The following is a 115,343-nucleotide window of genomic DNA, read 5'->3' as shown; positions in this document are numbered from 1 at the left end:
AAAGTGGCCGTATCGAAAAGCGCCCAGTGCTCGGAGATTTTGCCATCTGTAAGCCGAAATTCGCGGTATAGCTTAGCATCAATCGTGTTGTGCGTCGCTTCCGTTCCCCTGAAGCTCCCTTGGTGTGTTCCACGCATTCTCAAGCGGACAACAACACGGTCACCTTGAGCAACCGCGCTTTCCTCGAAAGAAACTTGATCAGGAAACGCGGAATGAAGAATACGCGCCATCTGAATAAGTCCATTGCGATCGTTAGGAACGTACGCATGATCAGCATAGTCTGCCGCAAGAAATTCATCCGTACACGCATAATCTCCTTCGTTCCAAAAGCTTTTGATAAAATTACGCACAACCTCCATATTGTTGACATGAGACATGGGCAGCTCCCCCTCCAATTAGTCAATTAAATTGACTTGTTTGTATCATGACACATTATTTGAATATAGTCAATTTAATTGACTATAAACTTAATAAGAACAACCTTCAGGGGATCACTCCTTAGTCATGAGCAATTTTTTCATGCTCAGATCCTCATCTTCGCCGGTTGAGATGGCCTCTTAAAGGAGGGCTCCGAGGTAGAGAAGTCTTAAACCGTTACTGAGCCGGCCGAAATGGCAGGCTCAGTGGCTGAGAAGCGCTGAACCTCCTCCGAGACTGCCAAAAAGGCTGGCTCGAGCGCGTAAAAGAAGCAATACTGCGCTAATGCTCAGCTGAGCCTGCCGAAAAAGCTGGCTCAGTGGCTGAGAAGCGCTGAACCTCCCACGAGACTGCCAAAAAGGCAGGCTCGAGCCGTAAAAGCAGCAATACTGCGCTAACGCTCAGCTGAGCCTGCCGAAATGGCTGGCTCAGTGGCTAAGAAGCGCTGAACCTCCCACGAGACTGCCAAAAAGGCAGGCTCAAGCGGTAATAGCAGCAATACTGCGCTAAAGCTCAGCTGAGCCAGCCGAAATGGCAGGCTCAATGGCTGAGAAGCGCTGAACCTCCCACGAGACTGCCAAAAAGGCAGGCTCAAGCGATTAAAGCAGCAATGCATGCGCAAAAAGGCCGCAAGCTGCAAGCTCACGACCCTCAATCCGATTGATTTTACACTTTCGCTCTGAGCTTCTTCTTAATCCTTCCAGCCAGAATTTCGAGCAGGACCGCGAAGAAAAGGATGAAGTACGTAACAACCCCAACTTCTCTGACGTCATAATAAAAGCTGCTGGCCATAAACATGTCGAACCCAATGCCGCCTGCGCCCGCTGCGGCTCCCATAGCGACAGCAACGGCAAAGTTGATCTCGAAGCGCATGAATGTCCACGAAATCAGATACGTGATCGATGACGGAATGACAGCCTGAAAGACGATTTGCCACCAATTGGCGCCGCTCGCTTTCAGCGCTTCAATGACGCCCTTATCCAGCTCCTCGAACGATTCCGAGAACGCTTTAACCAAATAGCTGACCGAATGAAACGTCATGCCAATGACCGCAGCAACGCTCCCCAGACCAGCGGCAACCGCAAAAATCAGCACCCAAAGCACGGTAGGAACCGCTCTGATAAAAGCAACGCCGCCTTTAATGATCATCGAAACCAGATTGGAAGATAGATTGCGGGCTGCAAACAAAGACAGAAACAAAGCAAGGATGGCGCCGAATAGCGTGGTCAGAAAGGCCAATCCCAATGTGATGATAACTTGCTTGAGCGCCTCCAGGAACGTAAAATGTTTCAAATGCGGCTCAAAAAACATGGTTTTGATCGTCGCAGCCGTTGAACGTATTCCGTCAACAAGGTTGATTTCCTTGTAGTCGAAAGTAGCAAACCCATATATGGTCAACGCAGCGAGAAGTCCTAAAGTAAGCTGAATGATGAGTGTTGCTTTGCTAAAAGGCTTTGCCTTTATCCGTAGATAAGGCGTCCTCAGCGGCTCCTCAGCCCCGTTCGCAGTTCCGGTGAACTCATGGAGTGCCATTTTACAGAATCACCCTCCTGACATAATTGGAAACCACTTCAATCAGCATAATGGCAACCACGATCACGATGACGACCAAGGAGGCGGAGCTGTAATTCAGGCTTTTGTAATACAAGCTGAACAGAAAGCCGATTCCCGTTCCCGTCAAAATGCCGATCAATGTCGCTTGGCGGATGTTGGTTTCAACCATAAACAAGATCCAACTGAGCAGCTGCGGCATGCTTGAAGGAATCACAGATTGAAAAATAATCGAGAAATAAGGGGCGCCTGTCGCTCTCAACGCCTCCACCGAACTGCTGCTTACCTCATCAATAGATTCAATGAAAGCGCGGGTCATGAATCCGAAGGAGCCGAAGAAGAGGGCGAAGTAGCCTGTCATCACATTTTGCCCAAAAGAAAACAGCAAAATCATCGACCACGCAGCTACGTCAATATTTCGAAACAAAGTTGCAATTGAACGGCTGATCCAACTTGCCACACCGCCTACTCCCGTCGTATTGGAGCCAAGGATGGCGAATAACAAAGCAAATACAGAAGCTACTGTCGTCGCTGCAATGGAGACCAGCACCGTTTCTACCAGCGATTCGGCGATGGCAGGAAGTTTATTCAGCGCTTTGGCATTGGGATAGAAGTTCTGGAAAGCCCATTCAGCTGCCTTGGGAATAGAGGTAAACCCTTTGACCACGTTATATTCCGTTATCGTAATAGCAACCACGGTGATCAGAATGAGCAAGGCGTAATACATCAGCGAATTCCTTCTTTTTCTGACGAAAAAGTTAGCCTGCATGCCGACCTCCCTGATCTGCTACTAACTCGTGCAGCTCGGGGCCATAGATTTTGCTGAGCTGAGCTGTGTTGATATGTGCCGGGGAGCCATCATACACAATGGTCCCCTTATTCACGCCAATGATTCGGTCCGAATATTTCAGCGCCACATCGACCTGATGCAAATTAATAATGACGGTAATCCCCATTTTGGAACAAATGCTGCGCAGGTGCTCCATAATGATTTTGGAAGCGTTGGGATCCAAGGAGGCGATCGGTTCATCGCACAGCAGCATTTTGGGATTCTGAACCAATGCTCTGGCGATCCCAACCCGCTGCTTCTGCCCTCCGCTTAGCTCGTCGCAGCGTTTGTAAATCTGCTCCTCCAAACCAAGCATTTGCAGGATGCTGTAGGCCTGCCCTTTCTCCTCCTGTGAGTAAAGTCCCAACATGCCAGCCAGGGTTGACTTATAGCCAAGCCGGCCATGCAGGACGTTCTCAATGACACTAAGCCGATTGACCAAATTGTAGTGCTGAAAGATCATTCCGATGCGTGTTCTCAGCTTCTTCAGCTCGCTTTTCTTGGAACCTACGACATTAGCGCCATCAAAAATGATCTCTCCGCTGCTTGCGTCAATCATCCGGTTAATGCAGCGGAGAAGAGTGGATTTCCCCGCTCCGGAAGGCCCGATGATGGAGACGAATTCTCCTTCTTTCACAGCGAAGTTGACATTAGATAACGCTTTAGTATCCGCGCCATACTGCTTCGACACCTGCTTGAATTCCAATAACGTTGTCATGGTTAACTCCCTTGGCAGATTAGATAGATAGGGCTCATATGGTTACTTGGACAACTCTCTGACTGGGTTGAACCAGGCGTCTTCGACAGTCAGGAATTTCTCCTTGCCAGACTTTTGCTTGAACATACCGGAATCCTTTGAATCCTTAGGCAGGAGAATCTTAGGATTTTTGGTCACAACATCCGATGTGAAAACATCTTTCAATTTCTTCTGATCCTCTGCGCTAATCGTGCTTGTATTAACAGCAAATGGCGAGTTCAGAACAGGTGTGACAGAAATGAGTGAAAATTCCTTGCCAATCAGCGTATTGAACGGCTCAGCTGCGCCTTGTTTAATTTTATAAACCGCTCCCGCCTTGTTGGCTGTTCCGGATGACAGTTCGACATAATTGGATACGCACGTATCACAAAATGCAGCAACATCGGCTTTGCCGGTCAAAAGGTTGACTGCTGCGCCCTGGTGCGAGCCGCCAAACAGCACTTCGCTGAAAAACTTGTCCTTGCCGCCTTGAATCAGATCATCGGCAGTCAGTTTCTTATATTTATCCTGTTTGCTGAAATAGCTTACAATGGCTGCGGAAGGCACTTTGAAGCCAGATGTGGACGAGTTGGACACGAAGGAGAACTTCTTGCCGGCAATGTTGTCAATCGCGAAACCGCTGCCGCTCTTATAGGCTTCTTCGTCGCCTTTTCTCACATTCAGCCAGCTGTAATAGACTGCGTCATCCAGCGTTCCGGACTCGCCGCTTTGCACAACGAGGGGTTGAACCTTTTTATTTTTGGCATTCGCTTCAATGTAGCCTTGAGGTCCCATGAAAGCTAAATCCGCATTGCCGCTGGCAATGGCTTCGATCGCAATGATATAATCCGTTGTTGTTTTATGCTCGACTTTCTTGCCTGTTGCCGTTTCAATGACCTTGCCAAGCTCGTCGCGGGCATCTTTCAGATCCGCTCCGGACTCATTGGGGTACCAAGCAATCGTGATGGTGTCCTTGGTTTTTACGGGTGCAGCAGCTTTCTCAGCGTCGCCAGCCTTGGATGCGCAGCCTGTAACTACAGCTGCTAGGGTTAATGAAATAGCAAGTACCAAAAGTTTTTTCAAGTTAACTCTCCTCCCGATTTGCAAAGCTTTGTAATGGACAACCTTCATACCCAAGCTATATATCAACGGACGGTTTGGACAATTTTAATGTGGTGTAAGGTTGGTCTGTCGATCAGCCATTAAGAATTTGCCGTCCTTTATTTGATATTCCCGATTGCATAGGTTCTCCATAAATTCAAGGTCGTGGAAAATACCCAGCATCGTCGTGCCTTCCTTCATGAGCTGTTCAATCAGTACCTTTACTTTCACTTTGGAGCCATGATCCAGACTTGCCGTAGGCTCATCCAGCAGCAGCAGCCTTGGCCGCTTGACCATCGCTCTGGCGATGTTTAGACGCAGCTTTTCACCTCCGGAGAAAGTTCCCGGATAGCTGTCCCATAAGCTTCGATCCAGCTCGAAATGCTCGAGCATTTTTACCGTTTCATTCTCCGCATAATCCGTGTCATAGCCCATCTCTACAATGGCGTGGCGGACGAGCTCTCTGGCTGTCGTGCGCGGCATCACATTGAGGAATTGAGACACATACCCGATTTCGAATCTCCGCAATTCAATCATCATTCGCTCCGACACAGTGACCAGATCAATCCGGCCAAAACGCTGAGAATGATACCAGATATGCCCTGAATGAGGCAGGTAAGTGCGGTAAATGCATCTGAGCACGGTTGACTTCCCGCTTCCGCTTTTCCCGGTAATGCCTACGAATTCGCCTTCTTTCAGGTAGAGATTTACGTCTTCAACCGCATTGATATGTTTGTTCAAGTTGTGCAAAGTGAAAGATTTGGACAACTGTTCGATAGACAGAAGGCTATCCATGCCATCACCCCCATTAGATTCTGTAATTCGTTTTCTGAATCAGCTTGCCATCCACCATCACAGCCGTAATGACTGGAAAATCATCGGGCTCCAGCCGCTCAATAATGAGCAGATCCGCCTTCTTGCCTTCGCGAATCGAACCGATAAGCCCGTCCATGTTGACGGCTCTTGCAGGGTTCAAAGTCACAAGTTTGAACATTTCGACCAAGCCCTTCTCATACTGGCTGGCTAGCTGAAACACCGCATGAAGCATCGCAGCCGGATAATAATCACTGCACAGAATATCAATGGATCCATCATTTACGGCTTCTGCCGCAGAAAGGTTGCCGCTGTGCGAGCCTCCGAGAATGACGTTTGGCGCGCCAGCTATCGTGAATAAGCCTTTCTCCTTCGCTTTGCGAGCGATGTCCAGTGTAATCGGGAATTCGCTGATGGTCGTGCCGAAGCTTTGCACCAGGTCGAGCTTTTCCACAGAATCGTCGTCGTGTGAAGCAATAGCGATGTTTCTGGCTTTGGCCATCTCCGCGATTTCACGGATGGCGTCGACAGTCATTTTCTGCTTGGACTGATGATTGGCAATAATGAGCTCCACATTTTCATCAGAAACGTTGTCATATCCCCGAATCGTCTTCTTATACAGTTCCAAATCTCTGTACTGTCCTTGCCCTGGAGTGTGATCCATAAAAGAAAGGAGATGGACTTTCTCTTCCATGATGTACGTTTTTAAGCTTTCGATTTCGTCCAGATTATCAATCTCGAATCGGGCATGAAAGCGGTGGCGAACCAAATGCTTGCTATGATGGGTTTGATCGATCAAATCGACCAGCTTGCGGACATTCTCAGGCTCCCGGATAGGCCGGTACTTGTAGTCAACGGATTTGAAAATAGACAAGGAGTGGTACATCGTCGTAATGCCGTGTGCGATCAATTCCTTCTCCGTTTCGCGCAGGCTCAGGCGGAAATCAATTAAAGAAGTTGGTCTTGGAGCTGTCATATGCTCGATATAATCGGAGTGGATGTCGATCAAACCTGGGGCAATGTATCCGCCGCAAGCATCAATTATTTCGGTATTCGCATCAGGAATAAACTCTCCTTGGCGCACGATCTTGGCAATTCGGTCTTCGAAGACGAAGAGGTCATAACCTTCTAACAGCGCCTCTTCAGTAATAATGATTCCGTTCGTTATCAGATACATGGGATGGGCTCCTCCTATTGATTCGCTACAGCATGGAATGCACTAACTGCTGCGTATACGCGTGCTGGGGGTCTTCGAGAATTTGATCTGTCAAGCCTTGCTCAACCACCTGTCCATCCAGCATCACCATCGTTCGATCGGCTAGCATGCGGATGACGCCAAGATCGTGGGACACGAGCAGGATGCTGATATTCAGTTCCCTTTGCAGGTGTTTGATCAAATCCAGCACATTGGCCTGCACGGATAAGTCCAGTCCGGTGGTCACTTCGTCAAGCAGCAGAATCGGCGGATTGTTGGACATCGCTTTGGCAATCTGCACGCGCTGCTGCATACCGCCAGAGAAGTTTTTGGGCGCTTCCTTCATGCGATACACCGGAATATGAACCCGCTCGAGCAGCTCGCTGCCCCGCAATTCCATAGCCGCTACGTTCCGGCTTCCGGCGGCAATCATCTTCTCCGCAATATTCCCGATGGAGGAAAAGTCCATCCGCAGCCCCATCACCGGATTCTGATACACCTTGCCCATCAGATGGTTGCGAATAAATCGCTTCTGTTGGGACGATTCTTGAAACAGGTTGCTGCTGCCATCCTTATAGGGAGTGAGGTACGCCTCCCCCTCGGTTACCTCCTGATCGAAATAGAGACATCTCATCAGCGTCGACTTGCCGCTTCCGCTTTCGCCTACGATGCCGAGAACTTCACCAGGGTATAGGTCAAATGAGATATCTTGGCAAGAATATACCGTCGCGCAAACCGGGCAGTAATTTTTATCGAGTTGGCGGTGCTTGCCGCTGCAGTGGCTGCAGCCTGCGCCAAATTGTTTGTTCAACTTATTCACTCGCAGGATTGGGGCTGAAAATTCACCCATTGTTCTTCACCTCTTCTAAGAAGACTGCTGATTCATTTGACTTAGACAATAGCTTGTATCGTTGCACTGATAGTAGCTTGCGGCTTGCTCCGTATCGTACAGTTCGTCCATAAACACATGCTGGGCGCCGCATTGTCTGCAGCTTTTGCCCAGAAAGGACTCCGGTTCAAAGGGAACATCTTCGAAAGCCAAGGAAACAACCTTTGTATACGGAGGAACCGCATATATTTTCTTCTCCCGGCCTGCGCCAAGTAAAATGAGTGCTTCTGAGCTGTTTAGCTTCGGATTATCGAACTTGGGGATTGGACTTGGCGCCATCACGTAACGGTCATGCACCATAACAGGATGATCAGCCCCGGTAGAGACGCTGCGGTACTTCATAATCTGCTCGAACAACATCAGCCATGCCCCGCTGTATTCCTTCTCCCCATGAAGACGCTTGGTCTCCAGCTCACTGGATTCATACATCCGCAGCGGCTCTGGCATCGGAACTTGCAGGACCAGTATTTGCCCCGTATGCAAAGGAATTTCCGGCACACGATGCCGGGATTGGATTAACGTAGCTTGCTCCGTCTCGTCAACCGTGGTTACGCCGGTCGTTTTGTTGATCAGCTTCTTCATGCTGACTGCGTTGACTGACTCATCGGAGCCTTGGTCAATCACTTTGAGCACATCCGACTTCCCGATCAAGGAAAGTGTAAGCTGCAGCCCCCCCGTTCCCCAGCCACGCCCGATGGGCATCTCTCTGGAAGCGAATGGCACCTGATAGCCCGGAATCGCAATCGCTTTGAGCGTCGCCCGCCGGATCTCCCTTTTGGACCCTTCATCTAGAAAAGCGAAGTTGTATTGAATTTGCATAGACTCTACTCCTCTTCAGATTCCACGGACTGGTTCTGCCTCGTTTTGCGCACATCGTTCAGCTTGGATTGGAAGGTAACATAGTGCGGCATTTTCAAGTGTGAAATAAAACCTGTGGATTCCACCGAATCAATATGATAAAGCACGAATTCCTCGTTCTGCGTTGGCACGCTCTTATTGCCGCCTTCTAGACTTTTGTCCAAAATGCTCATGGCAATGGCTTTCGTTTCATTCTGTCCGAAGCAAAGTCCGTAGCCGAAGTCCAGCTTAAGCTCCTTTGCGCCGTTCTCCTTCTTAACCGTTGCCGGAACGAGCATTTCCACTTCCGACACCTTAATCTCGCCTATATAGTAAGCTTCATCATCCTCTTCATTGGGATGCAGCGGACTTTCCACATAAATCGGGAGTTGACCAACCCGCAGTTCACCAACCGTCGGATGAATCATGCCATAACCGCGAATAACCGCGTAGGCCAAGGATGTGACGGCACCTGTCTGGCCTCTTGTTAAGATTTGCAGCTTCTCGCTCCGGCTCGCCGGAAAGGTCAGGCTCGTTCGGGTGACATCGTCCGGCTCCGTATTGTTGAGTGGGCAGTCCGTAATCAGCCCTTCTTTTCTAAGATAATCCAGCACTTTGGGCAAGCGGTCTTCAACTGCTTCAGCCACTTCAGCTGTCCGGTTGTCCTCCGCGCCTAGATAGGCCTGCAGCCAGCTGCTTACGCGATCATCTGTTTCTTCCAGAAGATCGAAGTCCAGCATGCGATGCGAGTAATCTGTCGAAGCACCTAGAATTTGCCCGCCGGGAATATCCTTGAAGGAGGCGGAAATTCGCCTTTCCACACGCATTTCCTCTGGGTTTACCAGCTTGGAATAATGCTTTCTGGGCAGTGTTGAGCGATAAGCACGCAGCAGGAACACAGCTTCTTCGGGACTGCCTTCCGCTTGCTTGATGGCCAAAGCTGCGAGCTGTTCGCTGTAAAAACTGCTCTCTGACATCACCTGATCGATTAAGCCTCTCATCCCCGCTTCGATCGTATCCACATCAAGGAACTTGCCGTTCTTCAATCTTTCGAATTGGATGCGCTGCAGCGATTCTTCGATCGCCTGTGTGCCGCCTTTGACTGCTACATATCCCATTTCACTTCTCCTCCTCCACCTGAACCTGAGTCGTTCTAGGCAAAGCAAGCAAACGATGGCTCGCATCCACCCAGATGCAATCAAGGCCCAGCGGGTATTCCGCATTCCGCTCTGCCCGGACATCCATCCAATTCCCGCTCATCAGCACCTCGGCGCTTGAAAAGGATTGAATGCCCGGTCCCGACAAGCGCAGGTTCGTTCCTCCGTAGAGACTTTCAGTCTCGATAATCAGCGTCGCCGATAAGTGCGGATCTCTCAGATCGCCGATTTTGGCTGCTTGAAGCGCTTGGAGCAGATCGTCCGGCTGTGCGTCGCGCAGAACAAAAATATAATCCGCCTCACCGACCTCCGCCTCCCTGGCGTAGCTCGTCTGTTTGAACCATTGCGTCACTTGCGTTTCCCGCTCCGAGAACACTTTGAAGGAAACCTCGGTATCCAGCAGCATTTCGGCCATGATCCATGTAGCCGGCAAGCAGCCATTGCCCTTCTCCAGCTTCCCTGCTTCTTCGGTGAGATCCGACACTATACCGGGCCTTGACAGGGAATCAACCAATTTTCTATACGCTCTTTGTACATCGTGAACCAGATCCAGTTTCATGGTGAGTGTCTCCTTTCAATCCGTGTCCATCGTTTCAAAATCAACTTTGGTCTGCAGCACCTTCGCCTGAAAGGCCGCACGTCCAGTGGCGATCAAGTCGCTTTCTGCTTGCAGAATGCTGAACCATTCCTTCGTTTCTTTCAGGCCAGCCGCATACGCGGCATCGATGACAGCCAGGGCATAGGCTTTTTCCGGATCATCGCCTTTGATAAGGCCAACGCCGATTGCGCCTTCTATCTGTACTTTGCATTCGGTCACCAGCACTTCTCCCAAATAAAACAAGCTTTGTTGCGCAGTTTCTCTTACCTTGACCATGACAAGGCCATGATTCGGCTCTTCGATCACAACGATGTTGTAACGGTTCATGATGTCTCGGGATAATGAAATTGCGACTTCGGGAGATCCGTTAATCAAAATCTCTGTTCTTTGCTTTCGTTTCATGCTTGGACCTCCTTGATCTTAGAAGCCTTCATCACTTCGAAATTCACTTTATCTTGTTGCCAGGCTAGTGGCTGTTAAGATTAAGTAAATTCAAATTTCATAGGAGAAACAGTCTCCACGGTACAAAATTTTGCTGCATTCCAGCGTCGTCCCTGACTCCGTGTCTATGCACCCGGATTCGAGCACCAGCAAAGGAATGAGGCTGGAACATGCCAGCAGATTCCTCTCATATTTGGAGGGATACGTCACACGAAGAATCGTTTGTTTGGATTGAAACTGGTGGTAGCCCTTGCTTTGGTAATATTGGAACATGGAAGTTATTTGTTGTCCTTCCTTGCAGATGTGAGGAAACATAGATTCCAGAACGTAGGACGTATGCAAGGCGATAGATTGCCCATTTACGATCCTCAGACGCCCCACTCTATACACTTTGTCGTCCTCATCTGCTTGAAGGGATTCATAGATTTTATTGTTAAACTCAATAGGCTCGCAAAAGATGTTCTTGGATTGATAGTTGTAGCCCAAATCATTCATTTTCTGGCTAAAGCTGATACTGCCGGAAAGATCGAGCGGAATGCGAAGATTTCTGTCCTGCACAAAGCTGCCTTTGCCTTGCTTAGAGTAAATGTAGCCCAGCTCCTGCAAGCGTTCGTAGGCTTTGCGCGCGGTGATTCTTGGGACTTTGAAGCGGTCCGCAAGCTCATTTTCCGAAGGCAATTTATCATCAGACTCAAATTTGCCGGATTGGATTGCCGTAATGAGGTAATCCATAATATCCATCTCTTCAGACATCCCCGTTACCTCCCTACTGAAATTAGCCGTATTTTCTGATAAAGCTGTTGACATCGTTCAATTCATGAAATCGTTCCTCTAACCAATCACGCGGCCAATCCCACCAGGCGATCTCCATCAGTCGGTCACTGATTTCCTTGGTAAAGCGGGATTTGATCGGCTTCGCTGTCACCCCAACCACGATGGTGTAAGGCTCAACATCCTTGGTCACGATCGCCCCTGAACCAACAACGGCTCCGGTTCCGATATGAACACCCTTCATGACAATAGCCCCGTGCCCAATCCAGACGTCATGGCCGATGACCACACGGTTGCCTCTGCGCCAATCGAAAATCTCATCATCATCCGTCTCCGCAAAACCATACGCAGCACGCCGATACGTCATATGGTGCTGTGTCACCCGATCCATGGGATGGTCGACTGGATTAATACAAACATGCGAGGCAATAGACGTAAATTTGCCCACCTCTGCATAATTGATCGTGACATCATCCATCGTATAGGAATAATCTCCGATGCGAGCTTCAATCATCTTGTTGCGCGGACCGATGGAGGTCCAATCTCCGGCAAAGCTGTTCAAGATATGGCTGCTTTCGTGAAAGCTGGGCTCAACCGACAGCGGCGAATGAGTATCGATTTGATGAATAGGCTTCATGGGAAACGGCTCCTTTGGCAATTTGTAATCTGTTCTTTATGCATCCAATGAGGATGGTTTGCGTGCCCGAAGAAGATGCACCGTGTCTATGCCCGGACTTTTGCTGCCAAGCTCTACTTCTTTTTCTCCATAAAAGCCATGGAAATCAGAACCGCCCGTCATCACCAGATCGTATTCCTCAGCATAATCGCGTGCTCTCTCTTCATCTTCCGGTCCATGTAGCGGATGCCATACTTCAATGCCTTGAAGCCCTGCATCTACAAGCGCAGGCACCGCTTCGAAGCTCCGATACTGTCCAGGATGCGCGAGTACGGGAACTCCGCCTGCCGCCAAAATAGCCCGAATCGCATCCCCTGCATCAACATACTTGGTTGGGAGGTAGGCAATTCCCGGCTGCTCCCCGTTCAGACCGCGTGAGAACAACTTTTTATATAACTCGCCGTAAATGGTGGTCGTATAGCCCTGATCAATCAACGCATGCATGATGTGCTGTTTATAAACCCCTGTACCACCTTCCGCATAGTGGAGCACTTGCTCCCATGTGATCGCATAACCAGCTTCCATTAATCGATCGACAGCTATCCGGCAGCCTTCATGACGCATTCCTAATAGCGGGCTACAAAGCGTATCCAGCGCAGCATGTCCAGGCTCGACAAAATAACCAAGAATATGAATTCGGCGATTTCTGATAAAATCATAGGCTGAAATTTCAATGCCAGGAATGATTTCCACTCCTCGTTCCAACCCTTTGGCGACCATTGAAGCGAGTTCTTGGGTCGTATCATGATTTGTAATCGCCAGATGAGAGACCTCTCTTTGGATAGCCAAGTCCAGGATTTCATCAAATGTAAAAGAACCGTCAGACAGTGTCGTATGGCAATGCAATTCTGCTTTCATAATAACCTCCGCAAAATGGATATAAGTAAGCTGGAATTCAAAGGTAAGCCTTTGAATTTCGGGTGAGCTTCATGTCTATGCACCCAGTCTAACTTGATGCCAAGTTACAAAGGTTAATGCCATGTAATGCTCACATTAAATTACTGTAAAATTCATCATTTGAAGTGGATAGACAGCCTTCCTATTGGACATATTGCCCACGAAAGTTAATCTACGCCAAAAAACCACCTCCATCCCACTTGATAGTGGTTTTGGAGGTGGTTATACCTTAAGCCCCTCTGTTCTGCTTGCTGTTTCGCATATTCCTGCGATTATACATCTTTTTCGTGCTTGGCTTAACCAAAATGGCTAAATTCCTGCAATTATGCATGCTTTCGAAGCATATTCTCGATTCCAAGCTGATAAAGCAGAAAATGCCTGCACAATTGCAGGCTTTCCCACTTTACACACCCTTTTGGTTGAAAATGCCTGCACAATCGCAGGTTTTCACAAGTGGCAGTCTCTGTGAGCCCACACCTTGCTTGATAGAAACCCTTGTGTGCTAAGCAGTCACTAATCTTTATACCTATTCGCAATTTGTTCCCCTCTGTCCCTGATCGCGTCCGCCACGAATGCAGGTTCCAACACGCGGACATCCGGCCCGAAACTAAGGATCATATCATACATCCAGCGATTATCAGCGTTGCTGGTTCTGACTAGCAGGGAGCCATCCTCTTGAACCTCCACCTCATCCAGACCAAAGGCCTCTTCCACCCTCACTCTTAGCTTAGGTCGGAAATGGAGTACAAGAGGAATTAAAGGACCCGTCTCCTGATTTCCCCATCTTGCGTCAAGCTCCTCCATGCGAACCCCACGATTCTGAAAATGCTCCAAATGAATTCGCAAATCGCTCATTCTGGAAAGTCGAAATGTCCGATAATCGCTGCGCAGCCGGCAATACGCATATAAGTACCACGTATATCCTTTCCATGCGATCCCGAGAGGTTCAACCTCCCGCTTTCCTCCGTCGCCTTCCGTATTCGTATAAACAAATGAAACGACAGTTCGGCGCTTAGCTGCTTGTCGCAGCGTGGCCAGCATCGACTTATCCTTGATCCCGCTCCCATGCCACAGGTTCGTATCAAAAATAAGCGTTTCCCCCGTCTCTTCCAACTGTTTCTGCTCCGACCTCGCCACTAAGGCTTTGATTTTAATTAATAAATTGTTCATTTCCTGATCATCCAATGAAGCTTGTACGCCTTTAAGAGCCACCAGAATCGACTGCAGATCTTCGAACGTGACGATTTGCCGATCAATTCGGAACTGCTCCATGATCTCATAGCCTCCGTCCATTCCCGTGTAAGAAACAATCGGAATACCTGAGGTATTAATCGTCTCCACATCACGATAAATCGTCCGCAAAGATACCTCGAATTTATCTGCAAGCGTCTGAGCATTAACTCGGCGCTGACTCAATAAAACCATCGTAATCCCCAGCAACCGCTGTATTTTCAAGATATCCCCTCTTTCCTCATTCCTAATTTTACCTTTCTTTGAAAAAGAAATCTAATCTTATTCCGCCTCCTCTAGCTCCTGCAGCATAGGTGGTCGCGGCGGGCCCATCATAAAGCTGGAATAGAACGCAAACGCCAGCAACTGCTCTCTCAATGATAGATATTGTGCATCATTACGATAGAAAAATGAACATTGATGGCTCATATGTTGATTTATTATAATTGCTCTACAACAAGCACTATAGATAATCGTCTAATGGACAGACAGCGATTTAGTTCCAAGACCTCGTCGTGATAGTGAGGTTTTCACATGTATTGTCCTCTTGCTAGTAACAAATAATAACAACCATTACTGGCGTTTTTGGAAGAGTGCTTAGAAGACAATTTGATTCGAAAGTGGTGAGCACCGTGGAGTTGACAGCAACCAAGCAACAGAATATAGGCAAAATCGGATCCATTCAAAACTTACCGGTGAATTTATTCGCCGCTGTTATGGGAATTTCAGGCCTTTCCTCATCCTGGAGACTTTCCCATGAACTCTTCCATACGTCGGCTGTATTAACTGACATCACAGGTGCCATAGCCATTCTCGTATTCATACTGCTATCCATAGGGTTCTTGGTGAAAGGGATTCGTTATCCTCAGAAGGTAGCTGCAGAGTTCGCACATCCGATTGTCGGAAATTTTTTCGGCACCATACCCATTGCGATTTTGCTGTTATCATCTATTTTGAGTCCCTATCAGAAAGTGCTTAGTGAATCTGTTTGGATCATAGGTATGATTCTCGCATTGGCGTTAAGTTATATTATCATATCCCGCTTGCTTAAAGGTAAAATGGATCCCACTCATGCGGTTCCTGCCTGGTTAATTCCTTGTGTCGGCGTACTGGATATTGCGGTCACCGGCGGTACTATGCCCTTTGCTTGGGCGCATGAAGTCAATTTATTGAGTCTTGCAATTGGTGGTTTTGCCGCACTTATATTTTTTACCGCTGATTATTAATCGCTTAATCCATCATGAGGCGTTAGGCATCGGCTTGATGCCTTCGATGATTATTTTGATCGCACCTTTTGAAGTCGGCTTCTTGGGCTATAGCAATTTCTTGCAGCGGATTGACAACTTTGCAGCCATATTGTTTTATTTCGGTCTTTTCCTCTTTATTGTGCTTGCTTTTAAAGTATTTAAGAAAACCATTTACTTTGGAGCATCTTGGTGGGCTGTTAGCTTCCCATTGGCAGCACTTAGTAATGCTGCTTTAAAATATGCGATACATGTGAATACTTGGCCATTAAAAGTTATTGCAGCGTTGATCCTTTTGATTTTAACGATTGTCATCATCGTTTTATTTGTTCGAACGCTCATTAATTTGTTCAACGGAAAGCTGCTACAAGGATGAAACGACATCTGTTGTAGGCGATATAACTTCATTTTACGCAGGCTATAGAAAAGAGGCTGCCTCAGAAGTCGAAAATGACTGCGAGGCAGCCCATTCTGTTTTAGAGGCTCCGACTGGTACGGCCTAACCCTTGCAGCAACTGCTTCTGCAATTGCAACTGCAACTACAACTACAACCTCAACTGCCTATTCAATTGCTCCCCCAACCCTCTCTCTGAAGCCAAATCCCCCCTCCTAGAGGCGGCTAACCCAAATTCCACTGGAAATACTCCAGTGTTTTCGGGTTTGGGAGGTGGAATTGCTACTTTCACTGGAGCTTATCCAGTGAAAATGCAATATCCGCCCTCCTAGAGGCGGCAAACCTAAATTCCACTGGAATAATTGCAGTGTTTTCGGGTTTGGGAGGTGGAATTGCTACTTTCACTGGAGGTTATCCAGTGAAAATGCAATATCCGCCCTCCTAAAGGCGGCAAACCCAAATTCCCCTGGAATTACTCCAGTGTTTTCGAGTTTGAGAGGAGGAATTGCTACTTTCACTGGAGCTTATCCAGTGGAATTGTAATATCCGCCCTCCTAAAGGCGGCAACCCAAATTCCACTGGAATTACTCCAGTGTTTTTGGGTTTGGGAGGTGGAATTGCTACTTTCACTGGAGCTTATCCAGTGAAAACCCAAAATCCCCCCTCCTAGAGGCGGCTACCCGATGACAGTTCCAAGGGTACACTCATTAGGCTCAAGCTTCAGCAAGGGCAGAGATGATTTCCTCTGTTGTCCGAGTACGCCCGATGCGTGGAAAAATAAAATTTTTAACGTGATCGTGCTCGGCTTGGGAAAATCCGGTCATGGCATCGATCGCCAAAATCAGCTGATACCCATGCATAAACGCTTCCCGCGCGGTCGTATCCACGCCAAGCCCGGTAGCGATGCCGCATAAGACGATGGTGTCGATTCCCCGGCGGCGCAGCTGCAGGTCGAGCTCCGTTCCGTAAAAAGCTCCCCATTGCTTCTTAGTGATGATATGGTCTGTCTCGGCGACCCGCATTTCCGGGACGATTTGATCCCATCCCTCAGGCAGATTCAGCGGTGGCGCAGGCGTATCCAACTTCGGTCTCGGAATATCCTTCATATCCTTGCTGGATACCCGGACCAGTGCAACCATCGAGCCGTGCTCACGGAAAGCATCTGCCAAGGCGGCAGCGTTAGATACCACCTGATCTGCGGAATAAGGAGCGTATTGATGGCCTAGCCATTTTTGCAAATCAATGACAACCAACGCTGTTTTTTGCGGATCCAACAATTTTTCCATTCCAAGTGTTCTCCTCACTTTTTGAATTTGACTTTTAGTTCAATAACTTAAACCGACAGTCATTTGACTCATTGTCCAATATTTTGTACCATTATTTACAAATAGTCAAGCGGGGAGATTTTGTTTATGAGTGTGACAAGGGAAGAGGTTGTCAAATCGGCGACGAAGCTTTTTAAGGAACGGGGCTTTCTTACGACGACGATACAGGATATTGCTGAGGATTGCGGTATTGCCAAAGGATCCGTCTATAAATATTTCCCTTCGAAGGAAGACCTATTCAGCGAGGTGTTTAATCAATGCCATAACGCCTATTTTGATCAAGTCGATGAGCTGACGCGCCTTCCCGGACTTTCGTCGGAAGATCAGTTTCTGCAGCAGATCATTCTACGATTCCGTTATTTTATAGAATTCAAGCATATTTTGGTCGAATTTACGGAGCTTCCCATCCAACAGGATCCCAAGTTCCAACCGCTGAGACACAAGGTTAGGGGCCGGCTCATCCGATGGCATAGAGAGTGCTTGCTGCATGTGTACGGCGAAGAAATCCGTCCGTATCTGTGGGATTTGGTTTCCATCTATCGAGCGATTCTGAAGGAGTATCTATTTTGGATTGTATATGAGGAAAAGTCGTTATCACTCGAGGAAACGGCGAATTTCATCTTGGACAAGCTCAATGCGCTCGTTAAGCATATGCGGGCTTCCGATCTGAAGCCTCTGCTGAAACAAGCTTCGTTCGAGAGGTATTTAAACTGGGGGCTTGAGGACCGCCAAGAGGAGAAAGAGCAGATCCTTGCCGAGCTGTTCAAGGAGATGGATTCGGCCCTTGACATTGTTCCGTCCGGCGCCGAGCATCGTTCGGAACTGAAAGAGCTTTGCCATTTTATCCAGACGGAAGTTAGAAAAGCGGAATGGAATCTCCCATTGCTGCAAGCTTCGCTATACTATTTGGAAAGAGAGAAAGAGCTTAAAAGTCTGGTCATCCAGTTGAGGAATATTATTCATTCGGGTATTTAGACGGCATGCAGGAAAAGTCCACCTCATATATTCTAAAAACGAGCAACGGGGTGAGCAAATATGAGCAAAAAGCAAATGCCTCAGAAACCTAACATTCTTGTCATACTCGTCGATGAAGAACGATATCCGCCTCCTTATGAAAGCCATGACACCCAAGTATGGCGCAAAAACAACTTTGCTGCACACGAGCGATTAAGATCCAATGGTCTTGAATTTCATCGACATTACATCGGCAGCGCTGCTTGCTGTCCCAGCCGAGCCACCTTATTTACGGGGCAATATCCGTCTCTGCATGGTGTCAGCCAGACCAATGGCATCGCCAAGGACGCCTTCGACTCGGATATGTTTTGGTTAAACCAAAACACCGTGCCCACGATGGGCGATTATTTTCAGGAAGCAGGCTATCGTACCTTCTATAAAGGTAAATGGCATATTTCGCATGAGGACATCGTCACGCCAGGCACGCACCAAAGCTTAACGAGTTATAACCCTGCAAACGGTGTCCCTGATGTGAGGAAATCCGACTTATATATTCAGGCTAATCCCCTTGGCAATTACGGATTTGCGGATTGGGTCGGACCTGAGCCACACGGGAAAAATCCTAGAAATTCCGCTTCTTCCGCTTCCAGCGGTGTAAGCGGCCGGGACGTCGTTTATGCAGAAGAAGTGGTTGAACTCATCGAGTCGCTTGATCATAGGAAACAGACCCAAGGGGATGAGCAGCCCTGGTTGATCGTTTCGTCCTTTTTGAACCCCCATGATATTGTGTTGTATGGCGCTTTGACAGCCCACAATCCACTGTTCAATTTCGCCGTAGAACCTATGCCGCAGGTAAGTCCCCCGCCTACCCAGTCTGAGGACCTAAGTACCAAACCGCGCTGCCAAGCAAGCTATCGAGATACCTACCCGCGAGCGCTGCAGCCCATTTGGAATCACCCTCACTATCGTCAGTTATACTACCAGCTGCAAAAAAATGCCGATGAGCAGGCGAACAAGGTTCTGGACAGCCTGATGAATTCTTCCTTTTATGAGCAAACGATTGTCATCTTCACCTCGGATCATGGCGATTTGCTTGGTTCTCATGGGGATCTGCATCAAAAATGGTATTGCGCTTACGAAGAGATGCTGCATGTGCCGCTTATCATTCATAACCCCCACTTATTCACACAACATGAAAACATCAATAAACTGACGAGCCATGTTGATCTGCTGCCGACATTGTTGGGACTCGCTCATGCCGATGCGGGAGAGATCCAAAATCGCTTAAAGCAGCGGTTCAGTGAAGTCCGTCCATTGATCGGACGGGATCTTTCTGCATCTATTCTAGGTTTCCCTGATGAGTTTGAGCCTATAGATGAGCCGATCTACTTTATGACGGATGACGATGTGACACGCGGCCAACATCAAGTTAATCCTTTAGGAATTCCTTATACATCTGTCATTCAGCCGAATCACATCGAAACCATTCTTGTCTATCTAACTAGACATCAGAATAAAGAGTTGTGGAAATATACGCGCTATTTTGACAACCCTCAATTCTGGAGCCAGCCGGGGAAGCGTGATGTGACACTTGAAACGGTTAAAGGAACAGACTCGGCTCACTGCAGCATGACAGTGAAAACCGAGCCTGTTCCCGAGGAATATGAGCTTTACAATGTAACGAACGATCCGCTTGAAGTGAGAAACCTTGCCTATCCAGCTTTCGCAACGGAAGAATCACGTTCCATCCAACAGTACATGGCAATGCTTCTGAACGAACAGCGGAAACGCAAGCGTTTGGTGCCTACTGGGGTCTAATTAACAATCACATAATCAAGATTGACACTTCCGCTATCACCTGAATCAAATTGATAAGCGATCGTGTTCGTGCCAGCATTAAGCAGCAATACTTCCGTCTTATTCCCCCATGTCTCCCAATTGCCTATATTCGGGAGACTGGTCTGCTTTATTTTAATGCCATTCACATAAATACTAAGCGTTCTTGCCGTTGGGTTGCTATTGGCAAATCGCAAGGTAACCTCATGATTGCCGGATTCATTCGCGTTGACAGTGAACGTCGTTCCCGCTCCTACGGCACCGTAACCAGCAACAAATCCACTTCCGGAATATCCGGTATGATTGCTCTTCACAGCAGCTCCTCCAGAAAGAACTGCATTCTCTGCTTCATATTTCGTATTCGTTCCCGGTTGTACCGTTGGCCCTGTCTGCAAAGCCGTACTTACGACATTCGTTGTCGTATCCGTTGTACGGAAATAGTAGGAATGCGTTCCAGCCGGCAGCTTTGTAGTGAACGTATAGGTCTTGCCATCCGTATAAGTTGTATCGTTTACATTCAACTCCTGCATATCTTTAATTACACCGTCGATAATCAGCTGCATCCGGAATGGCTTCTGATTCTCTGCATCGGTATAAGTAGCTTGAAAGGTAAACAAGGTAGCCTCATTGCCTGCCGCTGCATTCAAGCTAGCTCCGGTAATCGTAGGCGCTGTGCCGCTGACTTGATTGGAGGCATAGATTTCATCGATCAGCAATTCGCCGTAAACGCCGGTTGTCTGCTTGAGAAACAGCTCCAGATGAACCGCTTTTTTATCTAATTTCGTATTTTGATCCAAATCATAAGAGAGCGTTGTCCAGGTGTTCGGAACGGTTATCCAGCCAGGACTGAAACCGGTTATATTGACTTGACTGTTCGGGTAGCCAGAGTTTTTCACAACAAAGTTGATATATTTATAGCCGGATAAGTCCACTGTATCTTTCCACGGTTCAAACTTGGCTTGCGATGCAGCTGATGCTGGCGTATGTGCAAATCGACCAACCGTTCGCCCATCTGCTGTGATTTCCTTATATTCGGCTGTGCCTCCATTCTGATTGTACCAGTTGACCCAACCCTGTTTGGATTTCCCCCAGGTTCCATTGCCGCCAAAGTCGTCATACAGGAGCGGATGCGCAGGATCCGGCAGTGGAGCAGCAACAGTGAAATGAGCAGCGCTGTAAGTGAAGTTTCCGAGCGCATCGGTGCCTCTTACATAAATTCGCTTATTGGTAAAGGGGGCATCGCCACTTGCGTGATAAATATCCGAATAAATCCCATTCGTGACGGTCATAGGTGCATAGACACTGCCAGCTACATTGGATTCGACCGCGCTCAAGGCCGCAGTAGGCTGGGCAAAAATAGTCACATCCCCCGTCACGAAATCTCCGGTTTGCGGGGAAGTAATCGGCAGCTTGATCGGCTCCGTCCCCCCAATTGAAGCTCCGTGCGTATCCGATAGGGCCATAATCGAATAAAATAATCCGGCTACAATGCTGATGCTGAATTCATTATATCGCCATTGGTTCATGTCGTCTGCGTATAGACCTCTGTCCATATACCACGGGCTTACACTTGCTGGATCCTTCGTATCCTTCATGTTAGGCCCGGATGCCATCGCTCCTGGGATCACGACCCCTTTATTGTTCAGATCGTAGGAATCCTCATCCAGATGCGTATGCAGGAAGTCCACGTAATCGGTACCAATGCCCGAAACCCAGCTCATGTTCCACGGATTATTGCCGAATATCCAATACATTCCCTTCAAAGCAGCGCGCATGACGGCCGGATCAGGGAAAAGCTCATTGTACCTGATCGCATCGCCAATATAAGATGCCAATGGTTCATTGACGCCGAAATTGCTAAATTCGTTCAGCACCCCATAGGGTGTATCGTCCATCGAAGATACGAAATATTCCATTTGTTTCTTAAGCAGACTCTGGATTTGCACCTGTGTTGCCGCATCGGCAACGGGATAAAACTCCGCCAATGTCATTGGCCGCAAATCCCAGTAGTTGGTCGATTTGATATCGTTCTCGGTGAGCGGTGCAATTCGCGATTGCGCGCTATTTTTGTAGGCAGCATCATTCGTCAGCAGGTATAGTTCTACTTCCGCCCATAGCAAGGTATTCGGAATACCGCCAATCGTTTCATAAGATCCCTGTGATCCATACTGATTGGCTACGGTATAATTATAGAAAGTAACGGCAGCATTAGAGCATGCAGTGGCAAATGCCTGCATTTCCGCTATTTTGGCTGCAGCAATTTTACTGCCTGCCAGAGCTAGGTTGATGGCACGCGCTGTTGCAGCCAGAGAGCCGGCTGCTTTCCCAGAACCCCCTACCTGGACAATGGGTAAAAAATAAGGATCATCTTGCGTACCGACGATATTATCCGTCACTTTCTCAGGATGCACAAAACCTGCCGTATGTTTGATACTATACATAGCTCCGCCGAATTGATTAGCAAATTTGATTAAGTTTTCGCTGCCATATTTGGCCTCGTCAATCAAATCAGGAATGCCATTGGCATCATTATCATAGTTAACCAAGGCTGAATTCGCATGTCTGGCATAGGACAACGCGATTTCGCCTTGCACCCATTGGTTTCCACCGTACTTGCCATAGTCGCCAGCATCAAACCAGCCTCCTGACAGGTCATAATGGACACCTGTATCATAATTGTAGGCATCATCCAGGAATGAATCCGGGTGGAATATTTTAGTGGATGGCGCTATATCACTGTAGCCAGCCGGATAAGCTTTGGTTGTATCGTTCGTGCGCTGCAGCCTGTAGAAGGCTGTCATTTCATCCTTATAAGAGTTCCACATGTTTGCCTGAATAGGAAAAGCGTAAGAAGAAACGCCATTCGTTCTGATCGTAAAATTCGTCCCCGTCTGAGCCAACGATGAAAAATCAATGGCATATACCCGTTTCCCCCACGTCTTCCCCTCATCCTTCATGATTCCGGAAGCAACTACGTTGGCACCGTCCAAGACCTGATAGGTGGTATCACTCAAGGAATCCGTAGCAGTAACCGTTGCATACTTGTAATCCCCAGAGCTGTATCCCCCTTGAGAAACATTGATACTGTCAATCAGACTCCCGACATAGAGCGTTGCACGCACCCGATCAACAGAGATGCGGGTTCCTGTCGAGCTTGCTTGCTTTTGTCCTGTGACCCTCACTTTTACGGTATGAATCCCTTTAGACAGTTGTGGACTTGTGTAAAGCAGTACATTGTCTTGTCTAGAGGAAGCATATGTGTCAACATTCAGCTCCGTTCCCCCGTCAATGGAGATTGCGGCAATGCCGCCAGCAGGGTCCTTTGCACCATAAACGTTCACCAAGGTTCCGATAAAAGGAAACGAGGCCGTATCGTTCGCATTTGAGGAATAATGGTTATCCAACTGATAGCTTCCCGCTGGAGCAGTATCGTATATCCAACCGTTTCCTGCATATTGAAATTGATTGTAAACGCTTCCAACTACATTATCATTTACATCGACGGTTTGCGTTACACTGCCGACTGCTATACTTTGACTTGCTGTTGTAACCTGATCTGATGTACCTTCACCTGTACGGAAATAATACGTATGATTGCCCGCTGCCAGTTTCGTCGAGAATGAATAGGCTTTACCATCCGTATAGGTAAGATCCCCTCGATCTACTTCGTCCATCTCATAAATGTCCTTATCATCTACAATGACTTGCATCGCTAACGGCTTCTCATTATCCACTTCGGTATAAGTTGCCTTAAAGGTAAACCGCGTATTCTCATCTCCGGAGCTTATGTTCACACTGGTCCCCGTAATCGTTGGTGCTGTGCCACTTTGAACGGAAGTAGCTCTGATATTGTCGAGTAACATTTCTCCATATTGTCCACTCGTTTGGCTCAGCCATATCGCGATATGAACACTTTTTTTGTTAAGTTTCGGGAATTTATTCATGTCAAAACTAAAAGTGGTCCAATCCGTCGGAACCGCTATGAACCCACTGGATAAATCATAGGTCTTTCCTGTATCATCGGAAATTTCGAATCGTATTCGGCTGTTGGCATAGCCCGGATTTTTCATTTCCAGAGTGACATAGCGATAGCCGACAAAATTACCGTTGTCATGCTGTGGTTCAAACTTGGCCCATGACGAGCTCGAAGCTGGCGTCTGCGTGAATTTCCCGACAGTCCTACTGTCAATCGTCGTCTTCGCAAAGGTGCCTGTACCTCCACTCTGGTTATACCAATTGGCCCAAACCGACTTGAAGGTGCCGCCTCCGGCAAAATCATCATAGTTCAATGGATTCGACGGTCCGGGAAGTGCGGGCACAGCAGCAAAGGCGGACATGGGCGACATGCAAACCAGCAGAAGAACTAAATACAAACTAAGGATACGTTTATATACATTCACGAATTTAAGCATTTTTGACATTATTAATCCCTCCTTATTTGTTTCACCACTACATCAACTTTCATTTCCATTCGTCTGGGACGTTTCCCTCATTTTCTGTCTATATTCGTTCGGCGTAATTCCCTGTATTTTTTTGAACACTCTGCCAAAATAGCTCATACTGGCAAAGCCCGTATCCTTGGATATTTCCGTAATCGTCTTATTCGAAGAGGCTAACAGATCCATTGATTTCTCGATCCTGACTTCTATGATGTAGTCGTTAATGGTCTTGGATGTATACTTCTTGATCAACCTGCCCAAATAAACGGAAGACATATTCAGAATATCCGCGATACTATCAATACTTAAATCATCATTCATATACTGCAATTCAATGATACCGCGTATTCTCCGCATCAGTTCATCATATCTGGTGTTTTTACGCTCACCCAGCTTCTCTTCAATACGTTGGAACGACTCCAGAAATTGGTTCTGAATATCCGAGAGCCGCTCTAATTCAGATAACTGTGCAAACACTTCACCGAAATTGATTGAGAATCCGTATCCAGACGCCTTTTCGAGCGTATCTACGACCATATTAATGGCAAAAAATAAGCGGAATACCGTCAGTTGAAGATCTTTGTACGCATACCCGTCCGTCGATTCCAGAATCACAGAACAAAGCCTCTTCACCTCTTCCATCCGGCCTGACATCAAAGCATCCGTCAACTGTTCCTCCTGTTGGATCGGATAGCGGAACGTTCGACAGTTTCTTTCAGCCGTGAACTCAGCATGAATAAGCGAGCCCCACCCGTAAAAGACACGGAATTGAGAGGCTTCAAGAGCATCCGCATAACATTGACGGCAATCCCAAATATCTAAGCCAGGTCGACTCACAGCAGCCGTCACAGACATTTTAAGATGTTTTTTGATCGCCTGTTGAATGTCCTGTACCAGTTTATCAATATCTATTCCTTTAAGTTCATTCATCATGAAGACCACGTGATCATCCCCGAGATCTACCGCTTCGCAGGGAACATAACCAGATATAATCTCCGAAGCAATATTCATAACCCCGAATCGCAACAAGCCTCTATCTTTGAAGCTATACTGCAAAGAAAATTCTTTGAAGTGATCGATCTTCAGAAGCAGTATTACAATGGGACGATGGGTATCCAAACTAATCTCGAAATGTTCCAATTGCTTTATCACAATTGGCTTAGAGACTTGACCATCCGATAACATCCATTGTCGCAAGAAATCCTGCTTCAACTTGTATGAATTTTCTCTTAAGGCTTGATCTTGTATCCCTACTCTCTTCAGCATAGCGGCCATAGGGCGGTTCAGCCTTTTAGAAGATAAATAAGACAACGCAAAGCCCACAACGATCAGCAACAGGCAAATTCCCAGCGTTCTTGTTCGCATCGTATTGACATCCTTAACGACAACCTCATAAGGCGTGTATCGGACGAACTTCCAGTCAAGGGAATCCGATGAGGCAAACGTGATGAGAGACTTGACCCCATCCACTTTCCCGATGAAATGACCGGACTTCTCCTTGGAATGCAAAATATCCTGCACAAATTCCTGATCCGATAATGCACTTAGCATACTGTCCTTATAGATGCTGCTGAACATAACTCCCTGCGAATCCATCATGATGATGCTGCCATTGCGGTTTTTGTCCATGCCTTCAATGACCTTCTTCATCCAGGAATCAGAGACATTCAAGACGATAGCGCTTCCTTCTTCCGAGCTCGTTGCTTCATAATAAATAAAGGTATACACATTGTATTCGATTCCGACGAAGTTAGATTGTCTTTTGATCGTGCGTGTAATCGGTTTCAAATTCATCTCGGGCTTAAAGCCCTTGATAATATCCACAATCTCCTGATCATCGACATTGGATTTTTTTTGCAGGCCGTAGTTGCTGATATAATAAACATCCAGCTTGCCATTGTATAGATAGACAGAGTGGAGAAACGGCATTGAGGCAATCAGATTGAGCCTATCTGTGATGTTTTTCATGTCTACAGGATCCGTAGCTGCTGGATAAAAAATTTTGGACATATCCTTATCGAGCAGAATTTGGGCTATGGCCATTTTGGCGTTCTCCAGCACAGAATCCGCCGCCGAGCTGATCTGCGACAACGATTCCTCAGAAAACGTATATATTTTCCTTTGCTCAATCTTCACAAACTGGAGATACAAAATAAAAGACACAGCCAGCACAACGACTGCCATTAAAGTTGATAAATAAACGAACAGGCTGGAGAAGTAACGACTTTCCAGCATGCGAGACGGAACTTTCATTACTTCTCCTCCTGTCAACAACCTGTTTATTTTTTGCCTGAAGCCTTCCAGCTGTCATATTGCTTATTCATTTCCTGAAGCACTTTATCGATGCCTGCCGCTTTCAGCTTTTCCTTGAATTTGGGCACATAAGCTTCCGGATCAACCGAACCGGTTTCCAAGATCGGCCTAAATTCGCTTTCCACGTTTTTGATGGCTGCGACCTCTGCTGTTAAAGCGGAACTGTCAAAGTTAAAGCCCAAATCTGGAACAATTTCTGATTCGTCATTGAACTTTTTGAATTGCGCCCAAATATCATCCGGTTCGCCAGGCATCAAATAAGTCTGGAATTGGTTCCCGTATGCCCAAGTCGTATTGGGCTTGTATCCTGACTTCTTCCCATTATCCGTATCTGGTGCATAGTCGATCCGCTTTTCGCCTTTTGTGATATAATGCTTGCCTTCGATTCCCCGCCCAACCAAATTGATCAGCTTCTCATTGGCATACATCATATTATAAAACATTAATACGCGGTCAGGATTTTTGGAATTCGTAGGAATTGCCATCATAGAGCCGACCAAATCGTTGGTTGTTGTAATCGGCTTACCGAAGTTCTGGTACACCATGGGTATTCCGATTGCATTCCCCACTTGAACATCGACATACGGCTTCAATTGAGAGAGTATAAAGCCAGATTTGGCTTTGTCATCATTGGTCACTTTCTTAACAGGCGCGTCTGCCGGAATGTATCCCGCCTTGTAATATTTGTTCATCGTTTTCAACGTACTCATGTATCCCGGCTCATCCAATTCCAGTGTATAGCCGCTTCCATCCTTTTTCAACATAAGCGATTGAATGGGCGATACATTCCAGAAATCCCGGTTATTAAAATTAGGAGCTCTGGTTATCATGGTAGCTAGAAATGGCGTAATTCCCGGTTCATTCTCTTTGATGATTTTCAGAGCTGGTTCCATATCTTCTATGCTTTTCATCTGAGAAATATTGATTTTATACTTTTCCATCAAATTTTTACTAGCAATGATGCCGAGCCAAGAGCCTTTTTCCTTATAAGCCGCCAACGTGTAATTTCGCCCTTTGATCGCGCTGGCTTGCAAGAAACCTTCCGACAACAGCTTTTTCGCATCAGGCGCTAATTTATCGAGCTTATCCGTAAGATCGACGAATGCCCCTTTGCCTACCATCGTATTGTAATTCATATTTCCATTGGACGTAAACATGAGATCTACTTTCTCGCCGGTTGCGAGTGAAGCGGTCATCTTGTTGTCATAGTCCCCGAAAGGAATAACGTGCATCTTGACAGTAGCATTAATGAGTGGTTGCGTTATTTTGTTGATTTCCGCTTCTACCAACTCATTATCCGCTTGAGGCCCTGTTCCAATGATATACCAGTCGATTTGATACGGTGCTAATTCACTTTGAGCCGGTTTGACACTTGAATTTGGATTTGGCGTCGTAGTGACACTTGCCTGCTTGCCGCTGCTGCTGCTGCTGCAGCCTGCTAATACGATGGACAGTGACAACATCGCCACTGATAACGCTTGCACCTGCTTTTTCCCCTTTAACATTTGGATTACCTCCCAATTTGTGAGTATCTATGCTAACCAATATAATTGGATTTAGCCTTTAATAGCGCCTACTGTCAAGCCTTGGACAAAATACTTTTGGAAAAACGGATAAGCGAGCACAATCGGACCTATTCCGACCACGGCAAGCGCCATTCGAACGGTCAGCGAGGGTGGTGAAATTTGCATAACGGTCCCGTAATTCTGTCCGCTTACGGAAGATAAAAAGTCGGCTGTACTCTGCGCTTTATATAACAAATATTGAATATTCAATATCTTGTCGTCTTGGATTAACATAAGGGGCAGCCACCAATCGTTCCAATACACAATGGCGCTGAACAGGCCAATCGTCGCTAAACCTGGCAAGGACAGTCGCAATACGATAGAAAAGAAGATTCGATACTCACCGGCTCCATCGATTTTCGCCGATTCAACAATCCCATCAGGAATCGATGTCATGAAATAAGTTCTCATAATCATTACATACCATCCATTAAATAGATACGGAACGATCAAAGCCCATATATTATTTTTGAGCTGAAAGATTTGAGTCGTCACCATATACCAAGAGACCATGCCGCCTGAGAACAACAAAGTAAAAACCACCAGAAAGGTAAATAGCTTGCGATAGGCAAAATCCTTTCTCGACAATGGATAAGCAAATGATGAGATGACGAGCAGGCTCAATATCGTACCAACAACGGTTACGAAAATGGTTACACCGTAAGCCTGAATAATGGTTTTACCTTCCTGCAAAAGATACTTGTAAGCCTCCAATGAAAATTGCTGAGGCCAGAACCTGTAGCCGTCGATGACAACTGATTGTTCGGAGCTCAAGGAAACCGCTACAATCAGCAGCAGCGGAACCAAACAAGTCAACCCCATTAGAATAAACAACACGTGGATAGTCAAATTGGCCGTAGCCGATATCGAATTGACTTTTAATGCAGATTTCATCTATCTCCCTCCTCAGAGAATTGCTTTATCTTTATCTATTTTGCGAACCACATAGTTCGATAAAAGAACGAATATGAATCCTACGAACGCTTGGAACGTACTTGCGGCTGAAGACATTCCGATATCCCCGCTGTTCATCAATGCCCGGAAAACGTAAGTGTCGATTACATTCGTGACGTCAAACAGGGCACCGGAATTCATAGGAACCTGATAGAATAAACCAAAATCCGCAAAAAACATTCGGCCGATACCTAACAGCACGAGCAACGTTACGACTGTAGAGATCGATGGAATCGTAATATGGCGAATTTGCTGCCATTTGGACGCGCCATCAAGTGCAGCAGCTTCGTAGTATTCCTGAGCTATCCCTGTAATCGAGGCCAAATAAACGATGCAATTATAACCTGCATATTTCCATATATTCGTAAAAATAAGAATATAAGGCCAGTATTTCGTATCGCTGTACCACTGCACCGGATCGATACCAAGTGGCTGCAGAATCAATTGATTGATGATCCCTTTATCGACGCTAAGAAATCCATAGAACAGGTAACTGACGGCGATCCATGATAGAAAATAGGGCAGCAAGATCGTGGTCTGATACACCTTGGCTAACCGCCGATTTCTTAACTCGTTCAAAGCAATTGCAAGAAATAGGGCAATTAGAGAACCCAAACCAATAAATACCAAATTGTAGACGACGGTATTGCGTGTAATGAGGAATGCATCCGGCGCTTTCAAAAAAAACTCAAAGTTTTTGAAGCCGATCCACGGGCTATTTTGGAAGTTCGTGAAGAAGCTTCCCCCCGAATAACGGAAATTTTTGAACGCGATCAAAATGCCTCCAATAGGCAAGTAATGGAACGCAATCAATAGAAGCAAACCAGGTAATGTCATAAGCAGCAAAGCTCTGTTCCTTGTGAAAGTTCTCATTCAAAATCCTCCCTCGCTCTCTCCAACCTAGATTAGCACCTGATTTCAAGGATCGTAAATCGCAAATCGCGTAACATTTCCGCATTTTAGCGAACAAATGTCATTAAATCCGAATATGTTCCTTATAGATAAATGCGAAAATACAAAAAGAAGCCCCGCAAAATGCAGGGCCGCTTCCTTGTATTGTTTTAACGATTCATTTCTTGAAAAGTCTTTACTGGCGTAACTATCCTTTTCCTCAGAACAAAAAAGCCGGAGATGCCAATCAAAAGCACACAAAAGGAATAAGGAAACACTGAATTGGCGGTGTATAAAGCCGTACCTACAATAGGTCCCAGGCATGATCCTCCACCCTGCAAAGCGGCAATGAAAGCAGCAACGCTTCTTTGTTCATGATTTTGAACAGCTACAGAAGCCCCGGCACTATATCCAAGCAAAGTAAATCCAATTCCGATTCCGAGTACAGCAAAATCTAAATAAGCCAGACGGATCACCGTTAAAAGTCCCACCAATCCTAAAGCGACAAAAGTGAGTCCAATGATGATGATCCGCTTGTAGGGCCATTTGAGATATTTGCTTATGACAATTTGCGAAAGAACGACCATGACGCCGGAAATAGCAAGCCCAAGCCCAATCAACTGAGTAGCTTGCTTGGCACTGTACCCCAATCTATCTTGGACATAGAATCCAATCGTTACCTGAACGATATTTAAGGCAAACGATAGCAGCAGTCCAATCCATAAATAGAGGCGAATCCGTCCATCATTGGGTGACAGTGCATTGACCTGACGCTGTATGGCCTTTTCCTGTTCTTTTGGAATCGCAGCTAGAAATAGGATCACAAGCAGAAAAAGCAGAAGAGAAGCCGCGTACATCGGAGCTGTGAGTCCCAGCGACGCCATGCCGCCGCTCATCGCAGGCCCGAGCACGAAACCCAAGCCATTGGCGGCACCGAACAATGCCATGCCTCTGGCCCGCGTTTGCTCTGTTGTCCAGCCCATAATATAGGCTTGGGCTAATGCTGGAATGCCGCCAAAGAAAAACCCAGCGATCGCCCGCAGCAAAAAGAAACTCCAAAACAAACTGGCTGAGCTGTTTGCATGCGCCGAGTAATCAGCTAACCGCGCAAAAATAATCAGCGTCGCCACATAGATAATGACAATCGAAGCTAACAACATTTTTCGATTCATGAACGTTTGCTTTTCCCAGAAGTATCCGCCAAGGAGCCAGCATAACCCCGCAATCGATACTAAACTTCCGGATTGAACATCACTAAGCCCCAGATTACGTGAAAGTGGACCAATAATAGGATTGAACGCAGCTATGGAGATCATCCCGCCCAATACAAGTAGAAACATAATAACAAGTCTATATTTCAAGCCATACCCTCTCCTTTCCTATCCATGTTACTATGTATCCAAAAGGACCTTCTACCAGCAGCAGGATTATTGGGCTGGTTGCAAGGATATCCGAGCAACAAAAAAACTGCTCGGAAGGAGAGCAGTCTACTGACATTCTATGCTATTGTCCGAATCACGCCTACTGGTAGAATGACGGATAAATTCGCCTGGGTTGACGCCATATTTTTCACGGAACACCTCGGAGAAATAGCTGCAATTTGAGTAGCCTACTTCACAGGAGGTTTCCGTCACATTCAACATTCCTTGCTGCAGCAAGTGGTATGCCTTCTCTAGCCGCTTATCCCGCAAGTAACCGAATACCGTAGTGCCGTACAGTTCTTTGAATCCTTTTTTTAGTTTGCAATCATTCAAACCAATCATACGGGACAATTCGATCAACGTTGGGGGATCCGTCATTCGTTCCACGATAATGTCTCTTGCTTCCCGGATCTTGTGCCAATCACGTTTGGGCAATTTAGCATTAGAGGCATCTCCATCGATCAGGAAAGACTGAAAAGCCATGGAAATTAGCTCCAATACCCGGCATTCCATCTCGACATTTTTGGTGCCATAGGATTGAGCGCTTTGCAAAACTCGCTGCAGGATAACAGAGGCTGCCGGATCAATCGTCTCCTGAAACATGTGAAATGACCGCTGACCCATAATTTCGAAGAAGTCGAAAGATCTCGTGCCCCCAACTTCCTCCATATAGTGATGAAAGGTTGCAACCGGAATGCCTATACCCAGCATCAGATACGGATGATTTCCGTTAAATTGAAATTCAACATCCACTTCATTCATAAACTGGAGCGAGCAGATTCCCGGAACAAATTCGTATTGGGCTCCTCCGACATGAATCTCTCTCTTCCCTTGCAAACAATAATTCAACTCCACCATCGCTGTTTGTGTGCCAAAAAGCAGCTTCCGATTGCGATGAAAAGTAAAGTCGGAAATCACAACCTCAATATCCTCTCTGGGCACAAAGCGGCGAATCTCCCCTTCACCCATCTGCGAATGAAGCTGCATCTGTTCGGATCGGCTCCTATGTTGTCGAGGCATCTCAAGCCCATCGAAAAAAAGATTAAAGTTTTGATGAAAGTCTGTCATCCTGATCCTGCACCTCGTTTAACGTCCACTTTCTTTTGCTGATAATCATTCTCAGTACAGTATAACTTAGATCTGCTCGTTTGACTATCCTAAAGTAGTTGACTACAGCTGCGCTCACCCGTTAAACCGACCAAATCGGCGCATTCGCTTCAATCCGAATGTCCTTTGTCCCCTCAACATGCTGCATAGATTGCTTGAAAGGAGATACGCCTGTCGGCGATTCCAGCTTCAGCTTCTTCGCAGCATCTTCATAAACCAACTGCAAGCATTCGCTGTCGTTGTCTGCTTTCATGTTGCCCAATTGGGCGAGCATGACTTCCTCAGGGCAATCTGCGCTTTCCATGACTAGTCCAAATGCCAAATGCGCTTGTTTCATCTCGTTCAGCGTCAATGCTGCGGGTTCCCCTTCGTAAAGAACGATCTCCAGTGCCGTCATGGTCTCATCCTCAGTTACCCGTACCTGCGGTGTGTGTGAACCGAAGCGGCAGTCGAGCAGGATAATCCCGATAGTCACATGTGCTGCACGAATCAGCAGGGGCTGGCCCAGCTCTACCCGCTCCGGCAGTACAAGACGGCTTCGCTCACCGCCGAACTCGAAACGCAGCAGCATGGAGGAAGCTACTACGGAGCCCCCAAGTGGATCCAGCACAAAATGCTTGTCCCCATGATCAGAGCAGAAACCGGCAATGCCAAGCAGCAGGCCACGATGCTGAACCGTGTGCAGCAGACCCGAGCTGAAATCGTAATCGTCGTGAAGGCACCGCAAACGAAGACTGCTAGATCGATCCGCCTCTCCCCAATAGGCGGTTAGCGGTCGGCGCTGATTCCACAAATCGCAGTGATTGAAAGAGCCTAACGTATATTCAGGCGTAAGATAGGATGAAGCAACAACCGGTGTCGGCCCTTTAACAATAACCTTCTCCGAATAGGAGGTGGCACGTCCTTGCCCGAAATACGGCACATACTGACTTGGCATTCGCAGCCCCACACGCGCCCATAACGGCCCGATTGCCAGTTCATCCTCCCCAAGCAGAGAAAGGCGGCCTTGTCCCGCAAGCTGCAGGAAGGATAGAAACTCTCTGCCCTGCAGCGTTTCGTAAGAGCGACTATGAGGTCCCGCCCATTGGCGTGTTTTGCTATGATAATGCTCCGCAACAGAAGCCCACGCCATATCATGCAGTTCCCCCACCATGTCCAGACTGGCGTTATCGCGAATATGTCTCAGCATGAGGGATAAATCCTCAATGGCCACAACCGTATAGGTTGGACTGTTATACTCCGTAAACGCCCCATGAAGCGTACAGTATTCATGCAGCAGTTCCAATTTGCTCCGTCCGTATGCGAACAGCTCCCTATTCCCCAGCAATTCACCAGCGAGCAATGCCACATAAGTACCCATGATGCAAATGTTCGTATACGAGGGCATCACATTGCGGCGCATAATGAGAACAGCAGCAGCCTCCACCCCTGTTCTCATACGGTTCATGAGCTCGGAAGGCAGCTTATCCGCATGATCCACGGTTGCCTGAATGAGTGCTTTTCCACAGAAATCAGCCCAATTGCGGTCCGGAGATGCCATATCAGCGATTGCTTCTTCCATATAATATGGCCAGTTACCGAAGTCTGGATGTTCTCTATTCAGCTCTTGGAAGTCAAGCAAGCGTCCTATGATGGCGGCCGCAAGCTCTGCATCTCCTTCAGAATTACGGTCAAGCAGCGACAATGCGAAATAGAACGACTCACGAATCATATGCACCTCGGCATTTCGCACATTCGTGTGGTAATTGTACCCTGGCCCCCTCCTCGACTTGAGCGCAAGCGCCTGCATATCGAAATTCTTCATCTGTTTCTCTACAATTCCGTTATAAAGCTGTCTGGTGGATTGTTCCCTCATCTGTTATCTCCATCCTTCATATAAATTAACTGGAAAAAATCCCCCGAAAATCGGGGGAAATGCCTTACTTTTTAGCACCTTTAAGCGCTTCGTTATATTCTTGTGTCACTTTGGTTCCGTTTTTGTCCATAAATGCCTTTAACGATTGATCCCATTCGGCTGAACTCAACTGGCCCATAACATATTTGACCTTGGCTTTGACGATCTCCATGTACATATCTGGCGTGCTTTGTTCTGTAGCGGATTGCAGTCCTGCGATTGGGCTCGTTTTGATATGCTTAAGCAAAATGTCATTTGCTGCAATTTCTAGCTTCAGTGTTTCCGGATCGTCTGAATCCTTCGTATAATTCGTATTTTCCGGACTCGGAAGCGCTTGTGTTGGCAAAATATATCCGCCGCCCAATTTTTGCAGCTTATCTTTGTCGGTCACTTCAACGTTACCGTCGCCGTTCGTTTTAAACGTAACGCCGTCCAACCCGAAGTTTTGCAGTTTATTATATTTTTGTGTGCCTGCTACGACATAACCATTCTCCTTGGACGGACCATAGTCCAGCCATTGCATAATCGTTTTCACTTTATTTGCATCTTTGGCGGCAGTGGCGCTGATAAAGATCGCACCGACGTTGCCAGGGCCGGATACGACACCACTTTTTCCAGTAGGACCAACAGGCGGATCGAAAGCTGTCAGCTTCGCGCCCGGCGTTGCTTTCCCTACACTGGAAGTAAAGTTGCGGATTAAGGAAACGAAATCAAAGGTGATACCGCCCTTGCCATTTTTGAAAAATTTATCCTGAGCTTGGTTCGCTTTGTTCAGCGCAAAATCTGGATCAACAAGACCTTCGCTAACCGCTTTTTTCAACCAATCCAGGTAAGTTTTATATTCAGGCAGCGTTTCGTTCATGACAAGCTGGCCATCCTTAAGCACCCATCCAGAGCCGTCTAGTCCAAAGCTGTAAAGCAAATCGCCAGCTCCCCAGAATTCCCGGCCATTGAAATCGCCTACGCGACCGGTAATTTCACCAAGCTGAAGGCCGTACGTATCTTTTTTACCGTTGCCATCCGGATCATTATTGGTCATCGCTTGCATCGTCGCATACAGCTCATCCAGTGTCTTCGGAACGGGCAGCTTCAGTTTATCCAGCCAATCTTGTCGGATCAAGGGCGCATTGGGAGCCGACAGCAGTGAACGGGCGATTGGAATCCCATAAACCTTGCCGTTGTAGCTGACGTTGTCATAATGCAGCTTCGAATATTTCAAGTTCGGATACTTCGAGATATATTCGTCGAGCGGAGCGATGGCTCCTTGCTTGATCAAGCGAATGGCAGTTGCATCGAAATTAAAAGTAAATACGTCAGGCATAGAACCTGAAGCTACCATGGCATTAAATTTTTCTTGAAAATTTGAATTGGGAATTGGCGTGAATTTAAGGTCCATGTTGAACTTCTGATTTAACCACTTGATACCGTCGTTGTTATCCACATCTGGTACTGTGTTCACGTTCATCGAGAACGCAATGGGTACTGGCTTAGAAGGAGCTGCGGAAGCCTTTGTTCCGTCTGCGGATGAGGAATCCGTTTTGCCGCAACCGGATAAGATGAGCGTTCCCCCGATCAGTACGGTGAAGCATGTATAGATGGTTTTTTGAGACAGCTTTTTCATTTCATTTCCTCCTTAGAATGGAACTCGCTTTGAAACCTAACCTTTGATTGAACCAATCATGACGCCCTTCACAAAATATTTTTGCAAAAACGGGTACACGAGTACGATCGGTACCGTAGCTACAATGACCATTGCCATCTTGATGGGCTCTGCCAATTGCATCATTTGATCCTGATCAATCATGGAAGCGTTGAGCTCTGATGAACTTAGGACCAGGAGGACTTGGCGTAAAAATACTTGCATAGGCCATTTGGACGGGTTATTGATATATAAAATAGCTTGAAAAAATTCGTTCCAATGCCCTACGGCGTAGAACAAAATCATGGTTGCAATGATTGGCATGGAAACCGGAAGTACGATCCGAAAAAACGTGCCATACTCCGTGCAGCCGTCAATCGTAGCCGACTCTTCGAGCCCATCCGGTATGGTTTGCATAAATGATTTAACAATGATGATGTTAAATGCGCTTGCCGCTCCCGGGATGATCAGCGCCCATAGGCTGTCCAGCATTCCTAAGTTTTTAATCAGGATAAACGTTGGAATCATCCCACCGCTGAAAAGCGTTGTGAAAAACACCAGCATCAACATGGGATTGCGGAAAGGAAGCTGGGATTTGGATAATGCATACGCGAGTGTAAAGGTGATGATTAAATTAAGCGCCGTTCCGACAACCGTAATGAAGACAGTTACGCCTAATGCTTTAATTAAATCCCCTTGCTTGAAAATATAGCTGTAAGCTTCCAGCGACCATCCGCGTGGCCAGAGAACAAGTCCGCCTCTGCTCAGCTCTACGCCACTTGACAGTGATGAAGCAAGCACATTGACGAATGGCAGCAGCATCGCAGCCGAAACAAGAGCAAGCAGTACGTAATTCAAGCGATCAAACAGTACTTCGCCAAAGGTTCTTTTAAATCTCATGATTTCACCTCTCTAGAAGAGCCCTTCTTCGCCTAGTTTTTTGGTGAGTTTATTTGCACCCAGAATCAGAATGAGTCCTACAAGGGAATTGAATAACCCAGCCGCAGAAGCAAAGCTAAAGTCTCCTTGAAGAATGCCTTCCCGATACACGTAAGTTGCAAATACGTCTCCCACATCCAGCACGAGCGGATTCAACATCAAGAAGATTTGCTCGAAACCGGTATTCAGAATGTGACCTAGCTGCAGCAATAGAAGCATAATAATGGTCGGACGGATTGACGGAAGCGTAATGTTCCACAGCTGGCGCCATCGGCTAGCACCATCCATAACCGCTGCCTCGTAGAGCTCAGGTGACACGCTGCTTAAGGCAGCGAGGAAAATAATCGTCCCCCAGCCTGTTTCCTTCCATATGTTTTGAAGCACAATCGTGATTTGAAACAGCTCTGGCATCATCATCCACTTCTTGGCTGTTCCCCCGAACATGACGACAAGTTCATTGACAAAGCCAGTTGAAGAAAACATCAGGGAATAGATCCCGATCACAATGACCCAAGACAAGAAGTGAGGCAAATACACGATGGTTTGGACAAAACGCTTGTATAGCGCATTTCGCACCTCATTCAGCAGAAGCGCCAGCACAATCGGTGCTGGAAAAAATAAGACGAGCTTTAATAAATTAATCATCAGCGTATTGCCCAGCAGCTTGATGAAATTGTCCCCTTGAACAAAATCTACAAAATGCTTGAAGCCGACCCACTCACTTCCGACAAATCCTTGGAATGGGCTATAGTCTTGGAATGCAATCAACACGCCCCACATTGGCAAATAATGAAACAGGAGAAAATAAACGATGCCGGGAAGCGCAAGGACATACAGCCTGCGGTGACGGTACATGCTTCGCAGCAGCGAGCTTTTGGGGGAGCCAGTCGCAGTTGAAGCGGTAGTTGGTACGTTCATGCCCAATCCTCCAGAACTAAAATGCTTTCGATTACTCAAGTGCAAAACACTCCGCTAACAACATTAAAACAAGCCCTTGGCCATACAAAGTTGGGATTTGCTCAATCGTTTGGTAGGCTTCAATCGTTGGCATGATCGGTGTGCCTCCTGACACGCTTGTCACTTCACCGGTAGTTCGAATATTTCCCATAACGCCATTTAGTGCTTTCAATGCGTACTTGCGATACGACTCCTCCAAGAGTCCCGTACGGATGGCAAGCATAATTCCACAGGCAATCCCTGCACTGCCTGACGTTTCTTGATAGAAATCCGTCCTGTCCATCACCGTATGCCATAAACCATTATTGCTTTGATAAGCAATCAAACCGTCAATCATCCGTCGGTAGCTTGCTCCAACCTGATCCGGGATCACGACGAGCTCAGCGATTTCCCGCAAAATTTCTGGCACCGCGACGCATATCCAGGCATTAGCCCGGGTCCATCTAGCTGCGGACAGGTGGTCTCCTTGCACGCAGTTCCAGCCATGGAACAATACGCCGGCTGTTTCATCCTGCAGCAATTTCAGATGCAAGCACACTTGTTCCAGCGCTTGTGCGGCAAGATCTGCGTCTTGCGTGATTTTCGCTGTACGGGCAAGCAGCAGATCAGCCATGAATATCGTATCTGCCCACACCTGCTCAGGGAAGCTGTCTTTCTCCGTGACTGTGTGCTCGAACGCATCTTCGCGTGTACGCGGAGCCTCATGCACCATCCACTGGGAAATATGCTTCGCTTGGTCCAAATAATACGTCTTTTTAGTCAGCTCATACATCCGGGGATAAATGGCGAAAGGCGCCATTGAATTAATAACCTTTGTACGACCGGCTTTCTCTTGATTTCGTTCAACCCACCCGACTAAATAATCCAGCACATCTTGCTTGCCTGTTCTATCGTAATAATGCAGCAGCGCGATCGTACCTACACCCGGGACCCAATCCCATTCGTTGATGTTCATGCCCCAGTCCGTCGACCTGCTTTCTGTCATATAACGATAAACCTGATCGGCAGCATTTCTTATTTGATCTTTCATTCCAACAGTCATTCTCCTCGTTCCACTCCTCAAGTTGTCTGCCGCTTCTCTCGGTATCGCCACCTCCGATCATCTTCTTAGCGGTCTTGAATCCAAGTATAGTACGAAAACGAGTGCGAATCTCTCGATCAATTGCGTAAAACCATACCAAAATTGCTTTATTATTTTAATCGCAGTAAGATAAATGAAAGCGTATTATGTCACAGGGGGACTGGAATGTGGAGGAACAGGAGAACCATTCGACCGATCTTTTTGTAAACAATAAATTGCAAGAATTACCCATTCATATGAAATACAAGGAAACCGAAAGAAATTTCTACATGAACTTTCATTCCCATGCCGGTTTCGAAATTTATCTGTTTCACGAGGGAAGCGGCTACTTTCTGATTGAAGAAAACATCTACCCGCTTGAAGGCAACGATATGATATTGATCAGCGCCCAGGAATCTCACAAAAGCTCACCCAAGCTGCAAATTCCCAGCACACGGTCAGCCATCCATTTTCTTCCTGAATTGCTGGACGCTGAAATAAGGGAAAGATTTCTGGATGTGTTCAATCCCAGCAATCGACACCGGCATATCCGGCTGAGCGGCGAGCGCTTGCAGCATTTTGACTATCTACTTGCAAGGCTGCATGAAGAATATGCGAAACTCAATACCGATGACTTCTTGGCACTGCGAATATACATTAACGAGATGCTGCTCGAAATCCACCGGATAGTCTTTAGCGGGTCAGAGCATGAATTAGAGCCGATTGCGCGACATACGATCAATCCCAAAATCGAGGAAGCCGTGAAATATTTATCTCAGAACTTCACCTTGGACATTCCGCTTGAGAAACTCGCCCATGATTTGTACATTAATCCGTATTACTTATGCCATTTATTTAAGAAAACGATCGGCTTGACGATCACTGATTTTCTGAACCATACGCGGATTCATCATGCCAAACGACTGCTTGCGAACACGAACATGCCCATTACGGAAATATCACAATCCGTGGGCTTCAACAGTTTTTCTTATTTCGGGCGTGCTTTCAAAAAAATTACCGGCACGACACCGCGCAGTTACCGCAACAAGTCCGTTTAACCAAGCTTCGTTGGTTTCGTTTGCTTCGTTTGTATCAGCAGCGTTTTCCTGAATTAAGCCGCTCACAGATCTTTCGTTGCATAGAGGAAATTCCGGGGAATTTCCTGACGAAAAGGAACTATGTTCCGCTATTTGGGTTCAAAATCGAATATTTACAGTCGAGAGGGAAGTATGATCCCTTATTTGGAAATATTAGCGTGAAATTCCAGTCATTTAGGTAAATTAGCGTACCATAGTTCCGTCTGACTAGCCGAATGCCTGATTAGATCATGAATAAGGGAACGTAGTTCCCATTCGTGGGTTCAAGGGCCGTTGAATTCAGCTGAATTCAATCAGACACTATTAGATGTAGTACCCTCAGCTGCTATTCCTTGCTATCAAGTCTCAATCCCCAGATAAACTGGCTCACCTTCACCTCATCCGCAGTCACCAATAAATATGAGGCGCGCTTCACTCACGCCAAATCAAAAATGCAGCAAGGAGCTCACGCCATCTGCTGCATTTTTGTTTCAATTAGCGATACGACGTGTCAATGTCCTAAAGAGCAACACTGCTGTGCTGACCAAAGCCCCCCAGCAAGTACACGGCAATTCAACCTACCTGTGCATACACGACAGTCGAAGCGAATCAGCAAGTCCCAAAGATGCTTGAAATAGCGTCCCAATCGCACATTTGCGGACAACTCTGCAGCATCTATCCTTACATTGATCAACTAACCTGCTGATCAGGCAGGCATCGGGTCAATGTGGCAAAACGCCCGCGATAAGGCAGACGTGGGGTTCAATGTCGCAAAACGCCTGCGATAAGGCAGGCGTCAGGTTCAATGTCGCAAAATGCCTGCGATAATGCAGGCGTCAGGTTCAATATCGCAAGATGCCTGCGATAATGCAGGCTTTTTCAACTATATCGTGCAAAAAAGGAAAATCCCTGCGATTATGCAGGTATTTTATGCCTTTTCGTCCTGAAATCCAGAAAAGGCCTCAAAAACATGCAGAATTGCAGGAATTTGCGGTTATAGCCTATTCCAACAAGAAAAAAGATGCATAATCGCAGGTTTTCACATTCTCCCCAGTTACTCTCTGACCTGATTCCTAGTTAAGCAGCGTTCAAACATATCGATAATGAACAAGAATCTTTCAGCCTCACGGAACACGTGATCTGCAAGCAAAGGATGAATAATGCTTTTGATCCGACAAGCTTCAATTAAATCCCTTGCGGTCTTTTTAAAATCTCGCAGCGAAACGACAGAAACCCGATTCTGATCAAGGAATTGGTCAAGAAGTGGTTCCGTTTGTGACTGAGGCCGCATGCCGCTTAAGTCAATCGCTTGAAATAAAAGTTGGTCAAAATCCTGACTAAAGTTCCGTGCTTGCTCGACGAGCTTACGCTCAGATGGATCTAAAAGGTGTCCTATAAATTTGGCATGGTCAGCCATAATTCGTAAGAAGAAGACATTTTCGTCAATAATTGCATCGGGTAATGGCTCCAGTCTTCCTGTATTCAATTCCTCTAAGCGGTTTCTGAAATAGTTCGCTTCCCTACTAACATGGTCAACGAGCAGCGGAAAATTGTTCCCGCCTGGAAGTTTACATTGGATAATGAGTCCCAGTACTTTTCTTTTAAAAACCCAAATATGAGAAACAGCAGCATGTACTTCACTATTAAATCGTCTAATTTGCTCAGGGTCCGTTAACTCCGTAAAAGCATGAGATCGTCCCTCGATTTGCTCAAAAATATGATAAAATTGATCGGCTTCATGGATGAGATGCGTATCTTCACAACGAAATCCCAATTTAAGAAATAGGGAATGCTCTTTCATAATGCGTGACCAGAATCTAACCTCATCCAATGATCGAATTACAAATTCATTTGACAAATCGGGCACACTCCTCACAAATCGTTCTATACCTTATATATAAGGAGTTGAGGAAAAGGTTATGCTCCTCCTAAGTTAAATAGCCATCATTTGTTTAAGGCTTTCTTTCAAGGAAGTAACAGGTCCTCCTATCAATTTCTCCAAATCGGTTGAGGTGGAGGACGTATCAATTTTGCTTAGGAAGCCGTATATCCAATTCTGGATCTGAGGATCCTGCCGGACATGAACAGATTTGCCTGAAAGCTCATAAAGAGCTGTCTTTAAATCATCGAAAGTCCATGAACGTGGCGCTGTAAGCTCGTAAGTCTTATTCTCATGGCCTGGTTGCGAAAGCACAACCGCGATGCCTTGAGCGAGATCATGACGTGTCACCGTATTAAATTTCCATTCCCCAGGATAAATACGCAGTTCACCTGTTGCTAAGGCAGCCTCCAAACCGAGCACCCCAACAAAATCGGTATACAAAGAATTACGCAGAAATGTGTATGGAATTCCGGTCGTTTGAATCGCATGCTCCGTAGCCAAATATAGATGGGATGGTGCAATATCGCCTGCTCCAAGAAAAGCAAAGCTCGTAAACAGCAGATGACCTACCTTTGCTTTTTTCGCCGCTTCAATTACATGGGCATGCTGACGGAATCGAATCGTATCATCCTGATTGGAACTCGAGATTATCAACAGTTTGCTGGCTCCAGCAAAGGCTTGACCAAGGGATTCTGGCTGATCATAGTCACATAAACGCACTTCAATTCCTTGCTTTACGAACACTTCTGCTTTATCCGGATTGCGCACACAAGCAACGATCTGATCTGCCGAAATTATCTGAAGAAGTTCATTGATGATTAAACTTCCTAACTTGCCATTGGCTCCCGTAATGACGATAGACATTGAGCTCCTCCTCTAATTATGCGCCGTATTTTAGTTAAGCCCTTAACTAAATGAACAAAGCTTTATTTCAACTTCTTCGCAGCTTATTTAATAAAACAAGGAGTTGTTTCATCTCAGCCTCTTCCAATACCTTCATTTTCTCCGCGATTCGTTGGCGATTTTCAGGCAAGTGTTTCATAAGCAGGCTTTGACCTTCACTTGTTATTGAAATAACTGTCTTCCTGCCGTCCTTCGGATGACTGGCTCGAACAATTAGCCCTTCCTTCTCTAAAGGGATTAGTAAAAGACTGATGTTGGGCTTCGTTACGCCAATTTTCTTGGCAAGCATGGTGGGCAGCATCGTACCTCCTTCCTTCATAATTTCAACTAAAATGCGGATTCTCGCACCATTCACACCAACAGATTGCCAATATCGTTCAGAAACATCAACCAAATTAGCCGTTGCTTCAACCAACGAGAAAAAAGTGAGCGTATCCAGCGGCAATTCTTGAACATACGATTCCAACTCTTTCATACAATCACCACCGTCCTTATTAGTTAAGCACTTAACTATATGTAGTTTACCTTACATCCAGAAGACTCGTCAACTTCGAATAACCAAAGTGATATATATAGTCATATGCGCATTGAAGCTTAGCATTCACCATATTGTATAAGGAGAATTGATTCGTTGTTATGGGAGGTTAGAAGTATGAACGAGAACAATGGATATCCGAAAAGGCCGTCCACTCAGCCATCGCAGGCTGCCAATCATTCGCAAACTGTCGGTGAACGAGGTCCCGTAGTGGAACAAGACACCATTTTGCACGAAACGCTGGAGACTTTTGTACATACCAAAATTTTGGAAAGACCCGTACATGTCAAAGGCAATGGCGCTTTTGGATACTTTCAGACGGTGCATTCCATGGCGGCCCATACACAGCTTTGTTTTCTGCAAAGTCCTGGCCAGCAGGTCCCTGTTACGGTACGATTCTCCCTTGCCGTAAGCAACAAAGGCACCCCGGATACTTCCCGTAATGTACGTGGATTCTCCACGAAGTTTTATACGGAAAAAGGTGTTTTTGATCTGCTTTGCAACCACATTCCTGTGTTTTCCGTACGCGACGCTATCCGCTTTCCAGAATCTATTAAGGCCTTTTTGCCTTCGCCGGTAAACAACCTCATCGATCCTGAACGGTTCTGGAGCTTCATAGCTAGAGCGCCCGAATCCACGCATTTTCTGGTCATGCTTTACTCGGACGCCGGCACTGTAAAGAGCCTCCGCCACATCCCAGGCCACAGTGTAAATACGTATGTCTGGAGAAATGCACAGGGAATTCGTACTTATGTCAAATATCATTGGGTTCCTTTTGCCGGCGTGCAGTATATAGACCGTCATGAAGCAGCCAAATTGATTGCCGAGAATCCAGATATTGCAGGCCAGGATTTATATGATACTTTAGCAGCGGGAAAAACGGTTGAATACGGGCTTTATGTGCAGCTTATGAATCCCGATGATGAGGCGATCCTTTCCTATGATCCGCTGGATGATACGAAGGTTTGGGATGAACAGATGTATCCTTGGCAGCCGGTTGGGCGACTTGTACTGAACCGCAACCCGGATAACTACATGGAGCAGGTGGAGAAAATAGCCTTTTCACCCTCCAATCTTTTGGAAGGTGCAGAATTGTCGGACGATAAGATGCTCCAGGGACGTGCCAACATTTATTGGGATTCACAACGCCAGCGGTTGGGTCCAGATTTCCGCAAGATTCCTGTCAACCATCAGGAACACTGGACGCCAGCTTCCCTTGTCACCAGCGGCAACGGTAGACACGTAGAGGGCCGCCTCATGCGCTCCGACCTATCCAAGCCAGATGATTTCTCGCAAGCTGGCCAATATTATCACGCACTTGCACCTGTGCAGCAAGAACATTTGGTGGATAACCTCTCTGCCGAGCTTGTCGGCATATCCCACGAAACACAGAGCATTGTTTTGAGCTATCTGTACAATGCGTCTGCTGAACTCGGGGAACGGGTTGCCCAGCAAATTCAGATGAAAGCAAAGGGATAACTTTTTCTATATCTCTCTATCCCCTCTATCCTTTTACGCTGTACAACTGTTTGAATTCAGACGGAGTCATGCCAGTATGTTTTTTAAACAGTTCACTGAAATGCGGTCTGTCCTCGTAGCCAAGTGATTGAGCGATTTCTTGCACTTGTTTACCTTCTATGAGCATAAGTTTGGCCTGTTCCATCCGTTCTGAGGTCACGAATTGAATGACAGTCATGCCAGTGACTTTCTTGAACAGATTGGCAAAATAGCTGCCGCTCAAATAAACCAGCTTGGCATAATCGTTAACGGTCATGTTCGAGGCTGCATGCTGACGAATATGCTCTATCACTTGTTCCACGACTTGGTTCGCATCTTCCACGTGTCGTTTCTGAATCAATTCGCAGCCGATCCTGCACAGTTTCTTAATGTTTTCCTGAAGCTCCTTCAGCTTAAAGGATGAAAGATTTTTGATGTACATCAGATGACGCTCGATCTGCTTCATCTCTTCAACTGTCAGCTTTTCCGAGAAAACGCGGTTGATCAAGTAGGCGAGCTCATCCCCATATCCTTTTACCGTCTCGGGAGCTGGCGGCACGGAAACCGAAACGGTTTCTTCGAATAACTCATCCACGATCGCACATGCTTTAGGCAGATTTCCCGATCGCAGGCAATAAAAAAGCTCCTTTTCCTTCTCCGGCGAGTAGCGCGGCGCTGTCTGCTGCACAGGGCTCATATCGCGATAACTGTATACGGTATTGCCTCCGGTATAAAAGTTATACGAAAGCGCAGCGAGCGCCTGCGCATAAGAGTGCGAAATTTGATGTATAGCCGTCACTTCTTCCCCTAAACCGAGTGAAATTGTATATCTGGAATACTTCTGTACATTTTCCCGACACTGCTCGGAAATAGCTTCCACGCTTAAAGAATCCGGTGGATTGAATATTGCTACAAACCGATTCGTATGATCGCGGAATACAAATCCTTTGGTGAACCGCCTTAAGCTTTCTTCCAAAATATTTTGGACCGTAAATCGAATCAACTCGACTTCTTGCACAGGCAATGTTTCCGTTTGTTCTGCGAACTGATCGATTTCCATCAACGTAACAACGAAGCGTTCACGCTCTAGTCCGATATTCAGAAAGTCCCAACGTCTTGCCGCTTGTTCGGGTGTCGTCCGAAATTGCAGCAGCAACTGGAAATATTCCTGCCTTAAATACGGCAAGCTTTCCCGCAGCTTTCTCTCCATCTCTTGATAGCGCTGCGTTTCTCCCATTTCTGCTTGAATCGACTCCCGTGCCTTCAAGACTACTTCAATAATTTTCTTTGGCGTATACGGTTTAACGATATAATCAAAAGCACCAAGTTGAACGGCCTGCTGCGCATACTGGAAATCGGTATATCCGCTTAGGAAAACAATTTTGGTGCGCGGAAACTTTTTCAGTACTTCTCTGGTCATATCCAAACCGTTAATTTTGGGCATTCGAATATCGGTCAGGACAATATGAGGTTCCGTTCTGTGAATGAGTTCTACGCCTTTCTCACCGTTGCTTGCTGTTCCGACGATGCGAATGCCATGAGCCTCCCAATCTATCTGGCTGGCGATCCCTTCTACTACCGTCTTAATATCATCAATTACGCACATCCTAAGTTCAGTTGCCATCTTTATCTCCCTCGCTTGCTAGTGGTATGGTTACTGTGACCGAGGTAGCTGCATAAGGCTCGCTGCTCAATTCGATATCGGCTTCACTGCCGTAATGCAGTCGTAATCGCCCATAAACGTTACGAAGGGCATAGCTCTTTTGAGAGGTTTGCTCGATCCGCATATCCGCCAAAACAGGCTCTACATCCATGCCTGCGCCATTATCCTCAACCCGCAGCAGCATGCTGGAGGACGTACGTGCAACGGATATCTTAATGACTCCTTTGGCCTCCATTTCTTGAAAGCCGTGTAAAATCGAATTTTCCACAAAAGGCTGCAAAATAATTTTCAAGATCGGTTCTTCCAGCAGCGAATCATCCTCAATGTCAATCGTATACTCAAACAAATCGTCGTAACATTTTTGCTGGAGCGTCAAATACTGCCTCACATGGTCGAGTTCCTTCGCTATCGTCGTCATCTCGTGTCCGCCGTTAAGTCCTAGTTGGAACAGCAGCGAGAGCGAAGAAATCATTTCGGAAACATCGTGGTTCTGCGAAGTTTCTGATTTCCAAAGAATTGTATTTAAGGTGTTATACAGAAAATGAGGATCGATTTGCGCCTGAAGCGCCTTCATCTCCATCTTGCGCTTCTCAAACTCAGCATCCTTGACGTTCTCAATGAGTGAAGCAATCTCTTCCAACATGCGGTTAAATTTAAGCCCTACTTGGGAAACTTCGTCTTGGTAATGACTGGAGAACCTTACTTCCAAATGATTGTTTTCAACTTGTCTCATCAAGCCTTGCAGCTTATGAAGCGGCTTCAGCAATACGCTGGAGATAACATTAGACAGCACGAAGGCTAAGACAACACAGCCTAACATAATAATCAATGTGGTCGTTTTGATCTTGTTCACCTGGCGAAGCAGATCCGATTGGGTTTGCAAGCTCACCATCGTCCAATCCTTATTCATCGTAAGCCGCGAATAATTGACTAGAAACGGCTTGCCGTCGAGGTTGTATTTGAAAAATCCGCGATCCTGCGCCTGCAGCTGCTCTAGGAAAGCTGGATCATCTTGAAACGCCGCCTTTTGGCTGTTGATCGGCAGAACAAACTCACCATCTCGTGAGATCAGAAAATACGTGTTGGCATGGTCCAGCAAGTCGTCGGTGACGGCGTTGCGAATGGCATCTTCCTTCACATTCACGACGACATGAACGTTATCCACTTGGTGCTCCGTGACTGGCTTCATAATGATCGAGATCACTCTCTGTTTCCCGGAGAACAGGAGGTCCTCATGATCTTCCACCCAAACAACACGATCCTTGCTGTCCAAATAACGAACTAAGGTTGTATCCCTGAGACGGACCTGACCGTTCCGAAGATCATTCGTGGCAAACAGCTCGCCAACCGGCGTATCGATCAAGACGGATTGAATCGACGGCTCGATCAATTTCATTTGCCCAAGAGGCGTTTGCATAGCAGACAAGCGTGTGTAATAGTTTGCTCCTACGTTCGCCTCCACGTCTTCCATCGCCAGCTTGAATGGATCACTAAGCATCATCGAGGAAGCGGTCACAATGATATGCCGCAGCTTTTCGTCTACCACGCGTGCTGATTTATTAATCGTATTCTGACTGGAAATAAATGCCCCCCTTTCGGTTGATCTAAAAGCAATCCAATAAGACATGATGCCTGTCAGAGCAATAGAAAGTATCGTCAGCAACAAAACGGAAATACGCAGCCGTTGGCGGAGAGAAAGCCGATAGTACCACCCGTTCATACTGTCCCCTCCCCTTCTAGTAACAAGAGACGCGCTGCTTATGGCTGCGCGCCCCTTGCTTGGCTATAATCAAACTTGCCTTGCTAAGCTTACTTGGCTAAACTGCCTTGCAGCTTATTCGGATCGAAGCTCGGATTCGCTTTGGTCTTCGTATCGCCCGCCGCGCGGGCTTTCTCCAAACCAACATTGTAGCGAGTTGTCAAATCTGTCAGGAGCTTGTCCACATCTCCGCCTTCAAGCATATATTTAATGATGGCGTTGCCGAATTTCATGCCTTCTACCTTCGTATCCGTCACGTTAAGTGGTGTTGGAGCGTACAGGGCATCGAATTTGGTAGGTAAAAAGCCTTCAATCCCAGGAGTTGTTGGTTTTTGGGCAACAGCATTGACGTCTGGCACAATGGAGATCCCGAATCCTTTTTCGTGATATTCTTTTTGGAAATCTAGATTATAAATGTATTGCAGGAATTTCCACGCTTTATCTTTATTCGCTGTACTTTTGCTAATGCCGATATAGTTCCCGGCAATCACAGAAACCGTTCCTTGTTGATTGCCATCCATCGTAGGCGGCAATGCAGCACTCCAGTTAATCTTGGTCGGAAATTGGCTTTGATACACAGCCGGTTCGCCTGAATGGTTAAAATACATGCCGATTTTGCCTGCGGCAAACTGGGCGCGAAGCGGATCGATGTCGAGCGACTCAACACCAGGCAGCATGCTGCCTTCCTGCTTCATCTGACGAAGCGCCTCCACAATCGGCTTGTACGCCATGAAATCGAACTGGCCTGATTTGTAGTTGTAGCCATCCACCACGGAAGTTCCGCTGAGTGAACCGATCGGATTCGCGATCCGGCCGAAGGCGGAGCCTGGATTTTTGAAGTTTTCGGCGAAACCGTATGCCCCAATGTCTTTGCCTGCTTCGGTAATTTTCTTGGCATCCTCAACCAATTCTTTGATCGTTTTTGGCGGTTCGGCGATGCCTGCTTTTTTGAACAAATCCACGTTGTAGATCAATCTCCAGTATTGCCCTGTATGCGGCAGCGAATAAATGTTGCCATCCATCGTGTTGAGCTCTTCCACCATAAGATTGCCGTAGCGTTTCTTCATCTCATCCGTCATCAAATCATTGATCGGCTGCAAATAGCCTTTCTTCACAAACCCGGGGAAATCATTCGTCCTCAAAATATCCGGCGCTTGGTTGCTTGCAAAACCAATATCGATCGATTGATTAAAGTTATCAGCAAGAATCGTCATTTCAACTTCAATGTTGTCCTTGTTCGTCTCGTTAAACTTCTTGATGACATCCTTCATATAATCGGCATCATGACGGTCAACCGTCCAATAAGTCAGCTTCGTTTTGGCGCCTCCGGCTGCTGCGGAAGCAGTTTCCTTACTTTTCTGTTGATCCGTTTGTGCACTGCAAGCCGCTAGTGAAGCGACCATCGTTACGCCAAGCAGCGTGTTTAACACCATTTTTCTCTTCATCTTGTAAAACCCTCCTCATGTAGTTTACCTTAAGACTTGTTTGAAACCAAAAATGTAACTGCTTTCATCATAATTCCTCTGCTCATGGAACCGTGAAGGGCAAATCAACTTTTGATAGGGGGAGAAAACACTTTCCTGCAACGCCCGCATTTTGGGGATTATCCTTTCACGCTTCCTGCTGTCACCTGGATAAATGACTTGTTCGCCAGCACGTAGACAACAAGGATGGGCAGGAAGGAAAGACAAGCCCCCGCCATCATGAGGTGGGATTCGGCAGCCGCGCCGATGCCATAGCGCAGATTAGCCAGACCGACCGTCAACGTTTGCAGCTTTGGATTAGTCATCGTGAACACGAGCGGCAAGATGTATTCATTCCATGCGCCGCGGAACGTGAATAGCGCTGTAACGCCAAGAGCAGGACCCAGCAGCGGAAGAATGATCCGCCAGTACACCGTATAGAAATTACAGCCATCAATATATGCGGCCTCATCCAGATCTTTGGGGATCGCCTTGAAAAAGCCAATCAGCATAAAGTAAACTGTCGCATGCGCGCTGATCAAAATGAGGATAACGCCCCAAAGAGATTTGTTCAGGCCCAGGGTGACCATGAGATCGAACTGCGGTCTCAGAACTACCGCGCCGATCGAAATGAACATCGTGCTAGCCTGCAGCACCACGTACAAGCGTTTGCCGGGGAATCTCGTGCGATCGACCGCATAAGCAGACATCGTGGCGATAAGCAGCGTGCCAACCGTCACGATCGTGCTAAGGAATAGGCTGTTCCACGTAAATCGGGCAAAATTCGCCTGCTTCCATGCCGTTGCGTAGTTAGAGAATTTCCACACAGCCGGCAATAGTGTAGCTCCTGTCGTTAATTCTGCATTAGTTTTGAATGAACCCAATATGGCCATCACAATTGGGAATAGCGTAAAGAAAGCAATAATGATCAAAAATAGCCATTTAACCGCATGACCGGTGAAATATCCGCTTCGAATAACACCCGACTTCGTATTTGCATGCATCCTGCAATCCTCCTTCTTAATCCCGATTCAAACGTTTGGACAGATAGAAATAAACGATCGTAATCAACCCGACAATCAGAGCAGTAACGAATCCCGCCGCGCTGCCGTAGCCGATTTGCTGCACAGTCGCTGTAGAAGCGGAAACCGGGAAAAACAATTTGTACACGTACAAGTACATGACGTCGGTTTTACCGAAGGGACCCCCTTCGGTTAGAACCATGATGCTTTCATAGCCCTTCAATGCCGTGATGATCGCCAGCATAATAATCATTTGCAGCACGGGCCCCAGCATGGGGATCGTAATGCTCCAAAATTTCTGTACCGCATTCGCGCCATCGATCGATGCGCTTTCATACAGATCATCGGGAATGCCTTGCAGACCGGCGATGAATAGCAGCATGTAGTTGCCAATGGCTCCCCAGATGGCGGTAATAATGACAGTGACCATCGCGTAATTCGGTCCCAGCCAATCAATCGCTTGCGAGATCACCCCATACTTGATCAGAAATTGATTCAACAATCCGTTATACGAATTGAAAATAGTGAAAAAAACGATCGACATGACCGATGTACTAATGATCGTTGGCATAAAATAAACCGCTCGCAGAAACACTTTGCCCTTCAGTCCGCGATTCAAAATAACCGCTAGGATCAGTGAAATCGGCAGTACAATAATAATTTTACCGGCCGCATAGATGAACGTGTTATATACAGAGTGCCAAAACTCCTGATCCCGAAACAATCTTGAGAAGTTATCGACACCTATAAATTTCATTTCTCCATACCCCTGATAATCGTAAAACATATAACGAAGCGCCCAGATAATCGGATAGATCCCTAGCGCCAAAGTCAAAAATAGACTGGGAAAAATGAATACATAGGAATTGAAAAGAGATATTCTTTTTCGCATCGTGCATCTGCTCCTTTTGGTTTTGGTACTCCAAGCATAGTACAACCTCATTGAGGAACGGGAGCGGCGATTCAACTGTGTCCGTAGGACAATTCAACTGTATTGCCATGTATGCGATAGGAAGCAATCTGGTGCTAATTGGAATGAGGCTGTCCCCTAAGCCAAATTTAGTAGGTATGCGTCGATAGATGATGGGGTTCCAGTTCAGATCAGTTCATCCGAGTGTAAAAACCTGCGAATATACAGGAATTCCGGGCGAATTTGGTTAAAAAGTGGAAATACCTGCAATTGTGCAGGCATTTTCATCTTTTTCAGCTGTTCATTCAGAAAAAGCCTCAAAAACCTGCACAAACGCAGGAATTTCATCGTTGAGGCTATTCCAAGAGCAAAAAAGATGCATAATTACAGGTTTAGAGAAAGCAACTGGGGCTAGAGTCAGAGAAAGCAGGAGGCTCATCAAGAGATGATCAGAACCCGTACAGCTAATCCGGATGCTGCATGTATACACATGAAAGAAGATCGTACGCGGAGCGGCCAGTTTACGCCAAGTTACCCTGTACAAATCTGAACTGGCGCTAATCGCGATGTAAAGTAAATTTAGAATCGGCACGACGAATCCAAACACAAAAAGCTGTCCCTCAAGTAAGTTTATCTACTTAAGGGACAGCCCCATTTGTACGAAAATGAAGTTGCTAGCAAGTCCAGTTAATTTCATGGCAATCGAGACGAATATCCAGATGACCTGCCTCATCTGTAAAGGAGATCGATACCTCTTGCCGATTATGGTCAATCTCCAGCCGCGTTATGATGGGCAGCATCCTATCTTCCTCTAGATCTACGGGGGTGCACACCGTCACAATTCCCATATTACCGGTCATTGTTCCTTTACCGACAATTGTCGAAGTTTCCTCTTTGACACCATAAATTTCCGATACCCAGCCCTGCTCGCTGACAACGGCAAAATCACCTATCTGATCACGGCTCGTCTTCCAATGCATTTGCATCTGAACAGCGGAGGAATAATTAACAATTGTACTCAGCATATCTGAATAGCCTCCGTCAGGGATTCGAACATCCGCAGAGGGAGGAAGCTGAAATCTCTGTTCAATGGCATGCACGCCTGCGGATTCCAGCCAATCCACGATGATCATCACATTCCTCTTCTTCCCTAGCAGCAGCCATCGGCGGTGAAGCACAGGATCTTCAAGCCTCATGTAACCATTATGGGAGGCATCGATAAAGTCATACTCCTCCCCTGTGATCCAGCGGTTCGTGACACACTCCGCCAGCGGTTGCCCCCATTCCTGCGAGGCTGCGTAAGGTGTCTGGTCTAGTCCATCCACAGTAATCGTATTGTGCGCCCGCGTGCTTTTGAAGTATCGACGCCATTCCCCTTCTTCATAGGTATATCTTCCAGGATCGAGAAAGAGCAAGTTGCGCTTCCACATCCACTCCAAACTCAACGCATCCGCATGTCCATGGGCTCCTCCCATGGATGCGGCATCAAAAAACACATAATGCTGTTCATCCTTCATGAAATAAAAGCCGGTTTGAGGAAAGGACACTGTAGCAGGAAGCAGCGGTGTGTAGGACAGTTGTCTTTGTTTGAACGCCTCATACCTGTCTCTACCGACAAGCCAGAGCATTTCCGAGCTAACCTCGCCCATTGAGATATAGGACTCATCTTCCAGAATCGCCCCGAGTAAGGCAAGACGCTCCTTGCTGGAACTTATCAAATCAGAATCACCAGCAGCAGTAGACCCATTATCGGGTCTGATCATCGCGTGCGTGAATGCTCCCATTTTGCGAAGGTTGTTCGCGTATCCGTCCGGCATCGGATAGCCGGATACCTTCCCCAGCAAATAAGGAGTGCCAAACATTTCAATACTTCCATTATGGTAGTGCGTCGTTAACTCGCACTGCACGCCATCTGGATCAATTTGATGGACCATGCACAGCTCCAATCGCTCGTTGGCAAATTGCCGCCAAAATGAAGCTCTCGGATGATCCTTGCAAAAAATACTTATCATAAATAAGCCCTGCATATGCATGATGGCATGATTGATTTCCGTATTTCCCAAATAACTAGTCAAGTAATTCGCATGCTCAATTAGAGCCGTGTGAAACTCTTCTCGGAAAATATCCGTAATAACAGGACTGCCTTCCATATATTTAAAAGCAGATATCCACGATTGCACACGAAGTCCAACCTCCAATAAGCGCCAAGGCCCTGGTTGTTGAAAAAAAGTTGCTTTCTCGTAAGAAAGGTGCTCCGGGACAGGATTTTGCAGCCTCCACCCGCGCAGATGTTTGATAAAAGTATGGACGTACTCCTCTTTCTGTGTCATCAAATAAGCTTTGCCCAAATCCAGCATGTACCAATGTCGATTAAGCACCCACGTAAATTCAAGATCGTTAGATGGATTATATAGCCAATCTATGGGATCCCCTAGGTTAACCCAATGATCCATGTCCATAGTATAGGGAACACGAAACATATTCTTAGCGGCTTGCTCCGCTTTCTCAATAGATGCCTTTGCAAGCTCTGGATATTCTTGAATATAATGCTTTCCTGCATCCATCAATTCCTGATTTGTTAAGTAATAATTCATTTCTGTGCGCCTCCTCTTCGTATCTTCTTTTTCTACATAGGAACATTATAATAGAGCGTCTTAATTGCCAGAGATAGGTGTTTCAACTTTCCTAGTAGGAGAATGACACTTTATTTCTATCTAAAAAGAACCTCCAGCCGCCACTTCAGTAGTTGAAATGGAGATTGGAGGTTTCTTATGCATGCAGTGTTCGTTTATTTTTAACGAATTTAATAAATAAATACCGAACAAGCGGTCCCACAATAATAAGCTGTAGAGGGAGAGCGAAAATAAAATTTTTCATTACGATAGACAAATAATTCTCAAGCAAGGATTCCCCCATTAGGCTGTTAGAGAAATAAGCAGTCCCCAATCCATAAAGAGACATACAGAGTACCATTCCACTCACCATAAAAAATGCAAGGGATACAATCACCAAAGCCTTGTTGGATTTGTCATAGGGCAATGAAAAAGCAATTTTTTTAGCCGCAGGACCTACAATAAATAATTCCAATAAGGAAGCAATCACATAAATCAGAATAAGTTGAAAAAGTATGCCTTTCCAAGATATTGTGCCAATCAAGCCGTGCGTCAATAAATTATAAAATGTCATGCATACAACCATTCCAAAGCACATCATCAACCCAAAATAAACATCTTCTTTCTTCGTTGTTGGCAACTTCCATCATCCTTTCTGTTCACCTTTGTTATTATAGAGATTGTGGAAAGCTCTTCGTAAGTGAACAGTTTGTGAACAAGTAAGCCATAACAAAAAGAGGAGCTGCCGCGAAGCAAGCCCCTCTTTTGGATTTAATTAATGGACGATCAGATTAAAACCAGTCTGGATGTAATTAGTGCTAGGATTAGCGATGTTACTGAGCGTCAACGTATTGAAAGTAGCGGAGCCATTTCCCGTATAGGTGTAAATAGCCGATCCTTTATGGGGTCCTGAGAACCGGGAGGTTGTTACTCCATCAAGACCTGTGCCATTAATTGTGATGTTGTTGAATACGATATTTTGGAATCCGCCACCGTAGCCAAACTGAATCGCATCACGTTGTGTGTTAAGGATATCGATGTTGCTGAAGGTTACGTTCTTGATGCCGTCTCCGGAAGCTTCCAGATCGATGGCACCACGTTCGCCATTGTACAGATCCCGACTTGTGCCGCTGTTAATAATCGTAGTATCTGAGAAAACAATACCGGTATTGTTGTTAAAATGAGCTCCTGGGAACGTGGTGTTCATTCTGATGCCAGATCCCCCGACGGTGTCGATAATGACATTATGGTCCGCCTTGTGTCCGCTTCCTCCAAAAAATGCAATACCACCCGCACGCCAGTTATTCTCAATCGTGTTATACGAGAATGTATTATTTACACCATCCGGAGCACCAAACGTATTACTTGGCCAAACAGCAAGGCCATCGTCGCCATTGTTTCTTATACTGCTATTACGTACTGTTGAATTGCTGGTTCCCTGCGAATAATTGATGCCATCGGCAAGGTTGTTCCTAATTCGGCTGTTCTCAACAAGCAGATTATTAGCAAAAATCGCTGGAGTATGCCCATAGTCCCCGACCCACATCCCGCACTCAAAATGCTCTACCCAGACATCGTGGATGACGGAATTCGTTCCGAAATTATCCATGAATCCTTTATAGATTGCATTTTCGTGATAACGCGATCGTAAGTTGGAATTGAGATACACATTGCTGAAATCAAGCTTGCCTGTGATACGGAGCGAGATCCCGCCGCCAGCCGCATCAGGATTAGTAAACTGTAAGTTGGTATACCAGAAGCCCGCACCTGTAACAGTAAAGTTATTGATCATGTTCGTAATTGAACCGATTTTCCACATGCTGCTAAGATTAAATGTTCCAGTCGGAATGTACAAAGTCTTTCCGGATGAAACGGCTGCCGCTACAGCAGCGTTAAAGGCCGCAAGGTCATCCTGTCCGTCATTCGGAACAGCACCAAAATCCGTTACAGAAATTGAGTTCGCAGGAGCGGAAATGGCCGTAGGTACAGGCTCGATTTCGATGAAATCAACACCGTATTCCAGACTATCCCCATTGTTCTTCTGGATACGAATCGTGTCACCAGGCTGCAGCGGGGTATCCAATTTCCAGTGAACTTCATCGAATCGGAAAAGCGGACGCCCTGCACTAGGCGTATCTCCAGGTTGATCACTTGAGAAATACTGCCAGCTATAATAGGAGGTCAAAGCTATTGTTTTGACCTTGACACCATTCACATAAGCGTCAAGTGAACCGTTCAGCCCCATGCCATCAGCTGAGTCAGGCATCGTAAATCTCATCGTTACACCTGCTCCGCCTTGACCCTGTCTGACAGTCCATTGAAGATTGGCGCCATTTGCAGGAAGTGCTATATAGCTCTGATTGGAAGCTTCAGAAGCAATCAGTGTTTGATCGAATGTCGGCGCTGACCGTAGAACAGCCCCACCGCCGATGGTAGCGTCTTCGGTATCATACCGGCTGTAAGGCACGCTTGCACCACGCAAAGCATAGACAACTAAGCTTGTTGTACTTAAGTTGTTTGCTTGTTTCGTCGTTACTTCGTTAGCATCTACCGCAACAGTTGTAGTTACGGAATAGCTGCCGTTTATCGCTGTCCATGTTCCGGGAATGATGACATTAGCCGAAGCTCCCGCTGCTAAAGTTCCGTTATATGATCCACTAAATGTTTGAATCGTTGACCCAGCAGCATTTTTAAGAGCAATTGTGATTCCATGAGCACCGCTCGCAGTAGCAATCGTTCCTTGATTTTTCAGGTTCACTGTAAAGGCTACAGTACTATTGGCCGTTGGATTGCTTGGCGTCCAGGATACCGTTCCTACCAAGTCGGAGCTTGCAACGGGGCTCACCGTCAGCGGACTGGCACTGGTATAGTTATTATTGTTTTCATTTTGCTCAATAACTACGTTGGCTTCGTCGACTTTGGCGGTTACCGTGTATGTGCCTGCATTTTGGGCGGCAATGTTGGCAGATACCGTCGTGGCAGCGCCTGCTGCCAGTGCACCTACCGGTGAGGTTCCGACCAATGTACTGCCAAGATAGAATTTAACATCCGTTGCTGCCGATGGAGCCGAACCGATGTTTTTCACCACAGCATTCAGCGTGATGCCGTTGGTTTCAATCGGTGCGGATGGCAGCCAAGTCAAGCCTGTAACCGTCAAATCAGGATTCGGTGCAGGAACACCCATGATTTCAAATTCGGCTACTTGGCCTGCAGAAGCTCCGGTATTTGAAGTTATTTTGAGCTGAACTGCGCTTGCCGTAGCTGTTAATGGAATCGTTATCTTGTTGCTGGTAGACGGACTGAATGAATAGTCTGCTGCAGCAACTAGATTGGTAAAAGTTGTGCTGGATTGATCATGACCCAGAACTTGAATGTTTTGCGTCCGATTGCCCCATGAGGTATCTGGGTTCAGCTTCAGTACGATCGAGGAAATGCTTGCGTTCGCACCCAAATCAACACTTAATGTATTCGGATATGAACCACCGGCACCTTCCCAATAAGTCGCTGTATTTCCATCATTCGCATTAGTCGCAATGAAGGAGAATACCGAAGAGTTAGCCACGATTGGCTTGCCCAAAGCAAGGTTCGAAGTACCTCCAGGTGGCGTTGGTGTTGGAGTAGGTGTCACCGTTGGTGTCGGCGTTGGCGTTACTGTTGGTGTGGGCGTGGGTGTGGGCGTTGATCCATAAATCTCTAATTCAGAGAGTTGTGCAGCTACCCATCCCGAATTCGCAGTTACATTAATTTTCACATATCTTGCACTAGTGCCAGTAAAGTTTATTGTGACTGCATTCGAGTTAGCTGGATCAAACGTATAAGTGTTTGCTGCAACCAACACACTATAATTCACATCATCCGTGCTTCCCATAACGGACAAGTTCTGTGACCTCGTTCCCCATCCTGCTGGAAGTTTAAGCACCACCTGATTTATTGTGTTAGCGCTTCCAAGATCCACGCGAACCCATTGCGGAAAAGCATTGTTCGTGCTTTCCCAATAAGATGCTTGATTTCCGTCATTTACATTGGTTTCCACATAGACGTCATTGTGTCCGCTTGCTGTCACCGCTTTATTTAAAGCCAAATTCGTTGCTGCCGAAGTCCGCGAAGGAAATAAGGATACTTGAGTGAGAAGCAAGGCAACAACTAGAAAACAAATGAGAGATGATTTTCGTTGTGAATAATGGATAAATAATTTGAATAATTTCATTTAAACCTCCTTGTTGGTAGCAAATACAAAGACCGTTCTACAGTCAATGTCCGACTTAGGCACGGTCCTTGTACGATTTCGCTCCCGTTAATTAAATGTAGAATGATTAAACACTCCTCTTCTTTACTTCAGTTACCTCCTTCATTTATGTAATGAAATCACGTTCAATTAACATTATAAGGATATTTCCATGCTGGATGAATGTGCGTTGCTATGGAATTTATGGCGGATATTACGTATTTTCACAAATACTAATCCCCTCTTACTGGGGGTGGGATGCAACTATTACTTCGTAATAAAATTCGAAGCAACTAACTCTTGAATTTGCTGTTTATTTGAAGCATCTGCGCTAACCAATTTATCATACAAATCTTGATCGTTTTGTCCTTGTTTTTGCAAGGCTGATAAATACCATATGTCAATCATTTTGGTTACTAAACTGTCAAAATTGGTACCAACAAAAGGTTTCAACATATTTACTGCATCTACATAATTACCTTTGATAAAGTAAATTTGACCGATACTGTATGCCATTTGAGGAGTCACGTCAAAATTACGTCCTTGATTTTGGCCTTTTGGTAAAGTCTTAAGAAATTCTTTTTTTCGAAGTACTTCGTTATATTCTTGCATAGAATGGTCCCAGTAAAGAGCCATTTTCCCGAAATCATGATCTTGTCTAGCACGATCTCCAAGCTCAGTTCCCAATTCTATACTATTTTCATGCATTTCAATATACCACGGGAATTCAACCAATTCCTGATTCACTAGTTCGTATGCCTCTAGAAGACGATTCTTTGACTTCAACATGGCTAATTCCTGAAAAGCGGCAATGAGATTATGATGTTCAGATTGTTTTAGCTTACTGAGCAAATCCCACGCTTCATTGTAATATTTCTCGTCTTATTTCGTTACTTGTTCTCTGAACGATCTGTTCCGTATAGTTCAATCATATGCTCGCTATGGGATTCACCCCAATCGTTCAGTGCCTGTAACACAGTGCTTAAGCTTTTGCCATAGTCTGAAATGGAGTATTCCACTTTCGGGGGAACTTGGCTATACACCTTGCGATAAACGATGTCGTTGTACTCAAGTTCTCTTAATTGTTGAGTGAGCATTTTTTTATTTATATCCGGTATTGCTCTTTGCAGCTCGCTGAATCTCATTATGCCGTTCGAAATAAGTTGCAGCAGAATGACAGGCTTCCATTTTCCCACCAAAATATCCAGTGCCGATTCAAACTTACAATACGATTTCATTAAATCCTCCCATTTCCCTTTGCTTTGTTAAGGTAACTTTTTGTTAACTATGTTTAATTAAAGTGCCTACTTCCTTAAATCAATGACTAGGTCTATTATACCTTTATCAAGCAGCAAATAAGTAATCAGGAGGTGGCATCATTCATGAATGTCGCGTTATGGATCGTTCAAGGTCTGGTAGCACTAGGTTTTGTTTACTCAGGATGGTTGAAAGCATTTCAGTATGAAAAAGCCAAAGCGGCTTGGGGATGGGTAAAAGATGTTCCAAAAGAGCTCGTGTTCTTTATTGGATTAGTCGAATTATTGGGGGCACTTGGAATCATTTTGCCTCAAGTGGCAAATGTCTGGCCTGTGTTGACGCCAATCGCCGCAATAGGACTTGCTGCAGTCGTACTTGCCGGCGCCCTCTTTCATGTTAAGCGCAAGGAATATCGAGAAATCAGCGTGAACTTCGTCTTCTTTGCGTTCGCTGTGTTTGTGGCGATCAGTCGTTTTTAGGTATTTATTGCCGATGTAAACACTATTATGATAAGTAGGGGCAGGTGATTTCGTACCATCTAATCATTTGAAAAGGGGGGCACACTTGGATACTAACGTTGGTTTTGCAGTTAGCTCAGGTTTCATTTTATTATTTTTTTTAATATCCATAGCGTTATTTGTGGTACACATCGTTTTATGTGTATGGGCATATCGAGATAGCATAAGGAGAGGCAAAAACACGGAATTTGCAATCATTATCCTGTTAGCAATGTTGTTTTTCCCAATCATAGGGCTGATCGTTTATCTCATTATTCGTAATGATTAGTTCCAGAAACGAAAAAGTCATGAGAAATCAAGTGAATTTTCATCAATCCCATTGGAATTTGTCCACTGAAATCAGCCCTCAAAGGGCTTATTGCCAGCTTGCACTGGAAATTATCCAATGAAAATTCCCATTAAACCTCAAACCATCTGCTTTATAGATAATCCATTGGAGTTTTTCCAGTGAAACTCTCTTTCAAGCTCTGCAAACTAGCTAGCACTGGAAATAATCCAATAAAACCAGCTTTTCACTTCATCCCTTCTCTATGGCACGGCCCCTGCTCTCCATTCATTTGCACAACACATTTAGAAAGGGGGCAAACCCATCCTCTTCCAAAAAATCATAAAAAAAAGGAGCTGCCAAGTGGCAAGCTCCTTCACTATTCTTGAAAGCGCCTATACGCTTCAAATCTTACTTAACCCCTTAGCTCAAATTCCTGATTTCACTCAAAATCTCATCAGGAAGCGGTTCATTCAGCAACAACTTGATAATTTGCTTATTTGTGCCCGTTTCTCTCAAAAAAGAAAGCAGTGCATCTGCCTTCTCCATCCTATTCATTAGCGCATAAGCAACATACCAAACCTCAGGACTACCGACTTGAATGCCGTTCCAACTGGAAACCGGAAGGGCTGGCATTTTGCAAAGACCATGCCCCGTATGTATTGACATTCCTCCAATGATTTCCACCTGTGGGGATACTCGATGAATCAAGAGCTTATATTCCGTTCCAAAAGGGTAATCCCCACTGGAAATTTCTTCTATATCGTAGTCCTGTAAAGCGTGCAATACGCTATCCTTCGGCGCTTCAGTCATGACGTCCCAGTCACGAACTGTGCTTGTTAAACCCAAGCTATACAATAAGCCACTGCCGCCTAGTGAATAGTGAATACCCGATTGCTCGAGCTTTTCAGCTACTGCTGCTAAATTTCTAATATCTGGCTCCAACGTTTAGTCCCTCCATCTGGTAAATCCAGTCATCTTATTCAGCAAATGGGCTTTCCAAGAGAATAATTTCATTGGTATGAGGATTTAATTCTACTTTACACCCTAGGGGAAGAACGAATTTAGGATCGGTATGACCAAAATCAACATCAACGACGATCGGTATCTTATCCGCGCCAAATTCGCCTTGAATAACATTCACAACGATCTCATATAACTTTTGATTCTCTTCTTCGGTATAATCCTTCGCTCTTCCGAACATGACTCCTTTAACTTTCGAGAATATTCCCTGCATGCCATAATTCCGCAGCATATAGCCAACTTGCATCGGCAAAGGCTTCTCTTCTGAGGTTTCGAAAAACAAAACCTTATCCTTCCAAAACGATTCTTTCGCCCAATAGCTCGTAGATTTCATGAACTCTAACACTTCGATACATCCGCCCCACAAATGCCCTTGTTCCACGGTGCTTCCTTGTAGAAATCTCCAACCATTTTCATTCGGGTAAAATTCTTGGCACTCGCCTAACGTCTCGAGGTTGCTCCAATCTTGGTATCCATTTGACCATTTCTGAAAAGGCGTATAAGTATACGGAAATGATTTGGCGAATAAAATAGCTTTCAAATGCTCGGTATACGCAGCAGGAAGATGCTTCAATTGAGCTAACCCAGCCATAATGGAGGGGCCATAAAATGTCACCATACCTAACTGATTTAAATAGGTTAGAAAGGTCGTGGCATCTGAGAACCCCATTATAAATTTGGGATTGTTGATCATCAGTTCCGTATCTAGAAATGGTAAAATTCGAATTGATTCGTAACCGCCAATGGAAGTAATTATGCCATCTATCTCATCATTCTGGAAGCATTCGTTCATATCATTGGCCCGAAGCTGCGGATTTCGATATAAATCATCTGGAGACATTCTCGCGCCTCTCATTTCTACGACTTCGAAACCCATAACTTCTTGAAGATTTTTTAATCCAAGCTCATAAATATCGGGGAACAAATAAGGCAATCCACTTGAAGGCGATACAATTGCAATTTTTGAACCTGGCCCCAATCTTTTAGGTTTTATCACTTTCGCTGCCTCCCTAATTACCCGCTTATTTCCTTGCATTACCTCACCACTCTGACTCGCATGACTTCACAAATTGAACGAATAATTTAAAGTTGAAGTCATCTGCCTGATAACTGAATTCAGGATGCCATTGCACTGCAAAGATAAACTTTTTTTCTGGCATGATGACCGCTTCTATTAAACCATCTTCAGCCTGGGCAACAGCCACTAACTGCTCTGACAATGCCTTAATCCCCTGATGATGATAGCTATTTACGCTAACTGATTCTTTTCCGATGATCTGATGCAGCGCGTTTCCTTTATCAATGTAGACATGATGAATGGGCAGCGTATATGGCGGTTCCTGTTTATGCGTCACCTGACTATCTGATCCTCGCTGAGTTGGAATATCCTGATAGAGGGTGCCGCCTAGCAAAGCATTGAATAATTGCAGGCCACGACAAATGCCAAATGCCGGTTTATTCAATTGTACGACTTGTTCAAAAAGCACGCTTTCCAAAACATCCCTTGCCTCACACAGCTCTCCACAGACCTCATCTTCTTGTTCGCCATAAATGAGGGGGTTAATATCATGGCCTCCGGTAAAAAGAAACCCGTCAAACGATTCTGCTAGTGTCAAAATAACGTCTCTATCTGATGTCATCGGCAGTATGACGGGGATGCCGCCGGCTTCTTCAATGCCTTTCATGTAGCCCGGCAGCATCCAATAGCTGTCTTTGCTTTTATCATACAAAGGCAAAACGCCTATCATCGGTTTTCTCAAGTTCCCATTCCTCCCGAAGTTAACTTCTCTCTTTTTAGTTTCCCACCACATAGTCAGTCAAAAAGGCGTTGCGGAACTTCCCTTGAGGATCACACTTATGGAGCAGCTTTTGAAAATCAGGCAGCTTCTCGTAATGCGACTGCACCTGCGCGGGCGGCATCGTAAACAGCTTCCCCCAATGTGGACGAGCCTTGAATGGCGCAAGCTGCTTTTCGATCAAGGGCAGCACCCGCCGCACGGCGTCCCAATCGGGTTTCCAAGTAAAATGAATAGCAACCGACTCCTGTTTGTAACAGGGGCTCATCCACAAATGGTCTTCGGCAATGGTGCGAACCTCCGAAACATACAAGAGCGGTGCTATATGCTCCCGAATACGCGCAAGCGCACACAAGGCAGAATAGGCTTCTGTTCGCGGCACGAAATACTCGCTTTGCAGCTCTTCTCCAGCACTCGGGGTGAACTCCATCCGAAAGTGCGGCAATCGTTCGTGCCAGGGTCCCGGGATGCCCAACTGCTCGCTGCAATTCACGGCGGTATGTCCAGGCACCGGATGCCGTGGCGAGGCGGCAAGTTTCGCGCCGAAAAACTCGGATTCCGCTTGATCAGCAGCCTGATGATTCAGTTTCCGCTTCAGCCAGACTTGATTGAAATTAGCCTGCTTCCAATCAGTGAATAAGCTGACACTATAGCCGCTAGAGAAAATATCAGCGAAGTGTTCTTCCAACTGCACTAGAGGCAGATTGTCGTAAACATGCTGGCTCATCTGAAAAGCTGGAATCACATCCAGTGTCATTTTCGTGACTGCGCCCAAGCCTCCAAGTCCAACGGCTGCGCCTGCGACACCACCGTCTTGCTGCCCACGAGAGAACACAACCACGTTCCCATCCGCCTGAACGATCTCCATAGAAGCTACCACGGTAGCCAGATTGCCGTTCCGATCCCCTGAGCCATGCGTTGCTGTCGCACAGGCGCCAGCGACGGTAATATGCGGCAGCGACGCCAGATTGTGAAGCGCATAGCCATTGTTATGTAGATATTGACAGAGATCACCATAGCGGATCCCGCCTTCAACCGTTACTTGATGGTTCACACGGTCTAATCCGATCACTTGGTTAAGATTCTGAAGGGAGAGAAGACTTTCGGTGCAATCGGCAATGCTATTAAATGAGTGCCTCGTGCCAAGCACCTTGATTTGTTTGCTGCTTGCCACCAATTCTTGTACTTGTTCCACGCTCGTAGGAACATGAAGTTCAGCAGCGCTATACCTGTAATTGCCAGCCCAATTTCGATTATTCTCCATACCTGTCTTCGCACTCCTTCCAAATCTTTGATACGTTGATTTTATCATATTTTCTATAAGTTGCTCCATGTTCAACGAAATCGACTGACAAAACGAAAAAACCTGCGATCAGGCAAGTTTTTGAGCTTTTCCATTCTCGAATCTAGGAAAGGCCAAAAAAGCATGCAGAAACGCAGGAATTCATCATTAACGCTAAGAACCGCTCTTAACTAGCATATCTGTGATTAAATCCGCTTGCCCGAGAATGGAGATTGGATCGTAATATAGATAAGTATTATAGTCCAAAATGTGCACTTTATTGTTCTTCACAGCGGGAAGCGTCTTCCAGATTGGACTATCCAGAATAGCTTTCACCTGCTCTTCCGTTGTTCCGGCATTCATACAGATAAAAATATGATCCGTATTCGCATAAGTCGGCAATGTCTCCATCGAGATTTCGACTAGCTGTTTGCCGCTGTCAATGGCTTGCTTTTGAACAAAATCAGGCACCTTCAGCTTCAGCATATTATAAATGACTTCGCCGCCGCGTCCATAGTTATCACCGAGCAGCGAAATCTTCTTCTCGCGAACATTGATAATGACAGCCGATTCGCCCTCTTTGACCGAAGCTTTTATCTTCTCGCGACTCTCTTTGGCTTTCTGTTCATATTTAGCCAACCAATCTGCGGCTTCCTTCTGTCGACCGAATGTATCGCCGAGCAGTTTCATTTCTTCTCTGACATTTTTATATGCGGTATAAGGGATAAAAACGGTTGGGGCAATTTTCGAAAATTTATCGTAATTCTCCTCTGAGAATCCGTTGATGACAATTAAATCAGGGTTCATGGAAGTCACCTTTTCCAAAGAAGCCGGCGAACCAATATCCTCCATTTTGGCTTCTTGCTCCTTGAGGAACGGGCTGCCCATCCACCATTCCTTGCTGGCACCGATAGGCGTAATGCCTAATGCGGCCAATGTTCCGTGATAATAAGCAGCTGCAACACGCTTAGGTGAAGCCGGAATTGTCACATCGCCCTTCGCTGTTTTCGCTGCATATGTCTTCGGCGCTGAAGCCGTCGCTTCTGCTTGAGCAGTTGCCGCCGCTGGGGTTGTTGTTGCTTGCGAAGCTGTCTTGTTGGAGCTTGTTGTATCTGTACCGCTGCCGCAAGCGCTCATAACGAGCAGCAAAGCTGTCATCCCTACGGTTAACCATGTTTTCTTGACGATCATGCTGTATATCTCCCCCTTTGATAATGATAATAGTTCTCACTGGAATCATATCAATCAGCTCCTCATGTCGTCCATACACATTCATGACGATTATTCCCTACAATTGTGATGAAAGCCGATCAACAATTTCTTGCAATTGAAGCTTTAAGGAAAGCGGATCAAAGCCATAGAAGACATCAGGATTGACTTCGTAGACCTGATTTTTGCGAACGGCAGCGAATTTCTTCCAGTTCGGATGCGCTTTGAACGATTCTCCGCTTGCCAGCCAATTAGATTCATAGTTAATCAGGAAAACATGATCTGCAGAGTATTCGCCTAGTTCAGACAGCGATACGCAGCGGTTCAGCAGCTTCGCATCGATGATCTGCTCCTTGACGATTGGCGGCGGCGACAACTGTAAACCTTGATAGAGCATAGGCCCGCCCATACTTCTCAAATCACCGTAAATATAGATTTTGCCGGAGACAATCTTCATGATGATGAAGGTGTCCTGTGCAGATAGACAACGTCCAAGCCGCTCTCTGGCCGCAGCAATGTGCTGATCGAACGCTTGCAGCCATACTTCCGCCTCCCGCTGCTTGCCCACAACATCCGCAATGAAGCGAAGCTGCGTATCCAATTCATATCCTGCTTATGGATATTACAGAAAATGAGATCTGGCTGCAGCTCCGTGACAGCTTCTGCGCTTTGCTCATCCAAGCCCTCAATCGGCTTGAACTCCGCTTGACTGAGCAAGCTCTGGTAATGCGCCGACATCCAGGGGTTCATGATGCCAACACGCGGAACGACGCCCAAGCTAAGCAGGCTTGACGTCATGCAAGCATCCAGCGACACATATTTTTTGGGCTGGAGCAGGTACGCGCTAGGTGAAACGCCAACTAATTGTTTAAATTTCCGGCTGAAATAATATTGACTCTGGAAGCCTGTTTCCTCGGCAATTTCTTTCAGATTGAATTGGGAGAGCAGCAGCAGCTCACGCGATTTCTCAATGCGAAGATGGAGCAAATAGTCGATAAAGCTCATGCCTTTCTCTTTTTTGAACAATCGGGAGAAATGCTCAGGGCTAATGCCAAGCTGCTCGGCGATCTGATCACGTGTCAAATCATCCCGATAATGCTGATCGATGAGGGAAACCGCATGTGTAATGACATTGTGCGTTTCCAGCGGTCGCTCTTCGCTTGTATGGCGAACAATCCGACCCATCATTGTATAAAATAATAGCTGCCGCTTGAACATTCCTTCCGGTTGTCCACTCACTTGCATCGCACTCAGTTCCTTCGATATCTGAAGCGCCCAATATGGCGTTTGCAGTTGAATCGGCTCTTGAAACATACGCTGCATCTTATGCGGAAGATAGGCGCCTCGATCCGCAGCCGTGCTGCTTCGCTGCAACACATCAAAAGCAATCCGATCAAGCTGCAGCAGGCTGCTGCTCGTATTAACGACATGCATCCCGCTGCCGGAGGGCGCATATACAACCATTCCGTACCTAAGTACGACCTTCTTCCCATCCATGAACAACTCGCCAGTCCCCTCACGAACGAGCAGCAGCATATCCACTTCTGTCACATTCCACTCTTTTTGAGCGAAAGGTTCATAGATCAGCTGCTTCGTATCCAATAAGACGAATACGGGAATTTCCTGCGGCACCTCGGCCAAATGACTGACTTCACTTTCCTCAGATCCAACCTTCTGTCCGGCTTGCCGCTGTCCCTGTTCCTTCAATACCTGACGCACCTCGGCTGCCTCTTCGTCCGTTAGCTTGCCCAGATGCTTTACGACACGGTGCTTATTTTTTCCAGTATCATCTTTGTAGGTGCTGACGATTTTATAATAGAGATAAGACTTTCCATTTCTTGTAAAACTGCTTTTCTTTAAAAACATGAGGGTTCTTCCTCCGTCATTTTGGTGACTATGTTGGGTACTATGCTTATTATACGAGGTCTTCCTATAATAAGAAAAGCGGCTTTGTCGCCCTAAGAGATGAGCGTCTTCATAACGGTTTTCAGCAATCTAGCCGATCCTAGTTCCCTTTGGGCTTTGCAATGACAGAGAGGGTTGTGTGAAAAGGAACTATGATCCGCTAAATGGCCGGAACTGGGGTAATCGTAGCATGAAAGGGAACTGAGGTCTGCTATTTAAGCAGAACCTGCTGATTCCGACGGAGAAATGATGAAATAGCGGATCGTAGTTCCCTTTGGCGTGGAATATGGTGGTTTTCAGAATTATAGCGTACTGTAGTTCCCTCAAACTCGCGATCATGACACATTTTGCTAGTATCGCGGCTTCACGTTCCCTTAACTCCGCGGGATTGCAAAGCTAGCGGATCTCATTATGCCAAATAGCTTATTTATACACATGTCTCTTAGACCTTCGTCGATTGTCAAGATAACCTGTCGATGGTTGACTTGACATACGTCCCCAGACAAGACCCGGCTCCACTCCTTCCGTTTCTCCGCATGAACACATCGTTCAGAAACCCAAAAACTAAAAAGGTAGAACCCCTTAAATCCACGCAAAATTTATACTTTATTATTCTAAAAAAGACGCTCTCCCCCCGAAAGAGAAGATGCGTCTTCGTTTCCTTAATTCTGATCTCTATTCCCTTTAAAATAAGCCCAATCTGTCTGTATGCCCACAAGAAGTGCAGGTTGACTGGAGCTTCCAATCATGAAGGTTCCAGCTTGCGTGCCGATAGAGATCGGAGTGCCTTTCGCCAGAGTTCCCGTGAATCCGTTCAATTGGCTTTTCTTCATAATCCCCTCTGTCAGCACTCTTCCCGACTTCCCTGGTATGATCCGCTCCAGCGTGATGCCTACAAAGCTCTCAGCAGAATCACCGGCGCTCATGAGCCGCAGCGTGTTAGTGTCCGTATCATAACGCACGGCTGCAAATCGGGGAATGCCCACAGCTGTATGATTTTGCAAGGTCAGCTGCTTATCTGGCACCTGTGGATAGTATTCCGTCCCTGTGACGTTATACTCCGCCGTTCTTCCTGAAGCTCCCAGAACGTTATTCATTTGCGCTACAATATAGGCGTTGGGCTGATTCGTATAATTCTCATTAAATACGATTGTTTTGGTTGTTCCATCTTCAAATGTCACTTGCAGTGTTTGGTTCAGGAACGTGCAATCCCCCAGCCTTCTGCCAAGCGTATTATTAACATCAATGTTGGTGTTAAGGCCTACTTTGATCCCGGAAATATCCCAATACCCGTATAAATAGCCGCTCAGCCCACCGCCTCCGTCCCGGGTTTCATACGACCCCAGAAGAGCCGGCACAGCACTGCCGCTGACCCATACACTGGAACTGCTGCCAGTCGACTTGCTGAATATGGCCAGCGCTCTTCCCCGGTGCTCATCCGAATAGCCAATAGGTGTGCTGTTGTTCAAAGTAACTCGATAATCCGCATGGTTGGCATATTGATTTTCCGGCTTTTGGGTAATCCAAGGCAAATCGTCCTGAACCATATAAGTGCCTATAATCTCGGTGTCATTGAAGATAACCTCATCTCGGGTCCCGCTGCCTAACGATTCGATCATAATTGGCTTCAAAGTTTCCGTAGAAACAATTTTGCTGTTGTTGATGACATTGATCTGTGGTTTGGTGAAATCCTCCCGATTGTGCACATACCAGCCATCAGCTTTGGACACAAAAGTACTGCCATACACAATTTCCGTTACACCGCTGGCGGAGCCATACCCCCAAGCGTGGGAACCAACCCCGCTGATTCCTCCCCATACTTTAGCCGGATCTAAGTCGTCCGGTGGCGTAATTCCCGGATGCGCAGCCACCCAGCTCTTTCGATAATCGACTGCTTCCAGATTGCCGTAATGCTCGATATGAGCATTTTTCACGATATGGATCGCATCCTTGTTATTGCCATTGTCTTCGCTGTGAATCGGATATCGCATGTTTTTGGCAGTAACTGTGAGATTCTCCAGATTGGCTGTTGCCTTCAACCATAGCGTCGATTGATTGGTAATTTCACTGTTCGTGGCTGAGGCAGCGTTCTCTCCCTTCAGGATAACTTGATCTCTGTCGGTTCCTCGCAGCGTGGTATATGGCTTCACCACCCAATTTTTCTCCGTATATACGCCTGGATAGATTTCAATGACATACGGCTTCGCAGAGCTGCTATCCTGGATGCTGTCATTAGCCAATTTGGGAGAGAGGAAATCGCCGCTTCCGTCAGACTTAACGGTCAAAGTAACCGTTTCATGAACGCCTGATCGGACGGTGACAGAGGAAGCAGCCGTTTTCCCGCCATCTACAGTTGTAACCGTAATTTGAGCGATTCCCTCTTTTTTCCCATAAACAGCCCCATTCACGTCTACGATGGCCACTTCTGGATTGCTCGAGCTCCACACAACTGATCTTTCCACCGCGTTAAGTGGCAGTATTGCCGCCTTTAGCCTTGAGGTCGTTCCAGGACTCATCTCTATCGCTGTTTTATTCAAACTGATTCCCGACACTTTAGCTGGAATTGGATCATTGGCATAAGTCACTGGACGGATCTCCACGTCATCCAAATAATAGCTGTCTGCGGCTGCCGGAAAATCCGTATAGATATACATCGTCAAATTCGTAATATTGCCAGTTTCATTCAGCTTAAAATACCCTTCTGCCTTTTTCCAGGTGGAGGCATCCATAGCTGGCCCCGTGACCATGACCACTTGTTTGGTTTCTCCGTTCACTTTGTACTGCAAGCAAATCCGGAGTTTCTCCCCCGCTGTGGAGCCGGCAGCCAACTTGCCCCAAGCCGAGTAATAGTATTCTTTCCCATTCTCTACGCCGGGGAAAAGTATTTTCCCATAGGCATAATCCTTGGTGATTTTCACAGACTGATGGCCGGAATGAGACTCCGTGGTGCTTAGCTCCATGGCGACTCTTTCGCCGGAGTAGGCAAGCGTGCTCATTTCCATCCCCGGGTCTGTCAACAGATTATCTCCTGTTAGTTTGAAGGGGCCTGAAACATACAAAGTTTCCGCAAGCGCATCCCATGATGTGTTGTATCCAAACAATTCTTTGAGCGCATCAGATGAAACAAGCAGGTCATAGCTGGACGCTACAGGAATATGCTGCAAAGTTACAGCCGTATTTCCTTTATAAGCGGTAAGCTGATCTGGTATGACCCGAATAACGATGCCATTCTTGACAGCAAGGATGGCGCCAGTATCATCCCGTTCTGCCAGTATCCCATCCTTCGCCAGAACTTCGGCCAGCGGCAGCATGACGCTGCCATCCCTCATTTCCAGCGGTGTTACGGTTTTCATCGGTTGCCCGTTCAGACGCATCTTCACACCCGTTAGGGGGACGTTGATGATTCCGATCTGGTCAATGCTGAAATCACCTGTCGTTGTCAGGGGATCGAACCGGATGGCTTCAATGCTTCCCGTCCATTTCTTATTGCTCCACATGGGAACATAATAGTCTGTGTAACCGCTGTCATTTGGTTTTATAAATAAACCAATTCCTTTGGCTTCACTCCATGTTTTATCGGTTTCCGTAATGAAATAAATCTGCCCGGCCGTATCACTGGAGCTATTTTTCATGCGGATATGGATATATGGATTGTCTTCTGCAGATAGGCCTAAGCCAGCCGGCGAATGGATGCCTGGATCGCTGCCCGTCGATGTACCCGAATAGTGGCCTCCACTAACGGTCACATGAGACACTTGCTTCGCAACCGTCCAGCCCTGAGTGTCCCCATCTGTGTTAAAATCCCACAACTTGCTGTAAGTTAGCGGTGTGGTCTCCGTGATCGGCGGAACTTCCACCGTTTTGGGAGGCACAATCCGCCCCTCGGGATACAAGCCCCGGAGTCTTTGTTTCTGCGCCTCAGTAGGCATCGCATCCGAATGTTCTCCGCCTTCCGTAAACACGCTGCGTACGGCATTCAGATAATTGAAACCATGAAGTCCAGCAGGCATAATAAAGTGGCCTTCTCCATACTCATTCCAGTTGTCCAAGAGAACCATTTTCCGGCCCACACTATTGGCTGGCAAGGATGGCACAAAGGTATCTTTCACCCATTGCCCCGTTGACTGAAACTCGGCAGGCGACGCATAATATCCGGCAGGACCATCCCAAGCGCGATCATCCCTCCCCATGCTGACAACGGGAACGACATCCATGGAACCAGCATCTCTTTGCTGCTCAAGCTTTGTCTTCTGCAATTCTTCCTTGCCTGCATAAGCTCCCCATGAGTAGGAAAACATCGCATCCAGTCCCGCTTCGGTCTTCATTTCTTCGATAACAGCAGGGTCAGCGCTTGAATTGGAGATCAAAATAATGACATCATCGAAGCCGGCATCTTTGCACGCCTGTCTCAAATAGTCCACTTCCGCTTTAACCCCCGCCGCCGTACCGCCAAAATTCCGTTTCAAACCGGAATAACTGAATATCCCAATGACAGGCTTATTATCAATGACGACATATCTGGGATCTTTGAAGTAATATTCCATCCAGTACGGCACGACATTGTTCCGGAAATCGGCGCTCCCGCTAACTTTGGACGAAGAAGCCTCCCACATGATCATGAAATCGGCTTTATTGCTGTATTTGGCATTAAAATAACCATCATGAAGCGCCGCACCCAAGCGAGGCTCCTTGATCGGCTTCCCTTCCGTGCCTGTTGGTCTGTACCAGCAATACATCTGGAAGTTAATGCCATGTTCAGCCATCCATTTGATTTCCCAATCGGCGACCTCCGGGTTGCCTTCATCATAAAATCCAAGATATGGCACCCTTTCTGGATAAGGATTGATGCGATCCCACCCGAGGTGCTGCCCCTCTCTCCACAAGGAACAAGCTTGAGTTCCTACTAACTCGCCACTGGGTGGCACCGGGACAGGTGCGGGCACATAATCCTGTGGCTCTGCCGCCTCGTGATACAGGAGAATATCATCCAAGGACATACTTCCTCTATTGGCGCCTTCGATTGAAAAAACAACATGGTCAACTGGGCTCAATGGGACATCGATTTGTTCCACTTTCAATTTGCCGTTCAAATACAGATCTGCTTTGCCTGTCTCTGTATTCAGTTTAAGCTTCACATGATACCACAGGTTAGGGATATAGTCGTAAAAACCCACTGTTTGACCACTTGTGTTTTTATAGGCGAATTTGCCGTCCTTGGTAAGCCACTGGAAAACTGTTGTGTCTTCCTTTTTTAGGGCTGCTGAGAAATCGTCCATCTTGACTGGCATAAATATTTTATACTCAAAAATCAAACTTCCTTCCTGAGCTGGAATGGATTTGTCTATACGCATAGCTGAAGCAGCTTGAGCTGCGTTCATTTTCAGACTAAACACATCCGGCGGCTTGGCATTATCCATCTTCTCCACGGCGATCACACCGCCATTCGTCTGTGACTGCCAATCCTCAGGCAAGGGACCTTGAACCATTGAAAGAAACCTTTCATTAATGGCATACCCTTTGTAAATCTTCACCGGAGCGAAAAACAGCTCTCCCGTTGTAACATCACCTGTAGTAACGAGAAAGTTGTCTATCAATGCCACATCATGAGTAAAATTCTTCTCCGATGCCTTCAATAAACCGTTTACATAAATCTGAACTTTTTTTGTGTCCAAATTAACGATGACTTTAACCCCATATTCCGTATTCGCATTAATCGTCTGAAGACTGTAACTGGCATCGCTGGATTCAAGTACTAGATTGCCATTCTTCACCCCAAGGCTAACCCCTTCGGTGACTCCGCTGCGAAGCTGCCATTTTACGCCGTTAACGACAGCTGGCATCTTAAAGCGGTACTCCAGAGTAAAGGTCCCGCTGTGCTGGGAGCGGATTTTTTTGTTCATGGATACGGGAAGCACATCACTGGTATCACTGATTTTGAACCAACTGTTGAAGCTGTAGGAGATGGCGCCCCCCGCCCTTTTCACATCCCAACCACTGGGTACAATATCCGTAGGCTCATAGGAGGTGGCGAGGTTAGAAAAATCTTCATCCAAGATATATTCCGCTTTGTCCGGAGAAGCTGTCGGATCGGCATAAACCGTAGAAGCTTCCCCTGGATTTACGATTAACGTGGACAACATGCATACCAACATAAGGATCGCTATGAACCTGCGCCTTGGCCTCATATCACTTGCCCCCTATCATGATTTAACATGCTCGTGCATCTCCTGGCATAACATCAGCAAGGCAATCCCTTGGCCCCATGGCATGATCAAGTCCCGAGGAATTGCATTGTATTCCTGTACACTTTGTTGAATGCCCGTTCCTGCCGAAACACTCGTCACCGTTCCTTCCTCCGTAATATGCCGAAGTACAGCCTTATAGCCTCTCTCCGCGCAGCGCAAGTATTTGCGATCTAAATACCCCATCTGCACACTTTTCCATATGCCATATACAAAGCCCGCCGTGGCGGAGGTTTCCTCGTAGGAGGAGGCGTCAGTTAGAATAGTGGGCCACAGGCCCGTGTCATTCTGAACAGCTGCCAGGGCTTCAACTTGCCGCTGAATTCTTCCGAAAAACCATTCCTTCTCCTGCTCATAGCCTTTCAAGGTTGTGAATATTTCCGGTATGCTGATCGTGACCCAGCTGTTTCCTCTGGCCCAGAGACAGCCGCTGAGATGATCGTTGCCTGATAAGCTGTAGCCATGGTACAGCAAGCCATTGTCCCCTGTTTGAAGGTACTCAATATGCAGTCTTGCCTGCCGCAGCCCTTCCTCAATATAAGCCGCATTATTCACCATCTGTCCCAACTCGGTTAGGAATACCCCGGCCATAAATACGGTATCGACCCACATCTCTCCGGCAAACTTATCGTTAATGACGGTATGCTCAAGAGCCCCGTTGGACAGCCTTGGAGCTTCTTTCATCAGCCAACTGGCGAATTTTTCAGCAAAATCAAGATAATGCGGTTCTCCTGTTTCTCGATAAAGCAGCAAAACGGAAAGCAGCGGTGCAGTGGTATTAATGTTGTACGAAATCTTCTGGCTTTGCGCCATGTTAGCGTCGATGAACGTCTTGATGAAGTTATAAATCTCCTGGCTTCCTGTCGTCTCATAAACTTTCCGCAATCCATACAAAGCGACGCCTGCGCCCCAGTCCCAATCGCCCTTCCTGTCTACATTAAAATCCATCTGCATCGTTGCTTGCGCTACTTGCTCCAATATTCCTTTCACATTACACACCTCCGGTTATTCCTGTTTGACGGTTATTTGGTTAAAATCGTAAATAGCCTTATTTCCATTCGACCTCACTTCAATCACTCCACTGTTAAAAGCGGAAGCCATATAAGGTCCGTTATAGGTCGGATAAGGAAAGATTACCGCTTCTCCTTGTACCGTTCGCATGGATTGGTTCATGAACAGCTCCCCCACTTGGAAGGAGCGGTACGTTATCTGCATTCGGACAGGATCGAAATCTAGGCGGTTCTGCACAATCATCCTGCGAAACGACGCAAAATCCGCATAGGTCCGATCATCTCCCACTTCGCAAATAACCGCATTGCGTCTTCCATGGCTGATGATTTCCCTTCCGGCGAATTCACCTTCTGTTGTCCAGTTATAGCCATTGTGGATAAATAAGGAGATGTAGACCCCTGATTTTCGCAGGAAAAGGTAATTGCCTTCTTCTTCCACCTCATCAAAGGCATCCCTCGGAACATGGACGTGAATCCAATGCAGCGCTTGTGCCTCTGGAATCTGATACATGGCCATCACGACATTTTTTTCGCCAAAAAAGTGGCCGCAGCCGCAGCCCAAATCTCCCGTCCAGTAGCCATGCTCGCTCCCTTCTGTGCCGTGATGTCCTGGGTGATGACTGAAAATTTTCAAGTTGGTTGCCTCTGGAAGGCTCAAATCCCACTGATGCTGCTGATGATGGGCATACCAGCCCGCTTCGCTGCCCTGAGCATAGGCATCTTGATAATTCACAGCCCCCATGATAAAGCGGGGGGTGCAATACGTATATTTGTTGATGCTTCCTTCTTCCTGCGGCAGCTGCTTGTGCGGCGTTTCACAGGTGATGCAGTGTAAATGCTTGCTTTCTTGATGAACGTAAGCCTTCGTTCGCCCCAGTGCAATCTCATAAATCTGCTGAGAGGGCCGATAACTCGAACAAATGGCAGCAATCAGGCAGGGAGCCTGAATCATCGCTCTGTAGCTATGCCCGAAATACAGCTCGTATATAGGGAATGTACCGCTGCGGGCATGATCCAAGGCGACAGGCGCATAGATTCGGCCATGAGCGCCACCGTACAAACCATCGAGGCTATCGCATACCATGTCCAGCAGCAATACATCCAGCATCATCTCGGCAAGCTTAACTAGTTCCGGATCATTGGCATAATCATAAAGACACAGCAGGCACTCCATGACTTCCGGCAAGTAGCTGGAGGAATCAAACTCTGCCCATCCCCGCCTAGCGCGGAATACAAGGTATTCCCGGAGGAAGTTTCCTTCCTCCTCCAGAAGTTCCCTGCCTTCTTTTCCATACGCCTTGAAGCACTCTAGCGGAAACTTCTGTGCGGCTAGATACCGCGACGTATGGAAAAGCAGCATATGATTCTCCGACTTGTATTTGCTTTCAAAATCATTATGCAGATAAAAATTTCGGATGGCGCTGCAGGCCTGTTCCTCCAAAAGCCCAACTGATTCAAACTGGTATAAGGCGCGTATAAGCTTTATCGCGGCAAAATCCGATTCTCCTTGCGGATCACGCCCATAAAGATGGGGATGCTTAAACCACTCGGCGGAGCGCACCAAACTCTGATTGCTTGCCTTTACATAGATGGCTTTAGTTAGGTTCGCTATGGCGATGCCTCCGTATAGATCCTTGGACAAATCCTGCTGGATTTGCTTATCGAGCAAGTAGACGCTTCTTTCCTCGAAGCTCATGATGGCCTTGCCTGCCAGAATCTCTGCATCGCTGGACAATTGAATGAAATCCATGTTATCTCACCTTATTATTTTTTGGCTAGGAATTGGTAAATGTCTTTGGTCAGGAACGCATTCTTTTTATTTTGCTCATACCACTTCGCGTACCAATCCAGCGTCTGATTTTGCCCAATCTTCTGTTTTAAGCTTTTCAGGTCGTTCATCGCTTGATCAACCGTATAACTGCCCCCGCTAACGACTGTCTTGGCGATTAGGTCCTTGCTTTGCTGGGTCCAATCGTTGTTAATTTTGAGCAAATCAGCTGGAAGCGTTGGCATATGCTCAAGATGAGTTAGCGTATACAGCGGAACAGCAGGATTCTCGTACAGATCGCGGGTTTCATTTTTGATTTTGCTCCATTCCTCGGCATTCGGAATCTCCTTGTTAACAACTGGAATATTGCAAATCTCTTTGGAATCAATCGTTGTCGCTGACATATACAAATCCGTGTTATACCCGATTTCAATTTTGCGCAAATCCGGATTAATCGCTCTCGGACATCCCAGCTCATCATTTTTCCAATGAACGTTTTCCGTGCCGAACTTGAGCGTTTTCCAGGTCTTCTCAGCCAGCATGAAGTCCATCTCTTTCATGGCAGCAGCCGGATCTTTGGAGCCCGCATACACGACTGTCGTCATCTGAAGCGGATTCAGCATTCTGATCGTGTATTGTCCGAATTCTGTCTTCGGCATGAGCATGGGAGCTATCGTTGCCTCTTTATTCGTGCTGCGAAGCGTCGTCAGAAAATCAACATTCGCGTTGTCAGCCACATAGATGCCAAGCTTGCCGGACAGAAAGTCTTTCTTCGCCTTCTCGCCATTCTTATCCGTCAAATAATCACGATCTACGACCCCTTCATCAAACAATCGTTTCTTGAAGGAAACGGCCGCTTTCATTCTTGCCTCATCTTCGACCAGCTTGTCATCTTTAATGAACATCGTATTGCCATGCATCGCGTCAATCGCCTCATCGCCTAAATAAGCGAGCGAATAGCCGTAGGTATCCTTTTTCCCATTACCGTCAGGATCCTGCTCTGTGAACGCTTTCGCAACTTTAAGCAGTTCATCCGGTGTTTGGGGGATGGGCAGCGAAAGTTTTTTCAGCCAGTCGGTGCGGATGAAAACAGCTACTTGCACGGAGCTGGGAATCACACGTCCCATTTCATACATTTTGCCGTCAGGTTTCGTGCCGATCTTGCGCAAAATCGGATACTTCTCCAGCATAGCGGTGTAGTTGGGCGCATATTGCTTGACCAGATCATCCAGCGGCAGCAGCTGCTTCTGACTGTAGAGCTGATCCCGATAACCCGTTTCAAATTCATTAATCACGTCAGGCGCTTCTCCAGAAGCAAACAACGTATTAAATTTCTGCTTGGATTCAAACCTCGGAACGGCAACAAATTCCACATCTGCAGGCCCGTTTTCATTAATCCATTTCGTCCAGCGATTGTTCGTAATCGAGCCTTCCGCCGCTGGCGTATTGCCACGGTCATAGAGCGACATTTTGATTTTTCCCCGTTTCTCAGGTGCTGCTGATGCCCCCGCTTTGGTTGGGGAAACGGCAGCTCCACTGCTCTTCTCTTGAGGTTTACTGCAACCAGCAGCTACCGTCCCTGCCGCCAACAAAGTGACCACTGCCAATAACGTACTTTTCTTCCTATAGTCGCCCAATTTTTCCATCCCCTTTTGTATGTATCAACTAGATTTCTAATGTCATTATCCTATCACGATTTCTCGGTTACCCTTTAATAGCGCCAAGCATCACACCCTTTACAAAATACTTTTGCAGAAGTGGATAGACAATCAGCATCGGCAAGGTCATGATCACAATGCCTCCGGCTTTCACAGCCTCAGGCGACATATTTTCCAGATCTTCCGGCTGCAAGGCAATCGTCTGAATCAGCATGCTTTGACTTTGCACCATTTGCTGAACGAATACGGTCAAATTCATCTTTTCTGCATCATTGATGAAGATGAGAACGTTTAGGAACGAATTCCAGTAGCCAACCGCCAGGAATAAGCAAATCGTAGCAACCACAGGCATGGACAAAGGCAGAAATATTTGCACAAGAAGCCGCCATTCCCCACAGCCGTCGATGCGCGCAGACTCTTCGATTTCGGCTGGAATTCCTTCGAAATAGCTTCGCATGAGCAGCAAATTATAGGCGCCAACCAACCCTGGGAGCCATAGGGACCAATAGGTGTTGATGAGCCCGAAGCTTTTTATCAAAAGAAAGAAAGGAATCAGTCCGCCGCTGAACATCATCGTAAACACCATAGCCAGCGTCATAAATTTACGCCCATAACAGTATTTACGAGACAATGCGTAAGCCGCAAGAGTCGTACAGAGCAAGCTTAACCCAGTTCCGATTACAGTGATGTACAAGCTGTTCATGAAGGAAGGGATGACTCTCGAACCGATAAAAAGGGTTTTATACGCTTCCAGATTGAAATGAATCGGCCAAAGCCAGACGAACCCGGAATCAATGGCCGCTGAGTCGCTGAACGAAACAGCGATAATATTGATCAGCGGTATTAGGCAGCTGACAGCTGCGAGCAGCAGAATGGCATGAACCGATGCATGGAACCATTTTCCTGCGGTATTTTCTCTCATGTTTTCACTTCCTTTCAAGCCCGATTACCATAGACTCTGGTTGAATTTGCGGGCAATTTGGTTGGCAGTTAGGACGAGTGTGAAACCTACTAGGGATTCAAATAATCCCATCGCTGCGGGAACGCCGAACTCGCCCCCCTGAATGCCTATCTTGAATGTGTACGTGCTGATAACCTCCGAAATATCGGCGACTACGCGATTCTGCATCACATAGATGTGGTCGAAGCCGACCTCCATGACACGTCCTATGCCAAGAATCAGCATTAGAATGATAGTCGGGCGAATGCCTGGAAGCGACACATGCCACATCTGGCGCCATTTGCCAGCACCATCCATAGCGGTCGACTCATACAAGCTTGGATCAATCGTCGTAAGCGCTGCCAAATAAATAATCGCAGAGAAGCCAGCCTCTTTCCAAATACCTGAGCTAACAAATACGGTAATCCAGGAAAACGGTTGATACAGAAAGGCAAACCGTTCAAACCCAAGCTTCTCCAGCACGTCGTTCACCATGCCGGTATCCTGCGAAAACAACGTAATAAAGATGCCGCCAACAATGACCCAAGACAGGAAATGGGGCAAATACAACAGTGTTTGCACAATTTTCTTAAACCACATTTTCCGAACTTCATTCAGCAGCAAAGCAACCAATATCGGAACTGGAAATCCAATAAAGCTAAGCAAGCTCAGCATAAAAGTGTTCCGAATAATCTTCCATCCTTGCGGATTCGTAAATAAATAATCAAAATGCTTGAATCCTACCCACGGGCTGCCCCAAATGCCATCCCAGAAGTTGTAGTCCTTGAAGGCAAGGATGATCCCGCCCATCGGCGCATACTTGAATAGAATAAAACATACAAGGGCTGGAGTTAGCATGATATATAACGGAATATTTTGCTTGATATACTTGCGGCTCCTCTTTTTCGTATCTTTGGCTTGACTCCAAGTTTCTGTTTCCCTATCCATAGCTATGTGCTTCGAAGATACTTGCATGAGACTTTACCTCCTATGTCGCCCTGCGGAGCGTGATATCGCATGGTTGTGATCGTTTCTATTCCGCTCACAACTCAACAGTACACGGAAGTCTATCGACACGGCAATTCACACATTTAGACGCGATGCACAACTTCAATAATCCGCAGCAGATCAGGGTTTTATCAACAAAAAACGACCTCTTCAAGGACTTTGTGAAGCTATCCTTGAAGAGATCGTTTTCGTCTAATGAAACTCCTTGCGATAATCGCCAGGTGTCCGGCCCACGAGTTTCTTGAATACACGGATGAATGAAAAGGTGTGTGTATATCCAACCTTCACGGCGATTTCCTGGATTGCCGTAGATGTCGTCACCAGCAAATGTTTGGCCTGTTCAATCCGCAATCCAGCCAAATAATCAATAAATTTCTCACCGAATTCTTCCTTAAACAAACGGCTTAAATAGTTCGGAGTCAACTTAAATCGCTCACTCAGCATAACAAGCGAGAAATCGGGATTGTTAAATTCATCCTCGATATAAGCTTTCACTTGATCGATCAGATCATGTTGGCTTCGCTGCGCGCGAAGCTTATCGAGCCGAAGGCAGGCATCCTGCAGAATAGCATGCAGTTCTTTTTCCAATTCATCTACGGTGTCGAAGCTCGCTACCCATTCATTAATTGGATTCAGCGCATATTCTCGCCAGCATTCCAGATATTCCGGGGACAACCCTGACATTTCCTTGTAGAAGTGAAACAACAAATAATTCATCAAATTAACAACTTGCTCCCGGGAAAACAGTTGGTTCCGAATTTCCGCAAACAGGGCATCATAGTGGCGTTCCCACTGCGCTTCACCGTTCCTGAAGAAGTGAACCAGTTCCCGAATCGCAGGAAGCGAGCGGAAGATTTCTTCGCCCGATTTCGTGTTGATATCCTTGAAATCAATGACGCTGCTGACTCCGAACGTCGTCTTATAGCTGAGTGCTTCCAAGGCTTCTTCATAGGAACTGGATACCTGTTGAAGGCCTGACGCTTTCGTTCCAAGTCCACAGGTAATCGTAATGGCTACATTGGTATGGACCCAATCCACCGTTTTGCGCATAATTTCATGAAGCGGATCGCCGGATGCAAACTCATTCGGCATCTGACAGACGACACACAGCCGATGTTTTTCGATCCATTCCAGACAGATCAGGATGCCTGCATTCTGACTCAGCTCTTGAACAACGTTATCAATGATGAATTTAATCAAATATTGATCCTTATTCGTATAAGCTGAGGTGAAGTTCGAATACTTGTCGATTTCGAGAATAGCTACCCTATAGGGATCATTCGTCTCCTGAAAGCCGAAGTGCGACAGCTCCTTGTCCCAGCCGTCTTCAAGCTTAAGCTGCGTTCCGGTCAGCAATTGCTCGAACAAATATCGCCGGCGGTAGCTGAAATTCTCATCGTTTTCCAGTCGATACTTGCCGAATTGCTCCAACAGATGATCCAGCAAATTGTCAATAATTTTGAATTCATCGTGCTTCACTTTCCCTAAAATATGGGGCTTCTGCAGCTGCAGCGGAACGGAAGAGAGCCGCTCCAGCAGCGACTCAATCGGCTTGTAGTTTTGCCGGCTCACGTATACGATCCATAAGGCACCAGCAAGAACCGTGATAATGCCAATCACCAACCAGAATGCATTGAGGTTCGACAGAAAGCGAAAGACGACACCGTCGATGAATCCGCTGCGGATCGTCCAACCCGTGTATTCCGATTTAATTACGGTAACATCTTCCCGGTTCGCGCCTGCTGCTCCGCTTATCGCATCGTCACCAATCATGTATTCGCCACGGGCATCAAGAAGGTGCAGATAACTAAATTTGGAACGGGACACATTGTCAAGAAGCTTTGAGAGCGTATTCAATTTAATATTGGCAACAAGTACGCCCTCCGTTCCCAGCGGCAGCGGCATCCGCATGACCAGCGACACCACAGGTGTCGTTACACCGGAATTGTCGAGATACTCGCGACCAATGTTCCAGCGATTAGCTGGCGGAGCGGCCATTAGCGTATGCAAATAGGGACTGTTGGAGAATTGTTCAAGTCCCATCATGGACGTATCGCTTAAAACGATTTGGTCGCGGGTGCGATATAAATAGACCGAATCAATCTCACTGAAGCTGTCTCGCAGTAAAATCAATTTCTTATATACGTCGCGGTCGTTCAGATAACGGTTCAGAGCTAACGGAGATGTACTGTAAAAGTCAATGACAGATTGGTCATCAAGAAAAGTCTGCACGATATATTGTTCGACGGTTCGCAGTTTGGAATCCATATATTGCATCGTATTTTCTGCATAGATCTCATTTGCCTTCAGCGCCTGTTGCTTGGACAACTCACTCATCGTGACGAAAAAAATCCACAGCAGCACAACAATAACAAGAATGAAGACGGGTAAATAAGCAAATACAAGGCGGTTTCTCCACTTTTTCCTCATCTGCACAGCCCCTTTATTCGTACAAAGTACAACGTTACCGTTCGACAAGTCAATACGCAATTCAAAGAATCATGCACAATTCTCATTTCTTTACATTCAATTTATTATTCATTTGTCCTTTCTGGATGATTTTTCTTATATAATATAGATACTACACATAAAGGAGATCCCGCCGATGTTAACTGCCGATTTCATGCGCCAAGAGCAGCCTAAACTATGGGAGCTTGCGCTTCGTTTAGCCCCCGCACTTTACATGGATACCCGTGAGCCTTTCGTTCCAATTCGTGTTGGGGTTACCGCATTTGAACAGTCAGGTCCCTCCCAATCCTTTCCCCGAACGATCAAAGTTGATCATGCACGTGTTAAGGTAGTCGTGGAGTATGCTATTTATTGGGACTACGACATTCAGCATATTTACGATTTAGAGCATGTTTGGGTGTACATTGGACATAACGATGAGATCATTTCTTGCGAAGTCAGCTTCCACGGGAAATATATGATTGGTTTATTAAGCGATCGCAGCAATATACAGGAAGATGGCCGCGTTCAGGTGTATGTGCAGCCTGGGAAGCATGCGATGGCAGCGCTTGATGAGCTGTTCCGCTTACTTCCGGATGTAGAAGCAGTCAACAACGAATTAGCCGGAAACGGCGGAGTATTGGAAAACGAGATGTTCCAGGGGCAGTTCAAATTCGGCGCTAACATCGACAAGCTCGCCGAAGATCATCTCCGCACCTTCAGCTTCCAGCCCAGCTTCATCTATACACCTTATGAATGGACACCCGACATGTTTGTGACATGGGACGAGCTTAAAGCAGAAATACCTGTACGCATGCGAGCACTTCTAGAAAGCCTAAGCAACTAACAAAAGAGGGGCTGTCCCATAAGTAGATAAACCTGCTTGAGGGACAGCTTTTTTGCTTTTTTGATTAGGATTCGGAGAGGCTCGACTTTCTCTAAACCTGCAATTATACATCTTTTTTGCTCTTGGAAGAGCCGCAACGATGAAATTCCTGCGTTTGTGCAGGTTTTTGAGGCTTTTTCTGAATGTACGGCTGAAAAAGATAAAAATGCCTGCACAATTGCAGGCATTTCCACTATTTAACCGAATTCGCTTGGAAATCCCTGTATTTTCGCAGGCTTTTACACTTGGGTGAACGGATCTGGTTTGGAAGCCCCATCATCCCACATGAAAGTAATCAACCCCATCATCTATCGACGCTTTCCTACTTAATTCGGCTTATGGGACAGCCTCTTTTCGTGTAGCAATTACAGTTTTAAAACCATTAAATCTTCATCTGCATATTGCCCGTTGAACTTCAGCGCGTTTGGTTCCACGCCGTAAACTACAAATCCCAAGGACAAATACAACTGCTTTGCTGAGTCATTATTTGATACAACCATTAAGTTTATTTGCTCTAAACCATCGAGATTTCGTGCCAGTTTTATCAATTCCAGCATGAGCAGCTTGCCTAAACCCGTCCCTCGTGCCAGCGGTGCTACATACATGCCGTAAACATTGCCCTTATGGGCCGTTTTAAGACTATTTTCACGCACAAAAGTCACAATGCCAACTAGCGAATCACTGCCATCAAAAGCCCCTAAAACAAATTTGCCAGAGGTCGGCTTTAAACGTTCCGCTACCGTCTCTAGTGAAAATTCCACTTCTCTCTCATACGTTGACCCGAATGCATCAGGACTGACTTTTAGCGAACTCAACCGCAGCTCTTGATACAATTGGGCATCTCGTTCGTGCAAGATACGTATATGCATTCGCTCTCCTCCATCTGCCCTACCAGCGTCATACTACTCCGCCGTAATAGCAAATATTTTGTGATCTTCCCACGCCCCGTTAATTTTCAAATACGTTTTAGCTAAACCCTCGTGTCTAAAGCCTGCCTTTTCTAACACTCGAATAGACGGCAAGTTTCTTGGCATGACCGAAGCTTCAACACGGTGCAAATTAAGCTCGCTAAACGCAATTTCTACACATAATGAAACTGCCGCGGTTGCATACCCTTTGCCGTTGTACTTTTGATCTATGTAATAGCCCATAAATGCGTTTTGAAAAACGCCGCGAGCAATGCCTGTTAATGCGATTCTTCCGACCAACTCATCATTCTTTTTAAGAAAGATTCCAAAAAAATAAGATTGATCGTTTTGCGCCCCTTGAATACCAATGGCAATCTCATTTTCTTGTCCTTCTAAGGTAAAATGTGATTCGTCCCTGATCGGTTCAAAGGGTTGGAAAAAATCGCGATTTCTGCGCTTTATATCAAGAATAGCCTCGGCGTCCTTCATTTCGAGAAGTTTCAAATAGATGTTGCTGCTGCTCAAATCATTTCCTCCCCTTGTTTCCCGATATCATCACCGCTACTCGTGGATAATCCATCAGTCTAGCTCCTTGATCATCCTCCAAACCACATATTTGCTTGTCTCTTCTTCCAGCAGCCTCAAGCCGCATTTCTCATAAAATTTAACAGCAAATTGATTGGTCGGAGAAACTCTCAAATGATACGCCTTCACCTGATGCCTATTGAAAAAGCTTTCTGCATATGCCAACAAGTGCCGCCCAAGCCTCTTGCCGCGATACTCAGGTGTTAGGTAAAACAGATTTACGTAACCAATATCACTCCCCTCATAGGGAACGATTTGAAGCTCAATTTGGCCAATCGGTTTGCCGTTATCTTCAACAAGAACTAATCCATCAGGAAAGGATTTGATTCGTTCTTCAATGCGTTTTACGTAGTCATCTTCATCACCAAAGCCTTCATCACTTCCAAAGCTCACCCTATAGGAATCTTTGCGGAAAGAGATAATCGTTTCTCTATCATTCTTAATATCAATCGTTCTGAATTCCATAATTCCACTCCTTACAAGGTATCAACATGGCAAATTGTCTTTTCTCAGCGGCGGCAGAAACGCTACAAATAAAAGTAAAAGCTGACGCCGCGCTCTGTATTTACCGCCCCGTATCGACTTTCATGAAGATCCAAAATCTGCTTAACGATGGCAAGGCCTAGTCCCGTTCCGCCGGTTTTGCGGTTTCTGGACTTTTCAACCCGGTAGAACCGCTCCCATATGGTCTCCAATTGATCTTCAGGAATACCTTCTCCTTCATTATCAATCGCCATGCGGATGCACTCGCCCTCATTTTCGATGCGAACGGTAATCTCGCTCCCCGCTGTGGCATGCCGAATTGCATTCATCAGCAAATTGACCAGCATCTGTTCTGTTTTCACCTGATCCGCGTGGACTTCGTGTTCGCCAATGATAATGGTGACCACCTTCAGCTCCTTTTCACCCAGGTGATTGGATAGCTTGTCGACGATATCCTCGACTTGATCACTCAGTAGAAACCAGCTCTTTTTCAGCTTGATTGTCTTCGATTCCAGCTTCGCAAGTTCCAGCATATCTTTGATGAGCGCTTCCATCTTATCTGTCTCACCCAAAATCACTTCGAGATACCGTTCCCGCTTGCTTTCCCCGATCCCGTCCCGGATGCCCTCGACATACCCCTTGACGATGCTGAGCGGCGTTTTTAATTCATGCGAAACATTGGAGATAAATTCTTTTTGCAGCTGCTCCATTCGCTGCTTTTGCTCCATATCTTCCCGCAGTTGTTCATTAGCGTCATACAGTTCCTTCAATGTGTCGTCCAGTTTCTCGGACAAGCTGTTCAAGCTGCGTGACAAGCTCCCGATCTCATCGTTGTTTCGGATGGGCGATTTCACTGAGAAATCAAGCTGGGCCATTCGCAGGGCGACTTGATTCAGGGAGAGCAGCGGTTTCGAAATGATTTTGGTGTACACGCTCGAGAGCAGCAAGATGAGAATAATGCCGCCAATCCCAATATAGATGTAGAATAAACGCAGCGCATCATAAGCTTCACTGATTTGCTGAAGGGAGGCCAGCACAATGATCAGCTCGCTCACCTTTCCATCGCGCATAAGGGGTCGAATGAAAACAACGCTGCGTGTCCCACTAATCGTATCTGTCCATTCCTCTTCAATCATTTTTCCGTTATCTAAAATGCTTTTCCGTTCATCTGTCAGCGGGAACCATTCTTCAAGGGCAAGAAACAAAATGCCTTGCCGCGAATTCCATTGATTAGTCGAAGGCAGTACAACGTCGGTGATAACACCCGAAATTTTAACCAATGGCTCGTTCGTTACCGTATCTAAATTGCCTATATCCTTGGGGCCATCCTCTCGATGAATCATGACCGGGTAGAAGAGATCCTTCGTGCTCTGTTCCTCAAAGTATCCCTGCACCTCGATCTTATCTCCGCGCTGAAGGTTCGCATCCAACAGCTTCCTCAAGTTGGAATTCAGTAGAAAGGAGAGGGAGATGCGAATTGAGTTTCCATTATCATCCTTAATGACGATACGAAACAAGTTATCATACTTCACATTGCCTTCAGGGCCCAGAATGGCAAGCTGCGCTTTATTTTGGTTGATGAACAGCGCCATTTCGCGAGAAATACGGCGATCATCCCAACGCTTTTTCTCGTAAGTGTCACTGAAAGTCTTAAGCTGTTTTTCTAATGAAGCGGTTTTCTGGTGCTGATAAAAGGTTTCAAATAAATTAAGCTGCCCCACCAAAATGATCGCGTAGAACAACAGAAAAAAGAAGGCTGTGAATGCAAACAGCTTCATCGTAACCCCTATTCTTCTCATCGTTCCTCCTCGAATTTATACCCGGATCGAATGACAGTGCGAATATGGCGGGCTTCGTCTCCGAGCTTTCCGCGCAGCTTTTTGATGTGCGTGTCTACGACGCGCAGGTCACCGAAATAATCAAACCCCCAAACGTGATCGAGAATCGTTTCGCGGGAGAGCACAATGCCCTCATTTTTGGACAAATATAGCAGGAGTTCGTATTCCTTGGGCGTCAGGTCGATTTCCTGTCTATTCACTTCGACCCGATGCGACCTTCGATTAATGGAAATCTGCCCAAAATTCAGAAGGTGCTCGTCTTTCCCTACGGTTCCTTCGACACGCTTCATCAGACTGATGGCTCGAGCTACGAGCACTTTGGGGCTGAAGGGTTTGGTTACGTAATCGTCCGCCCCCAACTCAAATCCAAGCATTTTATCGTCGTCCTCGGATTTGGCAGTCAGCATAATAATCGGTACGGCTGATTGGGCGCGAATCCGTTTGCAGACAGCCCATCCGTCCAACTCCGGCATAAGAATATCCAAAATAACCAGATCGGGATCCAGCTTTTCCAGCATTTCCAGCGCTTGCAAGCCATTCTCCGCCTCATAGACGATCCATTGCTCCCGTTTGAAATAATCGCCCACGATTTCGCGGATCAAACTTTCATCTTCAATAAGCAAAACCTTGCGATCCATGCTGCAGCTGCCTCCTCTACGCTCGTACGTTATAAGACAAGAATAGCGGATTCTTGTGTTTTCTATGTGTTCTCAGATAGAGCTATTATACAAAATTACTCCCGATAAAACACATGAAGGACACAACACGCCGCTATAATCAGGATGGAGCAGATAGAAATTGAGGTCCTGAAAGGAAGTCGTTTATGAATATCAAGGCTATTTTGCAAAAAAAAGAAGTGCAGCGCTTTGCCGTATTAGCATTGTTTTGCCTTGTTCTCTATTTTATTCGCAGCATGCTGAATCTTGTTCTACTGACGTTCTTGCTGACATTTTTAATGAATCGGCTGCACCAATACAGTAAGCGATGGATCGAAAAAATTGTTCCCGTCAACTCCAAATTTCTGCTTGCGCTCATATATGGTGCCCTTCTAACGCTGTTGATTGTTGCAGGCGCAAAATTTTTCCCTGCTCTGGTCCGCCAAATCGCCCAGCTGTTCGAGCTTGTCAGGCAGCTCTATGACAATCCTCAAAACGAAGTGGCGGGCTACATAACCACATGGTTGGACAGTCTTGACCTTCCAAGCATGGTGAAGCCAGGCTTCGATTTTATGATCAAAATCGGCAACCTTGGATTTCAAGCCTTTTTGGCCTTGATGCTCAGCCTGTTCCTGCTGCTAGGCAAAGAAAACGTCATTCGATTTACCGCTCAATTCCACACCAGCAAGCTGGGCTGGTTCTCCAGGGAAGTTGAGTTTTTCGGCAAAAAACTCGTTCAGACGTTCGGCAAAGTCATCGAAGCCCAACTGCTGATCGCCTTGATCAACTCCTTGCTGACGACCTTCGCGCTATGGCTGATGGGCTTTCCCAATCTGATCGGTTTGGCCTTGCTTATTTATGTCCTTGGGCTTGTACCGGTGGCTGGCGTCTTTCTATCACTGATTCCATTAAGTATGATTGCTTTTAGTTTGGGCGGATTCACTTATATTATCTACCTAGTTGTTGCTGTCACGATTATTCATGCGGTGGAGGCTTACGTGCTCAACCCCCGGCTGATGGCATCCAAAACGCATTTGCCCGTCTTCTACACCTTTCTTGTTTTGCTCTTTTCCGAGCATTTCTTCGGCATTTGGGGATTGATCATCGGCATCCCAACCTTTGTTTTCTTACTTGATATTCTGGATATTCAAAAAACGGAAAAAACCAAACTTACCAACACCTAGAAAAGGAGTGATCCCATGTCAGTTCAAACCATTCCCACTTTGCTCAAAATGGCTGTTCTCAGTGGGGGCATGATGTCCATGTTTTTCTCGTTTCATGATAAACCATCCCAAGCGGTGCTTTGCATTGTACTAGCGGCTGTACTGGCCGGATTTGACGAGTATATCGTCAGCAGACTGAACCTTGCCACCGAATTCGGCAAAGAGTTCCGTTCGCTCGCAGAGCTGATTTCCTTCGGCGCGGCCCCAGCCTTGATCGTTTATCTAATCAGCTTGCACAAATTGCCCGTCTCAGGGCTGCTGCTTGCTTCCCTTTTCATCATTTGCGGAGCACTTCGCCTGGCTCGGTTTAACATTGCAACCTGTGTTCATCGTCATCATACAGGTTTGCCTATCCATATTGCAGGATGCCTGTTAGCCGTGCTTACGCTTTGGTCACCGATCTTGAATCATATGGAATTAACGGTGATCCTTGTCATCGCTTTGTGCGGCCTGATGGTTAGCCGAATCAAAATACCTAAAATCAGCAAACCCCATCTTATCCACAAAAAAAGCTTCTGAGGCAACCGCCGATAAATCAGCAGACTTCCAGTAGAAAAGGAGCGTGGCCGCCATAGCTTTCCTACAAGACATCATTATACAATACGGATACATCGCCATTTTCTTCTGTTTGGCTCTTGGTATTATCGGCTTGCCCGTCCCTGATGAAATCCTAATGACGATTGTCGGCTACCTCTCCTCGATGGGACTGCTTCTTCTCCCGCTATCCCTTGCGGTCAGCTTCTTCGGAGCTATGACCGGCATGCTGTGCAGCTACACTCTCGGGCGCAAATTCGGCAAGCCGCTGCTCTGGAAATACGGCAAATGGATCAAGCTTACGTCAAAAAGGCTGGAAAAAACAGAGACTTGGTTCGAGCGCTACGGCCCCTGGGCCATATGCATCGGCTACTACATTCCAGGTCTCCGCCATCTTACCTGTTACCTGGCAGGAGTGAGTGCTATGAGCCCCCGGAAATATATACTCTATTCGGGCATGGGGGCCATGGTCTGGTGTGCTATTTTTATCTCAATCGGTTACTTCCTGGGAGCATCCGTCGATTTTTCCAATTATCATGCTTCATTGCTGCGTTTGTTCTTCTAGAGGCGCTTTGAGCCGTCCTTGCGTTAAGTCATAGGATGGACAAGACTTACCTTATATAGCAAATTGCAAATTGTCTGCACTCCCGCGCGAAAAGGAACTATGATCCCCTATTTGCCCCAGAACCTTCTATTTTGCAGCTGAAAGGGAAGTAGGATCCCTTATTTCACCTCTGAATGATGATATCCCGGCAAATTAGGCCAATTAGCGTACCACAGTTCCCTTTGACAAGCCAAATGGTCGTTTCAAGTCTAAATAAGGGAACATAGTTCCCTCTGGAGTTCAACAATCGAATTTAGTCAATTCCAAGCAGTCCAATTGAATATTTCACCTTGCGGGACTTGATCTCAAGCACAAGGATATTCCTCCTTTTGACCCTTGTATTTCCTTTATTTGTTATATATAGTGTAAAAGGTGAGTTGGAACTAATACAGATACGAGGAGAGATACGGATGAAAAAAACGATAGTTTCTATCGTCGGGTTGTCATTGCTTTTGGGCGCAGCAGGCGGCGTTTATGCCGGAGCTAATTTACAAGAAATTAAGGCTTATCTGAACAACGATATCAAGGTAAAAGTAAACGGGGCGACAGTTCAGCTATTGGATGCACAAGGGAATGTAGTAACTCCGATTACATATGATGGAAGCACCTACTTGCCAGCACGTGCCATAGCGAATTCTTTGAACGTAGCCGTAGACTATGATGCCGCTTCAAACAGCGTATTATTTGGTGAAAAGGTTGATGGCACTCCCGTTAATGCTGGACAAACTTTCTATCAAGCTATTAAAGATCCTAATTTGACGAAATATAAAAGTAAAGATTATACGGAAGTCATTAAAGATACTAAAAGCTCAGGATCCAACTTCACCTTAGAGCCAAAAGGCAAGTACCAAAAGCTTTATTTGCAAGTTGCTGCTATCGGTTCTGATGTTCAACTGAAAATTCAAGACAAGAACAGCGTTTTGCTTAAACAAGATACTGTGAGTATCGCTGACGGATTAAAAACAATTGAAGTCAATATAGCGGGATTAAGTGATGTCACCGTTTTCTATTCTTATGAAAATGACGATAAATCAGGCATTTTCGTACCTTTAACAACTTCTTACTACAAATAAAGCTTGCGAATGAACGCTTACCTCCCCAAATACCGAAAAAGTCCTTGAAATCAATGATTTCAAGGACTTTTTTATACAAGACAATATTCAAACCCTGCAGATTAGGGATATGGTAAAATTCACCCTTGAACAGCCCCATTTCATCGTCTTTATTGCGTGTTCATTCCAACGCCGCGGCTGCTCATCCATCCATAGTTCCTTTATCGTTTAAGCTTTTGTCAACGTAAGGCATAGCTTGGAAAGCTTGGCTTGCTTATAGGCGTCAGTTAATCCAAGCAGTGAAACTTCGGCTGTCTCAACTTCACGATATGGAACTTCCAGCTGCAAATCGGATTGAAAAGGGAACGCGGTAAGCCGGACAATCGCTTCTCCGTCCCAACTAGGGATCACCGGATTCCCCCCGAGAAAATCAAAGGTTTCCGTCAATCCATCACGAAACCAAGTCTCCTTCGACTTCACAGTGCCCGGAGGATGGATACACATATATATACTCAAATCATCGCAGAAACGGAGCAAGGCTAGGTGAAACGCAAGTCTTTCCTTGGCATCCTGGCTCTGCAGCATTAATTGTTCCTCGAGCCTTTCCTGACGTTTCTTTTCCAATTTAAGAAAATCAATGGCGTGAGGGTCTTCAGGTATCATTTGCATGAGCTTGCAGAATTGCAGGCTGCAAAGAAGAGCAGCATATGGATTTACGTCCTCTACTTCATTTACGCCCAAGTGGTAAAAATGCTTTTTGATAGCAAGCGGATAGTTCCAGAAGCCATAGGGCAACCGTTGACCAACTTCCCACATCGGGCTGTCATCCAGATCTATCCAACCTCGATCATGCTCCTTCACAGCATACATCACATCATCCCAGTACTCCGCTCCAATAAAATAATCCTTTTTCCAGGCAGCCGCTATCTTCCCCGCCAATTGAGCATGCTGATGTTGCTCATAGAATCGCAAAGTGCCCTTGTGCTCATAAACGATCATCACTCCACCCCCAGCGTTTATAACGTTTTCATTAGCTTAACAAACTTTTCTGACTTTTAAAAATAAAGCGCTTAACAACATCTGCATATGCATCAGGCTCCTCTATTCTCACAAAATGACCACTTTCATAAAATATCTCCATACTGCTATCTCTAAATTTCTCTCTGTACCCGTTTATTTGCTCCTCACACGTTATCGGATCATGTACCCCTTTAATCAGTAATGAGGGTTTATCAACAGTAGAAATTCTTGATAAGATCGAATCATACATGCTCCAATCCTTCATCAGTTTACTTCTTGTATGATTGGATTTTCTCCAAAAATCCAATGTTTCAGAACTGACCCCAATCATTCTATGGATTACTTTCTTATCATCACCATACCAAAAAACGGGACCATCATCACCCAAATCATTAAATGCTTTATTCATGATATCGTTTACTTTCTTATAGTCAGACTCTTCTCTAAGTGTCTTTAAATAATATTCAGAGAGGTCATCGTTCCCAATTTTCTTAAGTTCAGCAGCAACTGCAGTGACAAGCGAGCGTTCGGACAATGAAAAAGTAAATGACGGCCCTTCAAAAACCAGACAATTAATGGAAGTTGGGAACATTTCAACATATAGGGATGCAACATATCCGCCAAATGAATGAGCAATTACCGACCAATTTGATATCCCTAACAAGTTCCGTATTTCTTCGTAATCATAAATAAGATCCTCAATCGCTATATCCTCGTCGTCCTGTAGAGCTTCTGATCTCCACACACCGCGTTGATCAACTGCTACGATCCTAAAATGTTCACTTAATCTTTTCCCTTGATACTCCACGAAATCAGCTGAACCGACACCACCAGGACCACCGTGGATATACAATAAGGCAGGGAGATCTTCCCCTCCTAAAAGTTCTACATAAAGATTTTTCCCTCGAATCTGAGTTATATGATTTGCCATCCTGCACTCCCATTCATTAGTGAATAAAGCCACTAATTTCTAAGTATAATCAAATACTAGTTTTTAACTTAGAGGATGTCAAAGGAAATAATGAATATAGTTAACCTTGTCAAACAAAAAACAAACAAGCACCTGAAAGTATCAGAATGCTTGCTGTTTGGTCTAACTGTTTTATACATAGTTAAGCTTTTACTTTGCTTGAATATATCCTTCTGCTTTAAGCAGCTCAGCAATCAGAACAGCGCCGCCTGCCGCGCCGCGCAACGTGTTGTGCGATAGTCCCACAAATTTAAAGTCGTAGATGGAATCTTCGCGCAATCTCCCGACTGACACGCCCATACCGTTCTCAATGTCTCGATCGAGCTTCGTCTGCGGTCTGTTCTCTTCTTCAAAATAGGTGATGAATTGCTTTGGTGCGCTTGGCAGCCCAAGCTCCTGTGGACGTCCTTTAAATTTCAACCAGCGATCGAGAATTTCGGCTTTCGAAGGTTTTTTCTCGAATGAAGCAAATACGGTAGCCAAATGTCCATCTGTGACGGGAACACGGATACATTGGGTCGTAATTAATGGGGAGCTGGCTTTAATAATTTGGCCATTGTCAACACTTCCCCAGATACGCAGCGGCTCCTGCTCGCTTTTCTCTTCCTCGCCGCCAATATAAGGGATCACATTATCCAGCATATCCGGCCAATCCGTAAAGTTTTTGCCTGCTCCGGATATCGCTTGATAGGTCGATGCAACCACTTGCGTAGGTTTGAAATCCAACAATGCGTGAAGTGCCGGCACATAGCTCTGGATTGAGCAGTTAGGCTTAACCGCAATAAATCCGGTCGCAGTTCCGAGCCGTTTTCTTTGAGCGGCAATGACGTCCAGATGCCCTGGATTAATTTCCGGGATAACCATCGGAATGTCCGGCGTCCAGCGATGAGCCGAATTGTTAGAAATAACAGGTGTGCCCGTTTTGGCATACGCGTCTTCCAGCGCTTGAATTTCACCCTTTTTCATATCAACTGCACAGAAAATAAAATCTACCTGATTGGCAACTTCCTCCACTTTGGATGCATCTAGGACAACAATATGTTTCACGTCTTCCGGGATTGGAGTAGCTAGTTTCCATCTGCCCGCTACGGATTCTTCATACGTTTTACCTGCTGAACCGGCACTAGCCGCAATCGTCGTTACTTGAAACCAGGGATGCTGATCCAGCAGCTGAATAAATCGCTGCCCCACCATACCCGTACCTCCAACAATACCAACCTTCAATTTTGCTGTCATTTTATGTTCAAATCCTTTCCATATTGATCTTCATTTACTAACTATTCAATACATTTGATTTGGTGTACCCTCATCTGCCGATATGTTGTATTTCTTTAGCACAACAAAAAAAATCCCACCCCCAAGACTTGTTTCAGTCTTAGGGACGAGATTGTTGAACTCGTGGTACCACCCCAGATTCGCCGATATGTCGCCATATTAGCCTCTTCAAGTACGGCATTACATGTAATGCTTATACTTTAGCTCTGTAACAGGAGCTCCTGTCACACCATCCCCCTGTTTGACGGAGTTCCGATGTGCTGCTCTGAGTCTTTGTTCAATAACGGATTCTTGCTCCTTTTCAGCGAACGGAGCTCTCTGTGAAAGAATTCATCTATCTACTCTTCTCTTCATTGCATTTGAACGTTGCGATTATATTATCAAATTACGCAGAGAAGGTAAACAAATTTTTTCAAAATTCGAAAACATGACAAATTTGAGCCTACAATCACAACGTCCGCTAATGGTACATTTGCCTTATTTTCCGCAAATTGCTTGTTTCATGTATGATTTCCCCATACTTTACGTATTCACTCGTAAGACTCATTATTCGTATTCGCAATATGTCGGAAGAAGGCAAGTCACACGGTCAGTTGGGAAACGTTTTGGATACTCTGTTTGGCTAGCCATACATATCAGGATTAGCTGTACGGACGCTAGAGCCCCCGTGTAAGGCTACCATCTGGTCCCAACGGTCTATTTCTAGATCGTTTCTTAACTGCGCCTGATTTGTCATCTGTCGCGTTTGGAGTAGCTGAACTTCTACAAGCCGTTCCTCTCTGTCCCTTCTACTAAGGAAGTATTCCTGTCCGAAAATTGTCAACTTCCTAAGTCGTGGAGCTTCCCCGACTTTAGTACAGCTTCATAAACCGCCGCAGGTCCGTTTTCGTCTTTCCTTGCACAAGCTACAATAAGGACATGAGAACGAAGCGAAAGCAAATAAAATGGTTTGATAATGGAGAGGGGAAATCGATGATGAACAAATTATTCAGATCCACCACAGATAGTAAATTAACCGGACTATGCGGAGGACTAGCGCAATGGCTGGGGGTCAATCCTACTCTACTGCGACTCGTTGCCGTTGCTGCCGCTCTTTGCAGCTTTGGCACAGTCGCGCTGATATACGTTATCGGCAGTATCATAGTCCCCAAAATGCCTTATAGCCACTTTTAATTGAGGTTTAAGGAACACCGTCAGGGAAAGCATCCTGACGGTCCTTTTGGCGGCCCACCGCAATGCGCCTTTCCACCCTCACACCCCTCCCTCTTCTATTCTACTTTGAGCTGCCTTCCACTTCCTTGTTCTCTAACCGGTCTGAGACCCGGTATTCGTATCTATATATCCCTTTATAATACTCTGGATACATAGCCCCTTCACAGCTTTTACATGTAAATTGAGACGGTACTGCCGGATTCCCCCGATCCATTCGATCAAAATCTTATACGACATATTTGCTGTGAAGCAGGTATATATCCTTCTCAGTGGAGTTTGTCCAGTGAAATCAGCCCTCAATGGCCGATTTCAAGCTTTCACTGGAAATAATCCAATAAAAATCTCCATTAAAACCCCAAAATACCATCTTTACAGATTATCCATTGGAGTATATCCAGTGAAGTTCATCCTTCAAGCTCTTGAAACCAGCTTGCATTGGAATTATTCCAATGAAACAAGCCTATCACTTCATCACTGAGACTAAATATGTCCTGACCGTCTTTTTGGGGGCATGGGAGGGAACGCGGCGGGGTTCCAGCGTAAAAAAAAGCTAAGCCACACACGGGTTCCCCTCATGTTGACTTAGCTTTTTCCTATTAGCTATTTATGATTAAAGGTACAACTTTGCCGTTATTGACGTCGATTAAACCAAAGTCCGTTATTTTAAGCGCAGGACTAACGGGCAAGGAATGCGTGCTGATGGACATGATCGGATTATAATGACGATAGCCTAACGATACCATAGCTTTGCACAGCTGCTCTACTTTACTGGCCACTTGCTCCAGCGGCTCTTCCGTTAAAATGCCGCCAACAGGCAGCTGAAGGCTAGCAATTACTTTGCCATCCTCAACAACGCTGAAGCCACCTTGGTTGTTGATGACCTCGTTAGCCGCGATCATCATGTCATGCGGGTTGTGCCCGACAACAAGCAGGTTATGGTTGTCATGCGAATACGTCGTTGCGACAGCTCCACGCTTGATCGTATCGCCGCCGATTAAACCATAGGCGCGGTTGCCATTTTTCCCATACCGTTCAAAAGTCGCAATAAGACCTCTGCCGCTTTCCTGCCAGATTAGCTTCCCTTGCCGAACTTCGGCCTGAACCTGATGCTCCTCGGTGAACGTAGATCCATCCTTCACCATCATGACGCGGCACGCATAGCGATCATCCGCAGCATCGATGTTGACAGTGAAATCCTCTTCCGTTAACGGCGGCATCTGAACGCTTTGATAATAATGCGCCGGGAAAGCAGGAGCCTTAGCCGTGAACGTGTAAGGTTCTTGTACATCGTAAACTTTGCGCCCCTGTTTATAAACTTGCTCGATCGTTAGCTGCTCCAGATTCGAAATCAGCTGAAAATCAGCAATTTTGCCAGGCGCGATGACGCCGCGGTCATGCATCCGCATCCGTTTGGCTGGAGAAAGCGTACTGGCATAAATCGCCAGTTCAGGCTTCATGCCCATTCCGATCGCTTTGCGGACAATGGTGTTCAAGTGCCCCCGCCGCTCGAAGGAATCGGCCATCACATCATCGGTAACGAAGCAAAAATGCTCCGATACCTCATGCTCTATCAAATACGCCATCACTTCGGGCGTCATGGACTTTTCTTGAATCTCGATAAACATGCCTGCAGCGATCCGGGCTTCCATGCCCTCGATGCTCTGATGCGTATGATCGGAATCGACACCGCTGTAAATCATCCGATGCAAATCCAAATCCAATAGTTTAGGCACATGCCCTTCAATAATCAGATGAGGATACTGGCTGCGTATATGCTTGAGGATGTGGTTGGTTTTGCTGTCGGGATCTTGGATGACGTCCACATAGTTCATGATTTCGCCTAAACAAATAATACGTTCCGTACGCAGCAGCTCGTCCAAATCCGCAATTTCAATCGACCCGCCCGTCGTTTCCATCGAAGTGGCCGGAACCGAGCTGGGAAGTGCATAGAACATGTCCGCTACACACTGCTGGCTTGCCTTCATGATTTGCTTTACCCCATCAATTCCGAAAACGTTGGCAATCTCATGCGGCTCCGGGACGATAGTCGTAACACCATTGCGGATCAGCCAGTAAGAGAACGTCTCCGGAGTGACCATGGTGCTTTCGATATGCAGATGGATATCAATAAGGCCAGGGATCATATAACGCCCTTGTCCGTCCAAGCGTTCGGCTGCTTCGAAGCTATCAGTGCCCCGTTTCCCGATATATAGAAACTTTCCGTCCAAGATGGCTGCGTTGCCTTGGATGAATGTTTTGAAATAACTATTATAAATCCTGACATTTTCAATCAGTAAATCGACTTTCATCTGACTTCGCCTCCACGTACACTACTCAACTAACACTAATTTCTCACTAGGAAAAAGCAGCCGAACTTCTTGACCGTTCTGGTAAGGAAGCTCCATTTCTTTATTCACTGTGAAATCTCCCAGCTCCGTCTCGACGACGTATTGATAGCTTCTCCCTAGGAACGTACTGACCTTGATACGGCCAGTCAGTCGGTTTGCTCCTTCTTCCCATTCCTCTAACAAGCCCATTACGACATCATCAGGACGAATAGCTCCCTTCTTGCCAAGCTGTTCTCCCTTGCTGGGATGCTTGGATACGGCAAACATATAGTCTTTCACCCTAAGCGCGATCTCTTCGCTGCTTTCAAAGCGGGAATCGAAACCGATAAAATTCGTAAATCCAATAAATCGGGCCACGAAATCTGTTTTCGGATATTTGAAAATGGTGGACGGGGCGCCTAGCTGCTCAATAACCCCTTTATTCATAATCGCTACTTGATCGGAGATCGAAAAGCACTCTTCCTGATCATGCGATACATAGACCGTCGTGATGCCCAGCTCCTGCTGGATGCGGCGAATCTCAACCCGCATATTGACACGTAGATTGGCATCCAAATTACTAAGCGGCTCATCGAAGAGCAGCAGCTCAGGCTCAATGACGAGTGCCCGCGCGATTGCAACCCGCTGCCTTTGGCCTCCTGAAAGCTCCTTCGGGAACCGCTTCTCGAAGCCGGACAAGCTCACGATATCCATAATGTTCCGGACGCGGCGATCAAGCTCAGCACCACTCACTTTGCGCAGACGCAGGCCAAAAGCGATATTATCGTAAATCGACAAGTGCGGGAACAAAGCGTAACTCTGGAATACGAATCCGAAGTTGCGCTTGCTGACAGGCACGCGTGTGTAATCTTTACCGTTCAGTGCGAATTTGCCTTCCTTCGCTTCAATGAATCCGGCGATAAGCCGCAGGGTTGTTGTTTTCCCGCACCCGCTTGGACCAAGAAGCGAAATCAGACTTCCTTTTTCAACACTTAAATTAAAGTCTTTCAGTATATAATGCTGGTCATAGGCAACCGACATGTTTTCCAGTGATAGCAATGCCATGGGCGTAAGCCTCCGTTATCGTTTGGTAAAGTAGGATAGTCCCATCAACCGTTCAATAATGAACATAAGTACCGCAGTGAAGATCATTAACAGCACCGAAATAGCGGCAATGGTAGGGTCAAAATGGTTCTCCACATAGGTCAGCATCTGTATTGGCAGCGTGCTGAGACCAGGTCCCGTCATAAAGACGGAGATGTCGACATTATTAAAGGATTCCAAGAAAGCAATCAGAATGGCCGCGATAATACCCGATTTGATATTCGGCAGGACCACTTTGAAAAAGGTTTTAAACTGACCGGCTCCAAGGCTTAATGCCGCTTCTTCGATCGCAAAGTCGAAGTTCGATAAGCTCGATGCCACGACCCGGATGATGAAGGGCAGCATGATCACCGTATGCCCAATCAGCAGTGCGGCATAAATCGGCAGGTGATACGTAATGATCAGGTACTTGAGCATGGTGAATCCCAGCACAATACCTGGAATAAGCACAGGAGAAATGAACACAGCATTCAGTGCTGCCTTTCCCTTAAACTCAAATCGGCTTAACGCATACGCCGCGGGAATCCCAAGCAGCAAAGCAAACAAATTGCCGATCAATGAGACGATGATTGACGTGCTGAAGGTCGTCATGAACATCTTGACTTCCAGAATATTGCGGTACCATTTCAATGAAAATCCTGTCGGCGGGAACTTTAGTACACTCCCTGGTTCAAATGAAGCAAAAGCAATAATGACAAGCGGCCCTAGCAAAAAGATATAGACAAGAAGCGTAAACAAGGCCAGCCCTCGATTTTTCTCCCGCATACTTCTACCCCTTCGGATTTAATTTAGTTGCCAGTTTGTTCATAAGCGCAATAACCACGAAGGTGATGACGATCATGATGACGGCAATGACGGAGGCGAGATACCAATCGTTGAGCGTAATCGCATTCTGATAAAGGAATGTCGAGATGACCCGCTGCTTGCCTCCAAGCAAAGCCGGCGTTGTATAAGCGGTCAAGCTTCCGACGAAAACAAGAATACTGCCTATGATTAATCCAGGTACACTGAGCGGTACGATGACTTTGACGAACGCGGTAAACCGATTGGCGCCCAAGCTTTCCGCCGCTTTGATCAGATCAGGATCTATATTCTCGAGAACACCAACCAACGTAATAATAATGAGCGGCAGAAATAAATGGATCAGACCGATCATCATCGCCGTCGGCGTGTACAAAATATCAAGCGGCTCTTTTATCAGACCGATCGCGATCAGCGCATTGTTGAACAAGCCCTTTTTCCCTAAAATAATCATCCAGCTAAACGACCTGACAACAGAGCTCGTCAACAGCGGGAAAATCGCTAAAGCAAGCAGAATCGCCTTTTGTCTCGGACCTTGTTTGGAAATAAAATACGCCACAGGAAATCCGAGCAGCATACAGAGAATGGTCGTCACCAAGCTGACTCGCAGCGTTGTCCACACAATTTTGAGAAAGTAAGGATCTTTGAAAAAATTCAAGTACCCGCCAAACGTAAACGTTCCTTTATCGAAAAAGGTTGATCCTATTGTAAGTAGAATCGGAACCACCATGAAAACCATCAGGAACAGTAATCCCGGCAGCAAAAGGTAAAATAAGTACTTTTTTTTCATATAGCTTTGCTCCTGTTCCTGGAATTGCTAAGCACGCAGCGTGCGGATAAATAGCTCTAGAAATGCGTCAGCCGATACATCGGTACATACGTGAAGATTGGGCTCCTTGGACAAGCGATTCTGGAAATCGCATACGGTTTGTCCGTCGCACAGCTCACTTCTGGTCTCTACATCAACGTAATAATGATGGGTCGTAACCAGCTCTTTGTTCAGCGCGACCCCGACGGCAAGAGGATCATGCAGCGCGCAGGCCTTAACACCGTTGCGTTCATAATAACGCTTCATATAGTCTGCTGTGCTTTCCTTGATATACTGGCTTATCGGGGAGTCTCCGAGCTGCCGAATATGTTCGTCCGTCAGCAGCGCTTTCCTTGTTACATCCAGCCCTACGAGCGTTAATGCTGGAAATCCTGCTTGGAAAACGATTTTCGCCGCTTCGGGATCGACGTACATGTTGTACTCAGCTGTTGGCGTTACATTGCCGAAGCCAAGAACGACGCCTCCCATCACAATCACTTCCTTCACCTGATGGACCAGCTCCGGGTACTTCATAACGGCAATAGCCAGATTGGTCAGCGGCGCCGTCATGACCAGCGTGACTTCTCCCGCGTGCTGGCGCACTTGGTCCACGATGAAGTCCGATGCATGTCCCTCGGCCGCCGTCTTATGAACCTCCATATCGCTTAATGCCCCGCCAAGACCGTCACTGCCATGAACGCGATGCTCAAAATATGTTTGGCGCATCAAAGGCTTGTCTGCCCCTTTAACGACGGGAATCTCATCTTCCTTCCCGAGCAATTGAAGGATCTTGCAGGTGTTCTTGGTCGCTTGGTCAAGTGAAACGTTTCCATTCACCGTGGTGATCCCAAGCACATCCATCTCTCCGCTGCGAATTGCCAGTAAAATACCTAGCGCATCGTCCACACCGGTATCCACATCGAGGATGACCTTCTTTGTCATGATTAAGCCCCTTTCCTCTCTTCATGAAGAAAGCAAAGGCATACACATGCGCATATGCCTTTGCATCATTTCATTTATTGCGCAACTTCCTTGTTCCAACGGTCAATCCATGCTTTAAGATGTTGATTCACGAATTTCATGTCTAATTTGCGCAGCTTGTTCACGACATCAGCCCCATAGGTAATGCCTTGCGCTTCATCGGCTGAAAGCTGAAGTGTTGTATTCACAGGAGAATCGACTTTCGCTTTTGCTGATTTCTCCTGCACCTCTTTGCTCAAATGCCAGTTGATGAAGTCTTCCGCCAGCTGCTTGTTTTTGCTTCCTTTGATTACATTGACCGTATTCATAACGGCATATGAGCCTTCAGTCGGAGAAATGAACTTCGTTTCCGGCACCGCCGCTTTCAGATCCTTCACATACATCTCCATGATCGGCCCGGCAGCAATTTCCCCTTGCGCGAACATGTTGACGAATTCGGACGTTTGTCCATAGTATTTAACGACGCCTTTATTAAGCTCCTTCACTTTGGCGAAAGCTTGATCCTCATTGAATGCCTCATTGCCAGCGACAACAGAGGCTGCATCAAGCACCATCGGCCCCGTCGTGGATGTAATGCTAGGCAGTGTCAGCTTCTTGGAGAGTTCAGGACTCCACAGATCGCTCCATGACTTAATCTCTTTGCCGGTTGCTTTCGGATTGTAGGCAATCCCCAAGCGGCCAATTGTATACGCAGGACCATAGTCTTCCCCAAGCGGCGCCTTGGCAATATCATAAATATCTTTCAAATTCGAAACACGACTGCGATCGATCTTCTCAAATAAACCGGCTTCAATGCCTTGTTGCGCGTAATAGTCTGATAAATAAATAAGATCTACTTTGGAGCTGCCTTGCTTCACTTTGTTGAGACGCTCGGAGTTGTTGCCGATCTCCAGCACAATCTTGACGTTGTGTTCCTTCTCAAACGGAGCGTACACTTCTTTCTTGAAGAAATCGTCCGAAAAACCCCACGTTGAAATCACCAATTGTGTAGGTTCCCCTTTCGGCGAAGTCGTAGGCGCAGCTGAGCCCGTGCTCGCAGCCCCCTGATCTTGGGCAGGCGCTGTCCCGCATCCAGTCAAAGCCAGTCCTACTACGGATAAAGAAAGTAAACCCCTGATCATTTTTTGTTTCATCGTCATCGTCCTCCCATTTTTTAACTATATCTATGATTTGAAGCGTAAATCCCTTGTCAAATATTAACTAGTATGCGACTCGAAGCCCATGATATATGCGCTTCTTCCCCCTGCTGCAGCTATAAATAAATAGAAAAGTGCCCTTGATAGAAGAAACCTTCTAACAAGAGCACTTTTCATCGTAAACAATGGAAAGAGACATCTGTGATTTACATGCGGTTGACTCTTAAGATAGATCAAAAGAGAAACACCGGCGACTTGACTATTCAGTTTGTTTAAGAATAATGTTCGTGATCGCCCACTGGGTTGGAGGATCATAGTCCCTGAGTACCGCATCCATGGATAAACCAAGTTCTTGCTCCAGCTTCTCCCGGATTCGCTTCTTGTAAATCGAGGACATATAGAAATCAACTTCGTGCTTCAACGTAGGAGCTTCGCCTTCCAATGCCGTTGAACGCGGCGAACGACGGTGCTTCGCATGAAACGTAATGATGTTCTGATCAATCGATACTTTCAGTAACGTTGTGCCAAAGCCGAACAACTCTTTGGAGATCTCGTTATATAGGTGACACAATTTCTTCTTGTATTCGTTGGAATCTGGTAGGGACATGAAATCACCTTCAAGATCAATAATCAACTCTTGCTGTTCAAAATCTATCTTAATAATACATAGGATTAATGAAATAATCAAGAGAATCGTTCGTGATTTTATCAGAAATCAACCTTTATTGTCCATTATTAGTCGTAAATCATTCATTTTTCCGAATGTGGCTTTGATTAAGCTGCTGAGGACGGCTTTTTCAAAAAATTTTTTTTAGTTCGGAATGCATAAGACTCCCTCACACTCGACAAACTAGTAGTACACCAAGAGAAGGAGTGATACATCATGGCTAACAACAATACTTTAGTCGTTCCGCAAGCAAAAGCAGCGCTGAATCAAATGAAATACGAAGTTGCTCAAGAATTAGGTATTCCGCTACAACCAAATGGATACAATGGAAACCTCGCTACACGCGATGCAGGGTCCATAGGCGGCAACATTACAAAACGTCTGGTCCAAGTTGCAGAACAGCAATTGCAAGGTTTCAATCGCTAATCCTTTGATGTAGGAAAAAGCTAAAAATAAGACTGCCATTCTCCTCTTTGAGTAGATGGCAGTCTTTTATTTTGCTTCCTCATCGACTTCTTGATACATAAATGGAAGCAAAAACCAAATTCCCGACATAATTCTTACATACATTTTTGTTAAACTACAAGCAAAGACTCTTTGAGCAGGGGGAACTTAAGAATGGTTATTTATTGTCTGAATTGCAATACGCTCGCTCCCTCAACACACGTAACCGCAATATTCAAAACAGGATTCTATAAGCGGGAAACGCATCTTGGCATTTGTAAAGATTGTGGTCCCGTTACTTTTTCCAAAACCTAATCCCTTCCGCTATTGGCAATCCTTTTCATCACAGCTTTTTGAAGGCGGCGCCATCACCCAAGCATGCGCCGGATCATTACGAAACTTCCACGTCCGATGCGGACCAGCCATCACATTCAAATAATAAACCTCATAACCTGGCGGCGCACAGACCGGGTGATAGCCTTTAGGCACAAGCACCGCTTCGCCGTCTTTCACGACTAATAGTTCATTCAGTGATTCATCATCCGTGTATACGCGCTGCATAGCGAAACCTTGCGCAGGTTCGACTTTATAATAGTAGGTTTCTTCCAGAAAAGATTCATGCGGAAGATTATCCTCATCATGCTTATGCGGCGGATAGCTGGACCAGTGGCCGCCAGGCGTAAAGACCTCCACGACAAGCAAGCTGTCCGCGGCTTCGCTTTCCGGAAGAATATGATGAATTTGCCGTTCCAAATTCCCGTAGCCCCTTGTTTCCACGCCGATATGAGCGGGAGAAATCAAACGCGCCTCATGCGTTCCGAATCCGGGTGCTTGGCATATCGCAATGTCGAGCGGCGTAAGCGCCGTAATCTCGAAGAAGTCCTCATTAGGAACATAGACAGCGAATGGCGGGGTTTTCTCAAACACGTGGAGCCGATGGCCGACACGTTGCCACATCTTCTTAGCTGTGGCAACTTTCCCATGACCGCCAAGAAAGACGACACAGACTTCGTTATTTCCCGTCACCTGACGCAGCGTTTGTCCTTCCTTTAGCGAATAGACGCTAAAACCGACATACGTCCAACCCGCCGATTCCGGGGTAATAGACAGCACCTGACCTTGCGGATCAGGTGTTGGATGACCAGAAACAATCAAATCGCTCATTCATTTACGCTCCTTCTTTACGCTTTGCCGGCACAGCCGAATAAGCGTATTTTGGCTCTAACAGATTCCTTAACAGCCTCTCTTGCCGGTCCTAAGTAATGCCTTGGATCGTAAATATCCGGCTGCTCGGTTAGAATGCGTCTCACAACTGACGTACACGCCGCTTGATTATCGGTATTCACGTTAATCTTAGCTGTACCGCGAGCTATCGCTTGCTGAAAATCTTCATCACGGAGCCCACTGCCGCCATGCAGCACAAGCGGAAGCTGAGTCAGCTTCTGAATTTCTGCCATTCGTTCAAATCCGAGTCTAGGGGTCCCTTTATAATTGCCATGAACCGACCCAAGGGCAGGCGCCAAAGCGTCGATGCCCGTAGATTGAACCAGCATAATGCACTCGGAGGTGACCGCATACATCGCTTCAGCCTCATCTATATACGTGTCATCCTCACGGCCGCCGATCCGGCCCAGCTCCGCCTCTACGGAAACGCCCAGCGCATGAGCGGATTCTGTCACCTTGCGGGTCAAAGCTATATTATCCACTAAGCCATAGTGAGAAGCGTCGATCATTACGGAAGTGAACCCGGCATGAATCGCCTTCACACAGACCTCGAAGGAGGTGCCGTGATCCAGATGCAGCGCTACAGGCACCGTAACCTCATAATAGTCGATCAGTTCTTTGACCATGGCGGCAATACAGTTCAAACCGCCCATGTAAGGAATGTAAGGCTCGCTGAGTCCAAGAATAACAGGAGCTTGCTCCTCTTGCGCCGTCTGAAGAATCGCTTGCGTGAATTCCAGATTATTTAAATTAAATTGGCCTACCGCATATTGCTCTTTCATTGCTTTGCGCAGCATAGCTGTCATTGACACTAAGGGCATGGAAACATCCTCCTTTACCTAGTTGCTGAGAAAGCAGCTGCTTACCAACGCGCCGTCACCATTTTCTTTCTTGTATAAAATTCAACGCCATCCATCCCATTCGCATGCAGGTCGCCATAGAACGATTTCTTCCAGCCCGAGAATGGGAAGAAGGCCATCGGAGCAGGCACACCTAAGTTGATGCCCAGCATACCGGCATCGATGGTTTCACGGAAACGGCGAACGTTGCTGCCATCTTGCGTAAACAAGCAGGCGCCATTCGCGAATTCAGAACGGTTGGACAATGCCACCGCATCGTCTAACGTATCCACACGCACGACCGATAAGACCGGAGCGAAGATTTCATCTTTCCAAATTTTCATCGTGCTGTCGACATGATCGAAAATGGTAGGACCTACGAAATAACCTTTCTCGCTGACTGCTGAATCTTGGCGTCCGTCTCTGATCAATGCAGCGCCTTCTTTCTCGCCTGTCTCGATATAGCCGATCGTTCTTTCCTTGTGCGGTCCGCGAATGACAGGGCCCAAGAAAATGTTGTCTTCCATCCCATTGCCAATGGTAAGCTGATCTGCTTGCTCTTTCAGCCGGGCAACAAGCTGATCCGCAACGTCACCGACGGCCACAACAACAGAACAGGCCATGCAGCGCTCGCCCGCCGAGCCGAAAGCGGCATTGACGATTTGGGTCACGGTCAGATCAAGATCCGCATCCGGCATGACGATCGAGTGATTTTTGGCCCCAGCGAGCGCCTGCACTCTTTTGCCATGAGCCGAGGCTGTCGTATAGATATACTCCGCTACCGGCTGTGAGCCAACGAAGGATATCGCCTTGATTTCCGGATGCGCAAGTAAACCATTCACGACATCATGCGCGCCGTGCACAAGATTAAGGACGCCATCCGGCAAGCCGGCTTCCTTGAACAATTCAGCCAATCGATTCGCCAGCATCGGCGTCCGCTCAGAGGGCTTCAATACGAACGTATTGCCGCAAGCAATCGCAAGCGGGAACATCCAGCAAGGCACCATCATCGGGAAGTTGAACGGTGTAATACCGCCAACAATGCCGACCGGATAACGATACATCCCGGATTCCACATTTGTTGCAATATCAGGCAATTGCTTGCCCATCATCAAATTAGGGGCGCCCGCCGCGAACTCTACGCACTCGATGCCGCGCAAAACTTCGCCATGCGCTTCATGATAGCTCTTGCCGTTCTCCAGGGTGATCAGGCGCGCCAATTCTTCCCAGTGATCGACAAGCAGCTGTTGATATTTGAACAAAACACGAGCGCGGCGCGGAACTGGCGTTTGGCTCCACGTTTTGAACGCCTCGGCAGCCGCTTGGACGGCACGATTCACATCTTCGCCCGTCGAATGCGGGACATGCGCAAGAATTTCCTCTGTGGCCGGATTGAATACCGCTTCCGTTTGCCCCGTTAAGGCATCTACCCAGACGCCGCCGATAAAGTTTTTCAAAGTTGGTACAGAAGCTGATGTCGTCATCGGAAAATCTCCTTTTATCATTTATTTCATCTCTTCTGATTTGCAGCGTGCTATATAACTTTCCACCTCTGAGGCAGTTGGCATCGCGTCCGAGCAGCTGTGGCTGGACACGACGATGGAAGCGGCTCCGCTTCCGAACTCCATACTTTTTTCAACTGTCCAATTCTGCATAAGTCCATATAAAAAGCCCGCCGCATAAGAATCGCCTGCTCCGAATGTCTTCACCACTTTGGCAGGGAAGCTCGCTGCCGTATGGCTTAAGCCGTCATGCGTATAAGCGATGGAACCAGCCTTGCCATGCTTGATGATGACCAGCTTGGCGCTGTAGCCGAACCATTTGGCCGCGGTCAATGCATCGCTGCTTTCGGTTCTGCGCTCCAAAGCCTCCATCATATCGAATTCCTCGCGGGTACCGATGATGATATCGCATTTTTCCGCTGCCAAGTTATAATAAGTCGCTGTTTCTTCTTTGGAAGTCCATGTATAAGGGCGGTAATCCAGATCGAATACGATCGAGACGCCATGCTTTTTGGCAAAATCAAGGGCGACGAAAACAGCCTCCCGGGAGGGACTTTGCGCAAGCGCCGTTCCCGAAATGAGCAGCACCTTTGCACGGGCGATATAAGCTTCCGACACCTCTTCGGGACGAAGCAGCAAGTCAGCCACATTGTCGCGGTACATCAGAATGCTGCAATCGGTCGGACTCTTAATTTCCGTAAAAGCAAGCCCTGTTACAGCCCCCGTATGATCGGTGACGATCTCGTCGGTGTTGATTTGATTGCGTTCCAAATAGCTGACGATGAAGCGGCCCATCTGGTCGCCCGCCACTTTGCCGATAAATCCGGCTTTGACCCCCATGCGAGCCATTCCAATCGTAATATTGGCAGGTGAACCACCTACATATTTCGTAAATGTCACCGTTTCTTCCATTGGCCGATTAATCTCGTTCGCGTTTAAATCAATGCACAACCTGCCGATTGCGATAAAATCCAAGGAGCGGTCTGCATGTGTGGAAAGATAGCTCATTGACTTAACCTTCTTTCTTATAACGGTTTAACGGACTGTAAGTGGGCTTGCATCTCAGCACGGGCCTCACGAACTTTGGCACTGGTTGAAACTTCGGGAACGTCTACCCGCCACCAAGACTCATATCCGTCCGTGTTCGTTCCTGGGACTACCTTGATTTCGATTAAGGTCGAAATCGTTTCTTGCTTCGCTTGCTTGAGCGCTTCCGCCAATTGCTCGGCCGTTGTAGCCGTGTATGCTTTGACACCCATGCTGCGTGCGTGCGCGGCGAAATCAATTGGCATGTAATCTCCTTGCAGCAGGCCAGTCTCGGCCGTTCTAAAGCGGAATTCATTGCCAAACCCGTCGCTGCCATGACCTCTTTGCAAGTTGTGAATGCACTGATATCCATGATTATCGAACAGCAGTACGGTCATTTTCGTTCCTTCTTGCAGGCTGGTAAGCAGCTCAGAATGAAGCATTAGATAGCTTCCGTCGCCTGTCATCGCATACACGTCGCGGTCCGGGGCAGCCAGAACAGCGCCAAACGCTCCGCTGACCTCATAGCCCATGCAGGAAAAACCATATTCCATGTGATACGATTTGGGCGCACTCGTTCTCCATACACGGTGCAGATCGCCGGGCAAGCTTCCTGCCGCGCAGACGATAACATCGGTTGGACTTAAGAAGGCATTGATCACGCCAAGTGCTCTTGTTTGCGAAAGTCCTTCATCTAGGTTGATGCTATATAAACGATCGACTTCCTCGTTCCATTCCTTGCGAAGTTCTTCAATGAAGCTAGTTTCGTATTCGGAGCGGTAGCCTTTGAGCCGCAGCGCCTCCGATAAAGCAATGAGCGCTTTCTTAGCATCTGCGACAACGGAGACAGCGTTCATTTTAATCGCATCGTAGGCATTCACATTGACATTAACAAACGATACATCCGGGTGCTGAAAGGCAGATTTGGATGCGGTTGTAAAATCTGAATAGCGAGTTCCAACGCCGATAATGACATCGGCCTGCGCCGCCAGCTTATTCGCGGCTAACGTCCCCGTTGTCCCTACTGCGCCTACACTGAGCGGATGCTCCCAGGAGATCGCGCTTTTTCCAGCCTGCGTCTCGGCCACCGGGATTTGAAATTCGGCTGCGAAATCGAGCAGCTCTTGAATCGCCCCAGCGTAATGCACGCCTCCGCCTACAACGAGCAGCGGCTTCTTCTTCTGTGCAATGAATGCGGCGGCTCTTTCCACGGCTTCCGCTGCCGGAGGCCGTCGGTCCATCGTATGGACGCGTTTCTCAAAGAATGCAGCAGGATAATCATAAGCTTCTGCTTGCACATCCTGCGGAAGGGCGATGGTGACAGCCCCCGTCTCCGAAGGATCGGTTAAGACGCGCATTGCTTGCAGCAGCGAAGTAACCAGTTGTTCGGGCCGAACGATCCGGTCCCAGTAACGGCTGACGGGCTTGAAAGCGTCGGTCGCCGATATCGTGTAATCATGCGGCATTTCCAGCTGCTGGAGCACCGGGTCCGGCTGTCTGCATGCGAAGTTATCACCTGGCAGCAACAGAACCGGAATCCGATTCACCGTGGCGGTCGCTGCCGCGGTAACCATATTCAGTGCGCCAGGACCGATGGAAGTCGTGCAGGCGAAGATGCGCTGGCGATTGCTCTGCTTGGCGAAGGCTGCTGCCGCATGAACCATGCCCTGCTCATTTTTCCCTTGGATGAAGACCAGCTCGCCGCTGTCCCGTTCCAAGGCTTCGCCTATCCCCGTCACATTGCCGTGGCCGAATATGCCCATAACTCCATTCACAAATTTGGTTTCTACACCATCCACAGACAAATACTGTTGATCCAGAAACTTAAGTAAAGCTTGCGCCATCGTAAGTCTTATGGTTTTCATATGAGCCTCCACACCGACCTAGATCGGTCTTTCTATTTATGCCTCTAGATAGACAAGGAACGTCTTGATCTCGTATGGCTTCAGTTCAAACATCCAATCAGCCGCCGCTGCTTCTCCGAGAGAACGCTCCATCAAATCGCATTCCTGCCACGAGCGGATGGTCAAATCGCTGCTCACCGTTACGGAAGAACGCACACCGGCATATTCATGGACACGCAGGATCACCCCATCGCCATCCTCTGCCTTTTTGATCGCATCCACCATCACATTGGGTACAGACAATTCGAATAAGGAGAGCGGCTTCCCGAAAGTATTCGCGCCTTCGGAGCTCTGCAGCGGATTGTTGAGCAGCCAAGCTTCTTGTACCGTGTTCCCTGCATACCAGTCGCCTGCATGCGGAAGGAGCGCATACACGAAGGAGTGCTCGCCAAGATCCGCATCTGGATCAGGGTGCGTAGCCGATTTCAAGAGCGACAATCGCATGACGTTATCCTTGATGTCATAGCCGTATTTGCAATCGTTCAATAAACTTACGCCGTAGCCGCGCTCGGACAAATCCGCCCATTGATGGCCAACTGACTCGAATCGCGCCCAGTCCCAGCTTGTGTTCCAGTGCGTTGGCCGCTTAACGTTGCCAAATTGGATATCGTACGTTGCCTCGTTGGAGCGCACATCCACAGGAAAGGCAACCTTAAGCAACTGCTGACGCTCCTGCCAATCGATATGCGTACGGAAATCAATACGACCGCTGTCGGCATAGACGGTCATCCATTGTGTCACCGTTGAATTGAGGTAGCGCCAGATGAACTTGACGGCAGCTGCCAAAGGGCCATTTTCTACAAGTTCAAAGCTAATTAGATGAGAAATTTCCTGCATCTTCTCTTGATAAAAAATATCGATATCCCATGCTTCGAACATCAGCGGTTTATCTTCGAACACCTGCAGCACGTTGCCTCGTGCCTGCTTCGCAAGCACATCGCGGCCATGATCCCGGTCATAGATGCGCGTCAATTGGCCAGCTTCATTCCACTCCACTTCATAATGAGGGGTTTTTAGAAGGCTGCCTGCTAACTGGAATGGAGCTGCAGCAGCGACAACGCTAGCCGATTCCTGACTTCCATAATGAACAGTCGTCAGGCCAAGTGAAGGAATGTCCGGCGTTGCGATCAGCCAACGTCCATCCGTGAGCTGCGAATCGAGCGGATTTCCCGCTTCATCGGTCCAAACGCTCCCCTCGGGTGCGCTATCCGCAGATAGAACGAGCAGATTCTTAAGCTTCCAAGGCGAACTATTGATAATCGTTCTGGAGCCTTCTGCACTTCGGTCTACCATAACGTTCATCGCTGCCTGCCAACTCTCCGTTGCTATAGACGACGCCTGCGCATACTCTTGCCAGCTATCCTCATACACTTCGCGAATCGAAGAACCGGGAATGATATCATGGAATTGATTGCGCAAAATAATCGTCCAGCCCTCATTCAGATCAGCCTGCGGATAGACATGGCCTCTCGCTTTGCTCAGCCCCGCCAGAACGTTCAGCCACTCCGTTTCCCGGTACAACAGCTCAAGCTTCCGATTCATTTTCTTATTGTAGGCTTGACTTGTATACGTTCCACGGTGATACTCCAAATAAAGCTCGCCATCCCAGGTATGCACATAGCTGTCGGTCGCCTTCACCGTCTCATGAAGACGTTCGAAGTACTCGTCTGCCCGCCCCGTGCGGACATTCGGCATGCCCGGCATTTGGTCAAGGCGTCGGCGCATTTCCAGCATTTCCCGATTCACGCCACCGCCGCCATCGCCGTATCCGTAGGAGAGAAGCAGCTCTTGATTCATCTCCTTCTCCTGATAGCCATCCCAGATGCCTTTCACCGTTTTGGCTTCAATCAAACCATTGTACGTGTAGAAGAAGGAGTTGCCGCCTTCCCAGTCATCGGGGGTCGTGATGAAATGCGTCAGCACTTCGCTTCCGTCAATCCCGCGCCACTTGAACGTATCATGCGGCATTTTATTGAATTGGTTCCAACTGATTTTCGTCGTCATGAACGTCTCAAACCCTGACTTTTTCAGGATTTGCGGCAAGGCCCAGCTGTAGCCGAATACGTCAGGCAGCCATAAATAGGTGCTTTCCACATCAAATTCCTCACGCATGAATCGCGTGCCGAAGAGGAACTGTCTGACTAGAGATTCACCGGAGGTTAGGTTGCAATCGGCTTCCAGCCACATGCCGCCGCCAACTTCCCAGCGCCCCTCACGGACCCGTTCCCGAATCGCTTCATAGATTTCCGGATAATCTTGTTTGATATAAGCGTACAACTGCGGCTGCGTTTGGAGGAACACATAATCAGGGAAACGCTCCATCAACCGTAGCACTGTAGAGAACGACCTCGCGCATTTCTCGCGAGTGTGCTTCAACCGCCAAAGCCACGCTACGTCAATATGCGTATGACCGATGGCAGTGACTGTGACGGGATGATGTTTCTCCATGTTGTTCAGCTCTTCATGCAGAAGCTGGCGAGCTGTGTACACCGACTCGTAATAAGCTTCCGAATTCGGTTTGGACCAGTCTACTTGCAAGAAAGCGCGATCCAGCGCTTTCATCAGCCGCGCGCGATCAGGATGATGCGCGTCCAAACTGCGGACCGTTTCCCAAACTGCCCGCCCCGTATAGTACATATCATCGACTTGTTCGTCCATCCAACAAATTTCAGCTCGGTTCATGGTGTGCTTCTTTTCTCTGGGCTTTCCGCCGCCTTCAAGACCGGACCACAAACGGATATCCATCTTCGCTTCGGTTCCTGCCGATCCCTCCGGGAAAAAGACCTCCTGATGATTCGAATCGACGCCTTGAAACGGCTTTCCATTCCAATATAGAAGAGATTCAAATCCATCGTTATTGCCGCCGCCAGTTTCACCAAAATCAAAGCGCCCAAGAATGGACTTTCCAGCCCATTCTCGCGGAATATCGATTAAACGCGACAGCCAGATGTAACGGTCGCGCCCTTTCCAAGTTTCGCCTGTTCTCAGCTCAAAAGATGCCGCTGCAAGCGGCGGCCTAGCACCTATATCTCCGTTTTCATCTTCTACAGCCGCAAAGCTTTCGAGAAGGATCACATCACGATAACGGGTTTCGCTTAATTCATTCAATCTGGCTTCAAGTTTCGCTTCTGTGAAAAACATGCCGCACCTCACCTTCTTCTGCAATTAAACGATAGATTTCTCCAACTCCAGCAAATTAGATAAGCTTAAGGCTAAACTATCCATCGGATTTCCCGGGCAATAATCTTGTTCAACAGCAAACCATTCTACGCCATTTTGCAGTCCCCACTTCAAAATCGGGGCAAAATCGATCAATCCTGTGCCGATTTCGGCGAAATATTTCCGTCCGTCCGACGTCATATCCTTCAAATGGAGGATTGGCATACGAAAGGCATAATTTTGGATGAAAGACAGCGGATCTTGATCCGCTTTTTTGACCCAATAGGTATCAATTTCCGGGTAAATGGTTGGATCCTCCAGCACGTATTCCAGCGCAAATTTCCCATCCAGTATCGTATGAAATTCAAAATCATGATTGTGATATCCAACACGGAATCCCTTATCGCTTACTCGGGCAGCCACATCGTGCAAATCTTTGCGAACGCTGGCATAGCCTTCCGGATTCATCAATTCATCCGGCAGCGAATGACAGATGAAATCCTTCGTGTCGAACAACCGGGCTTCCTCCAGTACGGCAGCCAAATCTGTTTTCATACGATGCAAGCCAACATGCATACCAGCCGTTTGCAAACCGACTTCCTTCATCACGGCGGCTATATCTGCTGCGGGATATCCGTGCAAGCCGTCGATTTGAACGGCTGCCCAGCCCATTTTTTTCAACTCTCTCAAAACCGTAGGGAAATCCTTTTTCAGTTCGTTTCTTAGCGTAAATAATTGAGCTGCTAATTTGTGTCGGATCATTTCACGATCTCCTCCTTTTGCAAATCCAGCCAATCAATCTCACCAGGAGTTAATTGAAGATTCATAGATTCTATCGAGGACTGAAGCTCTTCCGGCTTCCTTGGTCCAATGATTGCGCATGTTGGGAAAGATTGATTAAGCACATAGGATAAGGCAATTTGAATTGGTGTTACCTGCTTTTCCTCCGCCAGCTTCACGGCACGGCGATACCGCTCCCAGTTGTTCTCGCTGTAGTAAACCCGCACCATCTCTTCGTCAGTCCGATCGTCCGGCGAGAAATTGCCCGAGAAGAACCCGCCTGCTTGGGAAGACCAAGCAAAGAGCGGAAGCTGGTTGGCCGCATGCCACCTGCAGGTTTCCTCGTCTGCCGAAACGCAGCCCTCCCATCTAGGCTCATTCGCTTTGGCAAGGCTCAAGTTAGGGCTATTAAACGCAAACCCAATGAGATTATGGGAGGCCGCATATTC

Annotated in this window: 93 protein-coding genes, 1 pseudogene and 1 other annotated feature (2 of these 95 only partly in view); of the genes and pseudogenes, 14 read left to right on the top strand and 80 right to left on the bottom strand. The window is 46.7% G+C overall.

The genetic code is table 11. The features are described from left to right. The 16 genes from BC351_RS29865 to BC351_RS29780 all read right to left on the bottom strand — a co-directional run. A protein-coding gene (locus tag BC351_RS29865) for an ester cyclase (RefSeq protein ID WP_079417877.1) crosses the window boundary here: on the bottom strand, nt 1-377 show its 5' portion. The gene continues 61 nt to the left of window position 1, outside the view; only the first 377 of its 438 coding nucleotides appear in the window; the start codon lies at nt 375-377; its stop codon lies off the left edge, out of view. Between the two features lie 706 nt (nt 378-1,083). Beyond that, nucleotides 1,084-1,950: a PhnE/PtxC family ABC transporter permease gene (locus tag BC351_RS29855; RefSeq protein ID WP_079417873.1), complete on the bottom strand. Its 867-nt coding sequence runs from the start codon at nt 1,948-1,950 to the stop codon at nt 1,084-1,086. A gap of 1 nt (nt 1,951) precedes the next feature. After that, a complete protein-coding gene (locus BC351_RS29850) occupies nt 1,952-2,737 on the bottom strand; it encodes a PhnE/PtxC family ABC transporter permease (RefSeq protein WP_079417871.1) in 786 nt (261 codons plus the stop codon). Then, nucleotides 2,727-3,515, bottom strand: a complete 789-nt coding sequence (gene phnC, locus BC351_RS29845) for a phosphonate ABC transporter ATP-binding protein (RefSeq protein WP_079417869.1) — start codon at nt 3,513-3,515, stop codon at nt 2,727-2,729. Before phnC ends, BC351_RS29850 begins: the two co-directional genes overlap by 11 nt. A 42-nt stretch (nt 3,516-3,557) precedes the next feature. Then, complete coding sequence (locus BC351_RS29840; RefSeq protein ID WP_079417867.1) at nt 3,558-4,616, bottom strand: phosphate/phosphite/phosphonate ABC transporter substrate-binding protein; 1,059 nt, start codon at nt 4,614-4,616, stop codon at nt 3,558-3,560. A gap of 84 nt (nt 4,617-4,700) precedes the next feature. After that, a complete protein-coding gene (locus BC351_RS29835) occupies nt 4,701-5,429 on the bottom strand; it encodes a phosphonate C-P lyase system protein PhnL (RefSeq protein WP_079417865.1) in 729 nt (242 codons plus the stop codon). Between the two features lie 13 nt (nt 5,430-5,442). Further along, on the bottom strand, nt 5,443-6,624 hold the full coding sequence (phnM, locus tag BC351_RS29830) for a phosphonate metabolism protein PhnM (protein WP_079417863.1): 1,182 nt from the start codon (nt 6,622-6,624) through the stop codon (nt 5,443-5,445). A 25-nt stretch (nt 6,625-6,649) separates the two neighbouring features. After that, the gene (locus BC351_RS29825) at nt 6,650-7,492 is read right to left on the bottom strand and encodes an ATP-binding cassette domain-containing protein (RefSeq protein ID WP_079417861.1); all 843 of its coding nucleotides are present in this window, start codon (nt 7,490-7,492) and stop codon (nt 6,650-6,652) included. Between the two features lie 15 nt (nt 7,493-7,507). Then, nucleotides 7,508-8,350 carry an alpha-D-ribose 1-methylphosphonate 5-phosphate C-P-lyase PhnJ gene (locus tag BC351_RS29820; RefSeq protein ID WP_079417859.1) on the bottom strand — a complete coding sequence of 281 codons (843 nt, stop codon included), beginning with the start codon at nt 8,348-8,350 and terminating at the stop codon, nt 7,508-7,510. Between the two features lie 5 nt (nt 8,351-8,355). Next, nucleotides 8,356-9,486 carry a carbon-phosphorus lyase complex subunit PhnI gene (locus BC351_RS29815; protein WP_079417857.1) on the bottom strand — a complete coding sequence of 377 codons (1,131 nt, stop codon included), beginning with the start codon at nt 9,484-9,486 and terminating at the stop codon, nt 8,356-8,358. A 1-nt stretch (nt 9,487) separates the two neighbouring features. Continuing rightward, nucleotides 9,488-10,084 carry a phosphonate C-P lyase system protein PhnH gene (phnH, locus tag BC351_RS29810; protein ID WP_079417855.1) on the bottom strand — a complete coding sequence of 199 codons (597 nt, stop codon included), beginning with the start codon at nt 10,082-10,084 and terminating at the stop codon, nt 9,488-9,490. A 15-nt stretch (nt 10,085-10,099) separates the two neighbouring features. After that, nucleotides 10,100-10,525 (bottom strand): phosphonate C-P lyase system protein PhnG, encoded by a 426-nt coding sequence (gene phnG / locus BC351_RS29805; RefSeq protein WP_079417853.1) that lies wholly within the window; start codon nt 10,523-10,525, stop codon nt 10,100-10,102. A 90-nt stretch (nt 10,526-10,615) separates the two neighbouring features. Then, the gene (locus tag BC351_RS29800) at nt 10,616-11,317 is read right to left on the bottom strand and encodes a GntR family transcriptional regulator (protein ID WP_079417851.1); all 702 of its coding nucleotides are present in this window, start codon (nt 11,315-11,317) and stop codon (nt 10,616-10,618) included. 22 nt (nt 11,318-11,339) lie between these two features. After that, nucleotides 11,340-11,972 carry a DapH/DapD/GlmU-related protein gene (locus BC351_RS29795; RefSeq protein ID WP_079417849.1) on the bottom strand — a complete coding sequence of 211 codons (633 nt, stop codon included), beginning with the start codon at nt 11,970-11,972 and terminating at the stop codon, nt 11,340-11,342. A 36-nt stretch (nt 11,973-12,008) separates the two neighbouring features. Then, nucleotides 12,009-12,869, bottom strand: coding sequence for a PHP domain-containing protein (locus BC351_RS29790; protein WP_079417847.1), 861 nt, complete (start codon nt 12,867-12,869; stop codon nt 12,009-12,011). Nucleotides 12,870-13,421: 552 nt separating this feature from the next. Further along, nucleotides 13,422-14,363: a helix-turn-helix transcriptional regulator gene (locus BC351_RS29780; RefSeq protein WP_079417843.1), complete on the bottom strand. Its 942-nt coding sequence runs from the start codon at nt 14,361-14,363 to the stop codon at nt 13,422-13,424. 368 nt (nt 14,364-14,731) lie between these two features. On the opposite strand from BC351_RS29780, the gene BC351_RS43615 reads away from it, so the two are divergent. Together BC351_RS43615 and BC351_RS43610 are read left to right on the top strand one after the other, a co-directional pair. Beyond that, the gene (locus BC351_RS43615; RefSeq protein WP_244209216.1) at nt 14,732-15,364 is read left to right on the top strand and encodes an SLAC1 family transporter; all 633 of its coding nucleotides are present in this window, start codon (nt 14,732-14,734) and stop codon (nt 15,362-15,364) included. Then, nucleotides 15,330-15,758, top strand: coding sequence for an SLAC1 family transporter (locus BC351_RS43610; RefSeq protein WP_244209215.1), 429 nt, complete (start codon nt 15,330-15,332; stop codon nt 15,756-15,758). The genes BC351_RS43615 and BC351_RS43610 overlap by 35 nt, the downstream gene beginning before the upstream one ends. A 731-nt stretch (nt 15,759-16,489) precedes the next feature. Here the strand turns inward: BC351_RS43610 and BC351_RS29770 are convergent. After that, nucleotides 16,490-17,062, bottom strand: coding sequence for a hydrolase (locus BC351_RS29770; protein ID WP_079417841.1), 573 nt, complete (start codon nt 17,060-17,062; stop codon nt 16,490-16,492). Nucleotides 17,063-17,188: 126 nt separating this feature from the next. On the opposite strand from BC351_RS29770, the gene BC351_RS29765 reads away from it, so the two are divergent. Together BC351_RS29765 and BC351_RS29760 are read left to right on the top strand one after the other, a co-directional pair. Then, a complete protein-coding gene (locus BC351_RS29765; protein WP_079417839.1) occupies nt 17,189-18,076 on the top strand; it encodes a TetR/AcrR family transcriptional regulator in 888 nt (295 codons plus the stop codon). A 60-nt stretch (nt 18,077-18,136) separates the two neighbouring features. Next, the gene (locus BC351_RS29760) at nt 18,137-19,873 is read left to right on the top strand and encodes a sulfatase family protein (RefSeq protein ID WP_079417837.1); all 1,737 of its coding nucleotides are present in this window, start codon (nt 18,137-18,139) and stop codon (nt 19,871-19,873) included. Here the strand turns inward: BC351_RS29760 and BC351_RS29755 are convergent. From BC351_RS29755 to BC351_RS29700, 12 genes are all read right to left on the bottom strand, one after another. Next, nucleotides 19,870-24,312 (bottom strand): glycoside hydrolase family 9 protein, encoded by a 4,443-nt coding sequence (locus BC351_RS29755; protein WP_079417835.1) that lies wholly within the window; start codon nt 24,310-24,312, stop codon nt 19,870-19,872. The two genes, BC351_RS29760 and BC351_RS29755, sit on opposite strands and share 4 nt — an antisense overlap. Nucleotides 24,313-24,345: 33 nt before the next feature. After that, on the bottom strand, nt 24,346-26,583 hold the full coding sequence (locus tag BC351_RS29750) for a helix-turn-helix domain-containing protein (protein ID WP_079417833.1): 2,238 nt from the start codon (nt 26,581-26,583) through the stop codon (nt 24,346-24,348). A gap of 26 nt (nt 26,584-26,609) precedes the next feature. After that, complete coding sequence (locus BC351_RS29745) at nt 26,610-28,148, bottom strand: ABC transporter substrate-binding protein (protein WP_079417831.1); 1,539 nt, start codon at nt 28,146-28,148, stop codon at nt 26,610-26,612. Between the two features lie 51 nt (nt 28,149-28,199). Continuing rightward, nucleotides 28,200-29,102 (bottom strand): carbohydrate ABC transporter permease, encoded by a 903-nt coding sequence (locus tag BC351_RS29740; RefSeq protein ID WP_079417829.1) that lies wholly within the window; start codon nt 29,100-29,102, stop codon nt 28,200-28,202. 12 nt (nt 29,103-29,114) lie between these two features. Next, nucleotides 29,115-30,035, bottom strand: a complete 921-nt coding sequence (locus BC351_RS29735; RefSeq protein WP_079417827.1) for an ABC transporter permease — start codon at nt 30,033-30,035, stop codon at nt 29,115-29,117. Between the two features lie 188 nt (nt 30,036-30,223). After that, nucleotides 30,224-31,414 (bottom strand): MFS transporter, encoded by a 1,191-nt coding sequence (locus BC351_RS29730; RefSeq protein ID WP_244209214.1) that lies wholly within the window; start codon nt 31,412-31,414, stop codon nt 30,224-30,226. Nucleotides 31,415-31,540: 126 nt separating this feature from the next. Next, on the bottom strand, nt 31,541-32,542 hold the full coding sequence (locus BC351_RS29725) for a helix-turn-helix transcriptional regulator (protein WP_079417825.1): 1,002 nt from the start codon (nt 32,540-32,542) through the stop codon (nt 31,541-31,543). Nucleotides 32,543-32,663: 121 nt separating this feature from the next. Next, on the bottom strand, nt 32,664-34,436 hold the full coding sequence (locus BC351_RS29720; protein ID WP_079417823.1) for a hypothetical protein: 1,773 nt from the start codon (nt 34,434-34,436) through the stop codon (nt 32,664-32,666). A gap of 64 nt (nt 34,437-34,500) precedes the next feature. Next, entirely contained in the window at nt 34,501-36,096 is a 1,596-nt protein-coding gene (locus BC351_RS29715; RefSeq protein WP_079417821.1) for an extracellular solute-binding protein, read from the bottom strand. Nucleotides 36,097-36,132: 36 nt separating this feature from the next. Further along, nucleotides 36,133-37,014 (bottom strand): carbohydrate ABC transporter permease, encoded by an 882-nt coding sequence (locus BC351_RS29710; RefSeq protein ID WP_079417819.1) that lies wholly within the window; start codon nt 37,012-37,014, stop codon nt 36,133-36,135. Nucleotides 37,015-37,026: 12 nt separating this feature from the next. Next, nucleotides 37,027-37,971, bottom strand: coding sequence for an ABC transporter permease (locus BC351_RS29705; RefSeq protein ID WP_079417817.1), 945 nt, complete (start codon nt 37,969-37,971; stop codon nt 37,027-37,029). Between the two features lie 31 nt (nt 37,972-38,002). Beyond that, nucleotides 38,003-39,040: a glycoside hydrolase family 88/105 protein gene (locus BC351_RS29700; protein ID WP_144028566.1), complete on the bottom strand. Its 1,038-nt coding sequence runs from the start codon at nt 39,038-39,040 to the stop codon at nt 38,003-38,005. A gap of 218 nt (nt 39,041-39,258) precedes the next feature. Between BC351_RS29700 and BC351_RS29695 the strand changes: the two genes are divergently transcribed. Beyond that, nucleotides 39,259-40,128 (top strand): helix-turn-helix transcriptional regulator, encoded by an 870-nt coding sequence (locus BC351_RS29695; protein ID WP_158082274.1) that lies wholly within the window; start codon nt 39,259-39,261, stop codon nt 40,126-40,128. A 1,072-nt stretch (nt 40,129-41,200) separates the two neighbouring features. On the opposite strand, the gene BC351_RS29690 is transcribed toward BC351_RS29695, so the two are convergent. From BC351_RS29690 to BC351_RS29680, 3 genes are all read right to left on the bottom strand, one after another. Continuing rightward, on the bottom strand, nt 41,201-42,004 hold the full coding sequence (locus tag BC351_RS29690; RefSeq protein ID WP_079417811.1) for a DUF2935 domain-containing protein: 804 nt from the start codon (nt 42,002-42,004) through the stop codon (nt 41,201-41,203). A gap of 75 nt (nt 42,005-42,079) precedes the next feature. After that, complete coding sequence (locus tag BC351_RS29685; RefSeq protein ID WP_079417809.1) at nt 42,080-42,892, bottom strand: NAD(P)H-binding protein; 813 nt, start codon at nt 42,890-42,892, stop codon at nt 42,080-42,082. A gap of 67 nt (nt 42,893-42,959) precedes the next feature. Then, entirely contained in the window at nt 42,960-43,406 is a 447-nt protein-coding gene (locus tag BC351_RS29680) for a MarR family winged helix-turn-helix transcriptional regulator (protein ID WP_079417807.1), read from the bottom strand. A 177-nt stretch (nt 43,407-43,583) separates the two neighbouring features. Here BC351_RS29680 and BC351_RS29675 point away from each other — a divergent pair, with 177 nt between their 5' ends. Further along, nucleotides 43,584-44,945 (top strand): catalase, encoded by a 1,362-nt coding sequence (locus BC351_RS29675; RefSeq protein WP_079417805.1) that lies wholly within the window; start codon nt 43,584-43,586, stop codon nt 44,943-44,945. Nucleotides 44,946-44,970: 25 nt separating this feature from the next. On the opposite strand, the gene BC351_RS29670 is transcribed toward BC351_RS29675, so the two are convergent. From BC351_RS29670 to BC351_RS29625, 11 genes and pseudogenes are all read right to left on the bottom strand, one after another. Further along, nucleotides 44,971-46,587, bottom strand: a complete 1,617-nt coding sequence (locus tag BC351_RS29670) for a response regulator (protein ID WP_079417803.1) — start codon at nt 46,585-46,587, stop codon at nt 44,971-44,973. Continuing rightward, on the bottom strand, nt 46,577-48,346 hold the full coding sequence (locus BC351_RS29665; RefSeq protein WP_079417801.1) for a sensor histidine kinase: 1,770 nt from the start codon (nt 48,344-48,346) through the stop codon (nt 46,577-46,579). Before BC351_RS29665 ends, BC351_RS29670 begins: the two co-directional genes overlap by 11 nt. Nucleotides 48,347-48,435: 89 nt before the next feature. Next, a complete protein-coding gene (locus BC351_RS29660; protein WP_079417799.1) occupies nt 48,436-49,830 on the bottom strand; it encodes an ABC transporter substrate-binding protein in 1,395 nt (464 codons plus the stop codon). Nucleotides 49,831-49,988: 158 nt separating this feature from the next. Then, on the bottom strand, nt 49,989-50,852 hold the full coding sequence (locus tag BC351_RS29655) for a carbohydrate ABC transporter permease (protein WP_079417797.1): 864 nt from the start codon (nt 50,850-50,852) through the stop codon (nt 49,989-49,991). Nucleotides 50,853-50,868: 16 nt separating this feature from the next. Continuing rightward, on the bottom strand, nt 50,869-51,762 hold the full coding sequence (locus tag BC351_RS29650; RefSeq protein ID WP_079417795.1) for a carbohydrate ABC transporter permease: 894 nt from the start codon (nt 51,760-51,762) through the stop codon (nt 50,869-50,871). Nucleotides 51,763-52,454: 692 nt separating this feature from the next. After that, nucleotides 52,455-53,408, bottom strand: a complete 954-nt coding sequence (locus BC351_RS44015) for a heparinase II/III family protein (protein ID WP_279628384.1) — start codon at nt 53,406-53,408, stop codon at nt 52,455-52,457. A 93-nt stretch (nt 53,409-53,501) separates the two neighbouring features. Next, nucleotides 53,502-54,398 (bottom strand): annotated as a pseudogene (locus tag BC351_RS44010) (heparinase II/III family protein); the annotation flags it as partial. Nucleotides 54,399-54,549: 151 nt separating this feature from the next. After that, nucleotides 54,550-55,032 (bottom strand): DUF2798 domain-containing protein, encoded by a 483-nt coding sequence (locus tag BC351_RS29640; RefSeq protein WP_079417791.1) that lies wholly within the window; start codon nt 55,030-55,032, stop codon nt 54,550-54,552. 135 nt (nt 55,033-55,167) lie between these two features. Then, nucleotides 55,168-58,599, bottom strand: a complete 3,432-nt coding sequence (locus BC351_RS29635) for a galactose-binding domain-containing protein (protein ID WP_079417789.1) — start codon at nt 58,597-58,599, stop codon at nt 55,168-55,170. A gap of 285 nt (nt 58,600-58,884) precedes the next feature. Beyond that, nucleotides 58,885-59,469, bottom strand: coding sequence for a hypothetical protein (locus tag BC351_RS29630; protein WP_079417787.1), 585 nt, complete (start codon nt 59,467-59,469; stop codon nt 58,885-58,887). 38 nt (nt 59,470-59,507) lie between these two features. Next, a complete protein-coding gene (locus tag BC351_RS29625) occupies nt 59,508-59,855 on the bottom strand; it encodes a winged helix-turn-helix transcriptional regulator (RefSeq protein ID WP_079417785.1) in 348 nt (115 codons plus the stop codon). Between the two features lie 144 nt (nt 59,856-59,999). On the opposite strand from BC351_RS29625, the gene BC351_RS29620 reads away from it, so the two are divergent. Next, the gene (locus tag BC351_RS29620) at nt 60,000-60,353 is read left to right on the top strand and encodes a DoxX family protein (RefSeq protein ID WP_079417783.1); all 354 of its coding nucleotides are present in this window, start codon (nt 60,000-60,002) and stop codon (nt 60,351-60,353) included. Nucleotides 60,354-61,080: 727 nt separating this feature from the next. Here BC351_RS29620 and BC351_RS29610 read toward each other — a convergent pair. The 14 genes from BC351_RS29610 to BC351_RS29545 all read right to left on the bottom strand — a co-directional run bounded on the left by BC351_RS29610 (nt 61,081) and on the right by BC351_RS29545 (nt 82,928). Then, nucleotides 61,081-61,602, bottom strand: coding sequence for a hypothetical protein (locus BC351_RS29610; RefSeq protein ID WP_079417779.1), 522 nt, complete (start codon nt 61,600-61,602; stop codon nt 61,081-61,083). A gap of 34 nt (nt 61,603-61,636) precedes the next feature. Then, nucleotides 61,637-62,677 (bottom strand): S66 family peptidase, encoded by a 1,041-nt coding sequence (locus tag BC351_RS29605; RefSeq protein ID WP_079417777.1) that lies wholly within the window; start codon nt 62,675-62,677, stop codon nt 61,637-61,639. Nucleotides 62,678-62,720: 43 nt separating this feature from the next. Then, a complete protein-coding gene (locus BC351_RS29600) occupies nt 62,721-63,440 on the bottom strand; it encodes a gamma-glutamyl-gamma-aminobutyrate hydrolase family protein (RefSeq protein WP_079417775.1) in 720 nt (239 codons plus the stop codon). A gap of 34 nt (nt 63,441-63,474) precedes the next feature. Next, complete coding sequence (locus BC351_RS29595; RefSeq protein ID WP_079417774.1) at nt 63,475-64,740, bottom strand: FAD-binding protein; 1,266 nt, start codon at nt 64,738-64,740, stop codon at nt 63,475-63,477. Between the two features lie 192 nt (nt 64,741-64,932). Next, nucleotides 64,933-65,949: an ABC transporter substrate-binding protein gene (locus tag BC351_RS29590; RefSeq protein ID WP_079417773.1), complete on the bottom strand. Its 1,017-nt coding sequence runs from the start codon at nt 65,947-65,949 to the stop codon at nt 64,933-64,935. A gap of 97 nt (nt 65,950-66,046) precedes the next feature. After that, complete coding sequence (locus BC351_RS29585) at nt 66,047-66,535, bottom strand: ABC transporter substrate-binding protein (RefSeq protein ID WP_244209221.1); 489 nt, start codon at nt 66,533-66,535, stop codon at nt 66,047-66,049. Further along, nucleotides 66,421-67,833, bottom strand: a complete 1,413-nt coding sequence (locus BC351_RS29580; protein WP_079417771.1) for an AraC family transcriptional regulator — start codon at nt 67,831-67,833, stop codon at nt 66,421-66,423. Before BC351_RS29580 ends, BC351_RS29585 begins: the two co-directional genes overlap by 115 nt. Before the next feature lie 701 nt (nt 67,834-68,534). After that, complete coding sequence (locus BC351_RS29575; RefSeq protein WP_079417769.1) at nt 68,535-74,057, bottom strand: glycoside hydrolase family 99-like domain-containing protein; 5,523 nt, start codon at nt 74,055-74,057, stop codon at nt 68,535-68,537. A gap of 15 nt (nt 74,058-74,072) precedes the next feature. Beyond that, entirely contained in the window at nt 74,073-75,104 is a 1,032-nt protein-coding gene (locus BC351_RS29570; protein ID WP_079417768.1) for a glycoside hydrolase family 88/105 protein, read from the bottom strand. Between the two features lie 15 nt (nt 75,105-75,119). Further along, nucleotides 75,120-76,874, bottom strand: coding sequence for a hypothetical protein (locus BC351_RS29565; protein WP_079417767.1), 1,755 nt, complete (start codon nt 76,872-76,874; stop codon nt 75,120-75,122). A 14-nt stretch (nt 76,875-76,888) separates the two neighbouring features. After that, nucleotides 76,889-78,529 carry an extracellular solute-binding protein gene (locus BC351_RS29560; protein ID WP_158082273.1) on the bottom strand — a complete coding sequence of 547 codons (1,641 nt, stop codon included), beginning with the start codon at nt 78,527-78,529 and terminating at the stop codon, nt 76,889-76,891. A gap of 67 nt (nt 78,530-78,596) precedes the next feature. After that, nucleotides 78,597-79,472 (bottom strand): carbohydrate ABC transporter permease, encoded by an 876-nt coding sequence (locus BC351_RS29555; protein ID WP_079417765.1) that lies wholly within the window; start codon nt 79,470-79,472, stop codon nt 78,597-78,599. A gap of 24 nt (nt 79,473-79,496) precedes the next feature. Then, on the bottom strand, nt 79,497-80,438 hold the full coding sequence (locus BC351_RS29550; protein ID WP_144028571.1) for an ABC transporter permease: 942 nt from the start codon (nt 80,436-80,438) through the stop codon (nt 79,497-79,499). Nucleotides 80,439-80,690: 252 nt separating this feature from the next. Next, nucleotides 80,691-82,928, bottom strand: coding sequence for a helix-turn-helix domain-containing protein (locus BC351_RS29545; RefSeq protein WP_079417762.1), 2,238 nt, complete (start codon nt 82,926-82,928; stop codon nt 80,691-80,693). A 175-nt stretch (nt 82,929-83,103) separates the two neighbouring features. Between BC351_RS29545 and BC351_RS29540 the strand changes: the two genes are divergently transcribed. Further along, nucleotides 83,104-83,793: a hypothetical protein gene (locus tag BC351_RS29540; protein WP_244209213.1), complete on the top strand. Its 690-nt coding sequence runs from the start codon at nt 83,104-83,106 to the stop codon at nt 83,791-83,793. A gap of 404 nt (nt 83,794-84,197) precedes the next feature. Here BC351_RS29540 and BC351_RS29535 read toward each other — a convergent pair whose 3' ends face one another. The 5 genes from BC351_RS29535 to BC351_RS29515 all read right to left on the bottom strand — a co-directional run bounded on the left by BC351_RS29535 (nt 84,198) and on the right by BC351_RS29515 (nt 88,284). Then, the gene (locus BC351_RS29535; RefSeq protein ID WP_079417760.1) at nt 84,198-84,701 is read right to left on the bottom strand and encodes a GNAT family N-acetyltransferase; all 504 of its coding nucleotides are present in this window, start codon (nt 84,699-84,701) and stop codon (nt 84,198-84,200) included. A 33-nt stretch (nt 84,702-84,734) separates the two neighbouring features. After that, nucleotides 84,735-85,244 (bottom strand): GNAT family N-acetyltransferase, encoded by a 510-nt coding sequence (locus BC351_RS29530; protein WP_425270949.1) that lies wholly within the window; start codon nt 85,242-85,244, stop codon nt 84,735-84,737. A gap of 75 nt (nt 85,245-85,319) precedes the next feature. Next, a complete protein-coding gene (locus BC351_RS29525; protein WP_079417758.1) occupies nt 85,320-85,790 on the bottom strand; it encodes a GNAT family N-acetyltransferase in 471 nt (156 codons plus the stop codon). A gap of 62 nt (nt 85,791-85,852) precedes the next feature. Continuing rightward, complete coding sequence (locus BC351_RS29520; RefSeq protein WP_079417756.1) at nt 85,853-87,607, bottom strand: sensor histidine kinase; 1,755 nt, start codon at nt 87,605-87,607, stop codon at nt 85,853-85,855. Continuing rightward, complete coding sequence (locus BC351_RS29515; protein WP_079417754.1) at nt 87,604-88,284, bottom strand: response regulator transcription factor; 681 nt, start codon at nt 88,282-88,284, stop codon at nt 87,604-87,606. The genes BC351_RS29520 and BC351_RS29515 overlap by 4 nt, the downstream gene beginning before the upstream one ends. A gap of 185 nt (nt 88,285-88,469) precedes the next feature. On the opposite strand from BC351_RS29515, the gene BC351_RS29510 reads away from it, so the two are divergent. The 4 genes from BC351_RS29510 (at nt 88,470) to BC351_RS29495 (ending at nt 91,736) form a co-directional block, all read left to right on the top strand. Further along, nucleotides 88,470-89,486, top strand: a complete 1,017-nt coding sequence (locus BC351_RS29510) for an AI-2E family transporter (protein ID WP_079417752.1) — start codon at nt 88,470-88,472, stop codon at nt 89,484-89,486. A gap of 15 nt (nt 89,487-89,501) precedes the next feature. After that, a complete protein-coding gene (pssA, locus tag BC351_RS29505; RefSeq protein WP_079417750.1) occupies nt 89,502-90,044 on the top strand; it encodes a CDP-diacylglycerol--serine O-phosphatidyltransferase in 543 nt (180 codons plus the stop codon). 52 nt (nt 90,045-90,096) lie between these two features. Beyond that, nucleotides 90,097-90,624, top strand: coding sequence for a DedA family protein (locus BC351_RS29500; RefSeq protein WP_079417921.1), 528 nt, complete (start codon nt 90,097-90,099; stop codon nt 90,622-90,624). 449 nt (nt 90,625-91,073) lie between these two features. Further along, nucleotides 91,074-91,736 (top strand): stalk domain-containing protein, encoded by a 663-nt coding sequence (locus BC351_RS29495; RefSeq protein ID WP_079417748.1) that lies wholly within the window; start codon nt 91,074-91,076, stop codon nt 91,734-91,736. A gap of 207 nt (nt 91,737-91,943) precedes the next feature. Here BC351_RS29495 and BC351_RS29490 read toward each other — a convergent pair whose 3' ends face one another. The 3 genes from BC351_RS29490 to asd form a co-directional block, all read right to left on the bottom strand. Further along, on the bottom strand, nt 91,944-92,714 hold the full coding sequence (locus BC351_RS29490) for a DUF3891 family protein (RefSeq protein WP_079417746.1): 771 nt from the start codon (nt 92,712-92,714) through the stop codon (nt 91,944-91,946). 31 nt (nt 92,715-92,745) lie between these two features. After that, the gene (locus tag BC351_RS29485) at nt 92,746-93,666 is read right to left on the bottom strand and encodes an alpha/beta fold hydrolase (RefSeq protein WP_079417744.1); all 921 of its coding nucleotides are present in this window, start codon (nt 93,664-93,666) and stop codon (nt 92,746-92,748) included. Between the two features lie 189 nt (nt 93,667-93,855). Then, on the bottom strand, nt 93,856-94,941 hold the full coding sequence (gene asd, locus BC351_RS29480; protein WP_079417742.1) for an aspartate-semialdehyde dehydrogenase: 1,086 nt from the start codon (nt 94,939-94,941) through the stop codon (nt 93,856-93,858). Nucleotides 94,942-95,079: 138 nt separating this feature from the next. Next, nucleotides 95,080-95,343, bottom strand: a binding site (T-box leader). Nucleotides 95,344-95,898: 555 nt separating this feature from the next. Between asd and BC351_RS29475 the strand changes: the two genes are divergently transcribed. Next, nucleotides 95,899-96,153 carry a PspC domain-containing protein gene (locus tag BC351_RS29475; RefSeq protein WP_341866033.1) on the top strand — a complete coding sequence of 85 codons (255 nt, stop codon included), beginning with the start codon at nt 95,899-95,901 and terminating at the stop codon, nt 96,151-96,153. Between the two features lie 635 nt (nt 96,154-96,788). Here BC351_RS29475 and BC351_RS29470 read toward each other — a convergent pair. The 7 genes from BC351_RS29470 to BC351_RS29440 all read right to left on the bottom strand — a co-directional run bounded on the left by BC351_RS29470 (nt 96,789) and on the right by BC351_RS29440 (nt 103,956). Next, entirely contained in the window at nt 96,789-98,501 is a 1,713-nt protein-coding gene (locus BC351_RS29470) for an adenine deaminase (RefSeq protein ID WP_079417738.1), read from the bottom strand. A 21-nt stretch (nt 98,502-98,522) separates the two neighbouring features. Continuing rightward, entirely contained in the window at nt 98,523-99,584 is a 1,062-nt protein-coding gene (locus tag BC351_RS29465; protein ID WP_079417736.1) for an ABC transporter ATP-binding protein, read from the bottom strand. Between the two features lie 15 nt (nt 99,585-99,599). After that, entirely contained in the window at nt 99,600-100,388 is a 789-nt protein-coding gene (locus BC351_RS29460; RefSeq protein ID WP_079417734.1) for an ABC transporter permease, read from the bottom strand. A gap of 4 nt (nt 100,389-100,392) precedes the next feature. Beyond that, nucleotides 100,393-101,214 (bottom strand): ABC transporter permease, encoded by an 822-nt coding sequence (locus BC351_RS29455; RefSeq protein WP_079417732.1) that lies wholly within the window; start codon nt 101,212-101,214, stop codon nt 100,393-100,395. Nucleotides 101,215-101,241: 27 nt separating this feature from the next. Beyond that, nucleotides 101,242-102,174, bottom strand: a complete 933-nt coding sequence (locus tag BC351_RS29450; RefSeq protein ID WP_079417730.1) for a nucleoside hydrolase — start codon at nt 102,172-102,174, stop codon at nt 101,242-101,244. A gap of 74 nt (nt 102,175-102,248) precedes the next feature. Next, the gene (locus BC351_RS29445; protein WP_079417728.1) at nt 102,249-103,346 is read right to left on the bottom strand and encodes an ABC transporter substrate-binding protein; all 1,098 of its coding nucleotides are present in this window, start codon (nt 103,344-103,346) and stop codon (nt 102,249-102,251) included. Nucleotides 103,347-103,608: 262 nt separating this feature from the next. After that, nucleotides 103,609-103,956, bottom strand: a complete 348-nt coding sequence (locus BC351_RS29440) for a DUF2294 domain-containing protein (RefSeq protein ID WP_079417726.1) — start codon at nt 103,954-103,956, stop codon at nt 103,609-103,611. Nucleotides 103,957-104,232: 276 nt separating this feature from the next. Between BC351_RS29440 and BC351_RS29435 the strand changes: the two genes are divergently transcribed. Next, on the top strand, nt 104,233-104,442 hold the full coding sequence (locus BC351_RS29435) for an alpha/beta-type small acid-soluble spore protein (protein WP_079417724.1): 210 nt from the start codon (nt 104,233-104,235) through the stop codon (nt 104,440-104,442). A 342-nt stretch (nt 104,443-104,784) separates the two neighbouring features. On the opposite strand, the gene iolB is transcribed toward BC351_RS29435, so the two are convergent. The 8 genes in view from iolB to BC351_RS29395 are tightly spaced (at most 41 nt apart) and all read right to left on the bottom strand, a layout consistent with a single transcriptional unit that may run on beyond the window. Further along, entirely contained in the window at nt 104,785-105,624 is an 840-nt protein-coding gene (gene iolB / locus BC351_RS29430) for a 5-deoxy-glucuronate isomerase (RefSeq protein ID WP_079417722.1), read from the bottom strand. 17 nt (nt 105,625-105,641) lie between these two features. Next, complete coding sequence (gene fba / locus BC351_RS29425) at nt 105,642-106,505, bottom strand: class II fructose-1,6-bisphosphate aldolase (protein WP_079417720.1); 864 nt, start codon at nt 106,503-106,505, stop codon at nt 105,642-105,644. A 41-nt stretch (nt 106,506-106,546) separates the two neighbouring features. Next, nucleotides 106,547-108,007: a CoA-acylating methylmalonate-semialdehyde dehydrogenase gene (locus BC351_RS29420; RefSeq protein ID WP_079417919.1), complete on the bottom strand. Its 1,461-nt coding sequence runs from the start codon at nt 108,005-108,007 to the stop codon at nt 106,547-106,549. Nucleotides 108,008-108,028: 21 nt separating this feature from the next. After that, nucleotides 108,029-109,033: a 5-dehydro-2-deoxygluconokinase gene (gene iolC / locus BC351_RS29415; protein WP_079417718.1), complete on the bottom strand. Its 1,005-nt coding sequence runs from the start codon at nt 109,031-109,033 to the stop codon at nt 108,029-108,031. Between the two features lie 17 nt (nt 109,034-109,050). Beyond that, entirely contained in the window at nt 109,051-110,916 is a 1,866-nt protein-coding gene (gene iolD, locus BC351_RS29410; RefSeq protein WP_079417716.1) for a 3D-(3,5/4)-trihydroxycyclohexane-1,2-dione acylhydrolase (decyclizing), read from the bottom strand. Between the two features lie 36 nt (nt 110,917-110,952). Next, nucleotides 110,953-114,096: an alpha-mannosidase gene (locus BC351_RS29405; RefSeq protein WP_079417714.1), complete on the bottom strand. Its 3,144-nt coding sequence runs from the start codon at nt 114,094-114,096 to the stop codon at nt 110,953-110,955. 24 nt (nt 114,097-114,120) lie between these two features. After that, complete coding sequence (locus BC351_RS29400; RefSeq protein ID WP_244209212.1) at nt 114,121-114,876, bottom strand: sugar phosphate isomerase/epimerase family protein; 756 nt, start codon at nt 114,874-114,876, stop codon at nt 114,121-114,123. Beyond that, nucleotides 114,873-115,343 carry the 3' end of an aldo/keto reductase gene (locus tag BC351_RS29395; RefSeq protein ID WP_079417712.1) on the bottom strand. The gene runs 471 nt beyond the window's last position, so the window shows 471 of its 942 coding nt (coding positions 472-942); its start codon lies off the right edge, out of view; its stop codon occupies nt 114,873-114,875. Before BC351_RS29395 ends, BC351_RS29400 begins: the two co-directional genes overlap by 4 nt.

The sequence above is a fragment of the Paenibacillus ferrarius genome, assembly GCF_002027705.1.
GTDB lineage: Bacteria > Bacillota > Bacilli > Paenibacillales > NBRC-103111 > Paenibacillus_E > Paenibacillus_E ferrarius.
This window is presented reverse-complemented; position numbering and strand designations above follow the sequence as displayed.

Coding starts and splice junctions, on each gene's coding strand:
- BC351_RS29495 (WP_079417748.1), top strand. CDS start 91,074: ATGAAAAAAACGATAGTTTCTATCGTCGGGTTGTCATTGCTTTTGGGC.
- BC351_RS29790 (WP_079417847.1), bottom strand. CDS start 12,869: ATGAAAGCAGAATTGCATTGCCATACGACACTGTCTGACGGTTCTTTT.
- BC351_RS29590 (WP_079417773.1), bottom strand. CDS start 65,949: ATGATCGTCAAGAAAACATGGTTAACCGTAGGGATGACAGCTTTGCTG.
- phnC (WP_079417869.1), bottom strand. CDS start 3,515: ATGACAACGTTATTGGAATTCAAGCAGGTGTCGAAGCAGTATGGCGCG.
- BC351_RS29655 (WP_079417797.1), bottom strand. CDS start 50,852: ATGCATGCAAATACGAAGTCGGGTGTTATTCGAAGCGGATATTTCACC.
- BC351_RS29625 (WP_079417785.1), bottom strand. CDS start 59,855: ATGAAATCGTATTGTAAGTTTGAATCGGCACTGGATATTTTGGTGGGA.
- BC351_RS29735 (WP_079417827.1), bottom strand. CDS start 30,035: ATGAGAACTTTCACAAGGAACAGAGCTTTGCTGCTTATGACATTACCT.
- phnM (WP_079417863.1), bottom strand. CDS start 6,624: ATGTATCTGATAACGAACGGAATCATTATTACTGAAGAGGCGCTGTTA.
- BC351_RS29755 (WP_079417835.1), bottom strand. CDS start 24,312: ATGTCAAAAATGCTTAAATTCGTGAATGTATATAAACGTATCCTTAGT.
- iolB (WP_079417722.1), bottom strand. CDS start 105,624: ATGAGCGATTTGATTGTTTCTGGTCATCCAACACCTGATCCGCAAGGT.
- iolD (WP_079417716.1), bottom strand. CDS start 110,916: ATGAAAACCATAAGACTTACGATGGCGCAAGCTTTACTTAAGTTTCTG.
- BC351_RS29750 (WP_079417833.1), bottom strand. CDS start 26,583: ATGAAAGTTCCGTCTCGCATGCTGGAAAGTCGTTACTTCTCCAGCCTG.
- iolC (WP_079417718.1), bottom strand. CDS start 109,033: ATGAGCTATCTTTCCACACATGCAGACCGCTCCTTGGATTTTATCGCA.
- phnG (WP_079417853.1), bottom strand. CDS start 10,525: ATGAAACGAAAGCAAAGAACAGAGATTTTGATTAACGGATCTCCCGAA.
- fba (WP_079417720.1), bottom strand. CDS start 106,505: ATGCCCTTAGTGTCAATGACAGCTATGCTGCGCAAAGCAATGAAAGAG.
- BC351_RS29445 (WP_079417728.1), bottom strand. CDS start 103,346: ATGAAACAAAAAATGATCAGGGGTTTACTTTCTTTATCCGTAGTAGGA.
- BC351_RS29665 (WP_079417801.1), bottom strand. CDS start 48,346: ATGAACGGGTGGTACTATCGGCTTTCTCTCCGCCAACGGCTGCGTATT.
- BC351_RS29620 (WP_079417783.1), top strand. CDS start 60,000: ATGAATGTCGCGTTATGGATCGTTCAAGGTCTGGTAGCACTAGGTTTT.
- BC351_RS29685 (WP_079417809.1), bottom strand. CDS start 42,892: ATGTCTATCGTCATTACGGGAGCCAATGGCAAGTTAGGAAGTTTAATC.
- BC351_RS29700 (WP_144028566.1), bottom strand. CDS start 39,040: ATGAAAGATCAAATAAGAAATGCTGCCGATCAGGTTTATCGTTATATG.
- BC351_RS29795 (WP_079417849.1), bottom strand. CDS start 11,972: ATGAAGCCTATTCATCAAATCGATACTCATTCGCCGCTGTCGGTTGAG.
- BC351_RS29470 (WP_079417738.1), bottom strand. CDS start 98,501: ATGAAAGTCGATTTACTGATTGAAAATGTCAGGATTTATAATAGTTAT.
- BC351_RS29595 (WP_079417774.1), bottom strand. CDS start 64,740: ATGGAGAATAATCGAAATTGGGCTGGCAATTACAGGTATAGCGCTGCT.
- BC351_RS29460 (WP_079417734.1), bottom strand. CDS start 100,388: ATGCGGGAGAAAAATCGAGGGCTGGCCTTGTTTACGCTTCTTGTCTAT.
- BC351_RS29715 (WP_079417821.1), bottom strand. CDS start 36,096: ATGAAAAAGCTGTCTCAAAAAACCATCTATACATGCTTCACCGTACTG.
- BC351_RS29800 (WP_079417851.1), bottom strand. CDS start 11,317: ATGTCTGAAGAGATGGATATTATGGATTACCTCATTACGGCAATCCAA.
- BC351_RS29525 (WP_079417758.1), bottom strand. CDS start 85,790: ATGGAATTCAGAACGATTGATATTAAGAATGATAGAGAAACGATTATC.
- BC351_RS29535 (WP_079417760.1), bottom strand. CDS start 84,701: ATGCATATACGTATCTTGCACGAACGAGATGCCCAATTGTATCAAGAG.
- BC351_RS29760 (WP_079417837.1), top strand. CDS start 18,137: ATGAGCAAAAAGCAAATGCCTCAGAAACCTAACATTCTTGTCATACTC.
- BC351_RS29450 (WP_079417730.1), bottom strand. CDS start 102,174: ATGACAAAGAAGGTCATCCTCGATGTGGATACCGGTGTGGACGATGCG.
- BC351_RS29565 (WP_079417767.1), bottom strand. CDS start 76,874: ATGGATTTCATTCAATTGTCCAGCGATGCAGAGATTCTGGCAGGCAAG.
- BC351_RS29400 (WP_244209212.1), bottom strand. CDS start 114,876: ATGATCCGACACAAATTAGCAGCTCAATTATTTACGCTAAGAAACGAA.
- BC351_RS29820 (WP_079417859.1), bottom strand. CDS start 8,350: ATGCAAATTCAATACAACTTCGCTTTTCTAGATGAAGGGTCCAAAAGG.
- BC351_RS29745 (WP_079417831.1), bottom strand. CDS start 28,148: ATGTTAAAGGGGAAAAAGCAGGTGCAAGCGTTATCAGTGGCGATGTTG.
- BC351_RS29420 (WP_079417919.1), bottom strand. CDS start 108,007: ATGACGACATCAGCTTCTGTACCAACTTTGAAAAACTTTATCGGCGGC.
- pssA (WP_079417750.1), top strand. CDS start 89,502: ATGTCAGTTCAAACCATTCCCACTTTGCTCAAAATGGCTGTTCTCAGT.
- BC351_RS29850 (WP_079417871.1), bottom strand. CDS start 2,737: ATGCAGGCTAACTTTTTCGTCAGAAAAAGAAGGAATTCGCTGATGTAT.
- BC351_RS29475 (WP_341866033.1), top strand. CDS start 95,899: ATGAGAACGAAGCGAAAGCAAATAAAATGGTTTGATAATGGAGAGGGG.
- BC351_RS44015 (WP_279628384.1), bottom strand. CDS start 53,408: ATGCTCTGGCTTGTCGGTAGAGACAGGTATGAGGCGTTCAAACAAAGA.
- BC351_RS29455 (WP_079417732.1), bottom strand. CDS start 101,214: ATGAAAAAAAAGTACTTATTTTACCTTTTGCTGCCGGGATTACTGTTC.
- BC351_RS29635 (WP_079417789.1), bottom strand. CDS start 58,599: ATGAAATTATTCAAATTATTTATCCATTATTCACAACGAAAATCATCT.
- BC351_RS29835 (WP_079417865.1), bottom strand. CDS start 5,429: ATGGATAGCCTTCTGTCTATCGAACAGTTGTCCAAATCTTTCACTTTG.
- BC351_RS29720 (WP_079417823.1), bottom strand. CDS start 34,436: ATGAGGGAACAATCCACCAGACAGCTTTATAACGGAATTGTAGAGAAA.
- BC351_RS29465 (WP_079417736.1), bottom strand. CDS start 99,584: ATGGCATTGCTATCACTGGAAAACATGTCGGTTGCCTATGACCAGCAT.
- BC351_RS29540 (WP_244209213.1), top strand. CDS start 83,104: ATGTTAACTGCCGATTTCATGCGCCAAGAGCAGCCTAAACTATGGGAG.
- BC351_RS29815 (WP_079417857.1), bottom strand. CDS start 9,486: ATGGGATATGTAGCAGTCAAAGGCGGCACACAGGCGATCGAAGAATCG.
- BC351_RS29550 (WP_144028571.1), bottom strand. CDS start 80,438: ATGGATAGGGAAACAGAAACTTGGAGTCAAGCCAAAGATACGAAAAAG.
- BC351_RS29555 (WP_079417765.1), bottom strand. CDS start 79,472: ATGAGAGAAAATACCGCAGGAAAATGGTTCCATGCATCGGTTCATGCC.
- BC351_RS29660 (WP_079417799.1), bottom strand. CDS start 49,830: ATGAAGAGAAAAATGGTGTTAAACACGCTGCTTGGCGTAACGATGGTC.
- BC351_RS29435 (WP_079417724.1), top strand. CDS start 104,233: ATGGCTAACAACAATACTTTAGTCGTTCCGCAAGCAAAAGCAGCGCTG.
- BC351_RS29680 (WP_079417807.1), bottom strand. CDS start 43,406: ATGAAAGAGTTGGAATCGTATGTTCAAGAATTGCCGCTGGATACGCTC.
- BC351_RS29405 (WP_079417714.1), bottom strand. CDS start 114,096: ATGTTTTTCACAGAAGCGAAACTTGAAGCCAGATTGAATGAATTAAGC.
- asd (WP_079417742.1), bottom strand. CDS start 94,941: ATGACAGCAAAATTGAAGGTTGGTATTGTTGGAGGTACGGGTATGGTG.
- BC351_RS29770 (WP_079417841.1), bottom strand. CDS start 17,062: ATGGAAAAATTGTTGGATCCGCAAAAAACAGCGTTGGTTGTCATTGAT.
- BC351_RS29705 (WP_079417817.1), bottom strand. CDS start 37,971: ATGAACGTACCAACTACCGCTTCAACTGCGACTGGCTCCCCCAAAAGC.
- BC351_RS29520 (WP_079417756.1), bottom strand. CDS start 87,607: ATGAGAAGAATAGGGGTTACGATGAAGCTGTTTGCATTCACAGCCTTC.
- BC351_RS29710 (WP_079417819.1), bottom strand. CDS start 37,014: ATGAGATTTAAAAGAACCTTTGGCGAAGTACTGTTTGATCGCTTGAAT.
- BC351_RS29485 (WP_079417744.1), bottom strand. CDS start 93,666: ATGGCAAATCATATAACTCAGATTCGAGGGAAAAATCTTTATGTAGAA.
- BC351_RS29765 (WP_079417839.1), top strand. CDS start 17,189: ATGAGTGTGACAAGGGAAGAGGTTGTCAAATCGGCGACGAAGCTTTTT.
- BC351_RS29670 (WP_079417803.1), bottom strand. CDS start 46,587: ATGGCAACTGAACTTAGGATGTGCGTAATTGATGATATTAAGACGGTA.
- BC351_RS29675 (WP_079417805.1), top strand. CDS start 43,584: ATGAACGAGAACAATGGATATCCGAAAAGGCCGTCCACTCAGCCATCG.
- phnH (WP_079417855.1), bottom strand. CDS start 10,084: ATGAAACTGGATCTGGTTCACGATGTACAAAGAGCGTATAGAAAATTG.
- BC351_RS29580 (WP_079417771.1), bottom strand. CDS start 67,833: ATGTTTTTAAAGAAAAGCAGTTTTACAAGAAATGGAAAGTCTTATCTC.
- BC351_RS29725 (WP_079417825.1), bottom strand. CDS start 32,542: ATGACAGACTTTCATCAAAACTTTAATCTTTTTTTCGATGGGCTTGAG.
- BC351_RS29575 (WP_079417769.1), bottom strand. CDS start 74,057: ATGAGGCCAAGGCGCAGGTTCATAGCGATCCTTATGTTGGTATGCATG.
- BC351_RS29440 (WP_079417726.1), bottom strand. CDS start 103,956: ATGTCCCTACCAGATTCCAACGAATACAAGAAGAAATTGTGTCACCTA.
- BC351_RS29855 (WP_079417873.1), bottom strand. CDS start 1,950: ATGGCACTCCATGAGTTCACCGGAACTGCGAACGGGGCTGAGGAGCCG.
- BC351_RS29650 (WP_079417795.1), bottom strand. CDS start 51,762: ATGCGAAAAAGAATATCTCTTTTCAATTCCTATGTATTCATTTTTCCC.
- BC351_RS29825 (WP_079417861.1), bottom strand. CDS start 7,492: ATGGGTGAATTTTCAGCCCCAATCCTGCGAGTGAATAAGTTGAACAAA.
- BC351_RS29490 (WP_079417746.1), bottom strand. CDS start 92,714: ATGATCGTTTATGAGCACAAGGGCACTTTGCGATTCTATGAGCAACAT.
- BC351_RS29510 (WP_079417752.1), top strand. CDS start 88,470: ATGAATATCAAGGCTATTTTGCAAAAAAAAGAAGTGCAGCGCTTTGCC.
- BC351_RS29515 (WP_079417754.1), bottom strand. CDS start 88,284: ATGGATCGCAAGGTTTTGCTTATTGAAGATGAAAGTTTGATCCGCGAA.
- BC351_RS29545 (WP_079417762.1), bottom strand. CDS start 82,928: ATGAGGAAAAAGTGGAGAAACCGCCTTGTATTTGCTTATTTACCCGTC.
- BC351_RS29740 (WP_079417829.1), bottom strand. CDS start 29,102: ATGAAATCTGCATTAAAAGTCAATTCGATATCGGCTACGGCCAATTTG.